At 36.8% G+C, this 115,343-nt stretch carries 114 protein-coding genes, 19 tRNA genes, 3 rRNA genes, 2 pseudogenes and 4 riboswitches (2 of these 142 running past the window's edge); of the genes and pseudogenes, 40 read left to right on the top strand and 98 right to left on the bottom strand.

The features are described from left to right. From NSQ08_RS02740 to NSQ08_RS02705, 8 genes are all read right to left on the bottom strand, one after another. Positions 1 to 108 carry the 5' end (the start) of an MBL fold metallo-hydrolase gene (locus NSQ08_RS02740; RefSeq protein ID WP_044444647.1) on the bottom strand. Its footprint begins 693 nt before the window's first position, so 108 of the gene's 801 nt are visible here — the first part of the coding sequence; its start codon is at positions 106 to 108; its stop codon lies off the left edge, out of view. A 182-nt stretch (positions 109 to 290) separates the two neighbouring features. Continuing rightward, entirely contained in the window at positions 291 to 695 is a 405-nt protein-coding gene (locus NSQ08_RS02735; RefSeq protein ID WP_001077751.1) for a DoxX family protein, read from the bottom strand. Between the two features lie 153 nt (positions 696 to 848). Continuing rightward, a complete protein-coding gene (locus tag NSQ08_RS02730) occupies positions 849 to 1,922 on the bottom strand; it encodes a DUF871 domain-containing protein (RefSeq protein ID WP_340771228.1) in 1,074 nt (357 codons plus the stop codon). Positions 1,923 to 1,973: 51 nt separating this feature from the next. Beyond that, a complete protein-coding gene (locus NSQ08_RS02725) occupies positions 1,974 to 3,338 on the bottom strand; it encodes a PTS transporter subunit EIIC (protein ID WP_340771223.1) in 1,365 nt (454 codons plus the stop codon). Between the two features lie 23 nt (positions 3,339 to 3,361). Further along, entirely contained in the window at positions 3,362 to 4,246 is an 885-nt protein-coding gene (gene murQ / locus NSQ08_RS02720; RefSeq protein ID WP_340771221.1) for an N-acetylmuramic acid 6-phosphate etherase, read from the bottom strand. Between the two features lie 155 nt (positions 4,247 to 4,401). Beyond that, entirely contained in the window at positions 4,402 to 5,265 is an 864-nt protein-coding gene (locus NSQ08_RS02715) for a MurR/RpiR family transcriptional regulator (RefSeq protein ID WP_340771218.1), read from the bottom strand. Positions 5,266 to 5,282: 17 nt separating this feature from the next. Then, positions 5,283 to 5,612 carry an outer surface protein gene (locus NSQ08_RS02710; protein WP_113768982.1) on the bottom strand — a complete coding sequence of 110 codons (330 nt, stop codon included), beginning with the start codon at positions 5,610 to 5,612 and terminating at the stop codon, positions 5,283 to 5,285. Between the two features lie 124 nt (positions 5,613 to 5,736). Next, complete coding sequence (locus NSQ08_RS02705) at positions 5,737 to 6,864, bottom strand: cation:proton antiporter (protein WP_016094715.1); 1,128 nt, start codon at positions 6,862 to 6,864, stop codon at positions 5,737 to 5,739. Between the two features lie 289 nt (positions 6,865 to 7,153). Here NSQ08_RS02705 and NSQ08_RS02700 point away from each other — a divergent pair, with 289 nt between their 5' ends. Then, positions 7,154 to 8,557: an amino acid permease gene (locus NSQ08_RS02700; protein WP_002188416.1), complete on the top strand. Its 1,404-nt coding sequence runs from the start codon at positions 7,154 to 7,156 to the stop codon at positions 8,555 to 8,557. A gap of 144 nt (positions 8,558 to 8,701) precedes the next feature. Here NSQ08_RS02700 and NSQ08_RS02695 read toward each other — a convergent pair whose 3' ends face one another. Continuing rightward, on the bottom strand, positions 8,702 to 8,905 hold the full coding sequence (locus tag NSQ08_RS02695; protein ID WP_000391506.1) for a hypothetical protein: 204 nt from the start codon (positions 8,903 to 8,905) through the stop codon (positions 8,702 to 8,704). Between the two features lie 80 nt (positions 8,906 to 8,985). Beyond that, positions 8,986 to 11,448: an FN3 and LamG domain-containing metallophosphoesterase family protein gene (locus NSQ08_RS02690; RefSeq protein ID WP_340771204.1), complete on the bottom strand. Its 2,463-nt coding sequence runs from the start codon at positions 11,446 to 11,448 to the stop codon at positions 8,986 to 8,988. Between the two features lie 353 nt (positions 11,449 to 11,801). Between NSQ08_RS02690 and NSQ08_RS02685 the strand changes: the two genes are divergently transcribed. Continuing rightward, positions 11,802 to 12,227 (top strand): S-Ena type endospore appendage, encoded by a 426-nt coding sequence (locus NSQ08_RS02685; protein WP_002087412.1) that lies wholly within the window; start codon positions 11,802 to 11,804, stop codon positions 12,225 to 12,227. Between the two features lie 60 nt (positions 12,228 to 12,287). Here NSQ08_RS02685 and NSQ08_RS02680 read toward each other — a convergent pair whose 3' ends face one another. From NSQ08_RS02680 to NSQ08_RS02660, 5 genes are all read right to left on the bottom strand, one after another. Further along, the gene (locus NSQ08_RS02680; RefSeq protein WP_000525803.1) at positions 12,288 to 12,632 is read right to left on the bottom strand and encodes a DUF3992 domain-containing protein; all 345 of its coding nucleotides are present in this window, start codon (positions 12,630 to 12,632) and stop codon (positions 12,288 to 12,290) included. A 20-nt stretch (positions 12,633 to 12,652) separates the two neighbouring features. After that, on the bottom strand, positions 12,653 to 13,021 hold the full coding sequence (locus tag NSQ08_RS02675) for a DUF3992 domain-containing protein (RefSeq protein WP_002087413.1): 369 nt from the start codon (positions 13,019 to 13,021) through the stop codon (positions 12,653 to 12,655). Between the two features lie 110 nt (positions 13,022 to 13,131). After that, complete coding sequence (locus NSQ08_RS02670; RefSeq protein WP_002140485.1) at positions 13,132 to 13,737, bottom strand: DedA family protein; 606 nt, start codon at positions 13,735 to 13,737, stop codon at positions 13,132 to 13,134. A gap of 11 nt (positions 13,738 to 13,748) precedes the next feature. Continuing rightward, entirely contained in the window at positions 13,749 to 14,030 is a 282-nt protein-coding gene (locus NSQ08_RS02665; protein ID WP_000733844.1) for a YkvA family protein, read from the bottom strand. Positions 14,031 to 14,271: 241 nt separating this feature from the next. Beyond that, positions 14,272 to 14,682, bottom strand: coding sequence for a VOC family protein (locus NSQ08_RS02660; protein WP_340771186.1), 411 nt, complete (start codon positions 14,680 to 14,682; stop codon positions 14,272 to 14,274). Between the two features lie 108 nt (positions 14,683 to 14,790). On the opposite strand from NSQ08_RS02660, the gene NSQ08_RS02655 reads away from it, so the two are divergent. The 4 genes from NSQ08_RS02655 (at position 14,791) to brnQ2 (ending at position 17,551) form a co-directional block, all read left to right on the top strand. Then, the gene (locus tag NSQ08_RS02655; RefSeq protein ID WP_002193326.1) at positions 14,791 to 15,006 is read left to right on the top strand and encodes a spore coat associated protein CotJA; all 216 of its coding nucleotides are present in this window, start codon (positions 14,791 to 14,793) and stop codon (positions 15,004 to 15,006) included. Positions 15,007 to 15,014: 8 nt separating this feature from the next. Further along, entirely contained in the window at positions 15,015 to 15,278 is a 264-nt protein-coding gene (locus tag NSQ08_RS02650; protein ID WP_340771180.1) for a spore coat protein CotJB, read from the top strand. A gap of 166 nt (positions 15,279 to 15,444) precedes the next feature. Continuing rightward, entirely contained in the window at positions 15,445 to 16,014 is a 570-nt protein-coding gene (gene cotJC, locus NSQ08_RS02645) for a spore coat protein CotJC (RefSeq protein WP_002140479.1), read from the top strand. Between the two features lie 220 nt (positions 16,015 to 16,234). Beyond that, a complete protein-coding gene (brnQ2, locus tag NSQ08_RS02640) occupies positions 16,235 to 17,551 on the top strand; it encodes a branched-chain amino acid transport system II carrier protein BrnQ2 (RefSeq protein ID WP_002029943.1) in 1,317 nt (438 codons plus the stop codon). Positions 17,552 to 17,589: 38 nt separating this feature from the next. Here brnQ2 and NSQ08_RS02635 read toward each other — a convergent pair whose 3' ends face one another. From NSQ08_RS02635 to NSQ08_RS02620, 4 genes are all read right to left on the bottom strand, one after another. Then, positions 17,590 to 19,512 carry an ABC transporter permease gene (locus NSQ08_RS02635; protein WP_340771175.1) on the bottom strand — a complete coding sequence of 641 codons (1,923 nt, stop codon included), beginning with the start codon at positions 19,510 to 19,512 and terminating at the stop codon, positions 17,590 to 17,592. A 139-nt stretch (positions 19,513 to 19,651) separates the two neighbouring features. Beyond that, positions 19,652 to 20,656, bottom strand: coding sequence for an ABC transporter permease (locus tag NSQ08_RS02630; RefSeq protein WP_340771172.1), 1,005 nt, complete (start codon positions 20,654 to 20,656; stop codon positions 19,652 to 19,654). Position 20,657: 1 nt separating this feature from the next. Then, positions 20,658 to 21,524, bottom strand: coding sequence for an ABC transporter permease subunit (locus NSQ08_RS02625; protein ID WP_002140474.1), 867 nt, complete (start codon positions 21,522 to 21,524; stop codon positions 20,658 to 20,660). An 88-nt stretch (positions 21,525 to 21,612) separates the two neighbouring features. Further along, positions 21,613 to 22,347 (bottom strand): YwaF family protein, encoded by a 735-nt coding sequence (locus tag NSQ08_RS02620; protein ID WP_002029937.1) that lies wholly within the window; start codon positions 22,345 to 22,347, stop codon positions 21,613 to 21,615. Between the two features lie 211 nt (positions 22,348 to 22,558). Here NSQ08_RS02620 and NSQ08_RS02615 point away from each other — a divergent pair, with 211 nt between their 5' ends. The 4 genes from NSQ08_RS02615 to entC all read left to right on the top strand — a co-directional run bounded on the left by NSQ08_RS02615 (position 22,559) and on the right by entC (position 27,665). Next, on the top strand, positions 22,559 to 23,662 hold the full coding sequence (locus tag NSQ08_RS02615) for an efflux RND transporter periplasmic adaptor subunit (protein WP_002010766.1): 1,104 nt from the start codon (positions 22,559 to 22,561) through the stop codon (positions 23,660 to 23,662). Beyond that, positions 23,659 to 24,333, top strand: coding sequence for an ABC transporter ATP-binding protein (locus NSQ08_RS02610; RefSeq protein WP_002087431.1), 675 nt, complete (start codon positions 23,659 to 23,661; stop codon positions 24,331 to 24,333). Before NSQ08_RS02615 ends, NSQ08_RS02610 begins: the two co-directional genes overlap by 4 nt. A gap of 26 nt (positions 24,334 to 24,359) precedes the next feature. Continuing rightward, the gene (locus tag NSQ08_RS02605) at positions 24,360 to 25,511 is read left to right on the top strand and encodes an ABC transporter permease (protein ID WP_002029935.1); all 1,152 of its coding nucleotides are present in this window, start codon (positions 24,360 to 24,362) and stop codon (positions 25,509 to 25,511) included. A 717-nt stretch (positions 25,512 to 26,228) separates the two neighbouring features. Beyond that, complete coding sequence (entC, locus tag NSQ08_RS02600) at positions 26,229 to 27,665, top strand: cell wall-binding protein EntC (RefSeq protein WP_159146264.1); 1,437 nt, start codon at positions 26,229 to 26,231, stop codon at positions 27,663 to 27,665. Between the two features lie 175 nt (positions 27,666 to 27,840). On the opposite strand, the gene NSQ08_RS02595 is transcribed toward entC, so the two are convergent. The 7 genes from NSQ08_RS02595 to NSQ08_RS02565 all read right to left on the bottom strand — a co-directional run bounded on the left by NSQ08_RS02595 (position 27,841) and on the right by NSQ08_RS02565 (position 34,402). Beyond that, on the bottom strand, positions 27,841 to 28,926 hold the full coding sequence (locus tag NSQ08_RS02595) for a DUF871 domain-containing protein (RefSeq protein WP_002029931.1): 1,086 nt from the start codon (positions 28,924 to 28,926) through the stop codon (positions 27,841 to 27,843). Continuing rightward, on the bottom strand, positions 28,916 to 29,194 hold the full coding sequence (locus NSQ08_RS02590; protein WP_002140469.1) for a hypothetical protein: 279 nt from the start codon (positions 29,192 to 29,194) through the stop codon (positions 28,916 to 28,918). The genes NSQ08_RS02595 and NSQ08_RS02590 overlap by 11 nt, the downstream gene beginning before the upstream one ends. After that, positions 29,170 to 30,480, bottom strand: a complete 1,311-nt coding sequence (locus tag NSQ08_RS02585) for a PTS sugar transporter subunit IIC (RefSeq protein ID WP_002140468.1) — start codon at positions 30,478 to 30,480, stop codon at positions 29,170 to 29,172. The genes NSQ08_RS02590 and NSQ08_RS02585 overlap by 25 nt, the downstream gene beginning before the upstream one ends. 76 nt (positions 30,481 to 30,556) lie before the next feature. Next, positions 30,557 to 30,862: a PTS sugar transporter subunit IIB gene (locus tag NSQ08_RS02580; RefSeq protein WP_340771139.1), complete on the bottom strand. Its 306-nt coding sequence runs from the start codon at positions 30,860 to 30,862 to the stop codon at positions 30,557 to 30,559. A gap of 1 nt (position 30,863) precedes the next feature. After that, positions 30,864 to 31,184 (bottom strand): PTS lactose/cellobiose transporter subunit IIA, encoded by a 321-nt coding sequence (locus NSQ08_RS02575; RefSeq protein WP_000131328.1) that lies wholly within the window; start codon positions 31,182 to 31,184, stop codon positions 30,864 to 30,866. Between the two features lie 110 nt (positions 31,185 to 31,294). Then, positions 31,295 to 33,235, bottom strand: coding sequence for a BglG family transcription antiterminator (locus NSQ08_RS02570; RefSeq protein WP_002029924.1), 1,941 nt, complete (start codon positions 33,233 to 33,235; stop codon positions 31,295 to 31,297). A 78-nt stretch (positions 33,236 to 33,313) separates the two neighbouring features. After that, positions 33,314 to 34,402, bottom strand: coding sequence for a DUF871 domain-containing protein (locus NSQ08_RS02565; RefSeq protein ID WP_002029923.1), 1,089 nt, complete (start codon positions 34,400 to 34,402; stop codon positions 33,314 to 33,316). 320 nt (positions 34,403 to 34,722) lie between these two features. On the opposite strand from NSQ08_RS02565, the gene NSQ08_RS02560 reads away from it, so the two are divergent. The 3 genes from NSQ08_RS02560 (at position 34,723) to NSQ08_RS02550 (ending at position 39,267) form a co-directional block, all read left to right on the top strand. After that, the gene (locus tag NSQ08_RS02560; RefSeq protein ID WP_340771136.1) at positions 34,723 to 35,925 is read left to right on the top strand and encodes an MFS transporter; all 1,203 of its coding nucleotides are present in this window, start codon (positions 34,723 to 34,725) and stop codon (positions 35,923 to 35,925) included. Between the two features lie 186 nt (positions 35,926 to 36,111). Next, positions 36,112 to 37,101: an NAD(P)-dependent alcohol dehydrogenase gene (locus NSQ08_RS02555; RefSeq protein WP_215588734.1), complete on the top strand. Its 990-nt coding sequence runs from the start codon at positions 36,112 to 36,114 to the stop codon at positions 37,099 to 37,101. Positions 37,102 to 37,611: 510 nt separating this feature from the next. Beyond that, positions 37,612 to 39,267, top strand: coding sequence for a Na/Pi cotransporter family protein (locus NSQ08_RS02550; RefSeq protein ID WP_340771127.1), 1,656 nt, complete (start codon positions 37,612 to 37,614; stop codon positions 39,265 to 39,267). Positions 39,268 to 39,301: 34 nt separating this feature from the next. On the opposite strand, the gene NSQ08_RS02545 is transcribed toward NSQ08_RS02550, so the two are convergent. After that, positions 39,302 to 40,300: a YhdH/YhfP family quinone oxidoreductase gene (locus tag NSQ08_RS02545; RefSeq protein WP_088265933.1), complete on the bottom strand. Its 999-nt coding sequence runs from the start codon at positions 40,298 to 40,300 to the stop codon at positions 39,302 to 39,304. Positions 40,301 to 40,614: 314 nt separating this feature from the next. Here NSQ08_RS02545 and NSQ08_RS02540 point away from each other — a divergent pair, with 314 nt between their 5' ends. Together NSQ08_RS02540 and NSQ08_RS02535 are read left to right on the top strand one after the other, a co-directional pair. After that, a complete protein-coding gene (locus tag NSQ08_RS02540; protein ID WP_016101760.1) occupies positions 40,615 to 41,817 on the top strand; it encodes an LCP family protein in 1,203 nt (400 codons plus the stop codon). 149 nt (positions 41,818 to 41,966) lie between these two features. After that, a complete protein-coding gene (locus NSQ08_RS02535; protein WP_002029912.1) occupies positions 41,967 to 42,407 on the top strand; it encodes a hypothetical protein in 441 nt (146 codons plus the stop codon). A 33-nt stretch (positions 42,408 to 42,440) separates the two neighbouring features. Here NSQ08_RS02535 and NSQ08_RS02530 read toward each other — a convergent pair whose 3' ends face one another. From NSQ08_RS02530 to NSQ08_RS02490, 9 genes are all read right to left on the bottom strand, one after another. Further along, positions 42,441 to 43,214 carry a sulfite exporter TauE/SafE family protein gene (locus tag NSQ08_RS02530; RefSeq protein ID WP_002029911.1) on the bottom strand — a complete coding sequence of 258 codons (774 nt, stop codon included), beginning with the start codon at positions 43,212 to 43,214 and terminating at the stop codon, positions 42,441 to 42,443. A gap of 33 nt (positions 43,215 to 43,247) precedes the next feature. Then, positions 43,248 to 43,727 (bottom strand): DsrE/DsrF/DrsH-like family protein, encoded by a 480-nt coding sequence (locus NSQ08_RS02525; RefSeq protein ID WP_002029908.1) that lies wholly within the window; start codon positions 43,725 to 43,727, stop codon positions 43,248 to 43,250. Between the two features lie 88 nt (positions 43,728 to 43,815). Continuing rightward, positions 43,816 to 44,175: a rhodanese-like domain-containing protein gene (locus NSQ08_RS02520; RefSeq protein WP_002010729.1), complete on the bottom strand. Its 360-nt coding sequence runs from the start codon at positions 44,173 to 44,175 to the stop codon at positions 43,816 to 43,818. 38 nt (positions 44,176 to 44,213) lie between these two features. Beyond that, on the bottom strand, positions 44,214 to 44,444 hold the full coding sequence (locus tag NSQ08_RS02515) for a sulfurtransferase TusA family protein (RefSeq protein ID WP_002029907.1): 231 nt from the start codon (positions 44,442 to 44,444) through the stop codon (positions 44,214 to 44,216). A 21-nt stretch (positions 44,445 to 44,465) separates the two neighbouring features. Next, positions 44,466 to 45,602 (bottom strand): MBL fold metallo-hydrolase, encoded by a 1,137-nt coding sequence (locus NSQ08_RS02510; protein ID WP_340771107.1) that lies wholly within the window; start codon positions 45,600 to 45,602, stop codon positions 44,466 to 44,468. A 38-nt stretch (positions 45,603 to 45,640) separates the two neighbouring features. Then, a complete protein-coding gene (locus tag NSQ08_RS02505) occupies positions 45,641 to 46,201 on the bottom strand; it encodes a sulfurtransferase TusA family protein (protein ID WP_340771104.1) in 561 nt (186 codons plus the stop codon). Positions 46,202 to 46,289: 88 nt separating this feature from the next. After that, positions 46,290 to 46,553 (bottom strand): metal-sensitive transcriptional regulator, encoded by a 264-nt coding sequence (locus NSQ08_RS02500; protein ID WP_000456201.1) that lies wholly within the window; start codon positions 46,551 to 46,553, stop codon positions 46,290 to 46,292. Positions 46,554 to 46,794: 241 nt separating this feature from the next. Further along, positions 46,795 to 47,379 (bottom strand): DUF3238 domain-containing protein, encoded by a 585-nt coding sequence (locus NSQ08_RS02495; protein WP_002140456.1) that lies wholly within the window; start codon positions 47,377 to 47,379, stop codon positions 46,795 to 46,797. Positions 47,380 to 47,515: 136 nt separating this feature from the next. After that, positions 47,516 to 48,100, bottom strand: coding sequence for a DUF3238 domain-containing protein (locus NSQ08_RS02490; RefSeq protein WP_002029900.1), 585 nt, complete (start codon positions 48,098 to 48,100; stop codon positions 47,516 to 47,518). 152 nt (positions 48,101 to 48,252) lie between these two features. Here NSQ08_RS02490 and NSQ08_RS02485 point away from each other — a divergent pair, with 152 nt between their 5' ends. Continuing rightward, positions 48,253 to 48,726, top strand: a complete 474-nt coding sequence (locus tag NSQ08_RS02485; protein WP_002140454.1) for a MarR family winged helix-turn-helix transcriptional regulator — start codon at positions 48,253 to 48,255, stop codon at positions 48,724 to 48,726. 58 nt (positions 48,727 to 48,784) lie between these two features. Here NSQ08_RS02485 and spoVR read toward each other — a convergent pair whose 3' ends face one another. Both spoVR and NSQ08_RS02475 read right to left on the bottom strand, forming a co-directional pair. Continuing rightward, entirely contained in the window at positions 48,785 to 50,200 is a 1,416-nt protein-coding gene (gene spoVR / locus NSQ08_RS02480) for a stage V sporulation protein SpoVR (protein ID WP_002029894.1), read from the bottom strand. Between the two features lie 117 nt (positions 50,201 to 50,317). Continuing rightward, complete coding sequence (locus NSQ08_RS02475; protein WP_002029893.1) at positions 50,318 to 50,878, bottom strand: nitroreductase family protein; 561 nt, start codon at positions 50,876 to 50,878, stop codon at positions 50,318 to 50,320. A 231-nt stretch (positions 50,879 to 51,109) separates the two neighbouring features. Between NSQ08_RS02475 and NSQ08_RS02470 the strand changes: the two genes are divergently transcribed. From NSQ08_RS02470 to NSQ08_RS02430, 9 genes are all read left to right on the top strand, one after another. Next, the gene (locus NSQ08_RS02470) at positions 51,110 to 51,712 is read left to right on the top strand and encodes a hypothetical protein (RefSeq protein WP_002029891.1); all 603 of its coding nucleotides are present in this window, start codon (positions 51,110 to 51,112) and stop codon (positions 51,710 to 51,712) included. A 234-nt stretch (positions 51,713 to 51,946) separates the two neighbouring features. Continuing rightward, a complete protein-coding gene (locus NSQ08_RS02465) occupies positions 51,947 to 53,452 on the top strand; it encodes a spore germination protein (RefSeq protein WP_002140452.1) in 1,506 nt (501 codons plus the stop codon). Beyond that, positions 53,449 to 54,531: a spore germination protein GerYC gene (gene gerYC, locus NSQ08_RS02460; protein ID WP_002140451.1), complete on the top strand. Its 1,083-nt coding sequence runs from the start codon at positions 53,449 to 53,451 to the stop codon at positions 54,529 to 54,531. The genes NSQ08_RS02465 and gerYC overlap by 4 nt, the downstream gene beginning before the upstream one ends. Positions 54,532 to 54,543: 12 nt before the next feature. Next, on the top strand, positions 54,544 to 55,653 hold the full coding sequence (locus NSQ08_RS02455) for a GerAB/ArcD/ProY family transporter (protein ID WP_002029888.1): 1,110 nt from the start codon (positions 54,544 to 54,546) through the stop codon (positions 55,651 to 55,653). Positions 55,654 to 55,698: 45 nt separating this feature from the next. Further along, entirely contained in the window at positions 55,699 to 56,208 is a 510-nt protein-coding gene (locus NSQ08_RS02450; RefSeq protein WP_002029887.1) for a PCYCGC motif-containing (lipo)protein, read from the top strand. 121 nt (positions 56,209 to 56,329) lie between these two features. Continuing rightward, a complete protein-coding gene (locus tag NSQ08_RS02445; RefSeq protein WP_001195459.1) occupies positions 56,330 to 56,578 on the top strand; it encodes a YhdB family protein in 249 nt (82 codons plus the stop codon). 165 nt (positions 56,579 to 56,743) lie between these two features. Further along, the gene (locus NSQ08_RS02440) at positions 56,744 to 57,163 is read left to right on the top strand and encodes a disulfide formation protein C (protein ID WP_002125372.1); all 420 of its coding nucleotides are present in this window, start codon (positions 56,744 to 56,746) and stop codon (positions 57,161 to 57,163) included. A 12-nt stretch (positions 57,164 to 57,175) separates the two neighbouring features. Beyond that, positions 57,176 to 57,628 carry a thioredoxin family protein gene (locus tag NSQ08_RS02435; protein WP_002029885.1) on the top strand — a complete coding sequence of 151 codons (453 nt, stop codon included), beginning with the start codon at positions 57,176 to 57,178 and terminating at the stop codon, positions 57,626 to 57,628. Between the two features lie 72 nt (positions 57,629 to 57,700). Further along, positions 57,701 to 57,916, top strand: a complete 216-nt coding sequence (locus NSQ08_RS02430; protein ID WP_002029883.1) for a DUF1540 domain-containing protein — start codon at positions 57,701 to 57,703, stop codon at positions 57,914 to 57,916. A gap of 32 nt (positions 57,917 to 57,948) precedes the next feature. Here NSQ08_RS02430 and NSQ08_RS02425 read toward each other — a convergent pair whose 3' ends face one another. The 3 genes from NSQ08_RS02425 to NSQ08_RS02415 form a co-directional block, all read right to left on the bottom strand. Next, entirely contained in the window at positions 57,949 to 58,200 is a 252-nt protein-coding gene (locus NSQ08_RS02425; RefSeq protein ID WP_002029881.1) for a hypothetical protein, read from the bottom strand. Between the two features lie 163 nt (positions 58,201 to 58,363). Beyond that, a complete protein-coding gene (locus tag NSQ08_RS02420; protein WP_002029880.1) occupies positions 58,364 to 59,125 on the bottom strand; it encodes a L,D-transpeptidase in 762 nt (253 codons plus the stop codon). A 221-nt stretch (positions 59,126 to 59,346) separates the two neighbouring features. Continuing rightward, positions 59,347 to 60,213: an SDR family oxidoreductase gene (locus tag NSQ08_RS02415; protein ID WP_002087502.1), complete on the bottom strand. Its 867-nt coding sequence runs from the start codon at positions 60,211 to 60,213 to the stop codon at positions 59,347 to 59,349. A gap of 224 nt (positions 60,214 to 60,437) precedes the next feature. Between NSQ08_RS02415 and NSQ08_RS02410 the strand changes: the two genes are divergently transcribed. Next, entirely contained in the window at positions 60,438 to 61,739 is a 1,302-nt protein-coding gene (locus NSQ08_RS02410; RefSeq protein ID WP_002029878.1) for an NCS2 family permease, read from the top strand. A gap of 72 nt (positions 61,740 to 61,811) precedes the next feature. Here the strand turns inward: NSQ08_RS02410 and NSQ08_RS02405 are convergent, their stop codons facing one another. The 19 genes from NSQ08_RS02405 to tenA all read right to left on the bottom strand — a co-directional run bounded on the left by NSQ08_RS02405 (position 61,812) and on the right by tenA (position 77,825). Continuing rightward, positions 61,812 to 62,666: a patatin-like phospholipase family protein gene (locus tag NSQ08_RS02405; RefSeq protein WP_002029877.1), complete on the bottom strand. Its 855-nt coding sequence runs from the start codon at positions 62,664 to 62,666 to the stop codon at positions 61,812 to 61,814. A gap of 149 nt (positions 62,667 to 62,815) precedes the next feature. After that, on the bottom strand, positions 62,816 to 63,970 hold the full coding sequence (gene kdpDN / locus NSQ08_RS02400) for a KdpD-like non-kinase potassium sensor (protein ID WP_002029873.1): 1,155 nt from the start codon (positions 63,968 to 63,970) through the stop codon (positions 62,816 to 62,818). A 56-nt stretch (positions 63,971 to 64,026) separates the two neighbouring features. Continuing rightward, positions 64,027 to 64,608: a K(+)-transporting ATPase subunit C gene (gene kdpC, locus NSQ08_RS02395; protein WP_137076683.1), complete on the bottom strand. Its 582-nt coding sequence runs from the start codon at positions 64,606 to 64,608 to the stop codon at positions 64,027 to 64,029. Positions 64,609 to 64,625: 17 nt separating this feature from the next. Beyond that, positions 64,626 to 66,716 carry a potassium-transporting ATPase subunit KdpB gene (kdpB, locus tag NSQ08_RS02390; RefSeq protein WP_002140441.1) on the bottom strand — a complete coding sequence of 697 codons (2,091 nt, stop codon included), beginning with the start codon at positions 66,714 to 66,716 and terminating at the stop codon, positions 64,626 to 64,628. Between the two features lie 13 nt (positions 66,717 to 66,729). Continuing rightward, a complete protein-coding gene (gene kdpA, locus NSQ08_RS02385) occupies positions 66,730 to 68,397 on the bottom strand; it encodes a potassium-transporting ATPase subunit KdpA (RefSeq protein ID WP_340771056.1) in 1,668 nt (555 codons plus the stop codon). Positions 68,398 to 68,416: 19 nt separating this feature from the next. Next, positions 68,417 to 68,494 carry a K(+)-transporting ATPase subunit F gene (gene kdpF / locus NSQ08_RS02380; protein ID WP_223153441.1) on the bottom strand — a complete coding sequence of 26 codons (78 nt, stop codon included), beginning with the start codon at positions 68,492 to 68,494 and terminating at the stop codon, positions 68,417 to 68,419. Further along, on the bottom strand, positions 68,494 to 68,598 hold the full coding sequence (locus NSQ08_RS02375; protein ID WP_000887888.1) for a SipW-dependent-type signal peptide-containing protein: 105 nt from the start codon (positions 68,596 to 68,598) through the stop codon (positions 68,494 to 68,496). The genes kdpF and NSQ08_RS02375 overlap by 1 nt, the downstream gene beginning before the upstream one ends. Positions 68,599 to 68,692: 94 nt before the next feature. Beyond that, positions 68,693 to 68,838, bottom strand: a riboswitch (cyclic di-AMP (ydaO/yuaA leader). Between the two features lie 262 nt (positions 68,839 to 69,100). Continuing rightward, positions 69,101 to 69,331, bottom strand: a complete 231-nt coding sequence (locus tag NSQ08_RS02370; protein ID WP_016101779.1) for a hypothetical protein — start codon at positions 69,329 to 69,331, stop codon at positions 69,101 to 69,103. Positions 69,332 to 69,347: 16 nt separating this feature from the next. After that, positions 69,348 to 69,734, bottom strand: a complete 387-nt coding sequence (locus NSQ08_RS02365; RefSeq protein WP_340771053.1) for a hypothetical protein — start codon at positions 69,732 to 69,734, stop codon at positions 69,348 to 69,350. A gap of 93 nt (positions 69,735 to 69,827) precedes the next feature. Further along, a riboswitch (cyclic di-AMP (ydaO/yuaA leader) is annotated at positions 69,828 to 69,975 on the bottom strand. A 118-nt stretch (positions 69,976 to 70,093) separates the two neighbouring features. Continuing rightward, the gene (thiD, locus tag NSQ08_RS02360) at positions 70,094 to 70,906 is read right to left on the bottom strand and encodes a bifunctional hydroxymethylpyrimidine kinase/phosphomethylpyrimidine kinase (RefSeq protein ID WP_340771050.1); all 813 of its coding nucleotides are present in this window, start codon (positions 70,904 to 70,906) and stop codon (positions 70,094 to 70,096) included. 15 nt (positions 70,907 to 70,921) lie between these two features. Next, on the bottom strand, positions 70,922 to 71,941 hold the full coding sequence (locus NSQ08_RS02355) for a thiazole biosynthesis adenylyltransferase ThiF (protein WP_113710149.1): 1,020 nt from the start codon (positions 71,939 to 71,941) through the stop codon (positions 70,922 to 70,924). Next, a complete protein-coding gene (gene thiG, locus NSQ08_RS02350) occupies positions 71,934 to 72,704 on the bottom strand; it encodes a thiazole synthase (protein WP_002087526.1) in 771 nt (256 codons plus the stop codon). The genes NSQ08_RS02355 and thiG overlap by 8 nt, the downstream gene beginning before the upstream one ends. A 2-nt stretch (positions 72,705 to 72,706) precedes the next feature. After that, positions 72,707 to 72,910, bottom strand: a complete 204-nt coding sequence (gene thiS, locus NSQ08_RS02345) for a sulfur carrier protein ThiS (protein ID WP_001049509.1) — start codon at positions 72,908 to 72,910, stop codon at positions 72,707 to 72,709. 15 nt (positions 72,911 to 72,925) lie between these two features. Next, complete coding sequence (thiO, locus tag NSQ08_RS02340; RefSeq protein ID WP_002140430.1) at positions 72,926 to 74,035, bottom strand: glycine oxidase ThiO; 1,110 nt, start codon at positions 74,033 to 74,035, stop codon at positions 72,926 to 72,928. Next, on the bottom strand, positions 74,028 to 74,648 hold the full coding sequence (tenI, locus tag NSQ08_RS02335; RefSeq protein WP_098167918.1) for a thiazole tautomerase TenI: 621 nt from the start codon (positions 74,646 to 74,648) through the stop codon (positions 74,028 to 74,030). The genes thiO and tenI overlap by 8 nt, the downstream gene beginning before the upstream one ends. A 10-nt stretch (positions 74,649 to 74,658) precedes the next feature. Next, positions 74,659 to 75,660 (bottom strand): ABC transporter substrate-binding protein, encoded by a 1,002-nt coding sequence (locus NSQ08_RS02330; protein ID WP_088033998.1) that lies wholly within the window; start codon positions 75,658 to 75,660, stop codon positions 74,659 to 74,661. Beyond that, positions 75,657 to 76,409, bottom strand: coding sequence for an ABC transporter permease (locus NSQ08_RS02325; RefSeq protein ID WP_340780029.1), 753 nt, complete (start codon positions 76,407 to 76,409; stop codon positions 75,657 to 75,659). The genes NSQ08_RS02330 and NSQ08_RS02325 overlap by 4 nt, the downstream gene beginning before the upstream one ends. Continuing rightward, the gene (locus NSQ08_RS02320; RefSeq protein WP_340771031.1) at positions 76,409 to 77,161 is read right to left on the bottom strand and encodes an ABC transporter ATP-binding protein; all 753 of its coding nucleotides are present in this window, start codon (positions 77,159 to 77,161) and stop codon (positions 76,409 to 76,411) included. The genes NSQ08_RS02325 and NSQ08_RS02320 overlap by 1 nt, the downstream gene beginning before the upstream one ends. Next, positions 77,133 to 77,825 carry a thiaminase II gene (gene tenA / locus NSQ08_RS02315; protein ID WP_340771027.1) on the bottom strand — a complete coding sequence of 231 codons (693 nt, stop codon included), beginning with the start codon at positions 77,823 to 77,825 and terminating at the stop codon, positions 77,133 to 77,135. The genes NSQ08_RS02320 and tenA overlap by 29 nt, the downstream gene beginning before the upstream one ends. Positions 77,826 to 77,914: 89 nt before the next feature. After that, positions 77,915 to 78,018: riboswitch (TPP riboswitch) on the bottom strand. Between the two features lie 60 nt (positions 78,019 to 78,078). Then, a riboswitch (TPP riboswitch) is annotated at positions 78,079 to 78,191 on the bottom strand. A 259-nt stretch (positions 78,192 to 78,450) separates the two neighbouring features. Here tenA and NSQ08_RS02310 point away from each other — a divergent pair. Continuing rightward, positions 78,451 to 79,611, top strand: a complete 1,161-nt coding sequence (locus tag NSQ08_RS02310; RefSeq protein ID WP_340771023.1) for an SH3 domain-containing protein — start codon at positions 78,451 to 78,453, stop codon at positions 79,609 to 79,611. Between the two features lie 5 nt (positions 79,612 to 79,616). Beyond that, positions 79,617 to 79,949 (top strand): hypothetical protein, encoded by a 333-nt coding sequence (locus NSQ08_RS02305; RefSeq protein WP_002010638.1) that lies wholly within the window; start codon positions 79,617 to 79,619, stop codon positions 79,947 to 79,949. Between the two features lie 242 nt (positions 79,950 to 80,191). On the opposite strand, the gene NSQ08_RS02300 is transcribed toward NSQ08_RS02305, so the two are convergent. From NSQ08_RS02300 to NSQ08_RS02185, 24 genes are all read right to left on the bottom strand, one after another. Next, positions 80,192 to 81,343, bottom strand: a complete 1,152-nt coding sequence (locus NSQ08_RS02300; RefSeq protein WP_012260335.1) for a DUF3965 domain-containing protein — start codon at positions 81,341 to 81,343, stop codon at positions 80,192 to 80,194. A 423-nt stretch (positions 81,344 to 81,766) separates the two neighbouring features. Then, on the bottom strand, positions 81,767 to 82,186 hold the full coding sequence (locus tag NSQ08_RS02295) for a CBS domain-containing protein (RefSeq protein ID WP_002010634.1): 420 nt from the start codon (positions 82,184 to 82,186) through the stop codon (positions 81,767 to 81,769). 131 nt (positions 82,187 to 82,317) lie between these two features. Next, positions 82,318 to 82,389, bottom strand: a tRNA-Glu gene (locus NSQ08_RS02290). Between the two features lies 1 nt (position 82,390). Beyond that, positions 82,391 to 82,465: transfer RNA gene (locus NSQ08_RS02285), tRNA-Asn, on the bottom strand. Between the two features lie 7 nt (positions 82,466 to 82,472). Beyond that, positions 82,473 to 82,549 (bottom strand) — tRNA-Ile (locus tag NSQ08_RS02280). A gap of 10 nt (positions 82,550 to 82,559) precedes the next feature. Next, positions 82,560 to 82,630 (bottom strand) — tRNA-Trp (locus tag NSQ08_RS02275). Between the two features lie 3 nt (positions 82,631 to 82,633). Then, positions 82,634 to 82,709: transfer RNA gene (locus tag NSQ08_RS02270), tRNA-Thr, on the bottom strand. A 19-nt stretch (positions 82,710 to 82,728) separates the two neighbouring features. After that, a tRNA-Phe gene (locus NSQ08_RS02265) sits at positions 82,729 to 82,804 on the bottom strand. Between the two features lie 9 nt (positions 82,805 to 82,813). Further along, positions 82,814 to 82,889 (bottom strand) — tRNA-Asp (locus tag NSQ08_RS02260). 2 nt (positions 82,890 to 82,891) lie between these two features. Further along, positions 82,892 to 82,968, bottom strand: a tRNA-Met gene (locus NSQ08_RS02255). 24 nt (positions 82,969 to 82,992) lie between these two features. Continuing rightward, positions 82,993 to 83,085 (bottom strand) — tRNA-Ser (locus tag NSQ08_RS02250). Positions 83,086 to 83,146: 61 nt separating this feature from the next. Next, a tRNA-Ser gene (locus tag NSQ08_RS02245) sits at positions 83,147 to 83,239 on the bottom strand. A gap of 18 nt (positions 83,240 to 83,257) precedes the next feature. Continuing rightward, positions 83,258 to 83,330 (bottom strand) — tRNA-Ala (locus NSQ08_RS02240). Positions 83,331 to 83,345: 15 nt separating this feature from the next. After that, positions 83,346 to 83,419: transfer RNA gene (locus NSQ08_RS02235), tRNA-Pro, on the bottom strand. Between the two features lie 10 nt (positions 83,420 to 83,429). After that, positions 83,430 to 83,503 (bottom strand) — tRNA-Arg (locus NSQ08_RS02230). Between the two features lie 3 nt (positions 83,504 to 83,506). After that, positions 83,507 to 83,595, bottom strand: a tRNA-Leu gene (locus tag NSQ08_RS02225). A 16-nt stretch (positions 83,596 to 83,611) separates the two neighbouring features. Next, positions 83,612 to 83,686, bottom strand: a tRNA-Gly gene (locus tag NSQ08_RS02220). A gap of 29 nt (positions 83,687 to 83,715) precedes the next feature. Next, positions 83,716 to 83,796 (bottom strand) — tRNA-Leu (locus NSQ08_RS02215). 14 nt (positions 83,797 to 83,810) lie between these two features. Further along, a tRNA-Lys gene (locus tag NSQ08_RS02210) sits at positions 83,811 to 83,886 on the bottom strand. Between the two features lie 13 nt (positions 83,887 to 83,899). Further along, positions 83,900 to 83,975: transfer RNA gene (locus NSQ08_RS02205), tRNA-Thr, on the bottom strand. A 4-nt stretch (positions 83,976 to 83,979) separates the two neighbouring features. Continuing rightward, positions 83,980 to 84,055 (bottom strand) — tRNA-Val (locus NSQ08_RS02200). A 5-nt stretch (positions 84,056 to 84,060) separates the two neighbouring features. Beyond that, positions 84,061 to 84,176 (bottom strand): 5S ribosomal RNA (rrf, locus tag NSQ08_RS02195). A 101-nt stretch (positions 84,177 to 84,277) separates the two neighbouring features. Next, positions 84,278 to 87,199 (bottom strand): 23S ribosomal RNA (locus NSQ08_RS02190). Between the two features lie 146 nt (positions 87,200 to 87,345). Beyond that, positions 87,346 to 88,897 (bottom strand): 16S ribosomal RNA (locus NSQ08_RS02185). The 16S, 23S and 5S rRNA genes sit together here with 19 tRNA genes alongside, the layout of an rRNA operon. A gap of 658 nt (positions 88,898 to 89,555) precedes the next feature. Between NSQ08_RS02185 and NSQ08_RS02180 the strand changes: the two genes are divergently transcribed. Then, complete coding sequence (locus tag NSQ08_RS02180; RefSeq protein ID WP_340771015.1) at positions 89,556 to 92,600, top strand: efflux RND transporter permease subunit; 3,045 nt, start codon at positions 89,556 to 89,558, stop codon at positions 92,598 to 92,600. Between the two features lie 49 nt (positions 92,601 to 92,649). Here NSQ08_RS02180 and NSQ08_RS02175 read toward each other — a convergent pair. The 4 genes and pseudogenes from NSQ08_RS02175 to NSQ08_RS02160 form a co-directional block, all read right to left on the bottom strand. Beyond that, positions 92,650 to 93,176: pseudogene (locus NSQ08_RS02175) on the bottom strand (AAA family ATPase). Positions 93,177 to 93,315: 139 nt separating this feature from the next. Continuing rightward, positions 93,316 to 94,236 (bottom strand): phosphate ABC transporter permease PstA, encoded by a 921-nt coding sequence (gene pstA / locus NSQ08_RS02170; protein ID WP_002010630.1) that lies wholly within the window; start codon positions 94,234 to 94,236, stop codon positions 93,316 to 93,318. A 2-nt stretch (positions 94,237 to 94,238) separates the two neighbouring features. Then, positions 94,239 to 95,129 carry a phosphate ABC transporter permease subunit PstC gene (gene pstC, locus NSQ08_RS02165; protein WP_012260333.1) on the bottom strand — a complete coding sequence of 297 codons (891 nt, stop codon included), beginning with the start codon at positions 95,127 to 95,129 and terminating at the stop codon, positions 94,239 to 94,241. 71 nt (positions 95,130 to 95,200) lie between these two features. Next, the gene (locus NSQ08_RS02160) at positions 95,201 to 96,100 is read right to left on the bottom strand and encodes a phosphate ABC transporter substrate-binding protein PstS family protein (protein ID WP_000245113.1); all 900 of its coding nucleotides are present in this window, start codon (positions 96,098 to 96,100) and stop codon (positions 95,201 to 95,203) included. A gap of 500 nt (positions 96,101 to 96,600) precedes the next feature. Between NSQ08_RS02160 and NSQ08_RS02155 the strand changes: the two genes are divergently transcribed. The 3 genes from NSQ08_RS02155 to NSQ08_RS02145 are packed head-to-tail and all read left to right on the top strand — an operon-like array spanning position 96,601 to position 98,955. Then, positions 96,601 to 96,858, top strand: a complete 258-nt coding sequence (locus NSQ08_RS02155) for a FeoA family protein (RefSeq protein WP_002090873.1) — start codon at positions 96,601 to 96,603, stop codon at positions 96,856 to 96,858. Beyond that, entirely contained in the window at positions 96,855 to 97,577 is a 723-nt protein-coding gene (locus NSQ08_RS02150; protein WP_340771012.1) for a FeoB small GTPase domain-containing protein, read from the top strand. The genes NSQ08_RS02155 and NSQ08_RS02150 overlap by 4 nt, the downstream gene beginning before the upstream one ends. Next, on the top strand, positions 97,555 to 98,955 hold the full coding sequence (locus NSQ08_RS02145) for a nucleoside recognition domain-containing protein (protein WP_340771009.1): 1,401 nt from the start codon (positions 97,555 to 97,557) through the stop codon (positions 98,953 to 98,955). Before NSQ08_RS02150 ends, NSQ08_RS02145 begins: the two co-directional genes overlap by 23 nt. A gap of 203 nt (positions 98,956 to 99,158) precedes the next feature. Here NSQ08_RS02145 and NSQ08_RS02140 read toward each other — a convergent pair whose 3' ends face one another. From NSQ08_RS02140 to NSQ08_RS02110, 7 genes are all read right to left on the bottom strand, one after another. Continuing rightward, on the bottom strand, positions 99,159 to 100,325 hold the full coding sequence (locus NSQ08_RS02140; RefSeq protein WP_340771006.1) for a Ger(x)C family spore germination protein: 1,167 nt from the start codon (positions 100,323 to 100,325) through the stop codon (positions 99,159 to 99,161). Further along, complete coding sequence (gerLB, locus tag NSQ08_RS02135; RefSeq protein WP_340771003.1) at positions 100,309 to 101,433, bottom strand: spore germination protein GerLB; 1,125 nt, start codon at positions 101,431 to 101,433, stop codon at positions 100,309 to 100,311. Before gerLB ends, NSQ08_RS02140 begins: the two co-directional genes overlap by 17 nt. Further along, the gene (gene gerLA / locus NSQ08_RS02130) at positions 101,434 to 102,912 is read right to left on the bottom strand and encodes a spore germination protein GerLA (protein ID WP_340771000.1); all 1,479 of its coding nucleotides are present in this window, start codon (positions 102,910 to 102,912) and stop codon (positions 101,434 to 101,436) included. Between the two features lie 101 nt (positions 102,913 to 103,013). Next, a complete protein-coding gene (locus NSQ08_RS02125) occupies positions 103,014 to 104,486 on the bottom strand; it encodes a sodium:solute symporter family protein (RefSeq protein ID WP_340770998.1) in 1,473 nt (490 codons plus the stop codon). Beyond that, entirely contained in the window at positions 104,483 to 104,680 is a 198-nt protein-coding gene (locus tag NSQ08_RS02120) for a DUF3311 domain-containing protein (RefSeq protein ID WP_002029838.1), read from the bottom strand. The genes NSQ08_RS02125 and NSQ08_RS02120 overlap by 4 nt, the downstream gene beginning before the upstream one ends. A 1-nt stretch (position 104,681) precedes the next feature. Continuing rightward, entirely contained in the window at positions 104,682 to 105,857 is a 1,176-nt protein-coding gene (locus tag NSQ08_RS02115; RefSeq protein WP_002167120.1) for an amidohydrolase, read from the bottom strand. A 281-nt stretch (positions 105,858 to 106,138) separates the two neighbouring features. Continuing rightward, positions 106,139 to 106,849: a C39 family peptidase gene (locus tag NSQ08_RS02110; protein ID WP_033708611.1), complete on the bottom strand. Its 711-nt coding sequence runs from the start codon at positions 106,847 to 106,849 to the stop codon at positions 106,139 to 106,141. 407 nt (positions 106,850 to 107,256) lie between these two features. Here NSQ08_RS02110 and NSQ08_RS02105 point away from each other — a divergent pair. The 8 genes and pseudogenes from NSQ08_RS02105 to NSQ08_RS02070 form a co-directional block, all read left to right on the top strand. Then, positions 107,257 to 107,464 (top strand): annotated as a pseudogene (locus tag NSQ08_RS02105) (amino acid permease); the annotation flags it as partial. 294 nt (positions 107,465 to 107,758) lie between these two features. Then, positions 107,759 to 108,634: a cytochrome aa3 quinol oxidase subunit II gene (locus tag NSQ08_RS02100; RefSeq protein ID WP_002010605.1), complete on the top strand. Its 876-nt coding sequence runs from the start codon at positions 107,759 to 107,761 to the stop codon at positions 108,632 to 108,634. A 33-nt stretch (positions 108,635 to 108,667) separates the two neighbouring features. Continuing rightward, positions 108,668 to 110,602 (top strand): cytochrome aa3 quinol oxidase subunit I, encoded by a 1,935-nt coding sequence (gene qoxB / locus NSQ08_RS02095; RefSeq protein ID WP_002063826.1) that lies wholly within the window; start codon positions 108,668 to 108,670, stop codon positions 110,600 to 110,602. Positions 110,603 to 110,615: 13 nt separating this feature from the next. Continuing rightward, on the top strand, positions 110,616 to 111,218 hold the full coding sequence (qoxC, locus tag NSQ08_RS02090; RefSeq protein WP_002029841.1) for a cytochrome aa3 quinol oxidase subunit III: 603 nt from the start codon (positions 110,616 to 110,618) through the stop codon (positions 111,216 to 111,218). Next, positions 111,219 to 111,530, top strand: a complete 312-nt coding sequence (gene qoxD, locus NSQ08_RS02085; RefSeq protein WP_078203679.1) for a cytochrome aa3 quinol oxidase subunit IV — start codon at positions 111,219 to 111,221, stop codon at positions 111,528 to 111,530. Between the two features lie 268 nt (positions 111,531 to 111,798). Then, on the top strand, positions 111,799 to 113,628 hold the full coding sequence (locus NSQ08_RS02080; RefSeq protein WP_340770984.1) for a monovalent cation:proton antiporter family protein: 1,830 nt from the start codon (positions 111,799 to 111,801) through the stop codon (positions 113,626 to 113,628). 18 nt (positions 113,629 to 113,646) lie between these two features. Beyond that, entirely contained in the window at positions 113,647 to 113,937 is a 291-nt protein-coding gene (locus tag NSQ08_RS02075; protein WP_002090894.1) for a DUF4022 family protein, read from the top strand. A gap of 14 nt (positions 113,938 to 113,951) precedes the next feature. Continuing rightward, entirely contained in the window at positions 113,952 to 114,389 is a 438-nt protein-coding gene (locus tag NSQ08_RS02070) for a GNAT family N-acetyltransferase (protein WP_002029848.1), read from the top strand. A 33-nt stretch (positions 114,390 to 114,422) separates the two neighbouring features. Here the strand turns inward: NSQ08_RS02070 and NSQ08_RS02065 are convergent, their stop codons facing one another. The 3 genes from NSQ08_RS02065 to NSQ08_RS02055 all read right to left on the bottom strand — a co-directional run. Next, positions 114,423 to 114,857: a hypothetical protein gene (locus NSQ08_RS02065; protein WP_061675082.1), complete on the bottom strand. Its 435-nt coding sequence runs from the start codon at positions 114,855 to 114,857 to the stop codon at positions 114,423 to 114,425. A gap of 4 nt (positions 114,858 to 114,861) precedes the next feature. Continuing rightward, on the bottom strand, positions 114,862 to 115,062 hold the full coding sequence (locus tag NSQ08_RS02060; RefSeq protein ID WP_000301182.1) for a helix-turn-helix transcriptional regulator: 201 nt from the start codon (positions 115,060 to 115,062) through the stop codon (positions 114,862 to 114,864). Between the two features lie 139 nt (positions 115,063 to 115,201). Next, positions 115,202 to 115,343, bottom strand: the 3' portion of a protein-coding gene (locus NSQ08_RS02055) for an NCS2 family permease (protein ID WP_002029772.1). Its footprint extends 1,151 nt past the window's final position; 142 of the gene's 1,293 nt are visible here — the last part of the coding sequence; the start codon falls outside the window, past its right edge — the gene reads right to left on this strand; its stop codon occupies positions 115,202 to 115,204.

The raw sequence follows: 115,343 nt of genomic DNA, 5'->3' as shown, positions 1-115,343 counted from the left end.
AAATTGTGCATCGATAAGAATTGCATCTTTTTCTCCGTATACAATTGTGGATGTAACTTGAAATGCTTGCTCAGATCCTGTAAAAACCTCTAAATGTAATTTTGACATGTTATTTCCTCCACTTTTTATTTACTCTTTTATATTCCTTTATTCTTTAAGCTTTATTCTAGTTGTAACTAAGTTAGTTACAACTAGAATAAAAAAATATACGAATCATTTTATTACTAATCGACTTGATGTAATCATTATAGTTACACCAAGTCGTCAAGTCAACACTAAAAAAATAAAATTTACTTCGTTTTCATTACTTTCTCTTTTAAGAAACGATCTACATATCCTTCTGCTTTTACAACGAATAAATACGCACCCATTGATAATAATGCAAGATCTAATTCATATCCCGGATTCTTTCCATCTCCTAATAAGCCTGCTGCTCCATTTACCTTTACGATAGCTCCAGCCAAAATAAGAGCGAATAATAATCCTACATACCTCACGCCTAAACCGATAATCAATAATATACCACCAACTAATTCAACTGTTGCTACGCCATATGCAAGACCACCTGGTAAGCCGATGCTTGTAAACCACCCTGCTACGTTATCGATACCTGATTGAAACTTCGCTAAACCGTGTGCAAAGAATGTCACTCCTAACACGATACGAATAATTAAATTCCCAATATATTGATTCATTTTGAACTCTCCTTCTTTGTTTTGTTATGGTGAACATTTATTCACAAGACAAAACAATACGGTATTTCTTTTCATTCGTCAAATGCTTTTTTTAAAGAAAACAAAAGACATTATCCGTTTTACGAATAATGTCTTTTATAAAATAGCGCTAATTCAAGCTTTTACTCTATCACACAGAAAAAGTTGAAACTTTTTTCCAGCACCAATATAAGGCAATAACGGTACGTCCTCTTCCACAACCATTCCGACAACATTCACTTTCTCATCTACAGGTAAATCATTTACAACAACTTGCATCTCCCCACCATATCTACCGTACAATTCATTATCAATTGTAATACTGCCTCGTTTTCTTGAAATTGTATTCATCGGTTGTAATGCAACTTTATTTTCTTCTCTTGATTCTACAGAGCGAATTACGTCACGAGCCGGATCTAACCTATTTATATGCACTTGCTCTACCACTTTTAATACTTCACTTGCATTTATAAATGACTCATATCGCACTGGAATAATCCCACCACTCGCACTCGAGATTTCTTGTACACTTTCTAGGCTCCCACTTATGTCTCCAATTAACACTTTATCAATGTCACACTCTTGAACAAGTTCTAAATACGCTTCAAGTGGCCGCATATAGCGGTGCTTTTCTAAAGTTGGTAAACCCTCATATAACGGACCGCGTTTTTCACCATCTCCCGGAATAAACGCCATCGTTTTTATTCCGCACTCATGTAAATACTTATTTTGTTTTTGCAAAAACGACTTTGCTAATCCTGTTTCTGGACGCGGATAAAAATTATGCCACGCTTCTACTCGATCTACTCGTATATTTTCCGCAAGTAACTCTTTCCAAAATGATTCTGTAATCGTACTCGCATTTAAAGCTACCTTCATCTTATGAGATACACGTGCGATTTCTTTTGGCGTAATACCGTAATCCATTCGTAAACCAGTAATGCCAAAGTCTAATAACTCTTCCACATTTTCATACGTCATCCCTAAATGGTTTAACGATTTTGGAGAGACATCAACCATTAATTCCATTTCATTTTCGAGAGCTTGTTTCCCAAGTATTTGAATTAACTCCTTATACGTATTCGGATCATCTTCTGGAATGTGAAGAGATGTAAAAATAGATGAAAATCCGTTTTCTTTCGCTAGTTTTAACCATGCTTCTTGTTTCTCTACTCGCTCTTTTGAAAGATAAATTGAAACTCCTATCATATGAATCTCTCCTTCTATTAATATAAAAAAAAGAGAAAGGAATCCCTTTCTCTATATGTTTTCTGCCATTTCTTCTTTAAAGCCGAAGAAGTACGTAAAGATGAATCCGAACGTATATGCCACTACTAATCCAAGGAAATATAATAAATATTTATTATCAGCAATTAACGGAATTAATGATAATCCTGATACACCTATTCCGAGTGAAGCCGTTTTCATAACAGCTTGGAATGCACCACCGACAGCCGCTCCTAAACAAGCAGTAATAAACGGTTTCCCAAGTGGCAATGTAACCCCGTATAATAGTGGTTCGCCAATTCCTAAAAATCCTACTGGTAATCCACCTTTAATCACATTACGAAGGCGTTTATTTTTTGTTTTCACATAAATCGCAATTGCTGCTCCTACTTGCCCAGCGCCAGCCATTGCGAGTACTGGTAATAAAGGCGTTACGTGCGTTTGATTAATAAATTCCATATGAATCGGTGTTAAACCGTGATGTAATCCGACCATTACGAGAGGTAAAAATGTTCCGGCAAGCACAGCTCCAGCAAATGCTCCGCCAACATTTAAAATTGCATTAATACCGCTTGTAATACCATCAGATAAGAAGCCTGCTACTGGCTGAATCGCTAACATCGTTACTATACTTACAGCTAATACAGTAATGAGTGGTGTTACGATAATATCAACTGCATTTGGCACCGCTTTTCGTACTCGTCTCTCAACTACAACCATAAGCCATGCTGCAAAAATAACTGCAAATAATCCGCCCCGTCCAGGTACGAGTGCTTCACCAAATAATTTTACGTTCGCCATCGCTGGGTTGAAAATTAAAATACCTGCAATTGCCCCAAGAACTGGTGTCCCGCCAAATTCTTTCGCTGTATTCCAACCGACTAAAATTCCTAAGAATGTAAAGATACCGCCGCCAATAAGTAGTAGCATTTGTAGCCACGTTGCATTCGGATCAGCACCTGCGTTTTTCGCAAAGTTAGCAACCCCATTTATAATTCCTGACGCAACAAGCCCCGGAATTAGCGGAATGAAAATACTTCCTATTTTTCTTAAAAAGTTTTTCACTGGTGTATTATTTTTCTTCTTAATCTCTGACTTCATCTCTTGCCCAAGATCTTCAAGGTGGTGATCTGCCACCTCACCAATTCGCAGTCCCGTTAAACCTTCCATCTCAGCTGCTACTTTATTTACTGTCCCTGGTCCAACAACAACTTGAAGCGTCTCATCTTCAATAACGCCCATAACCCCTTCAACCTTTTTCAAAAGGTCCATATTCACTTTACTTTCATCATGAAGCGTTAATCGCAGTCTCGTCATACAATGAGCAATGCCACGAATATTTTTTACTCCCCCAAGTTGCTCCGTAATCTCACTTGCCATTCTCACTTCTTTCTTCATAACAGATTCCCCCTCCCTATATGTTATAGTGCCTTCTTCACAAATCCTTTCGCTTCTTTTAATTTCTCCAGTGCTTCCCCATACTCACACTGTAGCAATACCATAACAATCGCAGCTTTCACATTACGATCTGCTTTCTCATAACACTCTGTAGCTACTTCATAACTAGCGCCTGTCGCTTCAACAATAATTCGTTTTGAGCGTTCTACCAATTTTTCATTTGTAGATTGAACATCTACCATTAAGTTTTTATATACTTTCCCTACACCAATCATAGACGCTGTAGAAATCATATTGAGTACTAATTTTTGCGCTGTGCCAGCCTTCAACCGTGTTGAGCCTGTTAATATTTCTGCGCCTGTTTCCACTTCCACATTTAGTTTTGCATATTTACTTATTTCAGCATTTTTATTACAGGAAATACTAGCTGTACTTGCTCCCACGCTACTTGCATATTTCAATCCGCCAATTACATAGGGTGTTCTACCACTTGCTGCAATTCCAATAACCGTATCTTTCTCGTTTAATCCAACACTTTTTAAATCTTCTTTTGCTAACTCTTCACGATCTTCGGCACCTTCCACCGCCTTAGTAAACGCTTTCAATCCACCTGCTATAAATCCTTGAACCATTTTATCATCTGTTCCAAATGTCGGGGGACATTCCACTGCGTCTAAAATGCCTAAACGGCCACTCGTACCAGCCCCAATATAAATTAAACGGCCTTCTTCTTCAAAAGACTTAGTAACAATTTGTACAACCTTTTCAATTTCTTCTATTTCATTTTCAACTGCTAACGCAACAGTTCGATCTTCTTCATTCATACTTTGTAAAACTTCTTTTATACTCATCTCATCTAGATTCATCGTTTTCTCATTACGGTGTTCTGTCGATAAATTCTCTAACATATTGCCACCCTCTTCGAAATTATATTTCACACTTTTATTATAACTTTAAGAAACTAAAAATCAATAACTCTTTCTTATTTTATGAAATAAAATTTCACAACATGACATATTTGTGTCAAAGATAATAAAAAAGATGAGTCTCCCCATCTTTTCTTCTACTTCAATTTCCGTAACCGTAATGCTTCTTCTCTCGTCTCCATAAATTGATCTAATACTTTATTACCAATTCGATTGAAAGTAATCACATATAAAGCATCAATCATATTCAGTTGCGTCATTCTCGAAGCAATACTCGCAATGCGATGGTCTTGCTCTACATCTGGCATACAAAGGCGAATGTCTGCCGCTTTATATAACGGAGATGATTGGTCTAGCTTCGTAATCGCAATAACTGTAGCCCCTCGCTTCTTCGCATATTGCGCCATTTCAAGTACATCTTTCGTACGACCAGAAGTTGAAATCGCAACAAATATATCTCCCTCTTTTAAATTCGTGACGAGTGGCAACATCATATGAAAATCAGATAGCATCATTGCAGTAAATCCAAGCCTTGTAAATTTATAAGCCCCGTCCATCGCCGGAGTAGCCGATCCGCCTACTCCGTAAAATATAATTTTATCCGCATTTACAATACGATCTGCAGCTTTCTCAAGTTCCTTTTTATTTATCGCAGTAACGCTCGCCTCAATTGCAGCTTTATTCACATATGTAACTTTATTAAACAAATCGTACGGTCCATCTTCCGTATTCATCACTGAAAAATCATTAATATTATAATCAGCAATCGTTAATTCACGAACGAGCGCTATCTTAAATGCTTTAAAGCTTCCGATTCCAATCGATTTACAAAAGCGAACAACACTCGCCTCACTTGCACCTGCATTCGTTGACACTTCTTTCGTCGTTAAATTCGGAACAATCTCAGCATTCTCCATTATGTACATGGCAACCTTCTTTTCAGCTGGTGAAAATTGATCCATATTACTTTCAATTTTAAATAGTAATGTTGAAGCTTTCACTATTTAACCTCCACTTCTTACGGTTGCGTATATTCTCTAATATCATTTGTATCATATAGATAAAAACCATCATTGCCAGGTGGATGGTGAACAATTACAGTTCGATCCTCTTTTTTATATGACGTTATTTCACCTTCAGATCGCTGTTTTTCCCATCCATGTATCCAAATTGCAAAGTCAGGTACAAAAGCAGTGTACTTATAGTCTTTCGGGTTTTCGTCTTCTACATAGGAAGAAAAAATAGAAACTGGAAAATTTTTCACTTTTGACTCTTTCCATGCAGTAAATGGTATACATAGTGCAATAAGTATGATTACACCTATAACTTTCCCCTTTGTAATCTTCACACTTCCCTCTCCTTGTCATATCACATACATAGATTTTATCATAATTACAATCCATTCATGCTACATGACCACTGCATTTTGCAATAAAAAAAGAGCTTACCTACATCAGATAAGCCCTTCCTCTCTATACAAAATACTTCTTCAAAAGCGGCGGCGTAATAATTGTCGTCAATATAACAACAATGACAATCGCTGTGAAATTTTCTTTCGCTAACAAATTCGCCGCAAGTCCATTTGCTGCAATGATAAGCGCTACTTCCCCGCGCGACACCATTCCCGCACCAATACTAATAGAAGATTGTAAGTTAAACCCTGTTAATCTTGCTCCTAAACCTGATCCGATTAACTTTGTGAAAATTGCGATGAGCGTCATAATGATAATGAACCAAAGTTGGCTTCCGATACCTTGAAATGTAATTTCCATTCCAATACTTACGAAGAAAACCGGTACGAATATCGCGTAAGCAATCGGTTCAATTTTATGTTCCACTTCATGCTTATACTCTGTTTGCGAAATCGCAATTCCTGCTGCAAATGCCCCAATAATACCTGCGATTCCCATCATTTCACTGTAATACGAAAAAGAGAAACAAATAATAAGTGCAGCACTAATTAACGCTTCTGTTACGCGAAGTGGTACGAGCATTTTCATAATCCACGGAACAACTTTCCAAGCGATGAAAACAATACTTACAAAAAAGATAATTTTCTTTGCAATGACTAGCGTTACATTTACATCTTGTGTGCCTAAAAAACTCATGACAAACGCTAATAAAATAACGACAATTACATCATCAAATACAGCTGCACCTAAAATCGTCGTACTTTCTCTCGTATTCATTTTCCCTAAATCTCTTAGCGTTTGAACAGAAATACTAACCGATGTGGCACAAAGTAATAACCCTAAAAAGATAGCATGCGACTGTAACATTCCAAAAGCAAGCCCTGCTAAATACCCACCAAGGAATGGGAAAATAATTCCTCCCATCGCTACTGCGAATGCAGATTTTAAATTACGATTTAACTCTTCTAAATCAGTTTCGAGTCCTGCCATAAACATAAGTAGCAAAACACCGATTTCGCTAAGCTCATCAATAAGTTCTGAACTATTAATAATACCTAGCAAAGCCGGACCGATAATAATACCAACGATTAATTTACCAAGTACAGAGGGCTGGCCGAGTCTTACGCTAATATCACCAGCTAATTTCGTACAAAGTAAAATGACGACAAGTTCAAAATAAAATAACATAACATCTTCTCCTACTATAATAAAGTAAAACTTTAATCAGTGGATTATTCTTCATCTCTACTGATTGTTAACCTGCATCTATTTCTGCACATAGTTTCTCCTTACAACCGGCTTTTTATTTGTTAAAATTTTATTTGACAAAATATTCTGAATTATAATAAGATTAACCCAGAAATTTTAAAAAACTACATACCATAACTGTATTTTCATTCACTTACATACTCTTTTCCAATGGGCTCGTACTATATTCGCAGTTATGGAAATGAAAACTAAAGGAGGAGAGTTCAAAGTGAAGTCATTATTACGAAAAAAAGCGCTTAGTACTGAATCACCACGACAGCTAGATCGAACATTAACGGCACTTGATTTAACGTTTTTAGGAATCGGCGCCGTAATTGGGACAGGGATTTTTGTATTAACAGGTATCGTAGCGGCAAAACATTCTGGCCCTGGTATTATGCTATCATTCCTTATTGCTGCATTTACTTGTGCTTGTGTAGCCTTTTGTTATGCCGAATTTGCTTCTTCTATTCCTGTCTCAGGAAGTGTGTATACTTACGCATACATGACAGTCGGGGAAGTCGTCGCCTTTATCGTTGGTTGGTGTTTAATGCTCGAATATTTACTCGCTGTTGCAGCGGTAGCTGTTGGCTGGTCTGGATACTTACAATCATTGCTTCAAGGGTTCAATATACACCTTCCCACCATTATTTCCTCGGCCCCTGGTACAGGAAAAGGTGGTCTCATTGATTTACCAGCTGTTTGTATTTTACTTCTCATTACTGGGCTTTTAAGTTTTGGTATACGCGAAAGCGCACGCATTAATAATGTTATGGTCCTTATCAAATTAGCAGTTATTATCGCCTTTATCGTAGCAGGTGCAAAATATGTAAAGCCTGAAAATTGGACACCGTTCATTCCATTCGGGTACGACGGTATTATTACCGGAGCTGCCACTGTCTTCTTCGCCTTTTTAGGTTTTGATGCAATCGCAACCGCGGCAGAGGAAACGAAAAAACCGCAGCGTGATTTACCAATTGGCATTATCGGTTCCCTTCTTATTTGTACAGTTTTATACATGATCGTATCTTTCGTTTTAACAGGCATGGTTCCTTATACGCAATTAGACGTTTCTGATCCAGTTGCATTTGCACTACATTTCGTTGGTGAAGATACTATTGCGGGGCTACTTGCAGTAGGTGCGATGACAGGAATGACAACCGTTCTTTTAGTCGTTATGTATGGACAAGTTCGTGTTTCTTATGCAATGAGCCGAGACGGCTTACTCCCAAAAGCTTTATCACGCGTAAATAAAAAAGTAAAAATCCCTTTATTAAACACATGGATTACTGGAGTATTTGCAGCTTTATTAGCAGGACTTTTAGACCTACATTTACTAGCGAATTTAGTAAACATCGGTACGTTAACAGCCTTCACATTCGTTTGCTTTGCTGTACTTATTTTACGGAAAACTCATCCTGATTTAAAACGAGGCTTCCGCACACCACTCGTACCTGTACTACCGGTTGTCGCTATTCTTTGTTGTTTATATTTAATGACTAATTTGTCCAAAACGACATGGATCAGCTTTTCATTTTGGCTTATAGTCGGTTTATGCGTATACTTCTTCTACTCTAGAAAACATAGTCATTTAGCTACTAAAAAAACAAATGATGAGAAAAAAGAAGTATAAAAAAATAGCTCGCCTATAATAAAGGCGAGCTATTTTCATTAACGATTGTAAAACGAAAAATATACCGATCAACTTTTGTATACTTATCCCGCTATTTGCCGGGCAGTAAGACTCCCACTGATTAAAGTTTCACTTTATTCTCCCTTACTTCGTCTCTTTCTTTTTCTTTCTCCACGCGTTTACACTATCAAAGAAAAAGTTAATAAATAGCGTTCCTAATCCCGCTAATAAAAATGTCATTAAAAATAGAATCCATATACTTTTATCTTTTAATAAATAATATCCTACAAGGAGCACAACGGCGATCCATACATATTCAAGAATTCTTTTTAGCTTTTTCTCTTCCAAATTATTCGCTCCCTTTTTCTATACTACTTTTAGTATAACAAAAAAAAAGCCTATCATGATAAGCTTCTTTTTCTTATACCTTATTTGTTGATGCTTTTTTCAACCAGTGAAATAGCGTACTCTAACGTACGATTCATCGTTTCTACCTGTGCATCTTTTACTTTCACATCTTTTACTACAGCTTCTGCAACTGTAATTTTTTGACTCAATGATCTCACTGAACCGTCCGTTACATTTGTAGCTTGTGCTTTTTTCACTACTGCTTTTGCAGATTCAATATTCACTTGTAATTTTTCTTTCGGTGTTTTTGGCTGTTCTTCTGCTACCTTTGATTGTACAAATGTTTGATTTGCTGTTTTTAATTCATTATACGTTTGAACAATTTGTTCTCCTGTACTTGCTATATTCTCAAACACTTTCGTTGCATTGTCATAACTTCTTTGTAATTCGTTAAAAGCTGCTTGGGAATACTGACCTGGTTTTTCACCAAATTCATAAGTACCTGCCAATACTTCTTTCACTTTTCCAATCTCTTCATATAACGCATTTACTTGCTCTAATTTTGTACGATTAGAAAACTCGTTATACGCTGCTACTACTTCTGAAGAACTTAATGCTTTACTATATAATTTTGCTAATGCAATTTGTCCATTTAACGGAATACCGCCATTTCCGTTGCTATCTGGATCTGCACCAAGTGCGAATGGTACGTTCGGATGATATACTTTCCCTTGAGCTGGCTGACTATTTACTTTTTTACCATCTACATAAATTGCTACTTCACTTCCATTATACGTTCCTGTTAAATGATACGTTTTGTTTGCTTCTAATTGAACGCCAACACGTTTATAGCTTCCACCAATATGAGCCCATAATTCTACATAGCCACTTCCTGTAGACTCAAAACCAATTCCACCGCTCTCTGTATTTTGCAAAATACCTTGTCCGCGAATTTCATTCATTGAAAATACAGTTTCTAACGTAAATGAATTTGCTACTTTTTCTTTTTGTGCTGCTGAAAATGGAAGGTATCCAAATGTATTTGCTTTTCCGTTTAACTGCATAACATTCTTTTTCAATGCTTTATCATATTCAATAGTCACATTGCCCTTAACATCACCTTTTGTACCAAATGATGAACTGTCTTTAAATGTACCATCTGCAAAGTTTACATCAAAAATATCTGCCTTTGGTACTTTCACATTCGGGTCAATATTATCTTTTTTCGTAGTAATTTCTGCCGTTAATGGTTGTACACTTTCATTGCCGAATGAATCAATCGCAACAACTTCAAGTGTATATGTTTTCCCGCCATCTAGTCCTGCAAGTGTAAATGTCAGTTCTTTCGGCACTGGATCTCGATAAAACTCTGAGAATGCTAATAGCTTATTTTTAATCTCACCTGTTTGTTTATCCTTTGCTTGCAAGCGATAAGAATGAACAAACAGGTTGTCCAATGCTTGCGGGAATGTTACTGTTGCCGCATTTTCCGTTACATTTGATACTGACAATTTCGCATCTTTCGCAAAAGATGGCTTTTCTTTATCACGATCTTCTACATGCGTAAATGTTTCTTTCTTTGATGGCAACTGAATTTTCCATGGCTCGCCTGTCCAAGAATTTGTATGGAAATCACGGCGATTAATCGTTACTTCTTTATCATCCACTTCTACTAATAACCCTTGGCTTAATGTGCTAGCTCCTGGCGGGATATTCCCTTGTACTTTACCGCCTTCAACTTCCATATAGCTTACAGAAGATGTTCCAACAGACGTAAAATCTTTTTGATGAATCGATCTTGGATCATCTAACGGATAATGTGAATGACCTGAAAACGTAATTACTTGTGGATATTCTTTTAATACCGCATTAATTTTCGCACTATCTTTCGTCCCCCATTCTTGGCTACCGTACACTGTATCTTTAATATGTTGATGTAAAAACACAAAAATCGGTTTTTCTGGATCATCTTTTTGTGCCTTTGCCATTTCTTCTTTTAACCAATTAATTTGCTTGTCCGAATAATAGCCATGTGTTGTCCCATCCTCTGGAGACATAACAAGGAAATGATACCCTTTTACCACCTTATGATAATAAACCGATTCCATTCCTGTCTTTTCTAAGAAACGCTTCTGTGCTCCCTCTACAGATAAGCCGTTCCAATAATCATGATTACCTAGAGAATTCATTCGTACCGCATCTTTATTTGCATTTTCGTTATACACTTGCATGAAACGATCATATTGCTTTACTGAACCCGAATCAGTAAAATCACCTACAATGACAAACGCATCTTGCTTTGGTGCAAGCGTATTAAATTGCTCAATCGCTCTTTTCCAGCGGAACGTATCATCTGTTCCACTATCTTTAATATGCACATCACTTACAACTGGGAAAACGATTTTCTTCTCACTTGGTGCCTTTTCTTGCTTTTTCTCTTCCGCTTTAACCGACGTACTCCATGGTAATGATACAAATGCCAATACAAACACCATTAATAATCCAATAAGACCTTTTACTTTTCGTAAAGCAGTTCTTTCCACGTGAATCCTCCTCATAATAATTGATTCATTACAAGGGCTATTTTATCTTAAACATATTAATATCGTTTAAATAACAAATGAATTTTATTAGATTTTTGTAAATATACAGTTAATTAAGTGTTAAGTCCAACATTACTCGTACTATTGTATACAACCACCTTTTGTCTAAAAGAGTCTGATCCTTCTTTTCCCATGTCTATTCACATATAATCTTTTCTATAACATTAATGATAAGTTAAGCTGTAAGCCTATTAGACAATCTTAATTTTAAAAATTTTCTTCTTTTCTTAACACATCGGCCATGCTTCTACATTTAATAGTAGTAAAAGACAACTTAAAAAGGAGGGGTTGTATTGAAGAACAAAAAAAATATTGGCTGTTTCGCTCCTTTATCTATCATTTGTCCAGACCCTTGTCCACCGCCCCCTCCTCCAAATCCAAGTTGTGAGCGAGTAACAAATGAATTTGCAGGGAATTTCCTCATAACTAACAACACCATTCCCTCTACCAAAGATGCACTACAATCAATGATACTGTGGCAAAGTGATGGGATACTACTTATATCAGGTACTGTCTCGGTTTACAATAGTACTAGCAGCACTGAAGCAATTACAATTCAAATCATTGGAGCAGTAACCAATATTTTCACTGTGTTTCCTGGCAATACAATATCTTACACAGGTAAAGATTTAAAATCCGTTAGTATTATTAATATACAAAATAATCCTTCACTATATTTAGAAGGCAAGTACTGTTGCCAATTTACATGTTGCTTATAGAATACCAATTTTATTACTTCCTCAATTTAAAAAAAGCATACCATTTACGGTATGCTTTTTTTATGAAATTGGATAACGTACTGTAATACAAAACTCGCCTTGATTAACAGTTGTTCCTGTCGTAGTAATTCGGACAGTAGTAAAATATCGTACAGTAAAAGTACCACTACTTTGTGGTTGTACAGTAATTGTATCAACTACTGTAGCACCGACTAAAAAATCAACTGTAATGGGATTCGCGCCTACATCATATTTCACATAACCTGAACCATATACTTCTTGTGTAATATTATTCGTATATACAATTTGAGTACCAGCACCTGTAATAGACCAGTCTGTACATACTTGATCTTGCACAAGTGTTTTATTAGAACAACAAGACAAACCGGAACTTCTCATTCCCATTTCGATCCTCTCCAATTCTACTATGAAAGTGGATAACGTGTTGTAATACAAAATTCTCCCTGATACGTTCCACCAGGTGTTGCAGGTAACACAACTTGTATACTAGCAAAGCGGCGATACGTAAAAGCGATACTCGTTCCTGGGTTTAATGTTTGTGTATCAATTGTAGCCCCAGCAGAATCAAGCGCTTCTACAGTAATTGGACCTGGACCAACATCATATTTAACAAAACCAGTACCAACTACATTTTGGTTAATATTATTTGTATAAAGAACATTATCAATTGCTGTTGCAACTACAGTAGCAGACCACGGACTACACACTTTATCTTGCACATAATTTTTATCTGGACAGCAAGTTAATGCTGACCCTGAGCACTCACAAGACATAGTTGTTTCCCCTCTCTCTTTTATATTCCCTATATGTGTATGTCCTTCAGAGTCTTTTGCCTGTACTATTCATCCATTTTCAAAAAATAATCCCACCCTAATACTACTAACTAAATAGATTCAGTTTTGTTTCGTTTTTTCATAAATTTATAGATAAAGATACTACCTATAACAATAAGAACAACCACTAATATAGGTAACATATATTGTCCAACAACACCCGCTGCTTTTTCCCAATGCGGACCTAATTTCATTCCAAAATAAATATACAAAGTCGTTAACGGGAACATTGCTACAAATGTATATATGCTAAATTTCCATATGTTCATTTTCGCCATACCACATGGAACGGAAATAAGCGTTCGAACTCCCGGGATGAAGCGTCCTAAAAATGCTACAACTGGCCCATACTTCTCGAAGAAATCATCTGCTTTTTGAATTTGTTCTTCTTTAATAAAGAAGTATTTCCCGTATTTTATTAATAGAGGACGACCACCGTAATACCCGAGCGCATATAACGTTAAAGGTCCTGTCGTTCCGCCAAGCGTTCCAGCTAATACAGCTAGCCAAAAATTCATATCCCCCTCATATACCCAATACCCAACCATGGGCAAAACTACTTCTGCTGGAATAAATTCAAACGTTAATGCTAACACAACTCCAAAATAAGAAAACTGCTTTAAAAACTCGATTATATCTAAAATAATTTGCTCCATATTTTCAACTCCTATCCTACGTTTACGTTATGCTTTTCTTGTAATTGAACTGGCGCCATCTTTACAATTCGGTTCAAAATAAATAACACAATTCCAATATCATCTAAAATACCAATGAACGGTAGGAAGTCTGGAATTAAATCGAGCGGCATCGCTACATAACCAACTAAAAAAGCAATAGATAAAATTTTCTTCTTTATTGAAACCTCTTTTGAAGTAAAAAAGTCAAATAGGAATGGAACAAAACGGCGGACATGAAATACAACTCTTAATCTACTTATAAGTTTTTTCATTTTTATTTCTCCTCTCTTTGTATACAAAAAGGACCCTACCAAATATGGTAAGGGTCCTAAAAAAGACAAGAAGGGGCCTTTACCATTGCTGGTAAAGGTCTCACTAACAACGAAACGTTGCCAATAAAGCCGAGGGTTTCTCCCTGTAATGACGACTTTACTGTAATAAGTTACTCCCCTTTATATACACAGTTTTATACAATCACATTAAAATATTTACCTAAGCTTGTCAATATTTTTTTCATTCACCATTCAGATTATTACATTGTAAAAGACTCTCTTCCATGTTCTCTATTGAAATAAATTGGAGTGTATAACCATCTGGATCATGAAATATTATTCTAACTTCTTCACCGCGGCGCTTTTCTACAAATGATATTTGATAAAACGCTAACTTTTTCTTTAAACGCTCGATATTTGTAGCTTTTAACAATAGTTCCTTCACTGATGACATAACAGTCTCTCTATGCTCTCCCAGTCCCCTGTTTACAACAAAACAAATTCTCGTTGAACCGATATCATACCACACACCTGTTACACGTATTTGTGGCCTCTCCTTGCTCGGTTTAAACCCTAGAATTCCTTCATAAAAATATAATGTTTCCTTTAAGTTTTTAGATTCTAAGACAATACATGTTGTAACACTTTCCATCCGCACTCCCCCTGCCCCTTTTAGTTTTCTATATGAGTCATAATTTGCAATTATGTACGAATACAATACATAGTGATGAATATTTCATTTATAAAGGAGGCGTGTAACATGGATAAATTCATGAAATCTTACATACCTTATCACGGTCCAAATGATCCTTGCCCTCCAATTGGAAAGAAATACTACTCAACTCCCCCACACCTATTTATGGGCTTTCAACCACCTAACTTACCCCAATTCCCACCAAACGAAGCTTTAAGAAAAGGGACTTTATGGCCTGCTTTTTATGATTTTTATGAAAATCCTCACAAAAAAGGACGGTGAATAAAAACGTGACACAAACATTGCCTGATGAATATTACAAATGGATTGAAGAACTACAAGAACTAGACTTTGTATTAGTTGAACTTACCCTCTATTTAGATACGCACCCCGACGATACTGCAGCTATAAATCAATTCAACGATTTTTCTTATAAACGAAGAGTATTAAAACAAAAAATTGAAGAAAAATACGGACCACTTCAGCAGTTTGGAAATAGTTATTCTAACACTCCCTGGGAATGGAGCAAAGGACCGTGGCCATGGCAAATATAAAGTGAAACTTTAATCAGTTGGGGTTTTGTTCATCCCCCACTGATTATTAGCCTTCACCAATCGGGCGTTTACGGGCAGCAGGGCTCCCACCTAACTTTTTTGCCTCAGCCGAATTTTGAGGTGGGAGTCTTACTGCCCTCAAATAGCGGGATAAAGGAGAGAAACTATGTGGATTTATGAAAAAAAATTACAGTATCCTGTTAAGGTGAGTACTTGTAATCCAGCACTCGCAAGATTATTAGTTGAACAGTACGGTGGTGCGGACGGCGAACTAGCTGCTGCTCTGCGCTACTTAAATCAGCGTTATACTATTCCTGACAAAGTCGTTGGCTTACTAACTGATATTGGTACAGAAGAGTTCGCACATTTAGAAATGATTGCTACAATGATTTATAAATTAACAAAAGATGCAACACCTGAACAAATGAAAGCTGCCGGATTAGACGCGCATTATGCGAATCATGATAGCGCCTTGTTTTACCATAATGCAGGTGGTGTTCCTTTTACTGCCACTTACATTCAAGCGAAAGGAGATCCTATCGCAGATTTATACGAGGATATTGCAGCTGAAGAAAAAGCACGAGCGACTTATCAATGGCTAATTGATTTATCAGACGATCCCGATATAAATGATAGCTTACGCTTTTTACGCGAACGAGAAATTGTCCATTCTCAACGTTTCCGAGAGGCTGTAGAAATTTTAAAAGAAGAACGTGATAGGCAAATTTATTTTTAATACACATATCCTAGCGATATGTGTTTTTTTACGTTAAAAGTGAAATTCTTCCTGCATTAACATATAAATAGTATATTTATTCAATTTTACGCATTATTTTAAAATATTTTTAAAATTCCCTCTTGCTTTCTAGTCATCAGACCTTTAAAATAATAACAGTTAATCGACAAATTATTTGAATTTTCGACAAAAAAACGCTCATTAGGAGGCTTTTCTTTATATGCGTACAACTTTAAAACCAGCGCAAATACTTTCGATTAGTTTATTACTATTCGCAGTTTTCTTCGGTGCTGGTAATATGATTTTCCCGCCCCTTCTCGGTCTTTCTTCCGGAGAAAATATGTGGGTTTCCATTACAGGATTTATTATTACAGATGTCGGTTTATCTTTACTAGCTATCGTCGCTGTTGCCCTTGCTGGTGGTAGTTTTAATACTTTAGCGAGCCGTGTTCACCCAAAATTCGCAGCAGTATTCGCTATCATTATTTATCTTTCCATCGGCCCACTATTTGTTATTCCACGAACTGGAACTGTATCTTATGAAATTGGGATTGCACCACTTTTCCCAGATCAATGGTACTCTATGTTAGTTTTTAGTGCGATTTTCTTTATAGTCGTCTACTTCTTATCGTTAAATCCATCCAAATTAGTAGATCATATCGGAAAAATATTAACGCCAATTTTGCTTGGAATTATTGCAATTATGGCAACAAAGGCGATTCTTTCACCAGTATCGTTCGCAGAACCTGTTGGTGACTATAAAGAAATCCCATTTTTCAAAGGATTTCTCGAAGGCTTTTTAACATTAGATGCAATCGGAGCTCTCGTATTATCAACAATTGTTGTAAATGCAATTCGCCAAAACGGTATACAAGATAAGAAATCCATTGCGAAATATACAATTATTTGCGGAAGCATTGCGGCTCTTTTCTTAACAATTGTTTACTTCTTACTAGGTTATATCGGCGCTTCAAACGGAAACTTAGGACAATTTGAAAATGGCGGTCAACTATTAGCAACTATTATGTATCAATTTTTTGGGACAAGCGGTAATGTTTTATTAAGTATCGCAATTATAGCTGCTTGTTTAACGACTGCAATCGGTGTTGTAAGTGCATTCGCCAACTATTTCACAACAGTATTAACAAATGTTTCATATAAGAAGCTTGTACTATACGTTTGTATTTTTAGCTTCGTTATTTCAAACTTAGGATTAAGTTTATTAATCAAAATTACATTACCCGTATTAATTATTTTATATCCAATTACAATCATTTTAATTTTCGTATCATTTATCGATAAATATACGAAACGTAAACCTTCTGTCTATATCGGAGCGATGATCGCAGCATTCATTATTAGCTGTATTCATGCACTTGATAATGTGGGAATGATACCAAGTTTTATCGCTAATATCGTACACACAATTCCTTTTTATAACTTAGGAATCGGCTGGATCGTTCCAGCAATAATCGGTGGTATAATCGGATACTGTATTCCGCAAACAGAAGCTGCAGGTGAAGTTTCTACAAAATAAAGAAAAAAAGCAAGCATGAAATCCATGCTTGCTTCTTTTTATTTTCTATCGCTGAATACAGTATTTGTATATGAGCGAACAGTTAACATATAGTAGCCTAAGTAAATCATGATATACACTCCTATACTACCTAGTAAAGGAAGACTATATTCAAACATCCCTGTAAAGCCCATCAAACTTAAAAATGCAAAGAATGTATGACAAATCGCAAGCAGTAATGGTACTACGAAAATCGCTCCTACTTGTTTTCTTACAGACTCTGTTGCTTCTCTTTTCGTTAGTCCGATTTTCTTTAACATTCCATATGCTGGTCGCTCTGCCAGCGCTTCTGTTATTTGTTTAAAGTATAAAATACAGCCAGTAGCCAGAATAAAAACAATCCCTAAAAATACACTTGCAAATAACAACACTGCACCATCTTGCAACTCAGCTTGACTCGCCTGTTCAAATGATTGGAATTTCGCTTCCTTAAAAAGAATAGTCTCTAGCTCTTTCGTTAGCTCTCTACTACCGTTTCCTTCAACGATAAATCCACTTACCTTTGAAACAGCATTTCCTTGCTGCAACTTATTAAATAACGAGTCTTGAACAACAAGTCCAACTGGCGCAAGTTTCGCACTAACAATTGTTTCCTCACGATGCTCAACAATTGTTATACCATTCTTCATCCCTTCAAAGGACACGTTGTTTCCTTCAAGCGAATTCTTTTCAATGTTATATGATTTATACGGATCTAATAAAATTGCTTCCTTTTCCGAATGAAGCACAGCTTTTTTATTCCCTAACATAGAAGCTGATTTATTAAAATCCGACTCTTTTATAACTTGTACATTACCATTACCTATTAAATACCCAGTTAATATTTGTTCTCCCTCTATCTTTCCTTGCATAGAAAGTAAAGCTACGGACGTTTCATTTTTTATTCCTAACTCATGTTTTTGAATTTCTTCTCTAACTTTCTTATCTAATTCCTTTCCAGTTGTTACATACTCATAACTAACTGGATTCATTAATGTCGCCGTTTTCTGAGCCCCATAATACATACTAGAACTAATCCCAATTGTACATAACGTCACTGCACTTAATAAAGATAATAACGCAAGCATCTTTACGTTCCCTTTTATTCTAAAGAACAGTGAAGAAATCGATAAAATGTTCGTTCCATTCCAATATTTCGTTTTATCTCCCTTTATTTTATGGAGTGATTTCACTGTATACTGCTCGAATAGTAAAAACGTACCTTTTACAATACACCCAAAAATAATTAGACCTGTAATAAAAATTGCTCCAAACCCAAAAACTTGTGTGAGTAACGCAATTATATAACCTGTAATTAATAAAACAATCGCTCGTTTTGCCTTCTTACTTGAATACGTAGGTGCCTCTTCTTTCTGATTTTCACCATATAGTAATTCAACTAAACGATACTCATAAATTAACTTTTTACTTTTCCATGATGCAATAAAAAAAATCGCACCTATCGTTATAAGAACTTCTACTATAGACAAAAATGAAATCGTAAATGTAAAAGTAAACGCACTTCCCATTAGCTTCACAAGAAGCCCTGCACATATATTCGCTATAAATAAACCAGAAATAATACCTAATACACTTGCCGCAGCACCAACTAGTAATGTTTCATAAAAGAGTAACTTCGCAATTTCTTCTTTACGGATACCTAGTAAACTGTATAGCGCAATTTCTTTTTTCTTCTTTCGCAAAAAGAAGCTATTACAATAAAAAATAAATATCGTCAAAAAGATAATCAATAATATTTGTGCAAACGTAAATGTCGTTTCCACCTTATCCGACTCTTTCAAAAGCGCTACTACACTTTCATTTCGTTTAATCGATACGAATGTAAAATAAATAATAATGCTGCCTACTAAAGAAATAAAGTATAGAAAATAATCTTTAATATTTCGTTTTATACTACGCTTTGATACTTCTAAAAAATCCATCGTATACCTCCATCCGCTCTCGCATGTCTCTATACATGCAGTGTATACGAAAAAAAACTTCCTCCCTATCGATTTTCATTACACCTCTCTTACGATATTGTAATATAACAAAATAAAAGAACCTAGTTTCCTAGGCTCTTCACATCGTATGTTTAAAAGTAAATAACTCTTCTTTTGACTGCACAGCAGGCTGTTCCTCTTCTACATATTTCCTCTTTCTCTCTCCTCCTAATCTTACTTTCAACATCGCCTCTTCTATACTTTTCACAATCATATTTCCTGAAAAAATAGTAAGCCCGAAAAATGTAATTGGGACGAGAGGAATCCATGGATGCACTGTTAATGACCTAAAGTATACTCCAATTAAACCTGACCATTCATGCGTATAAGATTCCACTTCTTCCACCGGCCCCATAAAGTTAACTGTTTCACCAAAGAATACCTCCAGTAACCCTAAGTGCAGTAAAATAGTAAGAGTCTGCGTAAACTGTTGAAGAAATACGAGTATAAACGTCATATAGAGATGCGGAAAAAGATGTTTTATAACAATACGTCTTCTCGATCCGCCTAATATGCGCGCGGCATCAATAAATTCTTCCGTTTGTAATTTACGAACTTCCTTCGCAACATACAGTGCAATAACTGGCATCACAAGCATTACGAGTAATACCACTTGAAACGAAGCTCTTTCAAAAAAGGTTGTTGTTTCCTCCCCACTCCCAAATGCATTTGCAAGGTGAAGAAAAAAATACGCAATCATAACTGTTGGAATAACTGTAAAACTATCAAAAAAAGCCTCGATTTTTGAAAACCCTCTTTTTACATATGTTCCAAGCACAACACCAAAAAACACACCTATCACCATTCTAAGTGCCGCAATTAAAATAGATATACCAATCGTCCACTTCGCACCTTCAATGACTAAATGTAACAGGTCGTATCCTTTCCGGTCTGTCCCAAGTAAAAATTGTAATGAAGGTGAAAACGGTGGCACTTGTGGATTTTCATCCGCATCATATTGCAATGTAACTTGTCTAATATGTCCATCATTCCATATCGTATTTCCGATGCTCAAAAGAACTAATATGAGAAGAAACCCAATGCTTATCCAAAATCTTTTATCGCGTTTTATATACGTCCACATATTATAGTCTCTCCTTCATCGCAGCTGGAATGAGATAATGAAACAATTTAAACAAAATAAAAATCGGAATATAAATAAGCAGCACACTAACGATGAAAACCTCAACCCTAATACTCTCATACGATTTCAAAAACATAAAAATACCACCCGTATTAAAAATCCATTCTATAATATATAAATTAGATAACATAAAAAAGATATTCGTTTTCGCAAAGTAAAGTGTACTAAGCAACACATTTCGTAAAACATGACGATTTAAAATATGAAAACGATTCAGCCCTTTCGCCTTAGCAAATAGTACATAATCTTTTTCTAGCTCATTTTCAAAACGAAGCACTAACATTTTTACGAACAGAATCGTAGTCGGTATACTCAAACAAAATATCGGCAATCCTCTAATCGACTCGCCTCCAATTGACGCAATTTGAAAAGGTAAAAAGCCTGTTCTTTTAAAAAACCATATAACCAAAATTTGTGATACTAAAATAAGTAGAATGTCTGGAATAGATTCTAGGAAGATGAGAAATGATTTAATGCGATGCTGTATACGCGGTGAACTATTCATAATGACATAAACAATACAAAATGCTACAAATAATGAAATGAAAAAAGCCGCCAAAAAAATCACAATCGTTTCTTTATAATGGACGAACAACTGCGGAAATAAAAATTTACCTCTCACATATTGAAAATTGGAGATATCCATTAAGTTCACAAACACTTCTTTTAAACTCTGTATGTACTTTGATGCATGCAACTCAAATCCGTAAAATAATTTCGGTAATGCCCCTAAACAAATAATACCCAAAATCGAAATAATAAATTGAACCGTCACTTCCATCCCATTCAGAAAAACTTTTTTGACCACGTTTTCCCTTCTCTCTATATATAATTTACCCTCTAATTTTATTCTTAATTTTCTGAATTATAAATATTTATAAAGAAAAATCACTAGGTTATGACCCTAGTGATTCTTTATGCGCATGCCCTTCTCTTTTCGCAAACGGTATATACAAAATGAAACATCCCATAAGCGCAGCTATTTCTAATGAAATAATATAGTAGGGATGCGGCCCTAACATATCGAGTAATGAAGCAGTTTCTGGCTTATGAGCTAAAAACATATAATTGCCACCCGTTTTATAATTAACAAACGAAACGATTGGAATTACTATGTTTAAAAATATCATCGTACGCTTAATCGATTGCAAGGTAGGTCTATATCCTTCTACCCACGTCATAAAGAGCGGTGCCCAAATGAGTAATACATGTGCAATGAAGAATTCTATAAAGCGAAAATGCGGAAAAGCGTATTGCACGTTCGGCGTTAAAATGGCTTGCGATGCACCGATAATTCCTGTAAAAAACACAATCTCATATATTCGATAGCTTTTCGTTACAATCATAATCGATGCTAATAATAAACTAATCGTACATAACTCAAATGGTAATGAAGTGCCTAGCTCAAAAATACCGGCTTTCCATTCCCACATATGAAGTCCAATCTCACTTCCTATAAATAGAAATGCAATCGCATATCGAACCGTTATATTCCACTCACTTTGACGCAATAAATCTTGGTATTGATACAGAAAAAATATCCCCACCAACATAATAAATAATATAATGACATGTTGCCTCGAGTACGGAATAAATGGTTTTAATGGATGCGCACTAAAATAAGCTTCCATCTTCCTTCCTCCTCTCCTTCATACAATATTATTGTTAGAAAGAAACGACGAGTCAATTCATTTGCTTAAACTAGGACAACCTCCACCTTACATTTACATATTTATACCTTACAAAACTGTAAGGTTATTGTAAGCTAAAACGATTTGTAAGATTCTTCACCTCTTCTATACTTAATGTAGATACTAAAACGAACGAAAAGGTGATAAATAGATGAAGAAGAAAAATAAAGTGTTAATTACTAGTGTAGTAGCGATCGGAATTGCAGCTGGATCATATTTTGCTTTAGCTGGCGGTAGTTCAGAAGTAGCAATGGCATATAGCGGATATAAAGTAACAGAAAAACAAATTGAAAACGCGCAAAAATTTGGCGGTGAAGTCATTCCAAACGGCATCGAAACAATTTCATTTGATCCAACAAAAGGTACGTATGAATTAGCTGTTAAAAAAGGTGACGAAGTGAAAAAAGGGCAGCTTCTATTTAAATATAATGACCCTACTGCTAAACAAGGTGTAACAGAAGCAGAAATGCAAAAGAAAATTGCACAAAAAGAAGTGACATTATATCAAAAACAAATTGATGCAGCGAAACAAAAATTACAAAAAGATAAAAATGCAGGTCTTCCTCAGGAAGCATTAAAGGCATCGGAAGTCGAAGTGCAACAATTAGAATCACAACTTGAAATGAAAAAGTTTGAAGTAGAAAAAGCTGATGAAATGATTAAAGCAGCAAAAGAGAAAGTAAACACACTTTCTGTAACGAGTCCAACCGACGGTGTAATTGATGATATCGTAAAAACTGCTGATGAAAAAACAGGTATGAGTGGCATTACACTTCGTCACGCTGGTCAATTTAAAGTAAAAGGTCAACTTTCTGAATATGAACTTGCTAGTATGAAAGTTGGGCAAGAAGTAACTGTTTCATCAAAAACTGTCGCTGGTAAGACTTGGACAGGAAAAGTAACAGAAATCGGTTCTACACCATTAAAGAGCATGGACGAAAATAAAACTGTTTCTAATTATCAATTCACTGTCACATTAGATAATAGTGAAGAATTACAAAACGGCTTCCATGTTTACGTAACAAGTAAATCTGGCGAAGCAACTGGTACGATTGTTCCGAAAAGCAGCATTGTGAAAAAAGGTGACAAAAATGTTGTCTTCGTTGTAAAAGACGGTAAAGCGAAAGAACAAGCAGTTACTGTTGAATTCGAGACAGATAGCGAAGCAAAAGTTTCTGGAGTGAAAAAAGGAGAGGAAATTATCTCTAAACCTGAAAAAGACTTAAAAGACGGTATGGAGGTTGTCACTCAATGATTAACTTAAAAGGCATCACGAAATCTTTCCAAAATGGTGCAGAGTCCGTTCAAATATTACACGGAATTGATGTAACACTAAACCAAGGAGAATTCACTTCTATTATGGGACCATCTGGTTCTGGTAAATCAACATTAATGAACATTATCGGTTGCTTAGATAAGCCAACGACAGGTGCGTACGAACTAGCTGGTCAAAACATTTCAAACATGTCTGAAACAGAACTTGCACATGTTCGTAATAAAGAGATCGGATTCATATTCCAAAACTTTATGTTATTACCGAGACTTACAGCACTTCAAAATGTAGAACTACCTCTTATTTACGCTGGAGTCGATAAAAAAGAAAGACGTGAGCGCTCATTAGCAGCTTTAACAAAAGTCAGTTTAGCTGATCGTGCTACTCACTTACCAAATGAATTGTCAGGTGGACAAAAGCAGCGTGTCGCAGTCGCACGTGCAATCGTAAATAACCCGAAATTTCTCTTAGCAGATGAACCGACGGGTGCACTTGATACGAAAACAAGTACACAAATTATGGATCTCTTTTACGAATTAAACAAACAAGGCTCAACAATCATTATGATTACCCACGATCGTGAAATTGGGGAAGCGGCAGCACGTCAAATTGTAATTCGTGACGGAAATATCGTCCAAGATTGGAGAGGTTAATTTTGAACACGAGTGAAAATATACGCATGGCCCTTTCCTCTATCTTTGCTCATAAAATGCGTTCTATATTAACAATGCTAGGTATTATTATCGGTATTAGCGCCATTATTACTATCATTTCAATGGGTGATGGTACAAATGCAAAGTTTAAAAAAGAGTTAGGCCAAGGAAAAGATACTGAAGTAACGATTTACTACAACAACCCTGATTATGGAACTGATAGTGCCAAAATCACACCTGATATGCTAAAACGTCTTCAAACTGTACCAGGCGTTAAAGATGTTTATCCAGATGTAAGTATGAAAGTAAAAGCATCTTCTGGTTCAAAAGATGTCTCTCTTGATTTAAAAGGTGGAACAGGCGCCTTTATGACAGATTCGAAAATAAAATTAGTTCACGGTCGTGAATTAAACGACAGCGAATTAAACCAAGCAATCCCTGCTGTTATATTAAATGAAGAAGCTTTCAACAAATTATTTAGTGGTTGGGAATCCAATTTATACACAGATGTAAAAGGAAAGCCGTATAAAATAGTCGGTGTATACGAAACGAAAAACGAATTTGGAATGGCTATGCCTGAAGGTTATACATCTCTTGAAAACGCGCCTGTCATTTCAGGAGTAAATGAGTATGACTCTGTAAAATTAACAATGACCTCTCCAACAGAACGTAAAAGTGTAGAAAAACAAGCTGTTTCTGTTTTAAACGACATGAAAGCTCCTAAATTCGAGCACAAATTCGAAGCACAGGACTTAGGTGAATTTACGAAGCAATTAGACGAATCCATCGGTATGATGAAAATGGTATTCGGTGGCATTGCCGCTATCTCCTTACTTGTTGGTGGTATCGGTGTAATGAACATCATGCTTGTATCTGTAACAGAACGTACACGTGAAATCGGTATTCGTAAAGCACTTGGTGCAACGCGCGGTAAAGTATTAACACAATTCTTAATTGAATCTTGTATTTTAACAGGACTCGGTGGTTTCATCGGATTCATGCTTGGTATTTTCTTCGCTTGGATCGTCTCAATCTTTGCCGGATGGCCACTCGTTATCTCAAAAGAACTTGGACTTCTTTCAGTAGGTATCTCAATGCTAATCGGTATTGCATTCGGTTTACTACCAGCAAACAAAGCTGCTAAACTTGATCCAATTGAATGTTTACGATATGAGTAAATAAAAAACGTAGGAGTTTACACTCCTACGTTTTTTATTTTGTTGAAGGCAAATGTAATTTCATCGACGTTTTGACAAAAATAAGAACCTCTAACTTCTATTATATAAAGTGAAACTATAATCAGTGGGGGTTTTGTTCATCCCCCACTGATTATTAGCCTTCACCAATCGGGCTTTTACGGGCAGTTAATCTCCCACCTAACTTCTTTGCTTCAGCCGAATTTTGAGGTGAGGGTTTTACTGCCCACAAATAGCGGGATAATTCTACTGCAACTCGCGAACCAATTCATAACGATATCATCCCTTTAAATCATGTTTCTTCTATTATATATGTTTCATGTTGCGATTATCTTTTTATCATTTAAACTTTCATTTCTCACGAAAGCTATCAAGCAATCCTATTATTGCAAAAATAATATGTAAAAGAACAAATTCAAGGCGTAATTTTTTCCATACTACAACTTATTTTGTAACAATTATATCTTTATTTCATTAAAATCCCCCCTATATATACGACTTCACACACAAGAAGATTATATTTTCATAACTACATTGCGATTCAAATAGTTAAATACCCCTTTTTTGTAACGTTACAGAAACATCTGAGTAACACCACTGATACATTATTAATCTATTAGTAATTAAAAAAGTGTTGATTTTATGAATCGTATGTTCTAATCCCCTCAAAAACGCAAAGAAAACGCTATCAGGATATTAATGGAATTATTACAGAATATTAATGCCTCGTTACGAATGCTTTGTAGTTTTGTGTTTTCCGCAAATAAGAAAATAATGGTTGCTATAATGAGGTCAACGAAAACAAATGCAATGGAGGCTATTATGAAAAAATTTATGGGTATAGCAACAGCAGCGGTTTTTGGTCTTGGGATTTTCACAACATCTGCTAAAGCAGAAACAATCGTAACGACTGATGTACTAAATGTACGAGAAAACCCAACTACTGAATCACAAGTTGTCGGAAAGTTATTAGATGGATATAAAGTTAACGTTTTACATACAGAAAACGGATGGTCAAAAGTTAAATTAAATAGTGGTAAAGAGGCTTTCATAAGCGCTGACTACACAAAAGATACTTACTACGTAACAGCAAACGTATTAAACGTACGTGCTGGAGCGAATACAGATTCAGCGATTCTTGGTAAATTGAAAAAAGATGATGTAATCGAAACAACACACCAAGTACAAAATGATTGGATCCAATTTGAATATAACGGTCAAACAGCTTATGTACACATTCCTTACTTAACAGGAAAAGCACCAGTTAAAGTTCAGCCAGTAGTTAAAGCTGAAAAAGTAACTAACGTTCAAGATACAGCTAAAGTTCGTGAAGCAGTTAAAGCCGGGGAAGTAGCTGAAACTCAAGCAAAAGCTAAGGCTCAAGAAGCAACTAAAGCTCGTGAAGTAGCTGAAACTCAAGCAAAAGCTAAGGCTCAAGAAGCAACTAAAGCTCGTGAAGCAGCTGAAACTCAAGCTGAAGCTAAGGCTCAAGAAGCGGCTAAAGCTCGTGAAGCAGCTAAAGCTCAAGAAGCAACTGAAGCAGCTAAAGCTCAAGCAGAAGCTAAGGCTCAAGAAGCAGCTAAAGCTCGTGAAGCAGCTAAAGCTCAGGCAGCAGCTGAAGCTCAAGCAGAAGCTAAAGCTCAAGAAGCAGCTAAGGCTCGTGAAGCGGCTAAAGCTCAAGCAGAAGCTAAGGCTCAAGAAGCAGCTGAAGCTCGTGAAGCTGCTAAGGCTCAAGAGGCAGCTAAAGCTCGTGAAGCGGCTAAAGCTCAAAAACCAGCTACACAACAACCTGTTGCAAAAGAAACTGAAACAAGTGCACCATCTTCTTCTCGTGAATTAAGAGTTCAAGCAACAGCTTACACAGCGGATCCACTTGAAAATGGTTACAAAGCAGGAGACCAAGTAAAATCAGCTATGGGTCATAACTTAACAGCTAATCCAAACATGAAACTAATTGCAGTTGATCCAAGTGTCATTCCATTAGGTTCAAAAGTATGGGTTGAAGGTTACGGAGTAGCAATCGCTGGTGATACTGGTGGAGCTATTAAAGGAAATAAAATTGACGTTTTAATGCCAGATAAAGGTACATCAAGTAACTGGGGACGTAAAACAGTTACAGTGAAAGTTTTAAACTAATTACTATATAAAAAAGAGTCAGTCTCAACGTTGAGACTGACTCTTTTTTTATGATTCTTATATTCTTTCTCCTTCTCCCCCGTCCAAGTTAAATCTATCCCTTTGAATTCTATATACGATAGACTACTATTTCAACAGAAAAAAGAGGATGCTATAGCATCCTCTCTTACCTTCCCTATTCCACACAAGTAAACTGTGTCCAAGCTCCTACATAATCTAGTAAGAATAACTCTTCTTCTGCAATTGTACCGACAATATTTTTCCGTTCATCTATTGGCATTTCTTTCAGAATGATTTGTAGTTCACCTTTATACTTTCCGAATAGGTTATTACCAATTACAACTTGCCCTCTTTCCTGTCGTACACTTTCGCGCACTGGGAAGTCATAGTCTTTGTACTTTTTACGTACTTCTGTAGAACGTACCATATACTCTGTTATGTCACCGCGTCTTACGTGTAATTCTTGCAGTGTCGCTCTCTTCTCTACTTCAGTCGCTTCGTCTACAAATTGTACCTTTAGCTGTAACATGTAACGATTTAAGTTTCCTAGTTTCTCTAACTCTTCTTCACTCGCATAAGCATTTCCGATAATAACATCATCAATAAGCCCTGTTGCCCATAAATGTTTCGCTTGTACTTCAATTGGTAAGTTACGATGTTGTTCTAACGTACATAATCCGTCATTAATATCCCATGGACCTATGTCAGCTACATGCGATGTAATAAAGGCTGCACTGCGAATACCATGCTTTTTGAAGCGTTCACTACAGCGAATGAAATAATCATACGGAAGACCAGTAAATTTTTGCGGATAAAAATTGTGACAACCAATTAAAGCTGATTTATTCGCTTGATGCGAAAGGATATTTTCTAAATAGGCAATATCATTACTTACATTCAGCTCAATTTTTAAGCCATATGGATTATTCGTCATTTTCGCTTCTGTTAACCCGTCAAACCCTACATCTAAACGAATTCCATCCGCGCCTAGCTCTGCAAAGAATGATAGATCACTATAACTAACACCAAGTTGATCGAATACAGCTGGAGCTACATCTAAAATAACTTCCATATTGTTATCTTTTGCATGATTAATAATTTCTTTAAATTCAGCTACAATTTCTTCTTTCGGACGATTAACAGACAGTAAACAAGTGAATATTCTTGAAAAACCGTGGCGTGCCGCTGCCGAAATGTATGCCATATCTTGTTCTTTCGTTGAATGCTCTGGATAAAGTGAAATTCCTAATTTACGCTCCATGCTTTTGCATCTCCTTCACACGTTGTATTAATGCCATGCTCGTAAATCTATATTTTGCAGATAAACATGTTGCACATAAAATCGTTGGTACGATGATAAAGTACGGTGATTCTAAACTAAATACCACATAAACTCCCATTGAACATCCAATAAATAATATCGACACAAGTAGTAAAACTAATAGCGATTTACTTTGTACCCACTTTGAATAATGTGCAATACACTGCCCCGCCACGAATGTAATTAAGATGATAATTGCTCCGAGCATTCTGTTTTCTCCTCTCCTGCTAATTGTTGCTTCTCATACATTTTGAAGAATGGATAGTAAATAACGAATGAGATAACAAAGTTAACAAGTACAAGTACACCGGCCATAATTGTCCAGTCCGTACTAATAATCGCTGCAATTGGCGCTAACATCGTAAATGGCAGCTTCGCCATCATGAGCGGAATCACACCTGAAACAACTGCGAAATATGATACTGTCGTTGTAACTAGCGGTGTAATAACGAATGGAATAATTAAGATCGGGTTCATTACAATTGGTGCCCCGAAAATAATTGGCTCGTTAATATTGAATAATCCTGGTACGAATGATAATCTACCTAACTCTTTTAAGAACTTAGATTTAGAGAACATAAACATAATTACTAAAGCTAACGTTGAGCCTGATCCACCGATCCATACGAACCATTGAATAAATTGCTCTGTAAATAAGTTTGGTAACTGATGTGCATTTCCTGTAGCCGTGAACACTTCCATATTTTCAAGAATTGCTGAATCCCACATCGGACGGATGATTGGTCCTAAAATCGCTGGGCCATGTATACCGAACGACCAGAAGAACACGATTAAGAATACTGTTAATAAACCGCCGAATAAATTATTTCCTACTAATACTGATTTTAATGGTGCGATTAAATATGTGATTGTTGTGTTTACATCAAATTTCAAACCGTAACGAATACCCCAGAATAAAAGAATAACTACTAGAGTTGGAATTAATGCTGCAAACGAGTTTGCAACTGCTGGTGGTACACTATCTGGTAATTTAATCGAGATATTATGCTTAATCATAAAGTGATAAATTTCTACTGCAATTAATGCTGTAACAATTGCTCCGAATAAAGAAGTTGCACTTAATGTCCCTACTGAAATATATCTTCCTGCATCAATAACACCTGGTACAGCTTTTGTTATTTGAATTGGTTCAACTGATGCTAGTAAAAAGGCGAGTACAGATAATAATCCTGCACTTAATTGATTGAGCTGATAAAAGTTCGCGAGTGAGGCCCCTACCCCAAATGCTGCGTATAAAGCCATTAAGCCTACTGTAAATCGGAATGGAATATCTAAAATATGACGAAACGGTGCAATCCACTCCATATATGCATCAATTGGTAAGTTTAAAAAGATAACGAAAAATGACCCGACAATCGTTAACGGTAATGTAGAAATAACTCCATTTCGAATTGCTAATAAATGTCGTTGCCCCGCAATCTTTTGCGTTGTTGGCATAATCTTCTGTTCCATAAAACTCATAAAACCATTCATCGATAACCCTCCCTATGTTCAATCTGACAAAAGTAAAAGTTATAACATTATAATGTTTATATTTAAAAAAATATAATTACGCTAAAACTAATTGTTCAGCTTGCTTAAGTACTTTCAAACCATCACACATACCATAATCTCGCTGCTCTATAATTGCAACTGGTATATCGTATGACTTTGCAAGAAACTCTACCACTGGAAACAAATACTTCACCTGTGGTCCAATTAAAACAACATCAGCATTTTTCATTTCCAGTTTCACAAGTTCCGAATCAACTGCTTTAATTTTATAATCCTTCCCTTGTTTCTTTGCCTCTTCTTGCATTTTTCTTACAACCATACTCGTTGACATGCCTGCTGCACAACATAATAAAATGTACATATTACACTGTCACTTTCTCTTCCACTCGTTTATGAAGAGTAATAAATTCCTCAGCAAGTTCTTTCACTGTAATGGCATTCATTAAATGATCTTGTGCATGCACTAATAATAAACTTATTTCTGCATGATTGCCTCTTGCTTCTTCTTGAATTAAGTCTGTTTGAATGCGATGAGCTGCTGAAATTTCTTCACTAGCAAGTGTCATCTTTTCACTCGCATTCTCAAAATCTCCTTGTCTTGCAAAAGCGATTGCTTCAAGTGCCGCGCTTCTCGCGTTGCCGCCATGTAAAATTAACGCAAATGGAGTTTGCATATCAGTCATTTTAAATTCCTCCAAGCTATGTTTTTTCTATATTTTCATCTTATTATGAAAACGCATACAATTAAACATAAAAAACTTCCGTTATGTAACGGAAGTTTTAATATACTTTTTCATAATGATAGTAAGATTTCTTGAAAATCATCAACAGCTTGAGCCTGATGCAATTTTTCTATTATAGTTTGATTAGACATAATATCATATAAAAAATCATAAAGCTTTTGTAAATCTTCATTATTATTGCGCTTCACACTAAATAAAATAATAACTTGTACTTTTTTATCTCCCCAGTCAATCGCCTTATCGAGTGTACAAAACATCAAAAATGTCGTATCGCTTAATAATTGCATCGGATGCGGAATTGCCACTAAGTTTCCAACCGCTGTAGGAGATGTGTTCTCTCTCTCCATAACAGAAGCATAAAAGTTTGCGGGTACATAGTTTTTCTCAGCAGCTTTCTCACATAAAAACTGAATAACCTCCTCTTTCGTAGAAGCACTACGATTTAAGAAGATCAAATCTTCCTTAATATATTGCTGCATACTATCATTCACATGTGTAAATAACTGCTTACCAATTGATTTAATCTCTTTATCATCAAATATTGAGTTTACCTTTATAACCGGAACAGGCAAACCACTCGGTATATGAATCGTACTAATAATACAATCTATTTTATCTTTATAAAGATCTTCCACTTTCAATTGATAGTACCCTGTAATACCTACAATCTCTAGTTTATCTCGGAAATGTGATAGAATTTTATATTTCAGTAGTTGTGCACTCCCTTGACCAGTTGCACAAACTAATAAACATCTTTTCTTTTGATTATTTTCCTGCAAGCGGCTCATCGCCCCACCAAAGTGAATGGCAATATAACCAATCTCACTCTCTGGAATGGATTCACCCGTATATTCACCAATTATATCTCCAACGAGAACTGCAATTTCAAAAGCATATGGATAATTTTTTTTCACTTCTGCCAAAAGAGGATTTCGCGTATTTAACTTATACTTCAAACGATTTAATAACGTTTTTAAATGAACACCAAAACCAAATAATAATTCTTCATCATAATAAAAAGTAAGATTCCGTTCTTCCGCTACTTTGAAAAGAATATGCTGCATGAATGCATATACGTCTTTCCCTAATAGCTCTTCCACATTTTCATAGCGATCTCTCGCTGTAACAGCAGTACTTAATAAATGCATCGTCACATATAAAATTTCTTCTTCTGGAAATTGAAGTTTTAGCTCTTCCCCTAAATTCCCTAAAATCTGTTTCGCAATTTTATATTCTTTCTTTATTATAAGTTCAGATTCCTCTACATGCAGTGCTTGAATGTAATGATCATCCCTGCATCTCTTTAAGGCAATCGCAATATGAATTGATAAATTATCAATTTCTATATCTGATAAATATATCGTTCCTCCCTCGATATACTTTAGTATAACTGAGCGGATGAGAGAAATATGGGGTAACGATAAATATGTGTCCGTCTGCTCATAGTTCTCATGAAACGGAGTATGGTCATAACGTGGCAAACCATATTGTGATAAACAAGAACGAATATTAAATTCTTCTCCTACAATACGTATACCATAATATGGTCTTTTTTCAATTTGTAACTCATAGCGACTACAAATATCCGTAACATCTTTCATAATTAAGTTTACAGTAGATTTACTCACATAAATCTCTTCCGCTAGCTGTGAAAGCTTCACATACCCATCTGTCGTTAAAATACGGTGTAAAATATAGGCTACTCTTTCTTCATAAGAAGTTGGAATCTTTTCTGTCTGTTTTTGAAATACATTTACGCAAAAATCTTCAAACTTCTTAGTTTGTATAATTTCTAGTTCGTACCCATTCCCTCTTTGTGATTCAATTTTCGCTCCGTGTTCTTCCAATATATCATTTAATAATTTTATATCCTTTTGAATCGTCTTCGTTGATACGTGTAAACGGCTCGCTAAAAAAGCTCGATTTAACATCGATTTCTCTTCTAAAAACTCCTCTAAAATGGAAATTAATCGCTGATGCACTTTTGTCATAGCTCTTCCTCTCGCTCTTTATATAAAAGGGAAAAAGCCACTGAAATCAGTAGTTTTTCCCCTTTTATCCCGCGTTCATTATTTCTTTAGCGTAAATCCAAACTTATCCCAAGCTTGTAAATAATCTAATAAGAAGATTTCTTCCTCTATAATTCGGCCAACTACATTTGTTTTTCCTGTATTCACCATATCTTTTAAAGCAATTTGCAATTCACCTTTATATTGGCCATATTGCTCATTATCAATTAAAAGATCGCCACGCTTAATTTCACGCGTATTATGCGGTTTAAACTCTTCTTTTTTATATTTCACACGACTTTGTGTAGAACGAATCATATATTCAGATACATCCCCGCGATAAAAATGAGGTTCTTCTAATACGATAATTCTTTCTAAATCTGTTGTTGTATCGTATAGTTCTATATCAAATGTTTGTTTCTCTTTATTTAACGCACCTAGTGCTTGTAATTCTTCTTCTGAAGCATAAGCATTCGCAATAATAACATCATCAATTAATTCTGTTGCAAACAAATGCTTCGCCTGTGTTGTCATCGGTAATTCGCGATGCTGCTCTAACGTACATAACCCTTCTGTTACTGGCCAAGGCCCGTACGTTGCATCGAATGATGAAATAAAAGCAGCTGTTCTCATACCGTAATCTTTAAATTGTTTCGAGCATTTAATGAAATGATCGTATGATAATCCTGAATAACGATGTGGATAAAAATTATGGCAACCAATTAAATTTTCACGATTTGGTCTATGGCTCATAATGTTATCTACATATTTCGTACCGTTACTCATATTAATTTCAATTTTTAAGCCGTATGGATTGTAAGTCATAATCGATTCTTCTAAACCAGAGAATCCAACATCTAAACGGATACCGTACGCTCCTAACTCATGGAAGAACGATAAATCATTATATGAAATACCTAATTGTGTAAAGACAGACGGACTAATATCAACTAATACTTGGAACCCTAATGCATTTGCATGAGAGATCGTTTCTTTAAACTCTTCTATAATTTTCTCTTTTTCGCCATCTACAGATAATAAACATGTGAATACACGTGTAAATCCGTATTTACTCGCTAATGTTACATACTCTTTATCTTTCTCTACTGTCGAATGTTCTGGATAAATAGAAATACCTAATCGTCTCATATGTACACGCCTCTTTCTTCATCATATTGTAAACCTTTTCAAATATATGTAGCGAAAAAGTATGTATCCCCTTTTCTTCCACTACAATTTGAATCCGCTTTCTTTAAAGAAAAAACAATTTCTATCATTCATAACAACTACTAGTCTATACATCTATACTTTACATCTTTTTTTCATAGTTGTGTAGCTTTTACACAAATTTGTCAGTTTTTTCGCCTCGAAAATTGTTATACGTTTTCAAGGCACCTTCCTTGACTGTTACGTTGACCAATACATATACTCGAAAGAATAGAGAAAACTTTTATATAGGGGATGAATATATGGGAGAGGCAGTACTCGTAAAACGAGAACCGTTATGGACGAAAGAGTTTATTGCGCTAATTCTAGCAAACTTATGTATGTTTTTAGGATTTCAAATGTTAATTCCAACTTTACCTGTTTATGTGAAAGAAATTGGGGGCACAAGTTCAAATATCGGATTCGTTGTCGGCATGTTTACCGTTGCAGCACTTTTTATTAGGCCGCTAACTGGAAATGCCTTGCAGAAATTCAACAAAAAAATCATTTTAATGATCGGTACCGCTATTTGTTTACTCGCTATGGGCAGTTATCTTTTCGCTTCAACCGTTTTCCTATTGCTTGCCGTTCGAATTTTACACGGAGCTGGTTTTGGTATTACAACGACTACATACGGAACTGTCGTTTCAGATTTAATTCCGCAAGCTCGCCGCGGTGAAGGCATGGGGTATTTCGGTCTTTCTGGAACTATCGCCATGGCGCTCGGTCCGCTTATCGGACTTTGGCTTATGCAAGCATATAACTTCACGATTCTTTTTTTATGTGCACTTTCATGCACAATAGTTTCATTAATATTAACGAAACTACTTCAAATCAAAAAATCGCCGCAACCACCACAGCAGGCATCTGGTACCTTTCTCGATGGATTTATTGAGCGTAAAGCTTTACTTCCTTCATTATTAATATTATGTATTACATTAATGTACGGGGGAATTGGGAGCTTTATCACATTATTTGCTACGGAAGTCGGGATTGCTGATATCAGTCTCTTCTTTTTATTTAACGCACTTGCAATCGCTGTAACTCGTCCGTTTTCTGGAAGATTATATGATACGAAAGGCCATACATTCGTCATCATTCCAGGAGTTATTATTACGTTTACAGGTATTATCTTGCTGTCGTATACAACTACAATTCCGAGTTTAATTATTGCCGCAGCGTGCTACGGCAGTGGTTTCGGAGCAATTCAACCGGCACTACAAGCATGGATGATTGACCGAGTAGCACCGCACCGGAGAGGAGTAGCAACAGCAACATTCTTCTCAGCATTTGATCTTGGAATTGGTGCTGGAGCGATTATTTTTGGATTCATTGCACACTTTACCAACTATGCAACTGTATATCGATATTCCTCTCTATTACTTATCGCTTTTCTTTTCATTTACATCACAAGCTTACGGAAGCAAAAACAGGGGGATAAAACAAAAGAAAAAGCCGTTGGGTAATGGCTAGTTGGTTCTTTTTCGAAGTACTTAGACCAAAAAATCATGTATACACATTTGTAAAAAGCAGTGGATTCCTAAAAAAATCACACTGCTTTTTGCATTGTATTGAAGAGTGAACCGCTGTTCTATTTATTCATGTTGTTCGTATGATATTAATATATATAGAACGAATTGGAGGAAATATTAATGAAAGCAATAGTGTACACAAAATACGGTCTCCCCGACGTTCTTCAACTGAAAGAGATAGAAAAACCTACTCCTAAGGACAATGAAATACTAGTAAAAATAAAAGCGACAACCGTAACAGCAGGAGATATTCGCTCACGAAGTTTTACGGTTCCCTCTTCTGTTTGGCTACCCGCTCGAATCGCACTTGGCTTTAAGCAACCGAAAAAACAAATACTCGGAATGGAATTGGCTGGTGAAGTTGAAGCGGTAGGAAAAGACGTCACACGATTTAAAAAAGGAGACCAAGTTTTTGCAGCTACCCAAGTAAATTTTGGTTCTTATGCTGAGTATATTTGTCTACCTGAAGGTGGAGCAGTGTGCATGAAGCCCTCCAATATATCCTATGAAGAAGCCGCAGCCATCCCAATTGGAGCACGTACAGCTTTGTTTTCCCTTAGGAAAGCTAACGTTCAAAGCGGTCAAAACATTCTTATTTACGGAGCTTCTGGAAGTGTCGGAAGTTATGCAGTACAAATTTCCAAGTATTTCGGCGCAACAGTTACAGGTGTGTGCAGTAGCTCAAATTTAGAATTGGTCAAATCTCTAGGCGCTGACGAAGTAATTGATTACACCACAAAAAATTTTTCTACTACAGACGAAACTTATGATGTTATCTTTGAAGCGGTAAACAGGAGCTCCTTTTCAGAGTGTATTAAAATGTTAAAAGAAGATGGTACCTATATAAATATCGTTGAACCGTTACCAAGTGCTCAAATGCTCTGGACTAAATTGACAAGTCGCGTGAAACTCATATTAAGTCAAAACGCACCTGAAACTTCCGAAGCATTAAATTTCCTTAAAAAACTTGTTGAGAACGGTAAAATAAAAGTGGTCATTGATAGGCAATACACTTTTGAGGAAATTATTGAGGCTCACATATATGTTGAAAAAGGACATAAGAAGGGAAATGTCGTCATAACTATGGAGCATAATGACGATTCTAAATAAAGAAAAAACACTTTGCATAATTGTTAAAATGCAAAGCACCGAAAGTTTTTAACATAAAAAAGCAGAGCAAATTCATATGCGAATTGCTCTTTTTTATTGTTGCGAGCATCTCAAAAGAAAACAGTTTAAAATAATTTAATCGTTTTTTACTCTCATTAAATAAATCCATTTCAAACCTCCCCCGTTTCCCTACATATTTTTCTAACTTTAATCAAAAAATATGCAAAGAACCATCATCATAACAAAATAAAATTCCAATCCACATACCCAGTTGGGTAGTTTCCCTTCACCTATTTTTACTATCCGCAAATAGTGTGATAAATGTGACTTCTTTACAAACCGATCAGATATATCATCTGAAAAACCAATTAAATCCAGGTGTTTCTTTAAAGATTTGTAAACTTTTTATCCCTTTGTAAATTTAGTGTAAATTTTACTGATAAACCGTTTACAGTGCCTCAAGGTTTAGTTAATAATTACATCGTACATGAAATTTAAGGAGTGGAATGCGTGGAATACAATATTCAAGATATGATCTTCCAGTTCATTGGTGGATTAGGTATTTTCTTATTCGGGATTAAATACATGGGCGATGGACTGCAACAAGCAGCTGGAGATCGTCTTCGTGATATTCTAGATCGTTTTACAACAAACCCTCTTATGGGTGTACTAGCAGGTATGTTAGTTACAGTATTAATTCAATCAAGTTCAGGAACAACCGCTTTAACAGTCGGACTTGTAAGTGCCGGATTTATGACATTAAGACAAGCAATTGGTGTTATTATGGGTGCGAACATCGGTACGACAGTTACTGCATTTATTATCGGGATTAAAATCGGAGAATACGCTCTCCCAATTATGGCAGTTGGAGCAATCTTACTATTCTTCTTTAAAAATAAAAAAGTACATTCTGTAGGTCAAGTTGTATTCGGTTTTGGTATGTTATTCTTCGGTTTAGAATTAATGAGCGCAGGTATGAAACCTCTTCGTGCTTTAGAGTCATTCCAAGAGTTAATGGTTAGCATGAGTGATAATCCAATTTTAGGAATTGTTGTTGGCACAGTCTTCACTTTAATTGTACAAAGTTCAAGTGCGACAATCGGTATTTTGCAAGAACTATTCGGTCAAGGTGCAATCGATTTACAAGCTGCTCTTCCTGTATTGTTCGGTGATAACATCGGTACGACAATTACAGCTGTATTAGCAGCAATCGGTACTTCAATTGCAGCAAGACGTGCAGCATTAGTTCACGTTATCTTTAATATTATCGGTACCATTATCTTTACGATTATATTAATACCATTTACAAGTTTAATTCAATATTTCCAAACGTCATTAAACTTAAATCCAGAAATGACAATTGCATTTGCACACGGGACGTTTAACGTAACGAATACAATCATTCAGTTCCCATTCATTGCAGTATTAGCCTGGATTGTAACAAAAATTATTCGTGGTGAAGATGCATCTATTAACTTCAAACCGCAACATTTAAATCCAATCTTTATTGAGCAATCTCCAGCTATCGCTTTAACAGAAGCTCAAAAAGAAATCATTCGTATGGCTGAGTTTTCATTACATGGATTAAAAGAAGCAAACCAATTTTTAAATACACAAGATAAAAAACATGCTGACATGGCTACTCAATTAGAAGGAGCTATTAACAATTTAGATAAAAAAATTATTGAGTATTTAGTTTTACTATCAGAAAAACCACTTTCACCTACAGACTCTGAAAAACATTCCGTTTTAGCAGGTGTTGTTGGAGATATTGAACGTGTCGGTGATCATGTAGAAAACCTTGTAGAACTTGTAGATTTCCAAATTTCAAACCGCGTTTCACTATCAGATGAAGCACTAGCTGAATTAAATGAAATGCTTGAATTAACAATTTCAACATTACAAGATGCAATCAATGCTTTAACAAACTTTGACACTGAACTAGCTCAAACTGTTATTGCAAAAGAACGTAAAATTGACCAAATGGAACGTGTTTTACGTAAACGCCATGTGTTACGTCTGAACGAACGTAGCTGTTCAGGTGATGCAAGCATCATCTACGTTGATATGGTAAGTAACTTAGAGCGTATCGGTGATCACGCTGTAAATATCGCTGATGGTGTTTTAGGTGAACAAGGAAAAGTAAATTTAAAACAATCATTATAATAGGAAAGAGACGCTAATTTAAGCGTCTCTTTTTTCATTTCATCTTTACAACCGTTCTTCCTTTTAACTTTCCTTGCAGTATAAGTGTAAACTTCTCATCTAATTCTTTTAATGTACATTCTTCTGTATAAGATAATAGCTCTGAATTTTTCCACTCACCTGCTAGCAATGCCCACACGTCTCTTCTCACATCTACTGGACATTGAACTGAATCTATTCCTAAAAGGCTAATCCCTCGTAATATGAATGGGTATACAGTTGTATTTAATTCATGCCCTGCTACGTTACCACACGTTGTTACACAGCCTCCATACTTAACTACCTTTAAAGAACTTTCTAACATGCTTCCGCCTACGGTATCGACAACTCCAGCGTATATTCCTTTAAGCATCGGTCTTCCTGATTCATCACTCAACTCCGCGCGATGAATCATCTTTTTTGCACCTAAACGTAGCAGCATCTGTTCCTCTTCCATTTTCCCAGTTGATCCTACTACGTTATATCCTAGCTTCGCTAAAATGCTAACTGCTACACTGCCTACTCCGCCCGTAGCACCCGTTACTAAAACATCTCCCATACTAGGCGTAATTCCCGCCCTAATAAGCTTATATACCGATAGGGCAGCTGTAAAACCTGCTGTCCCGTACATCATACTTTCCTTCAAAGTCATTTCTTTTGGTAAATGAACAACCCAAGATGATGGCACGCGAATATATTCCCCGAAACCACCAGAAGTATTCATACCTAAATCATATCCAGTTACAATAACTTGATCGCCTTCCTGAAAGGCGTTATTTTCACTATTAACTACCTCTCCCGCTGCATCTATGCCAGGTGTATGAGGATATGTTCTCGTTACACCTTTATTACCAGTAGCTGAAAGGGCATCTTTATAATTTAATGAAGAATAATAAACACGTATTAATACGTCTCCTTCAGGTAAACTATTAATTTCTCTCTCAACAAGATTTCTTTCAAATTGATTATTTTCTTTTTCGTTCACGACAATTGCTCGGAATGATGTATGATTCATTATGCTCTCTCCTTCATCCGTAAAATCTTTCTTTATTATATAAGAAGTATATATACAGCTAATCACATCTTCTTGGCTATATTTCAACAAATCTTACTTCTCTATCACTTTCTCACAATACATATTTTCATTTCTACTAAAACACATTATACTTGTTCTACATCTTAAAAATAAAATATAGAAAATCTGACTTTTTATAAATAAATTGAATTTTTACGAAATGTAAATGATTTGTAATGTTTTTTTTCGCTAAATTTCATTATAATAAGTGGATATGAGTGTCGTATTTCAATTCAAATGAAGGAGTACAAGAAATGGAGCAAAACCCATCTTTGCAAGAAAATACACGCAATAAACCGAAAAAAAGTAAGAAAAAAACAAAAATTATTATAAGCGTCATTCTATTCTTTTTAATAGTAGGTGGCGGTTATACATGGTTTTTAGTAAATAAAGCATCTTCTGCTGTTCGAAATGCCGCTCACGATTTAGCGCGCGGTGATAAATCTGATTTACGTGATAAAGCTGTAAAACCTATTACAAATAACGTCTCTGTCTTAATAATGGGTGTTGATGAAAGCGATGTCCGTGGGAAAGAATATGGTGAAGCTATAAGAACGGATGCACTATTACTTGCAACGTTTAATAAAGATAGCAAAACTGTAAAGCTATTAAGTATTCCACGTGACACGTATACTTATATTCCAGTAGAAAAGAAAAAAGATAAAATTACACACGCTCATGCATTTGGTTCTACTAAAAACGGAAAAGATGGTGGACCACAAGCTAGTATTGATGCAGTTGAAAAATTAATGAATGTTCCCGTCGATTACTTTGTAAAATTCAACTTTAAATCATTCATGAAAATCGTTGATGATTTAGGCGGCATTGAAGTTGACGTACCAGTTGAATTTACTGAACAAGATAGTAATGATAACGCCGATGCAATTCACCTGAAAAAAGGTGTTCAAAAGTTAAATAGTGAAGAAGCTCTTGCTCTTGCTAGAACACGACACGTTGATAGTGATGCGATGCGTGGACAACGTCAGCAACTCGTTATTGAAGCAATTTTAAAGAAACTAACAAGCGTTGGATCCGTAACAAAAGTTGGTAACATCATTGATGATATTAACGGACAATTCGTTACAAACTTAACATTCGATGATATGCTTTCATTCTATAAATATGGAGCAGATTCTTCAATTGAGAAATTACAAATTGAAGGTGAAGATTGTTACATGGCAAAAGGTGATGATACATGTAGTAAGTCATCTGGTGGTGGCCGAACTTACTACTACAATCCAGATAAAAAAGAATTAGCTAATGTTACAAACGAACTTCGTAGTCACCTTGGACTACCTGCCTATACAAAATCTGATTCTGATTCGAAAAAAACAAGCTCAGAGAAAACAAAAGAATCTAAGTCTGAAAATACGAGTGAACGCGAATCAAGTAACGATGAAACTCAAAATAAGAATAACAGTGAAGATACAGAAACATCGTCTAATGACAATGAATAAAGTGAAGCAGTGCTCTATGGAGGTAGAGCACTGCTTCTTTTTAATGCTTTCAAAACAAAAAAATCAGAACTTTCCAACTATCTTTTTTAATATTTTTAAATTATAATAAATAATAGTAATCTATTCCAATTATCAGGGGGCCCACACATATGAAAGCTGCAGTAAAACATAACATTTCAGATTTTAAAGAGTACTTAAAATCAAACGATATATACATGGAAGAAAATATAGATGAAAATGATGGTTCGGTACATTTTTCAGTAGGATTAGAAACAGAAGCTGGCGCAAAAATTCAACTTATCGCTGCTTTCCAAAGCGAACATCCTGCTGTGGATATATACTGCTTCAATGTTGCTCTTGTACCTGATTCAACATCAACAAATGATATTTTACATGTCATCAATGAATTAAACACATCTTATCGATTTGCAAAATTCACGCTAAACAAACAAAATGCAATTGATATTTCAACATCTCTTGCATTCTCAGAACCAAACTTTAATCCCGCACTTGTCTTTGAACATACGAGAATGCTATATAAACTGGCAAACGATGAATATAAGAACTTAATGAAAGTGATTTGGGCGTAAATAAAAAGATGGTGCTACAAGAGCACCATCTTTTTATTTCGATATCATATCAACCCACATCTTTATCGCAGTTCCTACAATTAAAGTAGACAATACGTATTGCAAAACTTTTTGATTCACTCTCTTCCCTACTCTCACTCCAAGAGGAGCGGCAAATAAACTTGCTATCGCAACGATAAGAGCCGGAATAACAACTATTTGTCCAGTAATCACTTTCCCAGTAGTAATTCCTATCGAGGAAATAAAAGTAATAGCGATAGATGTTGCTATTGTTGTACGTATCGGTAGTTTTAAAACAACTAGCATAATCGGTACTAAAAGAAATGCACCACCAGCCCCAATAATGCCGGAAACACTTCCTACAATAAACGCTAGCAAACTAGCGAGCCACTTATTGTACGTAATTCCTTCTGTCCCCTTACGATTGCTTCGCTTCGGTATAAACATCATAATAGCCGCAATAGTAGCTAGTAATGTGTAAACAACGTTTACAGCATGCTCATTTAATAGATTCGCACTAAAGCTACCTACAAAGCTTCCTATTAATATACTAGCTCCCATATACACAACTAAAGTTTTATCCATATCGTTACTTTTCCTATACGCCCACGCGCCTGCAAAAGTTGCAAAGAATACTTGAATCGCTGTAATACCGCTCACTTCATGTGATGTATATCCAGCAAATCCTAGCAATACTGGAATGTATAAGATCATCGGGTAATTAATAATTGCCCCGCCAATCCCAACCATTCCTGATATAAACGACCCTATAAACCCAATAATAAAAAGCAGTACTGTTAAACTCATATTGTATCCCCCGCCTTCTAAAAAGAAGGTGATTTAAATAAATAAATTCACATTCCCATCCGAAGCATCTGCTAAATATGCACCTACTCCTGCAAACTCTACCCCTTCCATAATCTCTTCCTCTTTTAACCCTAATAAATCTACTGTCATTTGACAAGCTACAAGTTTAACTCCCTGTTCTTTCGCCAAATCAATTAAATCTGGTAAAGGCATCGCATTATGTTTTTTCATAATACCTTTAATCATTTTTGGCCCCATACCAGCAAAATTCATTTTTGATAATCCCATCTTATCAGCGCCGCGCGGCATCATTTTTCCAAATACTTTTTCTATGAACGTTTTCTTTACTTTCACATGCTCATCTTTCCTTAAAGCATTTAATCCCCAAAAAGTATGAAAAATAGTCACCTCTTGATCATACGCCGCTGCACCATTTGCAATAATATAAGCAGCCATCGCTTTATCATAATCTCCGCTAAATAAAACAATTGTTGTTTTCTTCTGTTGTTCCATGTTGTTCTCCTCCTAATTACCTGTAGGGGTATTTTAAAAATTGTAAAAAGGCTCAAATTATCTAGCTACACCTGATCCTACTTTCTCCTTACAAAACGTTCATGCCACCTGAAACATTGATAACGCGCTGAAACCCTAATTTTTTTAATACTTTTGCTGCTTGCTTACTCCTCATCCCGCTCTGACAAATAACGATTATTTCCTTATTTTTATCTAATTGATTTGCTCTACTAGCTAACTCATTTAGCGGGATATTCTGAAATCCCTTCATATGATTTCCTCTATATTCACCTACTGTACGAACATCGATAAACTGCTTTCCCTGTTTTCCCACTATACTCTTTAATTCTTTTCCATTTATATTTTGAACACCTTTCACCGGTAAAAAACGTGAAATAACAAACCATACAGCAATTACAATGAAAAGCGTACTTAATATTGTATTCATATAACCAACCTCTCCGCCTTTACAAAACTAGTTCTTCACTACGCCTTCTTAATCCAAAACTTCAGCACATCGTCTTCTATATTATGCTTTACTATTTCATGACCGCCTGTTTTTGACCATGCTGGAATATCTTTTACTGATCCTTTATCCGTTACATGTACTTCTAACACTTCTCCAGTTTGTAAAGTATCCATCGCTCTCTTCGTTCTTACGATCGGCATTGGACATGCTAAACCTTTCGCATCTAATACTTGTTTTACATTCATCATCTATTCCTCCAGTTTGTTATTTTATAATGAATCATGAACTGCACAGCGATTTGGACCAATCTCCATTTCACGCTCTTCTTCCACACTCGGATAAATCTTACCCATATTCGTTTGACGAATTTCTTCATAAGCATTCGGCTGCGGCGGTAAGTTCTCTGTCACAGTTTTACGAAACTCTACCTCATCGGCAATATTTAACCCTACATTCTCCTTAAATAAATCTTGTAAATGCGCACTCACAATGCCTCTGTCGTCCATTTCACTTATTTTTGAATAATGAGCTGGTAAAACAATTAAACCTTGAGATAATTCCTTATAACGTTTATATAAAGTATTTCGTAAATCCCCTACCCAGTCTTCCGCCTTCCCAGCAAGATCTGGACGCCCGATTGAATCTACAAATAAAATATCGCCTGATAATAAATAGGAATCATCTACAATAAATGATGTACTTCCAATCGTATGCCCCGGTGAGTATAATGCGTCAATTTCAATTTTGGTACCCCCCACCGTAATAACAGATCCTTCAACAAGCGGTTTATATGAGAAAACGACTTCCTCCGCATCCTTTGGAGGTAACCAATACGTACCCCCTACTTTTTCAGCTAACCTACGTCCTCCAGAAATATGGTCTGCATGTAAATGTGTATCCATGACATTCGTAATAGTAACACCATGCTCTTCCGCAAAATCTTCATATGCTTCAACCGTTCTGATTGCATCAATAACTGCTGCTTCACCGTTTGAGACGATCATATAAGATAAACAGCCTTTTCCAAGACGGTTAAATTGATATACACTTCCTCCGCCCTGTACATCTCCTACTTTTAACGGCTTTACATATTCACTCCAAGCTTTCATACCACCAGCTAAATAATAAACATCATTGAATCCGGCATGTAACAATTGCTCTGCGACAAACTGCGAAGAACCTTCTTTCGCACATACGACTAAAATTTCTTTCTCCCTCGGCAATTCATCTACAATATGATCTACACCATCTAATAAGTCAAAATACGGTTTATTTATAGAAGAAACTTGTTTCCCTTCAATTTTCCAATCTTCATAGTCCGTTTCATTACGAACATCTAAAATAAACAATTCTCCGAATAAAACTTTCTCTGCGACATCTTTTGCTTGTAACAGTTTAACACTCATTCAATTACCCCCTGAGGTATATTTATATTTAAAAAATTTTATTTTTCTATATTTCCTTGCCACTCTAACATACCTGGAATGACATTTTTCACGTTTGAAAAACCTCTCTCTTTCAACACTTGGCAAGCTACATCACTACGGTTACCAGTTCGGCAAACAACATAAATTGGTTTCGCACTGTCTAACATAGCACTATCTATTTCACCTAATGGAACCGAAATGGCAGATGGAATATGACCAAAGGCAAATTCCGCCGCTTCACGAACATCTACTACAATACACTCTTCACCACTTAATAATAGATCTTGCAATTCCCCATTCGTAATTGTATGAGTATACTTCACAACTTCATTTACTTCATGTTCATGGGATTTTCGTACATAATGCTTTAATATATCTCCCTCTTGTTTCGTTCCGATATATTGATGCCCTACTTTACTTGACCAACTTTGAATATCTAGCATAGAACCTTTATCTGTCGCCTCTATTTCAATAACTTGCCCTGATGCCAACCCTTCCATCGCCTTTTTTGTCTTCACAATTGGCATCGGGCAAGCCAAGCCTTTACAGTCTAAATTCATATCAACTTTTATACTCATAATCATTTCCTCCCTAATTAGCATACATATACCTATAGGGGTATAATAAAATGTTTTTGAAAATCTGTCAACACATACGTTTGACAGATTATCGGCTTTTTACAAGTAATTGAACGGCTTCTTTAATTAACTCTTCATTTGAACCATTACCTGTTTCAAACTGCTCGCGCAAACATTGCTCTAAATTTGTTCCAACAACGAGTCCAATTGTACGATCAAGTGCAGAACGGGATGCAGTTAACTGTGTAATAACATCTCGGCAATCTTTTCCCTCTTCCATCATGCGAAGCACACCACGAACTTGACCTTCAATACGTTTCAATCTATTTTTCATATCTTGATTATATTCCACTGTAGATCACCTCCGTAATTATAACTATATTATACATTACTTTGTAACTTTGTATAATATCATATACCCTTAAGGGTATATTGTAAAGTGGTTTATTTTTTTGAAATCTCCTAGAGTATAGTAAAAATGCAAAAGCCACTGATTTCATTGGCTTTTGCATTTCTCAACTACACTGCTTGGTAGTCCAACTAATTCATTTCATTTACGAATCAAGGAATCAACCGTTTTATTATCCTACTTCTTATAATCTCTTTGTAAAACTATAATCCATTTCTCCACCTAACGCTTCAGGTGTATCACCAGTTTCTCTAAAATCATGTGTATAAATTTGTTCAAATGAACCGAAATCTACTTGCTTATAAAATTCGAAACAAGGGAATCCATCATGTTCTCCTTGAATATCGATACTACCATCCTTGTTCACACATACAGTTAATAAATAGTCCACAGGAGGGGCATACACATTTAACGGATTACTAGCGCTTGCACTCATTTTGAATTGCACACCATCAGAATTCCATGAAATATCCGTACACACAATATTTTCAGTACTCGCTTTTCCTGTTCTTTTATTCACAGAACCATCTGGATTCGTGACCTTCTCTGTCGTAATACCCGTGTTTGCATATGAAAACACTTCTTCTTTATAAAAGTCCACTACTACCTCTTGCTCAACTCTAGAGCGCATAGTATTTACCGCATGTGGTGTAAATTCACGTGAATCACCTTCGAACTGGATTACTTTCCCTGTTTGTGCATCCTTCCGCGGTTCTGTCCAAGACATTGGAATAAATACACTGGCTCTAATTTTAACGATATTCGTCATAAGAAACACCCCTGTAATTCTAATTTTATATACTGCATACTATTGAATAAAATAGACCACAATTTCAATCCTAGAACCAATAGCTTTCTCTTTTACGTTTGCTACTTCCTTCTAAAAAATAGCACTATATTTATATCTAGATTTTCGTTTTAAAGCTATATTCCATTTCTCCAGCTAGTGCTGCTGGGGTATCATCCGTTTTCCTGAAATCATGTGTATATATTAATTCAAATGAACCAAAGTCGATTTGTTTATAAAATTCATAGCAAGGAAAACCATCATGTAAACCTTCAACATGCGCAGTACCACTTTCATTAACTCGTATAGTCAAAAAATAATCAGCTGCAGGTGCTGCCGCGTTTAACGGATTACTTGCACTTGCTCTCATTTCAAATGAAACTTCATCTTCACTCCATACAATATTTGTACATGCAATGTTTTCTGTACTTGTTTCTCCTTTTTGATACTCAATTGAGCCATCTGGATTTGTAATTTTCACAGTAACGATACAAGCATCTGCATATGTGAAAATTTCTCTTTTATAAAAATCAACAACCACTTCTTGTTCTAATCTTGAACGCTTTGTGTTCACAGCGTATGGTGTAAATTCACGTGCATCTCCGGCATATTCAAACACTCTTCCCGTCGCAGGATCCTGAATAGGTTTCAGCAAAGCATACGGTGCAAATACACTCCCTCTAATTTTAACGATATTAACCATGTGAAACCTCCATAATTCATTAATATTATTTAGATAAATCATTATTTGTTCTATTACTATTATATAGTCAATTTGATTGACTATATCCTGTATAGTACAATAGATTCTACTTATAGTCAATTTAATTGACTATAAGTAAGGAGGTTATATACATGACTCATCAAACACTTAACGAACTAGATCTTACATCACTTTTATCACTATCTTTCAGCACATTAATTACTGAACTACATGATAGATTAAGTGAATTAGGATTTGAAGATATTAGGCCAGCGCACGGTTTTATGTTCAAACGCATCCTTCCTAATGGAGCAACCGGTATAGAACTAGCTGAATATTTAGGGGTTTCAAAACAAGCCATAAGTAAAATGGTAGATTCTCTTGAGAACAGTGGTTATGTCACGCGCCAAACGCATCCTACTGATAAAAGAGGTAAAATTATTGTTTTAACCGAGCGTGGTTTAGCAGTAATGAAAGCAAAAGAAGAAATAGTAGCTGAAATAGAACAACGATGGATTGCAAACATAGGTGCAGAACGAATGCAAATGCTTAAAGAGGATTTAACAACATTCGTTACTAAAGAAAATACAGGAAAATTATCATCGAGCATACGACCTGTTTGGTAAACAAAAACTCCATATAATAAAAAAGAACGGACAAGAAATTCTATGTCCGTTCTTTCCATCACACATACTTCCGATGCACCATCTTCCCATCATAAGAAAACACAACGCCCTTACTCTCCACAATCGATTCCATATGCACTGTTCTTCCCCATAGCTGATGAAGATACGGTAATACTTTTTCTAAGTATTTTAAATCTAACTCAATTCCTTCATAGCTATGTTTAATGTACAATTCCCCATTCTTTAAGTAGTCTCCATCTTCTACTACTAAGTACGGGAAACCTCCATTTGTGCGCATATTTACGAGTTGATCGCGTACATGCTCCCATTCTTTATCAATTACTTTATATTCTTTTCCTTGGCGCTGGAATAAGTACATATCTTCTCTCATTACAAGTTTTTTATTTAAATAGTTTCTTAGGAACGATACATCCCATTCAATTTCCCGTACTTCAAAGATTTTGTCACGACCAGAACCAGGTTTCACACCGCGTCGTTTCATTTCTTCTGTCGGGTTGTTATAGCGCTCTTCAATATCTTCGAACATTTTAATACCGAGGTAGTATGGATTAATACTTGTTTTTGATGGCTGTACGACACCTGCATTTAATTTCGCAAATTCAATTGCTTCACCAGATGTTAAGTCCATTTCACGAAGTATGCGTTGATGCCAGAAGGAAGCCCAACCTTCATTCATAATCTTCGTTTCAAGCTGTGGCCAGAAGTATAACATTTCTTCACGCATCATCGTTAATATGTCGCGCTGCCACTCTTCTAGCTCACGGCTATATTCTTCAATAAAGAGGAGTAAATCTTTTTCTGGCTGCGGTGGGATTTTCTTCTTTTTATGCATATTAGGTCGTTCTCTCTTTTTGTTTCGATCATCTAAATTCCATAAATCATCGTACTGTGATATCTTTTTCTTTTCTACATCCTCTTCTAAATCTTCAATACTCCATGCAAGTTTCGGACGCATAAGCGATGGATCAATATGTTCTTGAATGGCAAGTACGGCATCTAAAAATGTTTCTACCTCTTCTCTTCCATACTTATGTTCATACGCCTTCACACGATCTGCTGTCGCTGCCATACTCTCCACCATATCGCGCTTCGTATTAGAAAAACGAATATTATTTTTGAAGAAATCACAATGTGCTAAAACGTGCGCCACGATTAATTTATTTTGAATTAAAGAATTCGTATCTAATAAAAAGGCGTAACATGGATTAGAGTTAATAACGAGTTCATAAATTTTACTAAGTCCTAAATCGTATTGTAATTTCATTCTGAAAAATTGCTTTCCAAAACTCCAATGCGAAAACCTCGTCGGCATCCCATATGCACCAAATGTATAGATAATTTCCGCTGGACATACTTCATAGCGCATCGGATAAAAATCAAGACCAAATCCAGTCGCAATTTCCGTAATTTCAGCAATCGCATATTGTAGTGCTTTATCATCACTTGCTCTCATTATTTTCCCTCCTTACACTTTCCCTTAAGAAAGTGTATGATGAGAAACAAGCTTTCATGAGGATTGATTGCATAATAAAAAGACACCCTCTAAAAAAACGAGAATGCCTCTTTCTAATTAACCTTCAATGATCTCCATCTTCTCCGTAATCGGTGTACGAGCTTTTCCTTCTGGTGCTTTATCGAAATAGCCGATATGAAGAATTCCAATGATGCGTTGACCTCTTGTTAAACCAATTCCTTCTATAAATAGTGGATTGTAGTTTAATCCACCTGATTTCCAAACGCACCCTAAGCCGCGTTCCCAAGCAAGTAATTGGAAGTTTTGCATAAATGCACATGTTGCAGCGTAATCTTCGTCACGTTGAATTTGACGCGGATCTTCATTAATGTAAACAACGATTTGTGCAGGTGTGCTTAAGAAACGATCAGATAAAGTTTTGCCGCGTTTTGCTCTTTCTTCTTCTGTGAAAGAGTTTAATACTGCGTCTACTAATTTCTGACGGCCTTCTCCAATATATAATTTACAATTCCATGGCTCACGATGTTTATGATTCGGTGCCCATATTGCGTCGTTTAATAGTTCAATTAATAGCTCTTTTTCTACTGCTTTATTTGTAAATGTACGAACAGAGCGTCTTTCTTTAATAACATTTGCGATGGAAGTATATGTAGTCATATTTTTCTCTCCCTTATTTTTATCTATATGTATAAATCCGTCATTGATATTGATTTTCAATTTCGATTATAACCTAGTTTTTCACTATTAATCAATGTTTTATGTTGGAAAACCATGAAAAACTTCTTTTTATACTGTGAATAAAAAAACTTAACTTGTTCACAAGTTTTTCACATTTTATGGAAATGATATGTGTAAGTTTTCCACATTACCCATCTAGGAGGAGTTTATATGTACAAGAAAATCGCAGTAAGTATGACTATGGCAGCATTATTGTGCGGGATATCTGTCTTTCCTGCTTCTGCTTCCGCTGCCACGCCAAAAGAAGTAACAATGCACCATCATAAGCCTATTTCAGAAGAAGAAATGCAGTCGCTCGAAAAACTCGGCTATAATAAACATGAAATTTGGAAAGCTGCCCACATTGCAAGAATAAGTAAAAAAGAAATTAAGGACGTTTTAGCTTACTATAAGCAAAATAAATCTTGGGAGAAAACAGCCGAGCATTTCGGTGTAGACCCAAGTAAATTGAAAAAGCATCATATGAATAAAGAAACGAAAAAAGCACTACTGCAAAAATTAGCAAATATGCAAAAGTCCACACCAGATGGACTGAAACAAAAAATGAAAGAATATAACATCGGCTTACGCCAACTTACCGTGTTAACAATCATCTCTCAAAAAAGTAATACCCCTCTTGACGATGTACTAAAAATGAAAAAAGATGGGATGGATATTAAACAAATTGCGGAAAAATTAAATGTTAAAAAAGAAGATATACGGGCAGAAATGATTAAATTAGTGAAGTCTATTAAAGAAAAGAAAACAAATTAGCCTGTCAAAAAGGAAGAGATATTCAATACTCTTCCTTTTCTTTATCCCGCTATTTCTGGGTAGTAAAACTCCCACCTCAAAATTCGGCTGGAGCAAAGAAGTTAGGTGGGAGTCGTGCTGCCCGTAAAATCCCGATTATTAGCCTTCACTTTATGAACTTTCAATTTTCAAGTATAAATTCCCGTCTTTCCCAAAAACTAACACAAGTAAATGATGTGTGTAAGGGGTGAGGAAATGTTCCGTGTATCATCTAAAAAGAAGAAAAAAGCACTCTGTTCTATTCCGGAGTTTATCCACACTATGAAAGAATCCAGTGATTTCGTGTCTTATAACGTAGTAGACGATGGAACATTGTGTTTGTTTTATTATAAATCTACAGCTGAATCCCTCCTCATTAATCGATTCATTTTAACACCTATTAAAAGAGAATTAGATCACATTGAAAATATAAGTGATATAGCAAATATCGTCACACTCGAGGACATCATCACCGACCCTTCTATTGATGATATTCGTGAAAAATTATTAAGTGGGTATGTACTTATTCAGCTAAAAAATGATTCTCACTCAGCAGAATATGCACTTATTCGTGCTGAAAGTTCAGTTTTAGGTACAAGGTTATATAACGATACAGAGAATGAATATAGTGTCATCGGTCCAAAAGTCGGCTTCGTTGAGAATATCGATACAAATATACACTTACTTCGACGAAATATCGTAACAGAACAATTAGTTTTCAAAGAAGTTATAGTTGGTTCTATATCAAAAACAAAGGTCGTAGTTGCTTACATCGAAGGCATTACAAATGATCAGCACGTCAATACTGCAATGCAGCGCCTACAAGGCATTGACTTTGATGTTCCTTTCGATGCGACTATGATCGAACAATTTATTAGCGATAATAGTAACTCTCCCTTCCCTGTTTTACTACCTACAGAGCGCTTAGATCGTTCTGTTTATGCACTCATTAATGGTGGTGTTGTCATTTTAACAGATGGTTCACCATACGCATTAGCTGGACCGGCGACATTACTCGATTTCTTCGTATCTCCAGAAGATTATTATTTACCATGGATAGCAGGCTCATTTCTTCGAATGGTTCGCTTTTTCGGAGCAGCATTCTCGCTATTTTCATCAGCTATTTATACAGCTGTATTAACGTATCACTATCAAATGATTCCTGCGGATTTACTAGGTCCGATTATTTTTTCAAGAGCTAATGTACCCTTTCCGCCCATTTTAGAAGCACTTTTTTTAGAAATCACAATCGAATTGCTCCGTGAAGCTGGAGCACGATTACCTACAAAAGTTGGACAAACAATCGGCATCGTTGGCGGGATTGTAATTGGCCAAGCATCTGTTCAGGCTGCTTTAACGAGTACCATTTTATTAATTGCAGTTGCTTTATCAGCACTCGCTTCTTTTACAACACCAACTGTAAAAATGTCTTCTACTATCCGGATACTACGATTTCCACTTATTCTTTTAGCTGGTGCATTTGGGGGCTTAGGTCTCATTGTAGGATTCGTACTCATATTAGCTCATTTAATTCGCTTAAAATCACTTGGATCACCTTATTTATTACCTCTATATCCATTTCGCGGTTTAGGAACGGCAGAAGGTCTCTTTCGCTTGCCATTTAGTCAAACTGCAGGACGTGCCTCTTTTCTAAGACCAAAAAAGAAATGGCGCTATGATCCAAACAAAGCGAAAGAAAAACATGATGGTGAAGAGAAATGAAAAATACTTTATTATGCTTTTCCATTATCATTTTAATTTTCCAATCCGGCTGTACACAACCGAATATAGTAGACACACAGCGAATGATTCATATAGGTGGATTTGATATAACGAAAGATAAAAAATTTCGCGGGACAATCTTATATCCCGATTACACAAAAGGCGTTCAATCAAAACCAGAAACTCAGTCAACTACCGCAGATACAATTGAAACAATTTCTTCACTTCTAAACGCCAAATCACCACATACGATCGCTGTAGGTCAAATGCGTGTTGTCCTATTTGGAAAATCATTTGGTGAACGTGGAATTGGGGATGTTATTAACAACTTACAACGTGATCCTAATATTGGCCGAGATGTGCAACTAGCGCTTGTAGATGGTTCAACAGAAGAATTACTTAAACATGTCAAAACGAATGGATCGCTATATCTATCTGATTTACTGGAGCAAAATATAGAAACCGAGACAATCCCTCGGACAGCTTTAAATATTTTTTTATATAACTTTTATTCATCTGGATGCGATCCATTTCTTCCTTATATTAAAGTTGATGAAGACAAGTCTGCTTCCATTAAAGGAATTGCTTTTTTAAAAAAGGATAAAGTGGTTATGTACACAGATAAAAAAGGATCTTTTTTATTAAAACTACTCATTAATCCAACTAAAAATGGTCGTTACGAAGTTCCGATACGTCAAGGTAAGCATAAAGGATTGATCGCTACTCAAAACTTATCCGGGAAAAGTTTTTGTTCTCTTTCCCAAAACGGTGACATTCCGAAAGTTAACATCCACTTAAAGTTAAACGGACTTATAAAAAATGCTCCCGACTGGCTCGATTTAGCAAAGCACGAAAATATAACTTACGTAAAAAAACATGTAGAAAAAACGCTTGAGAAGCATTTAAACGAATTAATAAAACAATTCCAAGAAAAAGAAATCGATCCGATAGGTATACAAGAAGAAATTCGTAGTCATTCAAGAAAATGGACTATAAAACAAATTCAAGAAATGTACCCTAATGTAGACGTTGCTGTTCATGTGCAAATCAATGTCGTGCAATCTGGTATCGGAGAATAGTGAGGTGCTGTAATGGCTGGACAAGATAAAACACATACTGTTTCCCCTTATTTCACATTTCTTCTATTACACTCCCTTCAAATTGGAGTAGGTGTGTTAGGATACCAAAGGATTATTGCGCAATATGCCGGTTATGATTCTTGGATTTCTCTTATTGTTGCGGGCATTGCAACTCATATCGTGCTATTTTGCATGCTTAAAATGTTAGAAAAAGATAATGATTTAATGAATATTCATACGACATGTTTCGGAAAGTGGATTGGAACATTTTTGTCCGTATGCTTTGCTGCATACCTTCTATTATTTTGCCTTACTGTCCTTCGTACATATATTGAAGTCATTCAAGTTTGGGTCTTCCCTACAATTAAACCGTGGAAATTAACTTTATTATTTTTACTTGTGACTTACTACGTAATTAAAGGTGGTTTTCGCTCTGTAACAGGAATATGTTTTTGGGGCGTCGTAATACCGATTTTCGTCCTATTTTTCTTAGTTTTCCCAATGAAATACGCGCATGTCCGTAACATTCTCCCAATTCTAACTCATTCACCTTTAGAAATTCTAACTGCAGCGAAATCATCTGCATTAGAATTTCTTGGATTTGAAGCAATTCTTGTTTTTTATCCATTTATAAAAAAAGAAAAATCATTAAATAAATGGGCGCACGGTGGTATTGCTTTTACAACAATTCTATACGTAATACTAGCCATTGTTTCCCTTATGTACTATAGCCAAGGACAACTACATCATACAATTTGGCCAACATTAACAATGCTAAAAATCATAAAGATTCCTTTTATCCAAAGGTTTGAGTACATCATTATTTTCATGTGGTATCTTATTATTTTACCTAATCTTTGTTTAACAATTTGGTCTTCTTGTTGCATTAGTAAAAGGTCTTTTCACGTACCATTTAAAATTACACTTCCATTTTTTATTGCAGCTATATTTATTTCATCCTTATTTTTCACAAACCGTGAAAGTATCAATACATTAAATACAGTACTGTCTCAAGCTGGTTTATATATTGTATACGCTTATATCCCAATTTTATTTCTATTCCATTCACTACGATGGCGCTTCAAAAATCAGTCGAAAAAATCTTCACCCGACACACCATGATATTTGATACAATTTGGTTAATACATTTGTAAAGGGGACAAGCGAATGAAAAAGTATGTATTTTCTTTACTTGTAGTACTAAGCTTAATTCTTGCTGGATGCGGGAGTACTGGTACAAATGAAAAAAAATCTTCTGAATCAAAAGAAGAGCATGACCACGCATCACATACTCAGCAAGCTGATATTCAAGAAAAGACAAAAGGAGTCGACACACTCCCTACCTTCCTAGACAAGCTTGATCCGCAAATGAAAGATATCTACACTGTCGCTGGACAAAATGCAGAGCTATTAGATTGGATTCCATGTTACTGCGGTTGCGGTGAGAGTGTAGGACATAAAAACAATAAAAACTGCTTTATTCGTGAAATTAAAAAGAATGGTGAAGTTGTTTGGGATTCCCACGCAACAACTTGTGTCAACTGCCTAGAAATCGCGGTTGAATCGGCTTCCATGAAACAAAAAGGAAAATCAACGCTCGAAATTCGTAACTATATCGACAATAAATACAAAGAAGGGTATGGCAAGCCAACACCTACGCCAATGCCAAAAGCATAAAAACGAGGAAATCCCTCGTTTTTCTCTTTTCATTCACCTTTTTTCTTAACAAATTCTTTCAAGTGTATTTCTCCTTACTTGTCACACACTATATATAACTCCTCGGTAAGGAGGGTACACAGTGCAAACATATAACGACTATGATAAAGCTCTCTATTACACGTATTGCTGTAATTGGGATAAATTACTCGTTCTCATGGTTCAAACGAACGATCAATTATTTTCTAAGCGTATTGAGCATTTTTTACACGCTTATCAATACAGTAAAGAACTACCAGAAGTTGATAAACAATTGCAGCTCCTATTTCAATATATTGACCACGCATCCCAAAAGTCACATGTAGAAGAAGTAGAGCAAATTCAAATGTAAAATATAGCGCTATTCTCTTTATGAGAATAGCGCTTTTTTAAAATGTTTATATCAATAAAAGTTTCTCCTTATAAAACTTTTATTGATAAACATATTTTTTCTTTCTTTTCCCTACCACTTCATACTATAATTTAGTATGTAACTATTATAAGTGAGGTATAAAATATGGGACGAGAAAAAAAGCAAGAGTATGCTTTATTTGCTGCATGGGGAGCTTCGTTTATTGCTACATTAGGAAGTCTATACTTTTCCGAAATTATGAAATTTGAGCCTTGTGTCCTTTGTTGGTATCAACGTATTTTTATGTATCCATTTGTTTTATGGCTCGGTATCGCTGTAGTAAAGAAAGACTATCGCATTGCAAGTTATTCTTTACCAATCGCAAGTATTGGTGCTTGTATTTCTTTATATCACTATGCAATTCAAAAAATCGCAGCATTTTCAGCTGCTGGGGCAGCTTGCGGCCGCGTACCTTGTACGGGAGAATACATAAACTGGTTCGGCTTTGTGACAATCCCGTTTTTAGCACTTATCGGCTTTATCACAATCGCTGTTTGTAGCTTCATCGTAATTAAAAACAAATAAGGAGATGAAAGAATGAAAAAAATGCTTATATTTGGCGGTATTATTATCGCCTTGTTTGCAGCAATTTTCGCTGTAACACAAATGGAAGAAAAAAATGCTTCAACAAGCCAAAAAATTGATAATGCTACTAGTCAAACAGATGGTTCTGACTACTACACAAATAAAATCTCTCTTTCAGATCTCCAAAAGAATTTAAAAGAGAAAAAAGAAGAAACAGTATACTTTTATCAAACATCTTGCGTTCATTGCCAAAAATTATCTCCTATCGTAGTACCAATGGCTAAAGACTTGAATGTTGATATGAAAGTTATGGATATTGAAAAATTAGATGCTCCTTGGGATGAATATAAAATTAAAGGAACTCCAACAATCATTCATTTTAAAGACGGTAAAGAAGTGAGCCGTATTAGCGGCGAACAACCGGAAGACAAATTAAAAGAGTGGCTTGAGCAAACGAAAAAATAATAAGAAAAGGAAACTCCTTCTATACATGAAATGGGCGTAAAATCCCACACTAATGTATGAGGAGGGGGTTTTATGCCAGAAGTGAAATGCTCTGTTTCCAATTGCTCATTTTGGGGACAAGGTAACCTTTGTCAAGCAAGTGCAATCGTTGTTCAACCTGATGCACAAGAAGCAGGTCAAATTGAAAACAGTTCATATACAAACGCTACTTTAACAAACGAGACGCTTGAAAGTTCTGTAACAACGAGTGTAGAAACGTGTTGTCATACATTTAAACCGAAATATTAAACGTAAAAGCATACGATTAGTCGTATGCTTTTTTACATTCCTCTCCAAACATCATGCATCATAAAAAAGTACAAAATAACGAGAAGGACCGTCCCGCATAAAGTAATGCGCCGATATACACTCTTCTCCCCTTCCCTCGCTTTAACAAATGCCCAAATAAATCCAACGAACAATATTAAATCAATATATGGAACATAAAAGGAGAAGACGAGTAACGCATATAAATACACGATAAATAAACAAGTCGTGATTAAGAAAATTTTAAATGCAAATTCACTTTTCATAATGTGACCGCCCCCCAGTCTGTACTGTATTATATTCAGCAAAACATAATAGTTGCTGTTTCAATTTTTTTATCTCACTATTTACAGGCGCGCGATTGGTATGAAATCATTAAAACCAACTAAACTTCATCACAAATAAGCTACCGCCTATACACGGTAGCTATTATGGAACATTATATTTCCTTTTATATATGTTACTTAAAATCGAATAAGGTAATTGCTCATAACGAATTTTTTCTCCCGTTACATCTACAATATACAAATTGTTTCCTATATAATAGGTTCCATCTTTTCGTTTTGAATACACTGTATATTTTTCATTTGGCAATACCGTTTTTACTTTCGTCAATTGTCCATTTGGTTCTTGCCAATATATATTTACACGATCTACTAACGTAAGCATTCCAATTTGTTCTTCTTCTACTTTACGACCATTCCAACTCACAACCCGATAACCAAGCTTATACGCTTCATATTCGGGACTCGTATGAAAACGAGAAATAATTACTTTCGTCTGTAATTGTACCCGGTCGTATAACCATTGTATGTCCCGATCGTGCATGCGAATACAACCATTCGACTCCCTGCTTCCAATCGTCCATTCCCGATTTGTTCCATGAATTGCATATTCCTTTTTATCTAGACCTAACCACCTCGTACCGAGAGGGTTATTCGGAGCACCCCCAGCTATTTTTTTACGATGGTATTCTTTATTTTTATATTTAGTTATAATACAAAAATTACCCTCAGGCGTCGGGGTCCTGTCTTTTCCTGTCGTTATCGGAAATGTCTTAGTATAGTTTCCATCTTCAAAAAAAGACAGCTGATTCGTCGTAAGGTTAACTAATATTAAATGATCTGTATTAGCAAAAACGCTAGCTGGCAGGCAGAAAAATAGGATTACGATAAACCATACTTTCTTCATCTAAATCCTCCCTAGCACTAACATCATAATAAAGTGAAACTTTACTCGTTGGGGGATTTTGTCCATCCCCACTGAGGATTAGCCTTCACCAATCGAGCATTTACGGACATTTATCTCCCACCTAACTTCCTTGTATTCACCGAATTGTTAGGTAGGAGTCTTACTGCCCGCAAATAGCGGGATAAATACAATTAACTTTACTTTGCTCTTATAAATGAAAACTATCCATTCACAATTACTCCACCATTTACATGCATCATCTGTCCCGTTACATATGCCGAATCACTAGACGCTAAATATACATATGCAGGCGCTAATTCATACGGCTGACCAGGCCTTTGCATAGGAACATTACTCCCAAACTGTGATACTTTTTTCTCATCAAAACTGGATGGAATAAGCGGTGTCCAAATTGGGCCTGGTGCAACACCATTTACACGAATTCCCTTTTGTACTAACGACTGAGATAGCGATCTTGTAAAAGCGACAATCGCTCCTTTCGTTGCAGAATAATCAATCAACGTTTCATTTCCTTCATACGCAACGATAGATGCCGTGTTTATAATTACATCCCCTTGCTTTAAATGAGAGAGGGCTGCTTTTGTAACATGAAAATAAGAAAAAATATTAATACGGAACGTTTTTTCTAGCTGTTCCGCTGTAATATACTCTAGTCCTTGCTGCGGATATTGCTGTGCGACGTTATTCACAAGAACATTTAGCCCCCCTAGCTGCTGGGCGGTCTCTTCTACAATCTCTTTACAATGTTGTTCATTACTCAAATCTCCCGGCAATAATACACAATTCACGCCTTCTTTTTCCACAAGTTGTTTCGTCTCAGTTGCATCTTCGTCCTCATCTAAATAAGCAATCGCAATATTTGCTCCCTCTTTTGCAAAAGCGATAGAAACAGCTCTTCCAATCCCGCTATCTCCTCCTGTAATTAATACATTCTTTCCTTTTAACTTTTCACTTCCTTTATAATTTGGATCTTCAAACTTTGGAAGAGGATTCATTAACGATTCAATACCAGGTTGTTTATTTTGATGTTGTGCTGGCATTGTTAAAAAGTTTTTTTGCTGCGGCATAACTTCCTTCAACTCCTTTCCCCTTATAATGCGCACAATAAAAAAAACTACTTACACATTAAAGAACCGCGATGCACACACAGTTTTACGATTAATATTCGAATTTACGACATAAAATATGAGTTGTTCTAAAGTTTTTATGCAAAACTATTGCAAAATAGTTAAAAAACGAATATTATATATAACTGTTGTGAAAATTATTCGTAAAAAGAAAGGATGTTTATATGTTTAACCTTTCAAAACATAAAACTTCTATTAAAACTGAAATTATGGCAGGTATTATTACCTTTTTAACAATGGCATATATCATTGTCGTAAACCCTGTCATCCTTGGGGATGCAGGTGTTCCGTTTGAACAAGCATTTACAGCTACAATTATCGCTGCTGTTGTCGGAACATTATTTATGGCGATCTTTACTAATTTACCAATCGCAATTGCACCAGGTATGGGATTAAATGCTTACTTCTCTTATTCTGTTGTAAAAGCCCATGAAGGCATGACTTTCGCAATTGCATTCTCTGCTGTATTCGTAGCAGGTATGATTTTAATTTTGTTATCATTCACATCTTTCCGTACGAAATTAATGGAAGTAATTCCTGAGAACTTAAAACATGCACTTACTGCTGGTATCGGTCTTTTTATTGCTTTTATCGGTTTGCGCTTAACGGGAATTGTTACAAAAAATGATGCAAACTTAGTTGGGCTTGGCGACCTTCACTCTGCTCCAGTTCTACTAGCATTAGCTGGCCTTGGAATTACAATTATCCTTATGTCTTTAAATATAAACGGGGCACTATTTATCGGAATGTTATTAACTGGTATTATTGCTTACTTCACAGGTCAATTAACATTCTCAAGCGGCGTTACATCAATGCCTGGATTACCAGAAGGAATTATCGTTTCAAATCCAATTACTGCTGTATCTGATGTAATTAACTACGGATTATACGGCGTTGTGTTCTCATTCTTCCTTGTTACACTATTTGATACAACTGGAACATTACTTGGTGTAGCACAACAAGGTGGATTTATGAAAGATGGAAAGCTTCCAAAAGCAGGACGAGCTCTTCTATCTGACTCATTCTCAGCAACAATTGGAGCTATGTTCGGAACAACACCATCAACAGCTTACATTGAATCATCTGCTGGTGTTGCAGCTGGTGGTCGTACTGGTTTAACAACTGTTACAGTAGCTGTTCTATTTGCATTAGCAGCATTCTTCGGACCGTTAGTGAGCGCTGTTTCTGGCGTTTCAGCTATTACAGCACCATCACTAATTATCGTTGGTAGTCTTATGATGGGCTCAGTTCGCCACATCGATTGGGATACATTCGATGAAGCATTCCCAGCATTTTTAGTAATCTTAAGCATGCCACTTACATCAAGTATCTCAACAGGTATTGCACTTGGATTTATTTCATACCCACTTATGAAAGTGGCAAAAGGACAATTCCGTGCTGTTCACCCACTTGTGTATTTATTCGGGATCTTGTTCGCTTATCAATTAGTTTTCTTACCACATTAAAATCCCTCGTAAAGAGGGATTTTTTCATAAATAAAAAAGGCTGCAGAGAACTCCTTCTCCACAGCCTAATTATTATTTTTGCAAAAACGTCTGCAAATCTGCAAATTGTCTCTTTGCATCTTCATAGCCTTGCTCATATAAACTTTGTAATTTAGCCGTATCCTTTTCCATACGATCTACTTGAAGCGGCACTTCTGGGCGAATAACAAATAAATTACCTGCTTGCTCTTCTTTTTCAATGTAGTGAAGTGTTTCATTATACACTTCATAACGATTCAGCATCGTATTTACAAGGTTTGGATACTTCTTATAAGCCTTTGCTGCAATCCAACCAAATTTTGATTTTTTCTTCGCGTAACCATGATTTCTCGTCAAAATAACGACTGATTTTTTAAATCCATCTTCCTGTGCTTTACGAACTGGAATCGGATCTGAAATCCCGCCATCTAACAATTGCTTACCTCGGTAGTTTACTGCCGGTGCAATGAAAGGTAATGAACTAGATGCTTGCAATAAATTTAGTGCATCATCATTCGTTCCCTCTTTTTCAAAATAAACAGACTGTCCTGTTTCACAATCAGTTGTTCCTACAAGGAAACGCTCTGGACTATTAAAGTATGTTTCAAAATCAAACGGTACATGCTTTTCTGGAATTTCATGAAAAATGAATTCCATATCAAATAGCTGACGTTTTTTCCACAAGTTTTTATACGATAAATACTGCGGATGTGATGCATAATCAATATTTACTGTTTTATTTCTATTTCTTTGTCTGGAAAGATACGACGCTGCATGACAAGCACCAGCTGATACACCAATTACATATGGAAAATATAAATCTTGTTCCATAAAATATTCTAATATCCCGCCCGTATATACACCACGCATACCGCCGCCTTCTAATACTAACCCCGTATTTTCAAGCATGTTATTCTCTCCTCTTTATATATATTGACTCTTTAATTATTCACTATGTTAAGTATCTTTTTCTATTATATATGAGTTCTTTCAGAAATTATATTCAAAAGGCTTGAAAAAAAGAAAAATAGAGACTCCTCAACAACCCGGTCTCTATTTTAAGCTCTTTGATCAGCAACGATATGAATATCAATATACTTCGTTTGTCTCATAATTTCATTTACAATAGAACCTTTTCGTATTTCTTCCCACCGTGTTCTCGCCGATTGCCCGAGTAAAACTTGTGTCACCTGTAGTCTTTTTGCAACTTCAATAATAACATCAGCGGGCTTTCTTCCCTTTGCTTCTTCTAATACAAAGCTCGCATCAAATTGATTCGTTAGCGATTTCCATTCTTCAATCGTTTGCTTTTTGCCTGCTGAAATAGAATCTATATTTTCTCTTTCAACGTTTAACACATACAATTCAGCATTTAGCCGATCAGCCATGCGCCAACCTCTCCGTATTAATTTCTCTGCTGTTGAACTGTATTGTACACAAACGAGAATTTTTTCTTTCACACCGATCGGTTCTATTACTGTTTGGCTAATTTTCTCATCCATATCATCTGCAACTTCTCGAAGTGATAACTCTCTTAATGCCCCTAAATTATTTATCGTAAAGAAGTTTTGTAAGCTTTGCTCTATTTTTTCTTCCTTATATATCTTTCCATCTATTAATCTCTTCCGTAGTACCTCAGGTGTTGCATCAACAAGCTGAATTTCATTTGCTTTTTGTAAAATAAAGTCTGGAATACGCTCTCGTACTTTGACATTCGTAATTTGAGCTACAATATCATGAACGCTTTCTAAATGTTGAATATTAAACGCTGATAATACAGATATACCGGCATCTAACAATTCCTGCACATCCATGTAACGTTTCTTATTTTTCGACCCGGGAATATTACTATGCGCAAGTTCATCCACAACAACAATTTGTGGTGCCCGCTTTATAATTCCTTCTACATCAAGTTCATAAAATACTTTCCCTTTATAATCTATTTCTTTTAAAGGAACTTTTTCTAAATCAGCAATTGCTTCTTCCGTCTCTTTTCTACCGTGTGTTTCAATTAAACCAACTACAATATCAATACCGTCTTTTTTCATCTCTCTTGCATCAAATAGCATTTTATAACTTTTCCCAACTCCAGGTGCAGCCCCTACGTATAGCTTTAGCTTTCCGCGATTTTGCTGCCGAATATATTCTAAATACTCTTCTGGCGTTCGCCTTTGAAACGTCGGTTTATAGTCATCCGCATACAAAACACTCACAACCTTTCTTTCGAAACAACGCTACCTCAATCCGTTAGATTGAGGTAGCACTGTTACTATTTCATTAATTTCTGCAATTCTAAATTTAGCTTTAAGACGTTTACACGATCCTCTCCAAATAAACCGAGTGCAGCTCCTTCTGTTTGATCCTTAATCAATTGATCTAGCTTTTCTTTCGGAATATTCGTTAATTTTGAGATGCGATCTACCTGCACAGAAGCCGCCTTCGGACTAATGTCAGGATCAAGCCCTGAACCTGAATTCGTCACTAAATCTATCGGTACTTCTGTAACTGGAATGGTTGGATTTTGTTCCTTCCACTCTGCAATACTTTTCTCAACTCGTTTTGCTAAATCTGGATTAGACGGTGCATAGTTATTTGAACCAGATGCTTCTGCTTTATATTCTATACTAGAGACACGTCCATGAAAATAACGTGGATCTGTGAAATTTTGACCGATTAAATTTGAACCAACTACTTCATCTTTATCATTATATATAAGACTTCCATCCGCATTATCCTTCATTACCGCTTGCGCAATACCAGTTACAATAAGCGGGTATACAAGGCCGCACAAAACTAGAAATGTAAAAGTAATACGAATAATTGGTGAAAGTATACTTTGTTTTTTCGCCATCTTTTTTCCCCTCTTCCTTATATGAACAAGCCGACAATCATATCAATTACTTTAATTCCAATGAATGGAACGATAACTCCACCAAGCCCATAAATGAGTAAGTTTCGGCTAAGCAATGCATTAGAACTCATCGGTTTATATGCAATACCTTTCATCGCTAACGGAATTAGTAGTGGAATAATAACTGCATTAAATATTAATGCTGATAAGATTGCTGAAAGCGGTGATGTTAATTTCATAATGTTTAATGCTTCCATTTGCGGAATCGCAAGTGTAAACATTGCTGGAATGATTGCAAAGTATTTTGCAATATCGTTCGCAATACTAAACGTCGTTAACGCACCACGTGTCATTAACAATTGCTTACCGATTCCTACAACCTCAATAATTTTCGTTGGATTCGAATCTAAATCAATCATATTTGCTGCTTCTTTCGCAGCTGTCGTCCCACTATTCATTGCTAATCCAACGTCAGCCTGTGCTAATGCCGGAGCATCATTTGTACCATCACCTGTCATCGCTACAAGTTTCCCTTTATCTTGCTCTGCTTTAATAACTGCAATTTTATCTTCTGGTTTACACTCAGCAACGAATTCATCTACCCCTGCTTCTTTTGCAATTGTTGCTGCTGTTAATGGGTTATCCCCTGTACACATAACCGTTTTAATCCCCATTTGGCGCAATTGTTCAAAACGCTCACGCATACCAGGTTTTACTGTATCCTTTAAATAAATTAAACCGTAAATACGATCATCCACTGCAACTAAAAGTGGTGTTCCGCCTTCTTTTGAAATTAAATCTGCTTTTTGATTCACATCTTTCGGAATCGTTCCGCCTTGTGATTGAACCCATTCAATCACGGCACCGACAGCACCTTTTCTCACTTTCGTTCCATCCTGTAAATCAACACCGCTCATTCTTGTTTCTGCTTTAAATGGAACAAATTCACCTTGTTCTGCAATTTCTCTATTATATGATATAGATTTCGTTTGTACATATTCTATAACAGATCGACCTTCTGGTGTTTCATCTAAAACTGAGCTAATCGCAGCCCATTTTCCTACTTGCTCAATCGTTTCATTTCCTACTGGTAGCAGTGTATGTGCCATCCGGTTCCCGAAAGTAATCGTACCTGTTTTATCTAAAATAATTGTATTAATATCACCCGCAGCTTCTACTGCTTTCCCTGACATCGCTAATACATTAAACTTTGTTACGCGGTCCATCCCAGCAATACCAATTGCTGATAATAACCCACCAATTGTCGTTGGAATTAAACAAACTAACAATGCTACAAGTACAGCTGTATCAATTTGAAACCCTAAATAGTTTGTAAAAATCGGCAACGTCACAACGACGATTAAGAAAATTAGAGTTAAACTCGTTAATACTGTATTTAAGGCAATTTCATTCGGCGTTTTTTGACGCGCAGCTCCTTCTACTAAAGAAATCATTTTATCAATAAATGATTCGCCAGGATTACTCGTAATTACAATCGTAATCTCATCACTTACGACCATCGTACCGCCTGTCACTGAACAAAAATCGCCACCCGCCTCTTTTATTACAGGAGCTGATTCCCCTGTAATTGCAGATTCATCGACAGACGCTAAACCTTTAATCACTTCACCATCATTTGGAATCATTTCTCCTTGTTTTACAATAACAACGTCACCTTTTCTCAGATCAGTTGCTGAAACTTGAACAATATCTCCATTTTCTTTTACAACATTTGCAAACACATCTTTCTTCGATTGTTTTAAAGAATCGGCTTGCGCTTTACCACGCCCTTCAGCTAAAGCTTCTGCAAAGTTAGCAAATAAAACTGTAAATAATAGAATGAGAGAAACTGTTATATTAAACCACCCTGGTACACTACTAGAACTACTTGGAAGAAAGGATAAAATTAACGTAATGATAAATCCAATTTCCACAACGAACATAATCGGATTCTTTATCATTACTTTCGGATTCAATTTCGCAAAGGATTGTTTCATTGCATGTGTCACGATATCACGATCCATCGTTTTTGCTTGTCTAACCTCATCTTCTACAGCATGTATTTGTGATTCATTTACTCTTTTTTCTTTTACTACTACCGGTCTCATCATTTACCCTCCATTACTTCAATGTAAGAAATTCTGCAATTGGGCCAAGTACTAACATCGGGAAGAATGTTAACGCACCAACAATTACAATTGTTCCGATAAAGATCCCTCCAAATAAACCATTATCCGTACGGAATGTCCCGACTGTTTCTGGTACTACCGTCTTCTCTTTCAGTGAAGCTGCAACAGCTAGCATCGTAATTAAACTGAAATAGCGTCCTAAAAACATAACTAAACCAGTCGTAATATTCCAAAACGGTGTATTGTCTGCTAAACCTTCAAATCCAGATCCGTTATTCGCAGCTGACGATGTGTACTCATATACAACTTGCGTTAAACCGTGGAAACCTGAATGAGAAATTGCATCCGTTCCTAAGCTTGTTGAAAGAGCTAATGCTGAAAACCCTAAAATAAGCAATGGATGAAATAAAATCGTTACCGCAATCAATTTCATTTCCTTACCTTCAATTTTCTTACCTAAAAACTCCGGTGTCCGTCCAACCATTAAACCAGATATAAAGACTGCAATAATTGCATACATAATAATGTTCACAAAACCTGCTCCAACACCGCCGTATACTGTATTTAACATCATATTTACGAGTGGAACTAGACCACCAACTGGTGTTAACGTATCATGCATCGTATTAACGGCCCCCGTTTCCGCAGCTGTCGTTACTGTCGCATAAAGGGAAGAAAATACTGTTCCAAATCGGACTTCTTTTCCTTCTGTACTTCCTTGTACATGTTCGATACCCATTCCATTTAACGCTGGATTCCCATGTAATTCAGATGTAGTAATCGTTATAAATCCTAGTAAAAATACCATGAATAGTGAAACGAAAAGGATACGACCTTGTTTTTTATTTCCTACCATTCGTCCGTACGTAAATGGAAGTGCTGTTGGCAATAACATCATAAGCATCATTTGCAAAATATTACTCATTTGCCCTGGATTTTCGAAAGGATGTGTAGAGTTTGCTCCGAAAAATCCACCGCCGTTATTTCCGAGTTCCTTAATGGACACGAATGATGCAACAGGCCCACGTAATATACTTTGCTTTGCCCCATCGATTGTTTGTGCTGTAACTGCCCCGTCTAACGTTTGTGGTACACCAAGTGCGACAAAGATTAGCGCTGCAACAAACGCAATAGGAAGAAATACTCTCGTTAAAGCTCTCGTAAAATCAACGAAAAAGTTACCAAGTTCTTTTCCAGCGAGTCCTCTTATAAATGCCATAACGAGCGCTAACGTCGTTGCTGGTGCTGCAAACATTAAAAATGTAATCCCGATTAATTGTGATAAATAAGACAAACCATTTTCACCGCTATAATGCTGTAAATTTGTATCAGCCATAAAACTAATTGCTGTATTAAAAGCAAGCGTAGGCTCCATTCCCTCGATATGCGCTGGATTTAGCGGCAGCACACCTTGTAATCTGAAAATGAAATATACAACAACAATCATAAATCCGTTGAGTAAAACGAGTGATAATGCGTACTGTTTCCACGTTTGATTGTATTCTTTTACACCCGTAATTTTAAAAATAAGTTTTTCAAAAGGCCCGAATACTTTATCTAGCCTTTTGCTACCTTGAAAAGCTTTTTCTAAATAAATCCCCGTTGGCTTTGCTACTAGAATAAACAAGAGCATTGTAATAACGACTGCAACCCAAATCATAATGAATGATTCCCCCTAATTAAAACTTTTCTGGATTTAATAATGCGTACACTAAGTACACCGTAATCGCTGCAACAATAACCGATAAGACAATCATCATGATTGCTTCCCTTCTTTCACAACTTTATCTGACCAACTTGCAAGACTTGCCATCGATGCGACTAACCCAACAAAAATACCGATCATTACAACATCTAACATAACTACCCCTCACTTTTGTTAAAATTTACCATCTAGTTATCAAAAAAAGAACACTAAGCTCTACTTAGTGTTCGAAACGAACAACACAAAGTAAACCTCCTCTCTAAACGCTTACGAGGTTAGCTGTCGGATTCGGGCCTAAAGAGTAGCCCTACTTTCAAAATTGAAAGATTCACCCCAAGTGACAATGCACAAAATTGGTTCCCCCGCTCCATTTCTGGAACTCAGCGATTTTAGGTTTTTTTTGGAAATTTCACGAATGATTTATGAGAGTAAATATACTCCTCTAAATTTAACTTGTAAAGGGGTAAATTACTGAAAATAAGAAAATATCCATCTATTTAAGCGTTTACATTAGTTGTTATTAATATTTTTTCATCTGTTTTCTCGTCTTTCCTTTCTTTTTCACAGAAATGATCTTTTAAATACGAAATAAAAAGAGCGAATTACATGAAGTGCATAGCTTGTTGCACTCAGCATTCGCTCTTTTTTCATTCAACCTTTATTCTCCACGCAAAAAAGCACGCAAATTTCTCCCTCGAATATAAACTTGTGATAATTCCGCATGTAACTGCTCATATTCGGTAATATCCGCCTCTAAATACAAAACATCTTTTGATGGTAATATAATATATGGACCTGGAAAAAGAGGATCGAGCACTACCAATTCGTGAACTCTCTCTACCGATATCGCCCAACGATTCGCTATATCTCCTAGTAACAACACTTTCATCTTCATTTCCCCCACCTTATTCAAAAAATAAAAAAGAAATATTATCACAGTTCGTAAACACTACAAATTTAGCTCCAATTGTTTCATAGAGCCTGGCCGGATAGCGTTTATTCTTTGTAACAACAGTAATAGGCGCTTGAAAAGAAAAACGAATGCGTTCTGTGAAGAAACTAACTATCGGAAGCTCATCTCCTAGTAAAATCACCTTCTTAATATGCTCGCAAATACTAGTAAAATCCTGCTCCTTAGTACAGCTATAAGTCCAATCAAATCCACAATTTCTAACTTGATCTGCAATCTCTTCATTTGCTGTAAAAATAATTAACTCATGCTGAAATGCTACTAGCTCTCTTAAACTCTTTACCTTGTTTTTTTCTCCAACACAAATAAGTGTTAGTTCCATGTACCTCATCCTCCTTAGCATAAAAGAACTCAAACATATATTGATATTCTCCTATACTAATCAGACCGATGAAGTGATGTATCCATCATGGCACCGTCCTCTCTCAAGACGCTTACGAAGTTAGCTGTCGGATTCGGACTTTGAGAGTAGCCCTACTTTCAACATTGAAAGATTCACCCCTAGTGACGACGCACAAATTGGTTCCTCCGCTCCATAAATTTGAATTCAGCGTATTACAAAATAATCTATTTCCCCCATATAATACGGAATGAAAAACAGATTCTGGCTGATATATTACTCCTGAATTTGGAAAAAGTAAACACAAAAAAAGCCAGTTAACAAACTGGCTTCTCGTATCTTTATACATGCGTCTTATTCAATTTATATGCAAAATGATTCGTCGGCCCATGACCACTTCCAATATTCAATGGCTCTTCAATCGCTATACTAATAAATCGTTTTGCTTCTTGAACTGCCTCTTCCATCAAGTAGCCTTTCGCAAGTCCTGCTGTAACCGCTGAAGCAAATGTACACCCACTTCCGTGCGTTTGCTTCGAAGGAATTCGTTCACTTCTAAATTCAATAAACTGCTCACCATCAAAGAGTAAATCAATTACTTCATTACCTTGATATTCTGCATGTCCGCCCTTCATAAGCACATATTTAGCCCCTAATTCATGCAATACTTTTGCAGCTTCCTTACTATCTTCTACATTATGAATCTCCATTCCAGTTAACACTTCTGCTTCAGGAACATTCGGTGTGACAACAGTTGCTACTGGCAATAAATATTCTTTTAACGCTTGTACTGCTTCTAGTTGTAATAATGACGCACCGCCTTTAGCAATCATAACAGGATCTAGCACAATATTATTCCAGCCAAATTTCTTAATATGCTCTGCCACAATTTGAATAATTTCACTACTAAATAACATTCCCAGTTTCACAGCATCTGGCGTTAAATCCGTACCAATTGAATTCAGCTGCTCCGTAATCCCTTCTAAAGAAACAGGATATACCCCTTGAACGCCAAGCGTATTTTGAGCAGTAATTGCTGTAATAGCCGTCATTCCATACACACCAAGCTCTTGGAAAGTTTTTAAATCTGCTTGAATTCCAGCGCCGCCTCCGCTATCAGATCCTGCAATCGTTAAAGCTTTATTTACTTTCATCTCACTCATCCTTTTCTATCCAAAATAGCGATGATAAATTGTTTTCGCTTCACTTATATCTTTCGTTCCATGCACAAGTACACGACCATCTTTGAAGGCAACTAATCTCTTTTCTCCAACAGAAAAGGATAATAAATATGGATTTACATTCAAATCAGTCACACGATCATTCAGCAATCTTTTATATTGTTCAAAATCCATTTTCTCTTTATGAGGTGGTCTAATTTGAACTGTATTTCTCCCGCATAACACCGCTGTCTTTGAAGTATTTTCCTTATTTAAATACGGATATAATGCTTGCTCACCACACGATAGACAATTATGTTTACGAAGCTTTTGCACATTCATACATGAATACTCATTTTTCCATACATCAAATGACACAAGCCCATCTCGAAGCGAGTCATAATCTTCTACTAACAGTTTAAGCGTTTCCGTTACTTGATGAGAAACGACAAGAGATACAGCAGGTGATATAATACCCGCCGTATCACATGTCGCTCCGCCAAGTGGAATCGATTGTAATAAACAAGATAAACATGGCGTTTTTCCTGGAAGAATAGTATAAGAAAGACCGTAACTCCCTACACATGCCCCGTAAACCCATGGAATAGAATATTTTTGCGATATATCATTCACAATGAAACGTGTTTCGAAATTGTCAGTCGCATCGATGATTACATCAACATTTGTAACGAGTTCTTCTAACTCTTCAGCCGTTACATCCTGAACGAGAGCTTCTACTCTTACTTCACTATTAACCTCTTCTAGACGTTTTTTTGCCGCTACAGCCTTCGGAAGATTATTCTCTACATCACTCTCTGCATACAATTGTTGTCTTTGCAAATTACTCCAATCGACATAATCACGGTCAACAATTGTTACTTGACCAACGCCTGCTCTTACAAACATCTCTGCATTTGCACTACCTAATGCACCTGCACCGATAATAAGTACATGCTTTTCTCCTAGCTTTTGTTGCCCTTCTTCCCCAATTGGAGAAAATAGTTCTTGGCGAGAATATCGATTATTCAACTACGCTCATTCCTTCTAAAGGACTACTTGCTGTTGCACAACGTTTACGTGCAATACGACCTGCTTCAAACCCTAATCGTCCTGCCTCAATACTTAATTTCATTGCGTATGCCATTTTAATAGGATCGTTCGCTCCAGATACTGCAGTATTCAATAACACACCATCCGCTCCTAATTCCATCGCAAATGCCGCATCAGCTGGGCTACCAATACCTGCGTCAACGATAACTGGTACTGTCGCTTGTTCAATAATGAAACTTAAATTTAATGGATTTACAATACCAAGCCCTGAACCAATCGGTGATGCTCCTGGCATAATCGCGTGTACACCAAGTTCTTGTAATTTACGAGCTAATACAACATCATCAGATGTGTATGGTAGAACGATAAATCCTTCTTCTAGTAACATTTCAGATGCCTTTAACGTTTCTACTGGATCAGGTAATAACGTTCTATCATCACCAATAACTTCTACTTTTATCATGTCACAAAGTCCAGAAGCTTTTGCTAATTTTGCAATACGAACAGCTTCTTCAGCATTTTTTGCTCCTGCTGTATTCGGTAATAACGTATATTTTTTCACATCAAGTTTCTCTAATAAATTAGGCTGCTTCGCATCAAATATATCCATACGACGTACTGCGAATGTTAAAATCTCAGCCTCAGAAACATCAATTGCCTTTTGCTGCACATCAAAATCAGGGAATTTCCCTGTTCCTAATAAAAGTCTAGAATGAAATGAAAATTGTCCAATGTTTAACATAATCAACCGCCTCCTACGAAAGTTACAATCTCAATTTGGTCCCCATCAAAAACAGATGTATCGTTATGATCATCTTTTTGTAAAATATCTTTATTACGTTCTACTACAACAATTCTGTTATCTAACTCTAAATGTGTAAGTAGCCCAGCTACTGTTTTCACACTCTCTGGTACTTCAATTTGGTTACCATTAATTTTTAAATTCAAACTTCCATCCCCTTTCTAAACCGTTTTAGAAAGCAATGAATCTAGCAAGTGATTCTCCTGCTTTCCTTCTATTAAATCAGCCATATACTGACCAGAAACAGGACTTAATAAAATGCCGTTTCGATAATGGCCCGTACAAGCATATAAACCTTTTATTTCTTCATGCTCTCCCATATAAGGAGCTTCATGATTAGACTGCGGTCTTAACCCAGCCCACGTACTTTCCCATTCTGCTTCTTTTAAAGCAGGCAATATTGTGTAGGCACGCTCTAATATGGAAGTAATACTTTCTGGTTGTACAGACTTATTAAACGTATGAGGCTTCATTGTTGCCCCAATTACGTAACGGCCACCACGTTTCGGTGTAATATAAAAACGTTCTTGGAAAATAGGGGCTTTCAAGAGCGGTTTCTTGCTTCTTACTGCAACAACTTCACCCTTCACAGGATACGTGCCCCAGTCACTATGGAAATAATGTAGTAATTTCGTACTCCATGAGCCTCCAGCGATAACGACTTTTTCACATGTGATTACACCTTCACTCGTAACAATTCCAGTCACTTTATTATTTTCAATACGAATATCAAACACTTCTGTTTGTTCATATATATCAGCACCGGAAATTGCTGCAGAATGTGCGAATGCTTTCGTAAGCTCTGGTGCAATAACTTGACCATCTTTCGGATAATATACCGCCCCTATAATTGACTCGGAAAGAAACGGCTCTTTTTCCCGTAAATGGTCCCCCGTTAGAAATCGGGAATCTTCACCTGTTTTCTGCTGCCAATCCATAATATGAAGAATTCTTTTCTTCTCATCTTCATTTTGAGCGATGCGATAAATGCCCTTTTCTTCATACCCAATATCGATGCCTGTTTTTTCACGTAAAACTGCTGCAAGTTGTGGAAATATAGCACGGCTTTCTCTAGCAAGCTCAAACAACGGATCATATGCATCCCATTCTGCCTGAACACCGAGCAAACCAGCAGCTGCTTTCGAAGCTTCAGATGCGATTCTTTGCTTCTCTACAATCGCTACTTTATGCCCTCTTTCTGCTAGAAAGTGTGCAACTGAACTACCAATTACACCTCCGCCAATAATCGCTACATCATACTTCTTACACATGTTTTTCCGCCCACTTTCTTATTGATTCCTTATAAGATTTCGCCTTGCTATACGGATTACTACTGCTTATAATCCCGGACATAACAGCAATGCCACTTACACCATTTGCAAGAACATCACCTGTATTTTCATGGGTAATCCCACCAATTGCAGTTATTGGTATGGATAAACAACTTGCCATATGAGCAATTTCTTCTAATCCTCTCGCTGGCACACCTTTTTTACAATCTGTCGGAAATACATGACCATAAACGAGTGAATCTGCTCCATTTTTAAATGCTACTATCGCTTCATCTAACGAATGTACTGAATAACCGACATGCAAATAAGAAAACTTTTCTTTTACTAACCTTACATCTGCGCTTCGATATCCTAGCTGAACACGCGGAATATTTAATAGAATAGCAATATCAATTCGATCATTTATCACTATCTTCGATGCTGGAAAGCCTTTCCCCAAAAGACTTTCCACACCTTCATACAATTCCTTCGTACTTTTTTCACGCTCACGAATATGCAAATAATCGATCTCACTCTCAATTTGCATCGCTACATTCACTAACTCTTCGAATGGCATATGGCCATTTGAGATTACATGGAGCTCATTTTTCATATTCATTCGCCTACTTTAAAATGTTTTCAAATAATTCATCGGCTGGAACGATTTCTTTCGTCATTCCTTTGTCTTTCAACCATTTATTTTGTTTCTCCCATGACTCTTTTGAATCCGATAAGAATGGCTCATCTTTCGTTTCCATCTTCTCTAATAAAATTTTCATACTTTCTTTTTCAACTTCTGGTACAAGTGGGAAGTTTTCTTTTTCTTGATGATCTAATAAAATATTTAATGCTTCATCGGGGTTTTTCTTCATAAAGTCATACCCTTTTTGTGCCCCACGTAAAAAGGCTTGCAATGCTTCTTTATCTTTTTTCAACGTTTTATCACCCGTTACAAACACAAGCTCATGATAGTTTGGTACACCATAATCTGCTGGATTAAAGTATGCTGGTTCATGACCTTCATGACGCATAACAGGTACTTCATGGTTAATGTATGCCCCTGTTACCGCATCCACTTTTTTCGTAATTAATGCTGGTACTAAATCAAAGCCAACATCGACTACTTTCACTGTATCTGGATTACCACCAGCTTCTTTTACCATCGTTTTTAAATACATCTCACTTAAAGGTGTTCCAGAATATCCAACTGTTTTCCCCTCTAAATCTTTTGGCGATTGAATGCCTGCTGACTTCAGTGATACAACATGATTTAACGGTGAACGTACGACAGCTCCAATTGATTTCACTGGAATTTGTTCATTTGCTTTTGCCATGACAACATCTGGTTGATAATACAAACCAACTGTCACTTTCCCTGCTGCCGCTAGCGTTAATGGATCAGTCGGATTAGAAGGGAATTTAATATTCACCTTGACTCCTTCTTCTTTAAAGTATCCTTTTTCAATTGCCGTATAAATAAAGCTATGTACCGCATTCGGGTACCAATCAAGCATTACTGTTATTTCTTTTTCTGATTTATTCTTATCTGATGCCGAGTTACTCGAACATCCTGCAATCATTGCAACTAATAATGTAAACACAAAGATGCGTTTTAATAATTTCATGAATGTTTCCTCCAACTAATAAATTTATTTTCCAATATAGAAATAAGTATGACGAAGAAAATAGCTAATAATGATAACAATACAATTGGTGCAAATACACCAGCTCCGTCTAACTGCGTCATCATTCTTTTACTGAAATATCCAAGCCCAGCTTGTGCACCGAGCCATTCACCAATCGCTGCCCCAATAACGCTAAGTGGTACCGCAATTTTTAACGCTGAAAAAAAGTAAGGAAGAGCAGATGGCAACTTTAGCTTTAAAAAAACATCTTTTTTCGTTGCACCATATGTAACTAATAGCTCCTCCCATTCTTTTTTCGTACTGCGCAGTCCATCATACGTATTGACCGCAATTGGGAAAAACGTAATTAAAACGGTAACAACAACCTTACTCCAGATGGTATATCCAAACCATAAAACGAAGAGCGGCGCAAGCGCAGTAATCGGGATTGTTTGTGAAGCAACTAATAACGGATAAAATGCTCTTTCCATCCACGTACTCGCATTCATTAACATTGCTAGCCCTACGCCCAGTACGATAGAAATAACAACGCCTATTAAAACGACGTATAACGTTGCAGGTAAATGAACCGTAAATAATATATCTTTCAGCGCCCATATCTTCATTACAATTGCAGAAGGTGATGGCAAAATGTACATCTCATCTACAATTCTTGCTCCTACTTCCCACAGAGCAAGTAAAATTCCACTTAATATAAGGGCAGGTAATAACTCCTTCAAGCGATTCATCATACGAGTACCTGCCTTTGTAACATACTAAGGAGCTCTTCTTTAAGCGCTAACACTTCAGGCTTATATAAATCTTTTCTTGTTCGGTTACGATCAAGCGGCACAATTCGCTCAGTTAAAGTTGCTATCGGTTGATTTTCTACAACCAAAATTCGATTAGAAAGAAACAATGCTTCTTCAACATCATGAGTGATAAATAAAATTGTTTTTTCCCACTCTTTCCATTGTTCAAACAACCATTCTTGCAAAGATGCCTTCGTTAAAGCGTCCAATGCGCTAAACGGTTCATCTAACAATAATATCTCCCCTCCTGTTAATAAAGTTCGGATAAAAGATACGCGTTGCCTCATACCACCAGATAAATCTTTCGGATATTTTTTCTCGTACCCTTGTAAACCAAATTTATGTAACAGTTCTTTCGCTTTTACTTGCGCTTCTTTCTTCTGCACACCTTGGCACTCTAGCGGCAGAGCCGCATTCTCAATAATCGTCCTCCACGGCAAGAGCATATCTTTTTGGGGCATATACCCTACAGAATGACTCTTCTTTGTTTCTGTCAGCTCTATCTGTCCAGTACTTGCCTCTTCTAAGCCTGTAATAAGGCGAAATAAAGTACTTTTCCCGCATCCACTCGGTCCGATAATACTTACAAACTCTTTATCTTGTATAGAAGCATTTAATTCATTGATGATTGGTTTTTCATCATAATGAAAGGAAACATTATTAAACTGTAGTATGTTCTTGCTCCTCAAAACCCCACATCTCCTTACGATAAGCCATATCCCAGAATAAATATTCAAATCGGCTGGAATATAAGAAAATCTCCTCTAATCGGTCTAGCTCTTTCTCTGACTTTCCAACTGCCATTTCATTTAATAAATCTATTAACCAAATACAAAGGTTACCGTATTCTTCAGAACTATATCCTTGAATCCACTCTCCAAAGAACTCATGATCTCTTGCTCCAGGAATATCATTTAAACGCTTTCCAATCTCCCAATAACTCCACATACATGGAAGTAAAGCTGATATTAATTCAGCAATTGTGCCATTTTGAGATACAGACATCATGTAATTTGTATATGCTAAATTTTTAGCAGATGGTTTTGCAGATTCCATCTCTTGTACAGAAATGCCAAGTCTTTTTGCATACTGTTTATGAATCGTCATTTCTCCATTTAAAATCCCATCAATTTGCTCTGCAAATTTTGCCATAACTTGTGGATTCGTTGCCTTTACAACCCCAATTGCATATAGCTTTGCATACTCTAACAAATATAAATAATCTTGAATAATATAGTACTGGAATTTGTCTTTTTCCAACGTACCATCCCCCATACCTACTACAAACGGATGATTATGACTTTTCTCCCAAACAGGCTGCACCGTATCAAATAATCTTTCACAAAATTTCATTAATAATTCCCCTTCCTATATATCTATTTATCTCAATAAAAAAACCACTTCTGTATATAAGAAGTGGTTACAGCAAATAAAATTATAATTTATTCGTTGTTCCACTTCCCTTCGCTAGTATTATCTAGATCAGGTGTTGTAAGGGTTAAGGATTATTCCTCTCTCAGCACGAAAAGCACCCCTAGTGGTGTTAATATGAAATTTTCAAATAAAAAAGCCCCGTTTCTATACGCAAAGAAACGGGGACTCATTGTTAATGTCCGAATTGCTTCCCTACGCTAGCATAATCTAGATCAGGTAATAAAAAGGATCAAAGGCTTACGGCCCTACTCTCAGCTGGCAACACCAGCCCTCCTAGCAAACTATAAAATTATCACTGTCAGTATAACATCGCCATAAGACATCATCAACTGTTTTAATTTTCTTAATTGCGAATTAAATCTTAACGTGTTAAACAAATATAAATGCGACCTCACAAATGATATATACAATATTTATATACGAATCTCTCTTCTGACATTATTTTTATTGATTTCATATTACATTTATGTGAATACGACCAATATATTATATCTTTATACTATAATAAAATTACAACTATACAACTAGAGGAGGTCTTTATTACATGAATATGAAAGCCACAGCTTTAACAGCAACTACTATCGCAATTGCTTCTTTACTTCCTTCTATGGGAGAATCCGATATACAAACAGCGGCTGCTAAGCAACCATCTACAGTAAAAACTGGATATGTAAAAATTGACAACGTTGCACTACATCAAAATAGCCATACAGACAGTGCAATAGTTGATACCATTCGATTTAATAGCCCGGTTACTATTCTTGAAACAGTTCAAGATTGGTATAAAGTATCTGTTAACAACAAAACAGGCTATATGAAAAAAGATGCAATTCAATTCAAAAAAAATGTTCAACCAAAGTCTCAATATATCGTAAATGCAAACGCATTAAACGTTCGTTCTGAACCTAATACAGAGTCTTCTATTCTAGATATATTACCAAATGGTCAATTCATTACCATTCAAGGTGAACAAGGAGATTGGTACAAAATATTACATAACGGTCAAATTGGTTACGTACAAAAAACATTTGTATCTAATGGATCCACACCTCTAGTAAAAGGTGTAACAGTACAAGGTTCTCCTTCTTATACTGTTGCAACACCAAAATTAAATGTACGTAGCAATGCTAGCACAAGTGGCACTCTACTTGGCTCATTACAAAATGGTACACAAGTACAAGTAGTAGAAACGGTAGGTACTTGGTATAAAATTCGTTTTGGCACAGGATACGGATATGTAGCAAAACACTATGTAGTGCAAAATCAAAATCAAGCACAAGCTAAAACAGCTCAACCTGCATCAATTCCAGCAGTTTTCAAATTCCCTACTCAAGGGAAAATCAGCTCCACTTTTGATATGCGCTGGGAGCAAATGCATTATGGTATAGATATAGCAGCACAAGGAAATGTCTCTATTCAAGCTGCTGCTGCAGGTAAGGTTGTGAAATCTTATTATTCGGCTAGCTACGGCAATGTCGTGTTCATCGCCCATCAAATAAATGGGAAATTATATACAACAGTTTATGCTCATATGAAGGATCGCACTGTACAAGCTGGTGATCAAGTACAAACTGGACAATTAGTAGGTCATATGGGAAACACAGGTCATTCATACGGGCAACATCTCCATTTTGAATTACATAATGGGGAATGGAATTTTGAAAAAACAAATGCAGTAAACCCACTGCCATATTTAGTTAGGTAAATTATATGCCACGCAATATACCTCTCTTTATTGAATACCTGGCCTTTTTAGGTTTAATCTGTTGTTTAATCATTTATAATACGAACACTGTATTTTTATCTATTATTATTGCTTTTGTTGCTTTAGAAATCATTATGGAAGCATTACAAATGCGGTTAAAACAAAAAATTGCCCATATTTATAATGTAATTTTTCTTTTAAGTGCTCTTATAACAAATATAATTAGTAATGGTTTTTATTTATCTACCGTACTTCCTGTATTCTTTATAGGTGTTTTATTATTCATAGCTAGATACGTTCATGTTCCTAATAACCAAAAACATGAACAAGAAGCTTAGAAAGAGGAGACACTGTGTACCAATCTTTCAAAGATAATCCAATGAAATATATATTGAATTTATATGAAAAAATGAATACTTTTTTTGGTATACAAGGAAGTTATACTGCACAATTTCTCCTTTATGGAATGTTATTTCTTATCTTAGTTACTTTCTCCTTACTTTACTAACAAAAAAAAGGATCTCACATAAACTTGAGATCCTTTTTAATTTATATTAATTTTTAATATGTAAAATATGGTTTATCCACAAGCATATTTTTCATAAATGAAACTAAGATTATATTTTTTCTCTAAGCTCATTCTTTGTTCATCGTCGCACCAATAGAAAAGAATATCATGAATCGTTGCATAACGCTTATTTTTAAGAAATAGTTTAAAGAATGATGGTAAACAATCATGTAATTGTATAAATATATAATTGCGTAGTATTTCTTCTTTGTATTCAATTCCCTTACAAATATACAGTAATTCTTCACAATAATATGCATGCTGTGGAACTTGGATCATTTCGAAAAATGGTACATATGATAGTAGCTTTCCAATAAAATGACCATACCGATCCATTACCCCTATCGTCATATGCTCCATCATTTCTTTCATCACATATAAATAATCATCTACATGAGTTGTCTTTAAAGGGTCTAATCGATCGGAAATTTGTGAAAGTACAGCTCTTTGACAAGCTAAAACTGCTTGACTAGGTCCATAATATGATAGGAAGTCTGTACACTTACGATACTTTCGTAATAAGTCATGTGTATATAAATCATATACAAAAGTATTACAATACATTGCCAGACTCATCATATCACTATTTAATTGCTCTTTTGACAGTGTTTTAGCTCGCTTACACATATAAAAGAATGTAAATTCCAATACTTCTTTATGAGATAATAGATGTTTGCAATCTGTTATACATTTCTCACTAAATTTAACTCGCTCCCAAATTTCTACATCCTCAGCTGTTAATTCACCAATACGATATTTAATAATTAAATAGTTTAAAGCAACTGCTTTCGTCAAAAGATCCCATGTTTCATACTCCAATGAAGTTCGGACAAATTCATCTAGCCCTTGGGTTATCATAAAAGCATTTGCCTCTTCATACCAACCAATCTCTTGACATAAACGAAGAATACGTACTAGAGTTGGAATTTCATCTTTATGAAACTGCGGTAAATTCTTTACTTTATTCATGCCATATACGATAAATGCCGCTAAATTTTCTTCTTTATAAAATTCTTTTTCTTTCCATACTAATATAGTTCGCTCTTTCCTTTCACCTTTTGGATGACAAGGTACAAGCAAAGAAAATAACTCAGCGAAATTATTTGGTTCTATATATGTATCTGTAACCAAATTCCAATTTGGATCGCCCTGTACAGCCCTCATATAATTCCCCTTCCCTTTTTATCCCGCTATTTGCGGGCAGTAAGACTCCCACCTCAAAATTCTGCGAATGCGAGGAAGTTAGGTGGGAGATAAAACTGCCCCTAAAAGCCCGATTGGTTCAACTAATAATTATTGGGGGATGGACACCCCCCAATAATTAAAGTTTCACTTTATCTACGTAGGAAATATTAATTCATTATTACATCATTAACAACGAATATTGTTATATTCAAAATCTATAATAACACTTATATCTCTCAGTATATCATTTTTTCTCTTATTAAAAATTAGGAATGACAAATTTAAAAAAACTGTCAAAAATATTGACTCTATACTTATTATATAATGTCTCAGATACATCACGCTAACATATTAGTTTAATCCGTATATACTAGAATAATGTATCTGATCTTTATACATAATTTATTCCATATGCTCTGAGATTTCACTTAAAGCAAACCCTGCTTGATCATCTGCTGATTTTCTTATAGCTAAATCACCTAGTGCTAGCATCCCAACAAGTTGACCGCTCTCAACAACCGGTAACCGTCTAATTTGATATTGTGCCATTAATTCTGTAGCTTTTTCAATAGAATCGTCTGGAGAAACTGAAACAATGTTTGTTGTCATTACATTTGTAATTTGATTAGATCCAGGATGTTTTTCAGCAATCCCACGAACAACTAAGTCTCGATCAGTAACAAGCCCAACAACTTGTTTATTTTCAATAACAGGAATCAATCCAACCGATTCTTCCTTCATTTTTACAGCTGCCTCATATACATTGTCTAATGGTGTACAATGTACGATATGAGTACTCATAAGTTCTCTAACTTGCGTCATTTTTCATCTCCTCCTTTTAATACATACCATAGCTTTTCCTAAATCCCTTTATTTATTTCAGGAAAATAAGGTGATAAAAAGAGGCTTATACATAATAAAAAAGAGTCAGCAATATGCTGACTCTTTTTTTATGACCCGTACGGGATTCGAACCCGTGTTACCGCCGTGAAAGGGCGGTGTCTTAACCACTTGACCAACGGGCCATGGCTCCGCAGGTAGGACTCGAACCTACGACCGATCGGTTAACAGCCGATAGCTCTACCACTGAGCTACTGCGGAATATATATGGTGGGCCTAAATGGACTCGAACCATCGACCTCACGCTTATCAGGCGTGCGCTCTAACCAGCTGAGCTATAGGCCCATATACTTTACAGGGGCAGTAGGAATTGAACCCACACTGGAGGTTTTGGAGACCTCAGTTCTACCTTTAAACTATGCCCCTAAATGGTGCCGGCTAGAGGACTTGAACCCCCAACCTACTGATTACAAGTCAGTTGCTCTACCAATTGAGCTAAGCCGGCATAAAAAAAAACAAAAAAATGGTGGCTCGGGACGGAATCGAACCGCCGACACGAGGATTTTCAGTCCTCTGCTCTACCGACTGAGCTACCGAGCCAACATAAAATGGCGGTCCCGACCGGGGTCGAACCGGCGATCTCCTGCGTGACAGGCAGGCATGTTAACCACTACACCACGGGACCATTGGTTGCGGGGACAGGATTTGAACCTGCGACCTTCGGATTATGAGCCCGACGAGCTACCGTACTGCTCCACCCCGCGACGATATTATGTTTTAAAAATAAATGGAGGAGGTAGAGGGATTCGAACCCCCGCGCGACTCTCGCCGCCTGTCGGTTTTCAAGACCGATCCCTTCAGCCGAACTTGGGTATACCTCCATGAAGGAAAAATTAATATCTTATTCATTTTTATATGTAACTAAACCACTTTTAAAAAAAATGGAGGAGGTAGAGGGATTCGAACCCCCGCGCGACTCTCGCCGCCTGTCGGTTTTCAAGACCGATCCCTTCAGCCGAACTTGGGTATACCTCCGACATATAAAAAATAAAGTGGAGCCTAGCGGGATCGAACCGCTGACCTCCTGCGTGCAAGGCAGGCGCTCTCCCAGCTGAGCTAAGGCCCCATGTTTTTGGGAAAATCGGGAAGACAGGATTTGAACCTGCGACCCCCTGGTCCCAAACCAGGTGCTCTACCAAGCTGAGCCACTTCCCGTTAATAAAAGCGCGCCCGAGAGGAGTCGAACCCCTAACCTCTTGATCCGTAGTCAAACGCTCTATCCAATTGAGCTACGGGCGCATATGGTGCCGAGGGCGGGGGTCGAACCCGCACGGTGGTCACCCACCGCAGGATTTTAAGTCCTGTGCGTCTGCCTGTTCCGCCACCCCGGCATGTCATACTGAAAATTGGAGCGGAAGACGGGATTCGAACCCGCGACCCCAACCTTGGCAAGGTTGTATTCTACCACTGAACTACTTCCGCAAGACATGTTTGAGTTATTTTATTAAAAGTGCGGGTGAAGGGAGTCGAACCCCCACGCCAAAGGCGCTAGATCCTAAGTCTAGTGCGTCTGCCAATTCCGCCACACCCGCATATTTCATTAAAATGGTGAGCCATGAAGGATTCGAACCTTCGACCCTCTGATTAAAAGTCAGATGCTCTACCAACTGAGCTAATGGCTCTTGCAATAAAAACTGGTGCCGACTAGAGGACTTGAACCCCCAACCTACTGATTACAAGTCAGTTGCTCTACCAATTGAGCTAAGTCGGCTAAATGGTGGAGGATGACGGGATCGAACCGCCGACCCCCTGCTTGTAAGGCAGGTGCTCTCCCAGCTGAGCTAATCCTCCGAATTGCCTGGCAACGTCCTACTCTCACAGGGACAAGGTCCCAACTACCATCGGCGCTAGAGAGCTTAACTTCCGTGTTCGGTATGGGAACGGGTGTGGCCTCTCTGCCATCATTACCAGACTGTATTCATTTAAGACAAGAATTATTATAACTTATTTACTTTTAAAAGTCAATAAGTTTTTTATATTCTTTCAAAACTAGATAACAGTGCTTCATATTATATGGTTAAGTCCTCGATCTATTAGTATTCGTCAGCTCCACATGTCACCATGCTTCCACCTCGAACCTATCAACCTGATCATCTTTCAGGGATCTTACTAGCTTACGCTATGGGAAATCTCATCTTGAGGGGGGCTTCATGCTTAGATGCTTTCAGCACTTATCCCTTCCGCACATAGCTACCCAGCTATGCCCTTGGCAGAACAACTGGTACACCAGCGGTGCGTCCATCCCGGTCCTCTCGTACTAAGGACAGCTCCTCTCAAATTTCCTGCGCCCACGACGGATAGGGACCGAACTGTCTCACGACGTTCTGAACCCAGCTCGCGTACCGCTTTAATGGGCGAACAGCCCAACCCTTGGGACCGACTACAGCCCCAGGATGCGATGAGCCGACATCGAGGTGCCAAACCTCCCCGTCGATGTGGACTCTTGGGGGAGATAAGCCTGTTATCCCCGGGGTAGCTTTTATCCGTTGAGCGATGGCCCTTCCATGCGGAACCACCGGATCACTAAGCCCGACTTTCGTCCCTGCTCGACTTGTAGGTCTCGCAGTCAAGCTCCCTTATGCCTTTGCACTCTACGAATGATTTCCAACCATTCTGAGGGAACCTTTGGGCGCCTCCGTTACACTTTAGGAGGCGACCGCCCCAGTCAAACTGCCCACCTGACACTGTCTCCCGGGTCGATAAGACCCGTAGGTTAGAATTTCAATACAGTCAGGGCGGTATCCCACCAGCGCCTCCACCGAAGCTAGCGCTCCGGTTTCAATGGCTCCCGCCTATCCTGTACAAACTGTACCAAAATTCAATATCAGGCTACAGTAAAGCTCCACGGGGTCTTTCCGTCCTGTCGCGGGTAACCTGCATCTTCACAGGTACTATAATTTCACCGAGTCTCTGGTTGAGACAGTGCCCAAATCGTTACACCTTTCGTGCGGGTCGGAACTTACCCGACAAGGAATTTCGCTACCTTAGGACCGTTATAGTTACGGCCGCCGTTTACTGGGGCTTCAGTTCAGAGCTTCGCTTACGCTAACCCCTCTCCTTAACCTTCCAGCACCGGGCAGGTGTCAGCCCCTATACTTCGCCTTACGGCTTCGCAGAGACCTGTGTTTTTGCTAAACAGTCGCTTGGGCCTATTCACTGCGGCTTTCCGTTAAGAAAGCACCCCTTCTCCCGAAGTTACGGGGTCATTTTGCCGAGTTCCTTAACCAGAGTTCTCTCGCACACCTTAGGATTCTCTCCTCGCCTACCTGTGTCGGTTTGCGGTACAGGCACCTTTTATCTCGCTAGAAGCTTTTCTTGGCAGCGGGGAATCAAAGACTTCGCTCCATAAGGAGCTTCCCCATCACAGCTCAGCCTTCACGATAAGCGGATTTGCCTACTTATCAGCCTAACTGCTTGGACGTGCACAACCAATCGCACGCTTCTTCTATCCTTCTGCGTCCCTCCATTGCTCAAACGATAAAGAGGTGGTACAGGAATATCAACCTGTTGTCCATCGCCTACGCCTGTCGGCCTCGGCTTAGGTCCTGACTAACCCTGAGCGGACGAGCCTTCCTCAGGAAACCTTAGGCATTCGGTGGACGGGATTCTCACCCGTCTTTCGCTACTCATACCGGCATTCTCACTTCTAAGCGCTCCACCAGTCCTTCCGGTCTGACTTCACTGCACTTAGAACGCTCCCCTACCACTGATACCATTGGTATCAATTCGCAGCTTCGGTGGTGTATTTAGCCCCGGTACATTTTCGGCGCAGAGTCACTCGACTAGTGAGCTATTACGCACTCTTTAAATGGTGGCTGCTTCTGAGCCAACATCCTAGTTGTCTAAGCAACTCCACATCCTTTTCCACTTAATACACACTTTGGGACCTTAGCTGGCGATCTGGGCTGTTTCCCTCTTGACTACGGATCTTATCACTCGCAGTCTGACTCCTAAGGATAAGTCATTGGCATTCGGAGTTTGACTGAATTCGGTAATCCGATGAGGACCCCTAGTTCAATCAGTGCTCTACCTCCAAGACTCTTACACTTAAGGCTAGCCCTAAAGCTATTTCGGGGAGAACCAGCTATCTCCAGGTTCGATTGGAATTTCTCCGCTACCCACACCTCATCCCCGCACTTTTCAACGTGCGTGGGTTCGGGCCTCCATTCAGTGTTACCTGAACTTCACCCTGGACATGGGTAGATCACCTGGTTTCGGGTCTACGACCACGTACTAAACGCCCTATTCAGACTCGCTTTCGCTGCGGCTCCGCCTCTTCAGCTTAACCTCGCACGGGATCGTAACTCGCCGGTTCATTCTACAAAAGGCACGCCATCACCCATTAACGGGCTCTGACTATTTGTAGGCACACGGTTTCAGGATCTCTTTCACTCCCCTTCCGGGGTGCTTTTCACCTTTCCCTCACGGTACTGGTTCACTATCGATCACTAGGGAGTATTTAGCCTTGGGAGATGGTCCTCCCAGATTCCGACGGAATTTCACGTGTTCCGCCGTACTCAGGATACATTCAAGAGAGAACGAAGTTTCGACTACGGGGTTATTACCCTCTGTGACGGACCTTTCCAGGTCGCTTCGTCTACCTCGTTCCTTTGTAACTCCGTATAGAATGTCCTACAACCCCAAGAGGCAAGCCTCTTGGTTTGGGCTAGATTCCGTTTCGCTCGCCGCTACTCAGGAAATCGCATTTGCTTTCTCTTCCTCCAGGTACTTAGATGTTTCAGTTCCCTGGGTCTGTCTTCCATACCCTATGTATTCAGGTAAGGATACCATACCATTACGTATAGTGGGTTTCCCCATTCGGAAATCTTCGGATCAAAGCTTACTTACAGCTCCCCGAAGCATATCGGCGTTAGTCCCGTCCTTCATCGACTCCTAGTGTCAAGGCATCCACCGTGCGCCCTTTCTAACTTAACCAAACTAAAATTAAAAAAATATGAGCTACACTGTTATCTAGTTTTCAAAGAACATACATTTAAACTTGAGAGATAGTTCTCTCAAAACTGAACGAAACAAAACAAGTCAACGTTTATTGATGAACTGCGTTCATCAATTCTCCATAGAAAGGAGGTGATCCAGCCGCACCTTCCGATACGGCTACCTTGTTACGACTTCACCCCAATCATCTGTCCCACCTTAGGCGGCTGGCTCCATAAAGGTTACCCCACCGACTTCGGGTGTTACAAACTCTCGTGGTGTGACGGGCGGTGTGTACAAGGCCCGGGAACGTATTCACCGCGGCATGCTGATCCGCGATTACTAGCGATTCCAGCTTCATGTAGGCGAGTTGCAGCCTACAATCCGAACTGAGAACGGTTTTATGAGATTAGCTCCACCTCGCGGTCTTGCAGCTCTTTGTACCGTCCATTGTAGCACGTGTGTAGCCCAGGTCATAAGGGGCATGATGATTTGACGTCATCCCCACCTTCCTCCGGTTTGTCACCGGCAGTCACCTTAGAGTGCCCAACTTAATGATGGCAACTAAGATCAAGGGTTGCGCTCGTTGCGGGACTTAACCCAACATCTCACGACACGAGCTGACGACAACCATGCACCACCTGTCACTCTGCTCCCGAAGGAGAAGCTCTATCTCTAGAGTTTTCAGAGGATGTCAAGACCTGGTAAGGTTCTTCGCGTTGCTTCGAATTAAACCACATGCTCCACCGCTTGTGCGGGCCCCCGTCAATTCCTTTGAGTTTCAGCCTTGCGGCCGTACTCCCCAGGCGGAGTGCTTAATGCGTTAACTTCAGCACTAAAGGGCGGAAACCCTCTAACACTTAGCACTCATCGTTTACGGCGTGGACTACCAGGGTATCTAATCCTGTTTGCTCCCCACGCTTTCGCGCCTCAGTGTCAGTTACAGACCAGAAAGTCGCCTTCGCCACTGGTGTTCCTCCATATCTCTACGCATTTCACCGCTACACATGGAATTCCACTTTCCTCTTCTGCACTCAAGTCTCCCAGTTTCCAATGACCCTCCACGGTTGAGCCGTGGGCTTTCACATCAGACTTAAGAAACCACCTGCGCGCGCTTTACGCCCAATAATTCCGGATAACGCTTGCCACCTACGTATTACCGCGGCTGCTGGCACGTAGTTAGCCGTGGCTTTCTGGTTAGGTACCGTCAAGGTGCCAGCTTATTCAACTAGCACTTGTTCTTCCCTAACAACAGAGTTTTACGACCCGAAAGCCTTCATCACTCACGCGGCGTTGCTCCGTCAGACTTTCGTCCATTGCGGAAGATTCCCTACTGCTGCCTCCCGTAGGAGTCTGGGCCGTGTCTCAGTCCCAGTGTGGCCGATCACCCTCTCAGGTCGGCTACGCATCGTCGCCTTGGTGAGCCGTTACCTCACCAACTAGCTAATGCGACGCGGGTCCATCCATAAGTGACAGCCGAAGCCGCCTTTCAATTTCGAACTATGCAGTTCAAAATATTATCCGGTATTAGCCCCGGTTTCCCGGAGTTATCCCAGTCTTATGGGTAGGTTACCCACGTGTTACTCACCCGTCCGCCGCTAACTTCATAAGAGCAAGCTCTTAATCCATTCGCTCGACTTGCATGTATTAGGCACGCCGCCAGCGTTCATCCTGAGCCAGGATCAAACTCTCCAATAAAGTTAGTTTGTCTAGCATCTAAAAATAAAAATTGACGTTCACGTTGTTTGTTTCGTTCAGTTTTCAAAGAACTTGTCTGCCGCTTCAAAAGCGACTTCATCATATTAACATCTTCATTTTTCGATGTCAACTATGTTTTTGAATTTCTTTTTTGTCGTTTTCTGCGTTTCCGCATCAGCGACGTTTATTAATATACCATCATGGTTTTTAAATAACAAGTATTTTTTATAAAAAAATACAAAAAGTTATCTATCCTACTTTCTTCTATAGAAAGAACCCTTATCCTTTCTACTAAAAACATTCATTTTGATTGTATACAAGTTACTATACACTATCATTTCACAATAACTTCCTAACCTTTAGTCTTCTCCTTTTTTAATTTTATAATTACCATAGTTCTACTTAAGAAGGACAAATAATCATTTAAATGTAGAGTAATAAAAAACGTGGCCACTATACTAGAGCAAAACTTTAATTCCTGATTTTTCTCTCCAATCAGGAATTTTGCTTCCACAAATAACAAACTTCCCCTCGAAATATTAACTTAAGATTATTGTTAGAATTTTTTTACATTTAATTAATGAAAGATATCCATTTTTTGTTATATAGTAAGAAAGTGCCCACAAAACTATAAATAAACTAATGGAGGAATTATTTTATGGATAGGTTAACAAAATTTTCATTAAAAAACCGAGCCGCTATTATTATCATGGTTTTTCTCATTTCCATACTCGGTGTTTATTCCGGCTCTAAATTACCTATGGAATTTTTACCAAGCATCGATAACCCTGCAATAACTGTTACGACATTATCTCAAGGGCTCGATGCTGAAACGATGACCAAGGACGTAACTGATCCCCTTGAAAAACAATTTCGTAATTTAGAACATATCGATGGCATCACTTCTTCCACACATGAAGGATTATCACGCATCGACATTGCATATACATCCAAGGCAAATATGAAAGACGCGGCACGCGAAGTCGAAAAAACAATTAATACGATTAAATTACCTAAAGATGTAACTAAACCTGTTGTTAGCCAATTAAACACTTCTATGATTCCACTCGCTCAAATTACCATCCAGAAGCAAAACGGATTTTCAAAAGCTGACGAAAAACAAATTGAGAAAGAAATCGTACCACAACTCGAAAGCATTGATGGTGTTGCCAATGTTATGTTTTTCGGAAAATCAACTTCCGAATTATCCATCGTACTTGATCCTAACCAACTAAAAGATAAAAACATATCATCACAGCAAGTATTAACAGTTTTACAAGGAAAAGAAACTTCCACTCCAGCCGGAGCAATTACCGTTAATAAGACAGAATACAATCTTCGTGTCATCGGGGATATAAAAAATGTAAATGACATAAAAAACATCACCGTTACACCTCAAGTAAAATTACAAGATGTTGCTCAAATTGAATTAAAACAACATTACGATACAATCTCGCACATAAACGGGGAAGAAGGAACAGGATTAATCATCATGAAAGAGCCGAGTAAAAATGCGGTTGCAATCGGAAAAGAGATTGATAAAAAGATTAAAGATATAAGCAAGCAATATAAAGATCAATTCTCTATTAAACTTTTAGCTTCAACTCATGAGCAAGTTGAAAATGCTGTTACTAGTATGGGAAAAGAAGTAATCCTTGGGGCAATTGCTGCAACTCTCATTATCTTAATCTTTTTACGCAGCTTCCGAACAACACTCATCGCTGTCGTTAGTATTCCATTATCTATTTTATTAACACTATTTTTACTCCATCAATCTAACATCACACTTAACATTCTAACTCTTGGTGGCTTAGCCGTTGCAGTTGGACGTCTCGTCGATGATAGTATCGTTGTCATCGAGAATATTTTCCGTCGTTTACAAAAAGAATCTTTCTCTAAAGATATTATTCTCGATGCAACAAAAGAGGTCGCCGTCGCAATTACCTCTTCTACTTTAACGACAGTCGCCGTTTTTTTACCTATCGGTCTCGTATCGGGAGTAATTGGAAAACTAATGTTACCTATGGTGTTAGCAGTTGTGTATTCTATACTTTCTTCCTTAATTGTGGCATTAACAGTCGTTCCACTTATGGCTTTTTTACTGCTCAAAAAAACAAAACGTCGCAATTCACATTCTTCACCGCGATATGTCGCTACATTAAAGTGGGCTCTTTCTCATAAGTTTATCATTCTACTCACTTCTTTTTTATTATTTGCAGGATCAATTGCAGCCTACATACTACTTCCGAAAGCGAACATAAAGTCTGAGGACGATACAATGCTTTCCGTTAACATGACATTTCCAGGTGATTATGATTCTGAAGCTAAAAAACAAAAAGCCTTTGATTTCGAAAAGAAACTCCTCTCTAATTCTGATGTAACAGATGTTATTTTGCGAATGGGATCTAGCGCAGAAGATGCACAATGGGGACAGACAACTCAAAACAATCTTGCAACTATATTTGTAGTCTTTAAAAAAGGATCTGACATCGACCAATATATTAAAGAATTAAAAAAGGATCATACAGCTTTCGAACCAGCTGAACTTGATTATATAAAGACGAGTTACTCTGATTCCGGAGGCGGAAACAACTTACAATTTAACGTAACCGCTACTAACGAAACAAATTTAAAAAAGGCCGCTAACATCGTCGAAACAAAACTAAAAGGTATGGACGATCTCTCTAAAGTAAAAACAAATATAGAAGAATCTAAAAAAGAATGGCAAATTCATATCGATCAAACAAAGGCTGAGCAACTAGGTTTAGCACCAGAATTAGCAGCACAACAAGTATCATTCCTTATGAAGAAATCTCCTATTGGGGAAATCTCAATCAATAATGAAAAAACAACTATTATGATAGAACATAAAAAGGCATCCGTTAACAAACAAGAAGATATTTTAAACACAAACATACTATCACCTATTAAAGGACCAATTCCTTTAAAAGACATTGCAACTATTTCAGAAAAACAACTTCAAACGGAAATCTTCCATAAAGACGGGAAAGAAACGATTCAAATTACTGCAGAAGCTTCAAGTGAAGATTTAAGTAAAGTAAGCGCAGAAGTAAACAAAGCTATAGCCGACTTAGATTTACCTACCGGAGCAAAAGTAAATATCGCAGGTGCTACTGAATCTATGCAAGAGAACTTCACAGATTTATTCAAAATTATGGGGATCGCAATCGGGATTGTATATTTAATTATGGTTATCACATTCGGGCAAGCACGCGCTCCTTTCGCAATTTTATTCTCTTTACCATTAGCTGCTGTCGGCGGTATTTTAGGATTAATCATTTCCAGAACACCTGTTGACGTAAATTCATTAATCGGCGCATTAATGTTAATCGGGATTGTCGTTACAAATGCTATTGTATTAATAGAAAGAGTGCAACAAAATCGGGAAAACGGTATGGAAACTAGAGAAGCCTTACTAGAAGCAGGATCTACTAGATTACGCCCAATTATTATGACAGCTATAACAACAATCGTCGCTATGCTACCACTCCTCTTCGGGCAATCTCAAGCAGGAAGTATGGTATCGAAAAGTCTGGCCGTCGTTGTAATCGGTGGTTTGGCAGTCTCAACCGTTCTTACATTAGTAGTCGTTCCCGTTATGTATGAACTATTAGATAAAATCGGGAGAAAAAGACGCTCCCGCAGAAAAATAAGCACTTCTACAGAAACACCTGATATTTAAACCAAAAGGCGTTATCTTCAATTATGAAGATAACGCCTTTTTTATCCCTCTATCTATCCATAATATAATCCATCACTTTTTTACCATACTTCTCTAGCGGCTCTCCAGAATCCACAATAAGATATTCACCATGTAAAGGCCTTTTACTGCCAGCCAGACATTTTTTAAATGCTACCTCTGATTCTACTTTTGTAATTTGACTTATCTTACGTTCACGCGTTTGTAACCTACGATTAATTTCTTCTATATTATTAAGATAACATTCAATATATTTATATGTAGCACCATGTTTCTGACATAAATCTATTCTTTTTTTAACCATCCCTTCATAGAGACATGGACTATCTAATATCACACTGTGCTCTTGCTCCAACAAAAAATCGATCAGTTCCCACTCAATATCATAGGAGATCCCCCAACCACTGTTGGTTCAACACCTTTTGCCTTTAATGATTTTAATAAAGCTGATTTCACGACGTCATGATCTACAATAACAGCACCTGTTAACTTAGCGATATACTTAGAAAGAGTCGACTTCCCTGATCCAGGAAATCCCGACATTTGCAGAAAAAACACCTTCAAACCCCTCCCTATTTTCATCCGAATATCCACATATCAAATTACCTATTCAACAACTCTCCTTCTTTTCCTTCCAGTAACAAAATGACCGTAAAAAAACTCCCTGTTTTATAAACAGAGAGTTTTCATCTTCAACTTATGCCGCTTTTACCTTCTTCGTCGTTTTACGACTTTTTTTCGCTCCTGTAAAACGCTTGTGTAATACAGATGCTACGAAACGAGAAATGATATTAAAGAGTAATACCATAATAATTAATACAGCTGCAGATTTTGTTGCAATTAACTTCGCATCCGGGATAATCCCTTCAGAGTTTAATTTCCAAATGTGAACAGCTAACGTTTCAGCTGGTCTAAATGGATTTAAAGGATGCGAGGGGCTCGAGAAGTCCGCTGCTGAATTTAAAATAGGTGATGTTAAACCCGCTGTATAAATTAACGCCGCAGCTTCACCGAATATACGGCCTGCCGCTAAAATAATACCTGTAATGATTTGTGGTAACGAAGACGGGATAATGATGCGGGCAATTGTTTGCCATTTCGTTGCACCTAGTCCAAGACTCGCCTCTTTTACATTATGAGGAACTTCAGAAATCGCATTTTCACAAACACGTGTTAAACCAGGTAAATTCAAAATAGTTAAAGCAAGAGCTCCACCCATTACTGTATATCCCCATCCTGTCATGGTAACAAATACTAATAAGCCAAATAGTCCAACAACAATAGAAGGTAAAGACGCCATTGTTTCAATACATAAACGAACAAAACTTAAAAAACGACCTTGTTTTGCATACTCCGCTAAATATATTCCAGCCCCTAGTCCAAGAGGAATAGATATAATAAGTGTTATAACAAGCATGTAGAAAGAATTGAATAACTGTGGACCAATTCCCCCACCAGCTCTTGTATTGCTTGGTTCTCCGAATAAGAAACTAGGATCCCAAAATCCCCATCCCTTTTGCAGAATTTCGTACATTAAAAAAGCCAGCAAAGCTACAACTAAAGCTGCAACCCCATAAAAGATACCTGTCCAAACTTTATTTACCGTTCTTGCATTCATTATTATCGCTCACCTCTTTGACCAATCGCTCGAATTACTAAAATAAACAGGAATGAAATAACAAGTAAAATCATTGCTAACGTCCATAGCGCATTGTTCCAAGCTGTTCCGTTCAATGTATTCGTCATATCCATTGTCAGAATACCTGTTAACGTTGCTGTTGGACTATATATTCCTTCCGGTAATTTAATCGTGTTCCCGATTACCATTTGAACCGCTAACGCTTCACCAAAAGCACGCGCTAACCCTAAAACTATACCTGTTAAAATTCCTTGTTTTGCAGCAGGAACAATAACTCGGCTAATCGCTTGCCATTTCGTCGATCCTAGACCGTAAGAAGCTTCCAAGTAATCAAACGGAACAGAGCGTATTGCATCAGAGGCAATACTAGCAATAGTAGGTAAAATCATAATACTCAGGACAATAATACCCGCAATTAAACTAAATCCCACTCCACCGAACGAATCCCGTAATAGAGGAACCAAGATCGTAACCCCTAATAATCCGTATACAACTGATGGAATACCAACTAATAATTCTAAAACAGGCTTTAATACTTTATTCCCAAACTTCGGCGAAATTAAATTCATGAATATAGCAAGAGCTATAGCAATTGGTGCACTAATGACAACAGCACCTAACGACACAAGCGTCGAACCGACAATAAAGATGACAGCACCATACGTACCTTGATCAGCATTTGGATTCCAGTTTGTCGAAGTTAACACCTCAGAAAATGAGATACCACTTTGCGTGAAAGATTGAATTCCTTTGCCGCAAATAAACGCAATAATAGCTAATGTAATAAAAACAATAAAGATACCGCAAAACGTAACAAGTGATCTACCTATATATTCACTCTTTACGTAATTAATTTGTTTTTTCCCCTTCATCACAGGACAGACCCCACTTCATAGATTGCATTGAACAGGACTGGCCTTGCAGCCAGCCCCATAAAATTTTATTACTTATTTAATTTAGACATTGGGATGTAACCCATATCTTCTACTTGTTTTTCGAAATCTTTACCTTTTACATAATCAATGTAAGCTTTTGTCGCTTCTTTTGCCTCACCTTTAGTTACCATGTACTCGTAAGACCAGAATGGATATTTACCAGCAGAAATATTTTCAACTTTCGGTTCAGATCCATCAATTTTAACCGTTTGTAACGCACCTTTTTTCTCACCAACCATGTAAGACATTGCTAAGTAACTAACTGAACCTGGAGTAGAGTTAATCGCTTGCTCTACAGCACCATTAGAATCTTGTGTTGTACCAGTTCCATCATTAATCTTCGCGTCTTTCATCACTGTCTTTTCAAAAGTAGCACGTGTACCAGATGAAGCTGGTCGGTTAATTACATTGATTTTTTCATCTTTTCCGCCTACTTCTTTCCAGTTCGTTACTTTTCCAGTGAAGATATCTTGCACTTGTTTTACTGTTAAGTTATCAACTTTTACATCTTTATTTACGACAAGTGCGAATGCGATACCCGCAACTTTGTTATCTACTAATTCTTTTGCTTTTTCAGCATCTTTTATTTTATCTCCAGCTGGAACATCTGAGTTACCAATTTGTACTGCACCAGATGCTACTTGGTTAATCCCAGTTCCACTACCGCCACCTTGAACTTGAATAGAAACTTTTGAATTTTTCTCCATGAATTTCTTTCCAGCTTCCTCCGCAAGAGGTTGAAGAGCTGTAGAGCCAGCCGCTGCAATCGTACCTGATAATTCTTGTTTTGCATCGCTACCTTTAGCAGCTTCCTTATTATCCGTACTTTCTGCTTTTCCACATCCAACTAATGCACCTGCAACAACTAAAGCCGCTAAAGAAAATTTAATACCCTTTTTCATAACCATGTCTTGTACCCCCATTTGGATTATCACTTTTCGAATTCATCTTCTTTCGAACACAAATTCATTGTAGGACAACAATATTATGTGAGTGTTAAGCAATTTTTAAGTTTAAGTAAATAGAGATAACATCCCCTAAAAGCTAGACATTCCAACATTTACAGTTGAAAAAGCCAACAAAACCCACACTAAACACGTAGTATTGTAAATTTAATCTTAACAATGTAAATTCAATGTAAATGTTTTTCTGTATTTTTCCCTTTAGGTTAAAACTACATTTACAATTCCCCTATATTTTTAAGCTTTTACACTCTTACTTTAAGAAGAATTCCAGTAATATTTTTCGGTACAACTAAATAAATTGGAACAATTCTAAAAATATTTGAATATTTTTAAAGTACTAATTGACAGCATCATTAAATGTAGTCTACTATATTAGTATCAAAAAGTTTACCTAAGGAAACTTTTTAAACTAAAACTAAAAATATAGAGATGAGGTAACTTTTATGGTATCGGCTAATACTAAACCCCTTTCCGAATTCAGAACAGGGGAATTTGTACAAATTGAGAAGATACAATTAGAAGGAACTATGAAACGACGTTTATTAGATTTAGGCTTTTTTCCTGGAGCGACAATTAAAGTATTACAACGCAGCCCACTTGGAGACCCAGTCGCTTATCAAGTAAGCAACACAACTATTGCACTGCGTAGTGAAGAAAGCTCCCTTATTTTCGGGGTATTAATAGGAGATGATTTCAGATGAGTAACCATCGCATTGCGTTAGCTGGTAACCCGAATACCGGAAAAAGTACATTATTTAATACTTTAACAGGCTTAAAACAACATACTGGAAACTGGACGGGGAAAACTGTTTTAAAGGCTGAAGGGGAATATAAGCATGGCGGAAATATATATACAATAATAGATTTACCTGGAACTTACTCACTGTATTCAAATTCGGCAGATGAAGAAGTAGCACGAGATTATATTATATTTGAAAAACCAGAAGTAACTGTAGTTGTTATAGATGCAACTGCAATGGAGAGAAATTTAAATTTAGCACTCCAAGTGATGGAAATGACAAACGATGTGGTCATTTGTATTAACTTAATTGATGAAGCGGAGAAAAAAGGAATCATTATTGAAGAAAAGAAATTAGCAAAATCACTCGGTGTACCTGTAGTGAAGATTTCTGCTCGCAACCGAGTAGGCATTGGTCATTTGCTAAATGTCATCGCTAAAGTAGCAAATAAAAAACTCATTCCAACACCAATTAAAATTACTTATAATGAAAAAATCGAAAATATGATTCAAGAATTAGAACCACAAATTTATAAAGTGTTCGGCAATACGTATCCAGCACGTTGGATTGCGTTACGTATTTTAGATGGAGATAAAAATTTCTTAACTGCACTTCAAAAACATCATAACGAACCACTTGTAAGGGAGGTCATAATAAATGGAATCTCACTCAGCCAGTAAAGCTCTTCCGCTGGACTATATTGTTCAACATGCACAAACACTTTCAAAAGAAGATATACGAGATGATATTGTCGGAGATATTTATCGAACCTCCGCAAGTATATGTAAAGAAGCTGTCCAATATACAAATACCGATAAATTGTATCGTTCCGAAAAGCTAGATGAAATTTTCACATCTCCAATCTGGGGATTCCCAATTATGCTCGGTATTTTATCTATTATTTTTTATCTTACAATTGCAGGCGCTAACGTACCTTCTGATATGATCGCTAAGTTCTTTGGCTGGGTAGAAGGATATTTAACATCTTGGTTCCAAGCAATGCATGCACCTGAATGGTTACATGGCATTTTAATACTTGGTTTATTCCGTGGTACCAGTGCTGTTATAAGCGTTATGTTACCACCTATGGCAATCTTTTTCCCTATGTTCGCACTATTAGAAAACTACGGATATTTACCACGTGTCGCATTTAACATGGACCGTTTATTCAAACGATCTGGTGCACATGGCAAGCAATCTTTAACAATGGCAATGGGATTCGGTTGTAATGCAGCTGCCATTATGTCAACACGTATTATTGAATCACCACGTGAACGTATGCTTGCAATCTTAACAAACAACTTCGTTCCATGTAATGGGCGCTGGCCTATGTTAATTTTAATGGCTTCACTATTTATGGCTGCTGGTTATACAGGTAGTATGCAAACACTTGTTACTGCTGGCGTTGTAGTTGGAATGGTTGTAATTGGTGTCATTATGACATTAACCGTTTCTTGGGTACTATCAAAAACAGCTTTAAAAGGTGTTCCGACTCACTACACACTTGAGTTACCACCGTACCGTAAGCCAAAAGTTTGGAATACAATTGTACGCGCAACACTCGATAAATCAATATATGTTTTAAAACGAGCTGTAGTTGTAGCTGCCCCTGCAGCTGCATTAACTTGGTTACTTGCTAATATTTTCATCGGTGACACAAGCTTACTTATGTATTTTGTAAACTTCCTAGATCCATTTGCTAAAATGTTAGGACTTGACGGATTTATTCTAGCAGCTTTTATTCTTGGACTACCAGCTAATGAAATTGTTATTCCGATTTTATTAATGTCTTACTTATCAACTGGCGCTTTAACTGAAATAGATGATTTTAATCAAATTAAAAACCTATTCTTAGAAAATGGTTGGACTTGGTTAACAGCGTTAAATACAATGTTGTTCTCACTCCTTCATTTCCCTTGTGGAACAACACTAGTTAACATATATAAAGAAACAAAAAGTGCAAAATGGACATTTTTATCGTTTGCAATCCCTACTGTTATTGCCATTGTTGTTACATTCCTCTCTACACAATTGGTACATTGGTTAGGACTTGTATAAAAAACAAAGCATACATAGAAGGTATCCCCCTTCACATATGCTTTGCGCGAAAGAAACCTGAAATTATTCAGGTTTCTTTTTTTCTTTCCACGGCTGAGCTCCATACGTTGTGATTTTTTTATGAATGGAGTATATGGCTCCCGGAAGAATCGCCATTAATATCGTGCAACTAATTCCTAGTCCAGTAAACAACTTAAATCACCTTATTTCACTCTCTTCGGTAAAGCTGAACCTGAATGCTCAATTGTCGGATGAACATGAACAGTAACCTCAGCATTACTAAAATAATTTTCACCTTGATCCCAATTCTTATCTATCTTCTTCCATTCTTTATAATTATGCCGCTTATATACTTCTCCTAACGCTAATACATCTACCTTATATTTTTTTTGAACAAGCTTAATCGATTTTTGGATACGCTTCTCCATTTCCTCCGCAATGGTTTTCTTTAATCGCTTTTCATTCATAATTTGTTTATGATCACTAAAATGCAACTCTGCTAAGGTCCCTTCCAAAGATAAATGGATATCAAACTTCGGTTTTGTAGCATTTTCCGTAGATACTTTAATCTTTCGGTGCATCTTATGAATTTCGTATGTAACAAGCTGACCTTGTTTACGGATAGTATAGAACCCTCCAATTTTTTTACCTATTACATAATTCATTCCTAATGTTTCTTCTCCATTCAAACTGCCTACACACTTATTATCCTTCCCACGAAACAACGCTGCCCCGTTCATTTGCACCCCTTGTTTTGTTAGTTCGAGAATAGGTAATACGAAACTTTGGTTAGAAATCATCTTTTCCTGTACTTCACCAATTCTTGCAGCTTCAATCATTTGAGCATTTTTCGGAGGATGTTCAGCTAACATATCAATATACTGCGCCGGTAAATTTTCAGGCTTGGCACTCTGCTTTAAAATAGCTTCTGCATTTTTCTCAGAAACGAACAAACGAATATTTCTTCTCATCTCGTGATCGCGAATATATACATCTAACGTATTTTGTAAAACATATGGATTCGCTAGTAAATCTTTAGAAAAAATTATCACTTGTATATGCGGAAAGAATAATGAACGACTAATTTTTTTAGCAATAATTCGTATTTGCTCAAAGACACTATCTGCTTTTGCACTAACATTAATATAATTTTCGCTATCTCCACCACCTTGTCCACCTTGCTGTGCTAGCTTACTGGGAAGTACCATCTGATACGTCCCTTTCATAATTGGATTCGATTTCTTTTTTTTCACAATATCATAGGCTGCACCTACTACAAATCCTCTTTCTTCTATTTCTTCTAGCTCAGAGCACCCACTTATAGATCCAGCTAAAACCATAACCATTATTATTTTAAGAAGGTGTTTCATTTCTACCATTCCTTCTTTTTATTTTATATACAATAAAAACTAACACAGGCGCTAACACGACAAACCCCATATCTATCCAGGCTAAATAAGTCCCATAACTTGACAATTCTTTCAAATTACTAGGTATCATATTCACCATAAAAATAATCGGGGCACTTACAAAAATGAAAATATGTTTCTTCACTTTCGGAAACATAGCACAAAATAATAAAGATGCGACGTCATAATACATTGCTGTAGTGTTATAAATAGTAATAATCCAAGTAGTAAAAAAAATCGCATCAAATCTTTCTAAAAAACCTCCACCAATTTCAATTTCTTTCCCTAATTCAATTGTTGGATATGTCAATCCACGTGTTGTCATATACGTAAAAACACTAATACAAGTTACATAAATTAAAATGTATGACAACACGTTTACGATCACCGCTTTTGCAACTGCCATTGGCGCTTTTTTCGCTGTCTTATCATTCAACAACACAGCATAAAACAGAGCTACCTCAAATCCGATGAATGTAAAAATAGAATTTTTAACTCCTACAGCATACTGACTGACATTCGTTTGAAAAACCGGTAGTAAATTATCTATTTCCATTAAGTTCACATTCAATAAAGAAAGAAGCACTATCGCAATTAAAACGATTGGTAAGAATAGAACATTTAACCTTAATAAAGCCGCTCTCGATCCTGCTACTCCATAAATAACAACTAATAAGAAGAAGAAAGACAATAGCTGTATTGGTGTATCACTAAATAAATATGTTTGTGAAATAACCGCAATCATTCGCGATTCATATGCTGTCAAAGCTGCAAACGTTAATACTAAAATGCTACTGATTGTGTATGCAACAGGCTTCGTCAAATGTGCACTCGTATATTGAACAAAGTTTTGTTTTGGGAATAAAATAGCTACCCTCGTTACAAACCAACCTAAAACCGCACATATCAATCCACCCAAAAGTAAAATAATCCAACCGTCCGAAAATAAAGTTTGATCAGCAATATCTCTCGGCATAGACAATGCCCCTATACCAATAATGGTTGACGATACCGCAAACCCAAGTTCCCGAGATCCAATTTCTTCATCCCCATATTCAAATGGTTTCAATTACTCTCGCTCCTTTGGACGTAGTGTAGAGTCTTTCGTTTGTAAATATTCCGGTCTCTCTTTCAACATCGATTTTGGCATACGAATAAGTTCTTCTTTCCAATCTTTATAAAATGCAGGAGCAATAGGCGTTGTATAAGGAATACCCACACTCTTTAAATTCGTAATATGAATCGCAAGTGAAATAAGAGCTAAAATGATTCCGTACAATCCAAAAGCAGTTGCTGCTAATACAAAAACAAAAAGTAAAATTCGAAACGTAATCGTAATGCTATATACAGGCAGTGAAAACGTAGCAATTGCAGTAACTGCAATAATAATAACTAAGAACGGATTTACAATCCCTGCATTCACCGCGGCTTCTCCAATTACAAGACCGCCTACGATGCCAATTGTTTGGCCCATTGGTTTTGGCAATCTAATTCCTGCTTCTCGTATTAACTCCATCGTTAATGCCATCATTAACGTTTCAATATACGCAGGAAACGGTACCCCTTCTCTCGCTCCCGCAATGGAATAAGCTAGTTTAGATGGAATAAGCCCTTGATGATACGATACAAGCGCTACGTACATGGCAGGTAATAAAACAGCAGCGATACCTGATCCCATACGTAATATTCTTAATAACGTTCCAATTACCCAACGCTCATAATGATCTTCTACAGATTGAAAAATATCAACAAACACTAGTGGAGCTATAAGAGCAAACGGTGACCCATCTACTAAAATGGCCGCTTTCCCTTTCGCCAATGCAGCCACTATATTATCTGGTCTTTCTGTATTTAAAAACTGCGGAAACGGCGATAAATTATTATCTTGAATTAATTGCTCAATCGTTCCTGTCTCAAAAATGACATCTGTCACTATTGATTGAAGACGCCGATCTAGCTCGTTTACGATGTAAGGGTTAATAATATCCTCTATATATACTAGGGTTACTTCTTTCTGCGATCGCTTCCCCATAATATAAGATTGAAACCGTAACTTCGGATCACGTAAACCACGGCGAATTAACATTTTATTCACATTAATATCTTCATTTAACCCAACCCTCGGTCCACGAATTAAATCTTCTGTCACTGGCGGTTCTAGACTTCTTTTCTCCCAAGCCCTACTATTAACAACAATAGCCGTTTGAATATTATCAATTAATATGACTGTATCTCCTGCTAAAACCGCATTTATAATATCTGGAAAAGTCGTCTTCATACCGACTTCTGCAATAGAAATAAAACGATCCAATAATGTTTGAACAATAGCTGCTTCTTTTTGTATTTCTTCATATTGAAGCGTACGAACTACATATTTATAAACATTATCCTTATCTGTTAACCCACATAAAAAAATAACAGCACAGCGGGTTAAACTACCAGCAAGAGCAACTTCTCTAATTGTTAAATCATTAGGTGAACCTAACTCATCTCTAATTTCCTTCATAACTTCAAACAAGTTACCTTTTAGCTCTAACAATTTCCCCACCTAACTTCCTTTTCAACAAGTTTTTAGTTAGATTCCGCTAATAGAAGAAAATATATACAAAAAAGAGCTATCTCTTTTCGAAGATAGCTCTAACATACGAATTACTTTTCTACTATTATATTGTCGGTCTTTACAGATACATTTCTTGTGAATCCACTAACGATAAACATCACAATCATATTCATTAACAATGCGACTATACCTACATTTAAATCTTTTATATATTGCGGAAAACTCGGAAACATCGTAGCTATAGTTGAACCAGATAAGGTAATATATGCGACAATTAACAACCCAATCCCCATTCCCGCAATCGCTCCTTGCTTCGTAATAATTTGACGTGGAAACAAACTACATACAAGTGCAGGGAAAAGTTGCGTAACTATACTGTACCCCATTAAAAGAAGAGCCCCTATCGTTTCTCCCCCTTTAAAGGTAAATAATACGGCAATAAGCGTCACGACAGGTACAAATAGCTTAGCTGCTTTTGCAACTTGTCTATCTGAAGCAGATGGCACCATTGTTCGGTAAATATTTTTTGCTAACAACGTAGATGCCGCCATAACAAGCATGGAACCTGGAACTAATGCCGTTAACACTCCTGCACTACCAATAATCCCAATAAACCATGGATCAAAAGTTTGAAGAGCAAGACGGAATAATGAAAGGTCTACATCCGCTCCCTTTAACCCTGGAACTTGTAAAATAGCAGCAAAACCTGCAAAGAACACAAAAAGCAAAACTAAAGAATAGAGAGGCATAATTGCTGCATTTTTCCTAAATACTTTTTCACTTTTCGCTGAGAAAGCTGAGGCAAATGTATGAGGCCACATATAAAAACCGAGAGCCGTTAATATAATAGTAGAAACAAACCAAGAAATACTCATTCCCTTTTCAGGTAAAGATAAAAAACCTGGTTTTGCAGCTTCTACAGCTTCAAACATCGGTTGAAATCCTCCGTAATAGTGATACGGTAAATATATACCTAAAAACATAACGATAAATAGTATCATAATGTCCTTCAAAGCAGCTGTCCAAGCCGATCCATGTATACCTGAAACCATTACATAAATAGTTATAACAATAGCACCAATCCATACCGCAATAACAGGTGTCACTCTTCCATAGGAAGCTTCCGAAACGATAATTCCTAATCCCTTTAATTGCAAAACAAGATACGGGATAATCGAAATAACACCAATAATTGAAACAATTACCCCAAGCGTCTTACTCCTGTATTTCTTCGCAAAGAAATCTGATTGTGAAATGAGGTTATGTTCTTTTGCATACTTCCAAATTGGAGGCAATAAGAAATACGATAAAATATAAGCTAATGCACCATACCCTAAAATATAAAATGTAGGAGCTCCTTTACTATAAGCCCAGCCACTTCCTCCTAAAAATGTGAACGTCGTATAAATTTCCCCTGCCATAAGGAGAAAAACGAAAATAGTTCCAAATCCTCTTCCTCCAACTGACCATTGTTCTAAATTCATATCTTTTCCATGTTGTGCCCGAATTCCTAAAAATAGTGCGAGAAACAAAAATATAATAATGATAAATAATGCAGTCATTTTACGTCCCCCTTATTAGCAGGATCGAATACGTACACAAGCCCCATACAAAGAGACGTAATGAGCACTGATAATAGTACCCAAAATAATAAAAATGGCATCCCCCATACGTAAGGAGTGACCGAATTTGCAAATACTGGTCCAACTACTAAACAAAGAACTGGAATAAGTGCTAGCACGTGTATTTTTTTCATCTCATTCTCCTTTACTTATAAAATTCATAATAGATGATACAAAGACTTCCACTCCAATTGGTAATGCGTCTTCGTCAATTGTAAAACGAGGGTGATGATGCGGATATATAATTCCCTTCTCTTCATTTCCTGCCCCTATAAAAAAGAACGTCCCTGGTGCCTTTTGTAAAAATGCTGAAAAATCTTCCCCTGCCATCGTTGGCTGTAAACGAACAACTCTTTCTCTTCCATACAGCTGTAATGCTGTATGTTCAATAAGCTCTGTAACTTCATAATCGTTCACAACTGGGCGATATCCATATTCATAAGAAAATGTATACTTAGCACCATAGGATTCTGTAATATGTTTTACAATCCTTTCAAGCTTCTTCTTTGTTTCTTCTCTTAATTCATGCCTTAAACTTCTCACTGTCCCTTCAATCTCCGCTTGTTCCGGGATAACATTATGAGTTGTCCCAGAATGAAATTGCGTAACAGATACTACGAGAGAATCTAACGGATTCGTGAGGCGAGATACAATTTGCTGAATTTGCGAAACTACTTGCGCACCAATGGCGATACTATCAACTGTTTCATGCGGAATTCCAGCATGCCCACCTTTTCCCTCTATCGTAATTTTAAAAACGTCCGGCGCCGCCATCGCAGGACCATAAATTACACCTACTTTTCCAACCTCTAATGACGCCCAAAGATGAGCACCAATAATGTAATCCACACCTGTCATCACTCCCGCTGCGACCATTTCCTCTGCACCGCCCGGAAAGTTTTCTTCTGCATGTTGAAATAAAAAGCGAATCTCTCCTTTAACTTTCTCTCTTTCCTCTACCAACTTATGTACTACACCAAGCAATATTGCCATGTGACCATCGTGACCACACGCATGCATCACACCTGGATATATAGAAATAAAATCAAACTTATTTTCTTCATGAATAGGAAGAGCATCCATATCAGCACGAACCGCGATAGTTTTACCAGGCTGCCTACCAATTAACCTTGCCATTACACTATATTTAGTAGGCCTTGAGACTTCTAAATACGGGATTTCCCGAAGTATGTCGAATACAAATTGAGATGTTTTTTCCTCTTGAAAAGATAACTCTGGATACTTATGAAAATGCCTTCTCCACTCAATCAACTGATTCTTTGATAAAACAAGTTCCTTTGCGACATCCATTTCTCTTCTCCCCTTCTTTACCAAGTTAAATGTTATTATAGCGTGAATCGTTAACTTCTGAAAGAATTTTCAGAATTTTCTATAATGAATATTCAAAAAGAAAAAGCCATCTCAAGATGACTTTTCATTTTATCCCGCTATTTGTGGGCAGTAAAACTCCCACCTCAAAATTCGGCTGGAGCAAAGAAGTTAGGTGGGAGATTAACTGCCCGTAAACGCCCGATTGGTTCAACTAATAATCAGTGGGGATGAACAAAACCCCCACTGATTATAGTTTCACTTTATAAAATAGTAATTGCTTGTTTCCCCATTTGCTCCCATGCCTTTTCAAATTCAGCACGAGGAACAGCTTTTCGTGGATTGTTTGCAAGAGGATCATTTACGTATACAAAGTTTTGATCATATCCAATTACTACAACACTATGCTCATAATATGTAATTTTCACTTCACCTGAACTCGTATTCCATGTTTCAAAACTACTTTCGGCTAATGGTTTAAACGTTGTATTAATAATTACCCATACTGGAGAACCAGAACTAATTACTTTATATAGATCTTGCACGTCTCTACCTGTTAAATTAATTACTTTTTCAGGAACATACTTTTCTGCTAAATTAAAAATCGGTTGATTATATACACCGTATCCCGGCTCAGCTTTCGTGTAAATATTTCCAACGAATCCCTCATACGGATTTCCATGCAAACCATCTTGTTTAAATGGAACGCGATGAATTTCACTAGCAAGTTGCATCTTATCTACTTGTACACCTTTATGTTGTAGTAGCATAGTTAAACTTGTCACTTCACAACCTCTAGGTAATTCAGGTAACTGTCTAATAAACGGAACCTCTGTAATCATTGCACTTTCTTTCATCTCAGAGAAAAGGTCTAACCGAAATTCTTGTGCCTTTTTCATAATTTTATCTTTCTCGAAAAAGAACACGACAGCAAATATAATACCGAAAATAAAAATATATTTTAACTTTTTCATCATAAACCAAACTCCATTATATCAATTATTTTAAAGGCACAACTCCTATCATTGTACCTTTCTTCTTACTAGTTTGCTAGAAAGATTCTGTGAATCATTATTCACAAATACTTTTTAAAATTCCGATTGTTTGAAATAGAAAGAAAAAATTATAATTTTTCAGAATTTTTAACTAAAAAACAAAATTATTAACCTAGTGAAAGAATCACGTTTCCTTCACTAGGTTAATAAACATTCTAAGGTATTTAGTCATAGTTAGTTTTTCCTTTACATACTCAGTTCACAACAAAATAAACCAAGTATGTTTTTCACCCCCACTAATGATTAAAAGCACCGAATAAAATCTAGTTAAAACATACAAAAAAATATGGGGGGAGGGACATATGAATCAACAAGTAGAACAAACAGAATTAAAATACCGCACACCACTTTATCCAATAGTTCCAATCGTAGCTTTCTCACTCAATTTCCTTACATTTGTTAGTTTAGCTTTCATTCCAGATCAGAGAATTGCTCTTTATTGCTGGGTTCCATTTATGATCATTTGTTACATTTTATACCGAGTTAAAGTTTCGGAAAGTTGTCACATTTGAGCAAAAAAGAAATATAACTTAGGTAACAAACTGAATATATTAAAAATTCAGTATCTTTCCTTATGATAAGATAATTTTTTTCTATTTATTGGGTATGTTGGTATAACTTTATTTATCTTAAAATTCCCACAATCACGTTTTTATCTGGAAAATAGTTTACAATGTTATCAAGTTACAAATGATATTCACCTTAAAAAGCGTGCATTTGTGTCTATTTTTTAACAATATAACAAAAACTATTGCCATCTATAAATTAATAGGTTTATATTGTTTTATTGGCATAGTTTCAATCCAAGGAGAAAGGAGATTTTCAATCGTGCAACTAAAGAAAGCATTTTGGAAGTTGGCTTCGCTTCTTCCGTTATCATTACTTCTGTTCCTCGGTGGCTGTGATAAAAAACTCGCAGTATTAAATCCGCAAGGACCTGTTGCAAAAGCACAGTATGATTTAATTGTTTGGTCATTCTTGCTTATGTCATTAATTATCGCAATTGTATTCATCTTGTTTACAGTCATCTTGATTCGTTATCGTGAAAAACCAGAGAATATGGACTATGAGCCACCTGATCAACATGGTAACACATTATTAGAAATCATTTGGACAATTATTCCTGTTATTATCGTTATCGCATTATCGATTCCAACAGTTAAAGCAACTTATGCTTCGGAAGAGGTTCCGCAAGAGTCCAAACATATTAAACCAGTTGAAATTTATGTTACATCTGCAAACTGGAAATGGTTATTTAGTTACCCGGAGGAAAAAATTGAAACCGTTAACTATTTAAACATCCCAGCTGGTGTACCAATTCAATTTAAACTGACTTCTGTAGGTCCAATGAATGCTTTCTGGGTACCAGAACTTGGTGGTATGAAGTATACAATGGATGGCATGATCATGGACTTATATTTACAAGCTGACAAACCAGGTTCTTACCTAGGTCGTAGCTCGAACTTCTCTGGTGAAGGATTTACTCACATGGAATTCGAAGTTGAAGCAAAAACTAAAGAGAAATATGATAAGTGGGTAAAAGAAGTACAAGAAACTGCCCCTAAATTATCAGAAAAGAAATATAACGAAATTATTAAACCTGGTGTAGTGGGGCGTATGACGTTCTCTAGTCACCACTTAAGTTATGTAGATCCAAAATCACTTGAATATTGTGATTACAACTACTACAAAAACAAAAAATAATAGCTATTATTCCAACAGATTGGAGTGAACACAGTGAAGCTTGATGAATTTTTTGTCACAGGTGACCCGATTATTTACGGAGCTGACGCTTCTATCGTTCTTGTGACATTAGCGATTCTTTTCGTACTAACAAAGTACAAAAAATGGAGATGGCTTTGGGATGAGTGGTTGACAACTGTTGACCATAAAAAAATAGGGACCATGTACATTATCTCTGCCGTTATAATGTTATTCCGTGGTGGTATGGATGGTTTAATGATTCGTGCCCAGTTAACATTCCCGGAAACAACTTATTTAAACGCTGAACACTATAACGGAATCTTTACAACACATGGTACGGTAATGATTCTTTTCATGGCAATGCCATTCGTTATGGGATTAATGAACCTTGTAGTACCATTACAAATTGGTGCTCGTGACGTTGCATATCCGTTCTTAAATGCTTTAAGTTTCTGGTTATTCTTTGTCGGAGCAATGTTATTCAACATCGCTTTCGTAATCGGTGGTTCTCCAGACGCTGGGTGGACTTCTTACTTCCCAATGGCAGGTACAGAGTTTACTTCTGGTGTAGGAAATAACTACTACGCAATTGCATTACAGATTTCAGGTCTCGGTACGCTGATGACGGGTATTAACTTCCTTGTTACTATCTTAAAAATGCGTACACCTGGTATGAAATTAATGAGAATGCCAATGTTTACTTGGTCAATCTTAATTACAACAATTATCATTATTTTCGCTTTCCCAGTATTAACAGTTGCTCTTGCATTAATGACATTTGACCGTCTATTCGATGCTCACTTCTTTACGATGGCGAGCGGCGGTATGCCAATGTTATGGGCCAACCTATTCTGGGTATGGGGTCACCCTGAAGTATATATTGTTATTTTACCGGCATTCGGTATTTTCTCTGAAATCATTAGTACATTCTCACGTAAACGTCTATTCGGTTACAGTGCGATGGTGTACTCGATGGTTGCAATTTCTTTACTAAGTTTCGTCGTATGGCTTCACCATTTCTTCACTATGGGTGCAGGTCCAGCGGTTAACTCATTCTTCTCGATTTCGACAATGGCGATTTCGATTCCAACCGGTGTTAAGATCTTTAACTGGTTGTTTACACTGTATAAAGGACGTATTCGTTTTACAGTTCCAATGCTTTGGTCATTGGCATTTATTCCAAACTTCGTAGTTGGTGGAGTTACAGGGGTTATGCTTGGAATGGCAGCAGCTGATTATCAATACCATAACAGCTACTTCCTAATTGCTCACTTCCACTACGTATTAATCGCAGGTACAGTATTCGCTATGCTTGCTGGATTCACATACTGGTATCCAAAAATGACAGGTCATATGTTAAATGAACGCCTAGGTAAATGGACATTCTGGATCTTTATGAGCGGATTTAACATCTGTTTCTTCCCAATGTACTTCTTAGGTTTAGACGGTATGACTCGTCGTATGTACACTTACTCTGAAAGTCTTGGATGGGGCTGGCTAAACCAAATCGCATCTGTTGGTGCTGTAATGATGGCTATTGGCTTCCTAATCCTTTGCTATAACGTAATTTGGAGTGCACGTCACGGTGAGCGTGACACAACTGGAGATCCATGGGACGGCCGTACACTTGAATGGGCAACTCAATCTCCTGTACAACATTACAACTTCGCGAAACTTCCTGAAATTAAAGAAGCTGATGCTTTCTGGTTCATGAAAAAACGTGGAGAAACAATTACACCAACAGCAGATGAATTAAAACCAATTCACATGCCAAGTAATTCTGGTGTGCCTATTATTGCGTCTTTATTCTTCGGTCTTGCAGGTTTTGCATTAGTATTTAGCTGGTTCTGGATTGCAGCAATCGGTGGTATTGGTATTTTAGGTTGCTTAATCTATCGTTCATTCGATTATGATGATGGCTACTACGTAAGCGTTGATGAAATTAAAGAAACAGAACATATAGCATGAGAGGTGAAATGACATGGCGGCTTTAGATAAAAGCTTACCTTTGGAATATCAATCCGAGCAAAGCAGATTGAATATCCTAGGATTCTGGATTTTTCTTGGGGCTGAAATTATGCTGTTCGCAACACTTTTCGCCTCTTATCTAGTCCTTGCTGGTCGTACGGCTGATGGCCCAACACCAGCGCAATTGTTTGAAGTTAAAACACTTTTAATTCAAACACTGTTACTTTTAACAAGTAGCTTTACATGTGGGATCGCAATTCACGAAATGCGTAAACACAATCAAAAAGGAATGTTAGCTTGGTTTATCCTGACTTTACTTTTAGGTGCAGGCTTCCTATTCTTTGAAATTGAAGAATTCATTTTGTACGTTGGTGAAGGTGCAACGATTCAAACAAGTGCTTTCTTATCGGCATTCTTCGTTCTTCTTGGAACGCATGGTGCCCACGTAACAGGTGGTATCATCTGGGCAACTTGTGTTATTATCCAAATTTTAAAACGAGGTTTAACACCAGTTACAGCTCGTAAAGTATTTATTATCAGCTTATACTGGCATTTCCTTGATCTTGTTTGGGTCTTTATTTACACACTAGTTTACTTGAACGGGATGGTGGCGTAAATGGGTCAAAATAACAACCAAGCAAACGGGCATGGGCATAGCGGATTCCCATGGTCACACGTTTTCGGATTTATTTTATCGCTTGCACTAACGTTTCTAGCGTTATACGTGGCACTTTACACAAACCTGCCACTTTCAACGATATTAACAACTATCATCATAATGGCAGTTGCGCAAGCGTTATTACAATTAATTATGTTCATGCACTTAAAAGAAGGAGAAGGAAGAATTCAAGTTCTTACAATGATATACAGTTTCTTCGTTGCAGCTGCAACAGTTGGTCTTACTGTATGGATCTTCTTCTCAATGTAATTTGCATGAAAAGACTGCTGGGATTCCTCAGCAGTCTTTTTTTATCCCCCATTAACGAGCAGTAAGACCCCCACTGATTAAAGTTTCACTTTATCCCCTCCCCTATTACATCCACATTACGGAATTAACAACAAAATCATGCGAAATATACTTATTATGACAAATGTTAAGAAAACTCTTTCTTTACGAAATCGAAACCATATCCGTTGCTTTTCTTCCTATTATATGGCTAAATAGTTACTATATTTATTTGAAGGGAGAGAACGCAATGGGACATCATTCTTCTGTTCTATCACTTATGGTTGTCGTCGCAATCGCGTTTTTCGTTCCCCTTTTGTTACAGCGCTTTAAATTAAAAGCACTTCCTGTCGTTGTTGCAGAAATTATCGCAGGAATCTTTGTAGGTAAAAGTGGATTTAACATCATTGAGCCAGACATGTGGCTTCAAGTCTTATCAACACTAGGGTTTATCTTCCTAATGTTTTTAAGTGGTTTAGAAATTGACTTTTCGATCTTTAAACAAAAAGGGAAAAAGAATACGACAAACGAACCGAACACATTCCAAGCAGCAAGCATTATCTTCTTGTTTATTTTCATTTTATCTTATGCCCTATCATTACTATTCGTATGGCTAGGATTCGTAGACAATGCAATGTTCATGACTTTAATTATTTCAACTATTTCTTTAGGTGTTGTCGTACCAACATTGAAAGAAAATAACTTAGGAAAAACCGCAATCGGGCAAATCATTTTATTAGTCGCTGTTATTGCTGACTTAGTTACAATGATTTTACTCGCTGTATTCGTCGGATTAAATTCCGAAAGTGGCCAAAGTATGTGGCTTCTACTTCTTCTATTCGGTGCTGGTATTGTAATTTACTTTGTCGCAAGACGTTTTAAAAATATTCCATACCTAGAAAGCTTAAAAGCCGGCAGTGTACAAATTGATACACGAGCTGTTTTTGCACTCATCTTAATATTAGTTGGATTATCTGAATCTGTTGGGGCAGAAAATATTTTGGGAGCCTTTTTAGCAGGTGTACTCGTATCTTTATTATCACCAAATGAAGATATGGTTGAAAAACTTGATTCCATTGGATATGGCTTCTTCATTCCTATTTTCTTCGTAATGGTTGGTGTAAATCTAGAAGTATGGTCTATTTTTAAAGAGCCTTCTAGTATGCTAATGATCCCAATTCTAATTGTGGGACTCTTTATTTCAAAACTGTTACCATCACTCGTCTTACGAAAATGGTACCCACGCAATATCGTACTCGGAAGTGCTATTTTGTTAACATCAACACTTTCTTTAGTTATTGCGGCTGCACAAATTGGTGAAAAGCTAGGCATCATTAGCCCAAGTTTATCAGCATCTCTTATTTTAAGTGCAGTTATTACTTGTATTTTTGCACCTATATTATTTAAAAAGATGTTTCCAAAAGTGGAAACACCAAAACCGAAAGTATCTATTATTGGTGCAAGCAGAATTACCCTTCCGTTATCACTTGATTTAAAACGTGAAGATTATGACGTAACACTATATATGATACGTCAAAATAAAATAAATGATGAGGAAGCGAAATCTCATGACTTCCCTATTGTAAAATTAGATGAGATTACTATTCCATCTTTAATGGAGCAAAAAGCTTTCGAAGCAGACCGTGTTGTTGTTGCGACAAGTGACGATGAACAAAACTTATTATTAGCAGAACACGCAAAAGAATTAGGTGTTGAACACGTCATCGCAAGTGTAGAAGATCCCCTTCTACAAGAAAAAGCAACTCAAGAACATATCGCTGTATTCTCGACTATTAACTCTACACGTATTTTATTACGTGCACTTATTGATAAACCGAGTCTCGTTCGCTTGATTACAACAGCAAATGAAACGGTGCGTGAGGTTGAACTACGAAGTAATAAATATAACGGCTTAGCACTTCGTCGCCTTCCGTTTCTAGGTGATGTACTTGTCATTCAAATTTACCGTGGTAATAAAGCATTAATACCACATGGTGATACGAAGTTACAGCATGGCGATACTTTACTTGTAACGGGTTCAAAAGAACATATTGATACAATGAAAAACATATTAGAATAGAAAATGCCCCTCACATAAATGAGGGGCATTTTTTCAATTTCATATGGTAAAATGTTACTATCACATATTATGGGGATGAATCACATTATGTCTATTTCAACTTTAGCTCTCTTATTATTAGCAGAAGTACTCGTCGCCATTATTCTCATCGGTATTAGCATTGAAATTTGTAGTTATGGATGGAAAAAATCGAATGGAATTAAGTACTTTTGTCTCTTAATTTCACTCCTTCTCGGAACAGCTAGCATACTAGGACTTCTCGTTGCACCCGCATATTTCTTCTTACAACTTATAGAAAAAGGCTTATAAGAAAGGATGATATTATGATTACAGTGAAACATATTGATGCATCTGAAACATACTTATTACGTCAAAAGGTTTTGCGTCCCAATCAATCATTAGAAGATTGTAAATACGATTCAGATTACGAAACAGACGCCTTTCATTTAGGTGCATTTTTATATGATGAACTTGTTAGTATCGCCTCTTTCTCTAAAGAAATACATCCTGATTTACAAGCTGGTACCCACTATCGTCTACGAGGAATGGCAACATTACCTAATTTCCGAAACCAGCATGCTGGCAGCTCCTTAATCCGTAAAGCTGAACAAGTCCTCCAAGAACGCGAAGCAAATATTCTATGGTGTAATGCCCGAATTACCGTAGCGGATTATTACAAACGATTAGGCTTCCATGAGCATGGTGAAATCTTCGAGATTGATCCAATAGGACTACATAAAGTAATGTATAAAGAAATATAAGAAAAGCTTTCTGCAATATGCAGAAAGCTTTTCTTATATTTCATTTTCACTTTTTATTTTTTTCATATATATGTATATAAACAAACTAGGAATTAAAAAGCAAACAAACATAATAACTCCTGTTATACCAATTTCCTTTATCGAAATATCCGGTGTTACAATGATACAAATAGCTAACAGTCCAATAACAATCCCTACTGGAATTAATAATAGTTTCATGAAATAACTACGAGATACTCCCCCTGTATGCTCATACACTTCCACCGAATTTTTTAAGTTTAAAAAGTTAATAACTATTATCCCGCCCATAAATACCATTAATAAATCCGAAACACTTTCATACCCTGCCCCTTGCAAGACGTAACGGTAAAAAACAATGCCTAGTATGACGACATTTTGTAAGATGAAAGCCAATCTAATATGTTTTAATCCCTCAATCATTAAACGTTCATCTTTCACGATTTTCACCCTATCACTCCTTTTCCTCCCAAAACAAATCATTCAATGTTTTATCTACTGCATAACAAATTTTCAAACATAAATCTAAAGATGGATTGTATTTCCCCTTCTCAATTAAACTAATTGTTTGCCTTGTGACGCCTACTTTTTCTGCTAATTGTTGTTGTGTTAAATCTAACTGAACACGTGCGACTTTTATTTTACTTACAGCCATTCATGTTCCTCCTCCGCCTTTATTGTAACATATATATTCCATTAAGTAATTTATATTTTACGTAATTGATTTATTTTTTTCACTTTATTATACACAAAAAAGGAGCCTCTCATAAGAAGCCCCCTTTCCTATCTCTATACTATAAGAATAAATGACATCCAAATAAAATTGTAAATAAATATAGTAACGGATGTACTTCCATCCCTTTCCCCTTCACAATTTTTAATACTGGATACACTAAAAATCCAATTGCAATTCCATTTGCAATACTAGACGTTAAC

This window comes from Bacillus sp. FSL E2-8887, assembly GCF_038007205.1.
In the GTDB taxonomy this organism is placed as follows: domain Bacteria; phylum Bacillota; class Bacilli; order Bacillales; family Bacillaceae_G; genus Bacillus_A; species Bacillus_A mycoides.
The sequence above is the reverse complement of the archived record's forward strand: the minus strand, read 5'-3'. Positions and strand labels throughout refer to the sequence as shown.

Coding starts and splice junctions, on each gene's coding strand:
- NSQ08_RS02115 (WP_002167120.1), bottom strand. CDS start 105,857: ATGGATGTCGCAAAGGAACTTGTTTTATCAAAGAATCAGTTGATTGAG.
- NSQ08_RS02485 (WP_002140454.1), top strand. CDS start 48,253: ATGACTCATCAAACACTTAACGAACTAGATCTTACATCACTTTTATCA.
- entC (WP_159146264.1), top strand. CDS start 26,229: ATGGAATTATTACAGAATATTAATGCCTCGTTACGAATGCTTTGTAGT.
- NSQ08_RS02370 (WP_016101779.1), bottom strand. CDS start 69,331: ATGAAAGTGTTGTTACTAGGAGATATAGCGAATCGTTGGGCGATATCG.
- NSQ08_RS02705 (WP_016094715.1), bottom strand. CDS start 6,864: ATGTTATTTTATTTTGAACTTGTCGTCATTTTACTTTGTACGAAATTA.
- NSQ08_RS02530 (WP_002029911.1), bottom strand. CDS start 43,214: ATGAGTTTAACAGTACTGCTTTTTATTATTGGGTTTATAGGGTCGTTT.
- thiO (WP_002140430.1), bottom strand. CDS start 74,035: ATGTGTAAGAAGTATGATGTAGCGATTATTGGCGGAGGTGTAATTGGT.
- NSQ08_RS02670 (WP_002140485.1), bottom strand. CDS start 13,737: ATGGAGCAAATTATTTTAGATATAATCGAGTTTTTAAAGCAGTTTTCT.
- NSQ08_RS02110 (WP_033708611.1), bottom strand. CDS start 106,849: ATGAAAAAGTTAAAATATATTTTTATTTTCGGTATTATATTTGCTGTC.
- NSQ08_RS02435 (WP_002029885.1), top strand. CDS start 57,176: ATGAAAAAAATGCTTATATTTGGCGGTATTATTATCGCCTTGTTTGCA.
- cotJC (WP_002140479.1), top strand. CDS start 15,445: ATGTGGATTTATGAAAAAAAATTACAGTATCCTGTTAAGGTGAGTACT.
- NSQ08_RS02725 (WP_340771223.1), bottom strand. CDS start 3,338: ATGAAGAAAGAAGTGAGAATGGCAAGTGAGATTACGGAGCAACTTGGG.
- NSQ08_RS02075 (WP_002090894.1), top strand. CDS start 113,647: ATGAGGGGCATTTTTTCAATTTCATATGGTAAAATGTTACTATCACAT.
- NSQ08_RS02730 (WP_340771228.1), bottom strand. CDS start 1,922: ATGATAGGAGTTTCAATTTATCTTTCAAAAGAGCGAGTAGAGAAACAA.
- NSQ08_RS02675 (WP_002087413.1), bottom strand. CDS start 13,021: ATGTCTTGTGAGTGCTCAGGGTCAGCATTAACTTGCTGTCCAGATAAA.
- NSQ08_RS02425 (WP_002029881.1), bottom strand. CDS start 58,200: ATGAAAAGTGAATTTGCATTTAAAATTTTCTTAATCACGACTTGTTTA.
- NSQ08_RS02415 (WP_002087502.1), bottom strand. CDS start 60,213: ATGCCGCAGCAAAAAAACTTTTTAACAATGCCAGCACAACATCAAAAT.
- NSQ08_RS02595 (WP_002029931.1), bottom strand. CDS start 28,926: ATGGAGCGTAAATTAGGAATTTCACTTTATCCAGAGCATTCAACGAAA.
- NSQ08_RS02070 (WP_002029848.1), top strand. CDS start 113,952: ATGATTACAGTGAAACATATTGATGCATCTGAAACATACTTATTACGT.
- NSQ08_RS02305 (WP_002010638.1), top strand. CDS start 79,617: ATGCCACGCAATATACCTCTCTTTATTGAATACCTGGCCTTTTTAGGT.
- NSQ08_RS02555 (WP_215588734.1), top strand. CDS start 36,112: ATGAAAGCAATAGTGTACACAAAATACGGTCTCCCCGACGTTCTTCAA.
- qoxD (WP_078203679.1), top strand. CDS start 111,219: ATGGGTCAAAATAACAACCAAGCAAACGGGCATGGGCATAGCGGATTC.
- NSQ08_RS02680 (WP_000525803.1), bottom strand. CDS start 12,632: ATGGGAATGAGAAGTTCCGGTTTGTCTTGTTGTTCTAATAAAACACTT.
- NSQ08_RS02635 (WP_340771175.1), bottom strand. CDS start 19,512: ATGGATTTTTTAGAAGTATCAAAGCGTAGTATAAAACGAAATATTAAA.
- qoxC (WP_002029841.1), top strand. CDS start 110,616: ATGGCGGCTTTAGATAAAAGCTTACCTTTGGAATATCAATCCGAGCAA.
- pstC (WP_012260333.1), bottom strand. CDS start 95,129: ATGAAGGGGAAAAAACAAATTAATTACGTAAAGAGTGAATATATAGGT.
- NSQ08_RS02505 (WP_340771104.1), bottom strand. CDS start 46,201: ATGAGTATAAAAGTTGATATGAATTTAGACTGTAAAGGCTTGGCTTGC.
- NSQ08_RS02410 (WP_002029878.1), top strand. CDS start 60,438: ATGTTTAACCTTTCAAAACATAAAACTTCTATTAAAACTGAAATTATG.
- thiD (WP_340771050.1), bottom strand. CDS start 70,906: ATGAAAGTAAATAAAGCTTTAACGATTGCAGGATCTGATAGCGGAGGC.
- NSQ08_RS02060 (WP_000301182.1), bottom strand. CDS start 115,062: ATGGCTGTAAGTAAAATAAAAGTCGCACGTGTTCAGTTAGATTTAACA.
- NSQ08_RS02560 (WP_340771136.1), top strand. CDS start 34,723: ATGGGAGAGGCAGTACTCGTAAAACGAGAACCGTTATGGACGAAAGAG.
- NSQ08_RS02405 (WP_002029877.1), bottom strand. CDS start 62,666: ATGCTTGAAAATACGGGGTTAGTATTAGAAGGCGGCGGTATGCGTGGT.
- NSQ08_RS02570 (WP_002029924.1), bottom strand. CDS start 33,235: ATGACAAAAGTGCATCAGCGATTAATTTCCATTTTAGAGGAGTTTTTA.
- NSQ08_RS02735 (WP_001077751.1), bottom strand. CDS start 695: ATGAATCAATATATTGGGAATTTAATTATTCGTATCGTGTTAGGAGTG.
- NSQ08_RS02440 (WP_002125372.1), top strand. CDS start 56,744: ATGGGACGAGAAAAAAAGCAAGAGTATGCTTTATTTGCTGCATGGGGA.
- NSQ08_RS02295 (WP_002010634.1), bottom strand. CDS start 82,186: ATGACGCAAGTTAGAGAACTTATGAGTACTCATATCGTACATTGTACA.
- NSQ08_RS02655 (WP_002193326.1), top strand. CDS start 14,791: ATGGATAAATTCATGAAATCTTACATACCTTATCACGGTCCAAATGAT.
- kdpB (WP_002140441.1), bottom strand. CDS start 66,716: ATGAGACCGGTAGTAGTAAAAGAAAAAAGAGTAAATGAATCACAAATA.
- NSQ08_RS02455 (WP_002029888.1), top strand. CDS start 54,544: ATGGCTGGACAAGATAAAACACATACTGTTTCCCCTTATTTCACATTT.
- NSQ08_RS02365 (WP_340771053.1), bottom strand. CDS start 69,734: ATGGAACTAACACTTATTTGTGTTGGAGAAAAAAACAAGGTAAAGAGT.
- kdpA (WP_340771056.1), bottom strand. CDS start 68,397: ATGATTTGGGTTGCAGTCGTTATTACAATGCTCTTGTTTATTCTAGTA.
- murQ (WP_340771221.1), bottom strand. CDS start 4,246: ATGTTAGAGAATTTATCGACAGAACACCGTAATGAGAAAACGATGAAT.
- NSQ08_RS02510 (WP_340771107.1), bottom strand. CDS start 45,602: ATGAGTGTTAAACTGTTACAAGCAAAAGATGTCGCAGAGAAAGTTTTA.
- NSQ08_RS02495 (WP_002140456.1), bottom strand. CDS start 47,379: ATGACGAATATCGTTAAAATTAGAGCCAGTGTATTTATTCCAATGTCT.
- brnQ2 (WP_002029943.1), top strand. CDS start 16,235: ATGCGTACAACTTTAAAACCAGCGCAAATACTTTCGATTAGTTTATTA.
- NSQ08_RS02520 (WP_002010729.1), bottom strand. CDS start 44,175: ATGAATACAATATTAAGTACGCTTTTCATTGTAATTGCTGTATGGTTT.
- NSQ08_RS02325 (WP_340780029.1), bottom strand. CDS start 76,409: ATGAATCGCTTGAAGGAGTTATTACCTGCCCTTATATTAAGTGGAATT.
- kdpF (WP_223153441.1), bottom strand. CDS start 68,494: ATGATTGTCTTATCGGTTATTGTTGCAGCGATTACGGTGTACTTAGTG.
- kdpC (WP_137076683.1), bottom strand. CDS start 64,608: ATGGCGAAAAAACAAAGTATACTTTCACCAATTATTCGTATTACTTTT.
- NSQ08_RS02145 (WP_340771009.1), top strand. CDS start 97,555: ATGGAATCTCACTCAGCCAGTAAAGCTCTTCCGCTGGACTATATTGTT.
- pstA (WP_002010630.1), bottom strand. CDS start 94,236: ATGAATGCAAGAACGGTAAATAAAGTTTGGACAGGTATCTTTTATGGG.
- NSQ08_RS02125 (WP_340770998.1), bottom strand. CDS start 104,486: ATGACTGCATTATTTATCATTATTATATTTTTGTTTCTCGCACTATTT.
- NSQ08_RS02535 (WP_002029912.1), top strand. CDS start 41,967: ATGAAAGCTGCAGTAAAACATAACATTTCAGATTTTAAAGAGTACTTA.
- NSQ08_RS02155 (WP_002090873.1), top strand. CDS start 96,601: ATGGTATCGGCTAATACTAAACCCCTTTCCGAATTCAGAACAGGGGAA.
- NSQ08_RS02475 (WP_002029893.1), bottom strand. CDS start 50,878: ATGACTACATATACTTCCATCGCAAATGTTATTAAAGAAAGACGCTCT.
- NSQ08_RS02540 (WP_016101760.1), top strand. CDS start 40,615: ATGGAGCAAAACCCATCTTTGCAAGAAAATACACGCAATAAACCGAAA.
- NSQ08_RS02470 (WP_002029891.1), top strand. CDS start 51,110: ATGTACAAGAAAATCGCAGTAAGTATGACTATGGCAGCATTATTGTGC.
- NSQ08_RS02120 (WP_002029838.1), bottom strand. CDS start 104,680: ATGAAAAAAATACACGTGCTAGCACTTATTCCAGTTCTTTGTTTAGTA.
- NSQ08_RS02630 (WP_340771172.1), bottom strand. CDS start 20,656: ATGTGGACGTATATAAAACGCGATAAAAGATTTTGGATAAGCATTGGG.
- NSQ08_RS02080 (WP_340770984.1), top strand. CDS start 111,799: ATGGGACATCATTCTTCTGTTCTATCACTTATGGTTGTCGTCGCAATC.
- NSQ08_RS02575 (WP_000131328.1), bottom strand. CDS start 31,184: ATGACTGATATGCAAACTCCATTTGCGTTAATTTTACATGGCGGCAAC.
- NSQ08_RS02150 (WP_340771012.1), top strand. CDS start 96,855: ATGAGTAACCATCGCATTGCGTTAGCTGGTAACCCGAATACCGGAAAA.
- NSQ08_RS02450 (WP_002029887.1), top strand. CDS start 55,699: ATGAAAAAGTATGTATTTTCTTTACTTGTAGTACTAAGCTTAATTCTT.
- NSQ08_RS02430 (WP_002029883.1), top strand. CDS start 57,701: ATGCCAGAAGTGAAATGCTCTGTTTCCAATTGCTCATTTTGGGGACAA.
- NSQ08_RS02160 (WP_000245113.1), bottom strand. CDS start 96,100: ATGGTTATGAAAAAGGGTATTAAATTTTCTTTAGCGGCTTTAGTTGTT.
- NSQ08_RS02665 (WP_000733844.1), bottom strand. CDS start 14,030: ATGAAAAAACTTATAAGTAGATTAAGAGTTGTATTTCATGTCCGCCGT.
- spoVR (WP_002029894.1), bottom strand. CDS start 50,200: ATGAGAGCAAGTGATGATAAAGCACTACAATATGCGATTGCTGAAATT.
- NSQ08_RS02465 (WP_002140452.1), top strand. CDS start 51,947: ATGTTCCGTGTATCATCTAAAAAGAAGAAAAAAGCACTCTGTTCTATT.
- NSQ08_RS02180 (WP_340771015.1), top strand. CDS start 89,556: ATGGATAGGTTAACAAAATTTTCATTAAAAAACCGAGCCGCTATTATT.
- NSQ08_RS02590 (WP_002140469.1), bottom strand. CDS start 29,194: ATGCTCGGAGCAATTATCATCTTAATTACATTCGTGGCGGGGCAGTGT.
- NSQ08_RS02605 (WP_002029935.1), top strand. CDS start 24,360: ATGGCCCTTTCCTCTATCTTTGCTCATAAAATGCGTTCTATATTAACA.
- gerYC (WP_002140451.1), top strand. CDS start 53,449: ATGAAAAATACTTTATTATGCTTTTCCATTATCATTTTAATTTTCCAA.
- NSQ08_RS02300 (WP_012260335.1), bottom strand. CDS start 81,343: ATGAGGGCTGTACAGGGCGATCCAAATTGGAATTTGGTTACAGATACA.
- NSQ08_RS02375 (WP_000887888.1), bottom strand. CDS start 68,598: ATGTTAGATGTTGTAATGATCGGTATTTTTGTTGGGTTAGTCGCATCG.
- NSQ08_RS02525 (WP_002029908.1), bottom strand. CDS start 43,727: ATGGAACAACAGAAGAAAACAACAATTGTTTTATTTAGCGGAGATTAT.
- tenA (WP_340771027.1), bottom strand. CDS start 77,825: ATGAAATTTTGTGAAAGATTATTTGATACGGTGCAGCCTGTTTGGGAG.
- NSQ08_RS02330 (WP_088033998.1), bottom strand. CDS start 75,660: ATGAAATTATTAAAACGCATCTTTGTGTTTACATTATTAGTTGCAATG.
- tenI (WP_098167918.1), bottom strand. CDS start 74,648: ATGAAAAATGAGCTCCATGTAATCTCAAATGGCCATATGCCATTCGAA.
- NSQ08_RS02545 (WP_088265933.1), bottom strand. CDS start 40,300: ATGAATCATACATCATTCCGAGCAATTGTCGTGAACGAAAAAGAAAAT.
- NSQ08_RS02565 (WP_002029923.1), bottom strand. CDS start 34,402: ATGAGACGATTAGGTATTTCTATTTATCCAGAACATTCGACAGTAGAG.
- NSQ08_RS02615 (WP_002010766.1), top strand. CDS start 22,559: ATGAAGAAGAAAAATAAAGTGTTAATTACTAGTGTAGTAGCGATCGGA.
- NSQ08_RS02420 (WP_002029880.1), bottom strand. CDS start 59,125: ATGAAGAAAGTATGGTTTATCGTAATCCTATTTTTCTGCCTGCCAGCT.
- NSQ08_RS02310 (WP_340771023.1), top strand. CDS start 78,451: ATGAATATGAAAGCCACAGCTTTAACAGCAACTACTATCGCAATTGCT.
- NSQ08_RS02585 (WP_002140468.1), bottom strand. CDS start 30,480: ATGAATGGTTTTATGAGTTTTATGGAACAGAAGATTATGCCAACAACG.
- NSQ08_RS02515 (WP_002029907.1), bottom strand. CDS start 44,444: ATGATGAATGTAAAACAAGTATTAGATGCGAAAGGTTTAGCATGTCCA.
- thiG (WP_002087526.1), bottom strand. CDS start 72,704: ATGTTAAACATTGGACAATTTTCATTTCATTCTAGACTTTTATTAGGA.
- NSQ08_RS02140 (WP_340771006.1), bottom strand. CDS start 100,325: ATGAAACACCTTCTTAAAATAATAATGGTTATGGTTTTAGCTGGATCT.
- NSQ08_RS02580 (WP_340771139.1), bottom strand. CDS start 30,862: ATGTACATTTTATTATGTTGTGCAGCAGGCATGTCAACGAGTATGGTT.
- NSQ08_RS02660 (WP_340771186.1), bottom strand. CDS start 14,682: ATGGAAAGTGTTACAACATGTATTGTCTTAGAATCTAAAAACTTAAAG.
- NSQ08_RS02610 (WP_002087431.1), top strand. CDS start 23,659: ATGATTAACTTAAAAGGCATCACGAAATCTTTCCAAAATGGTGCAGAG.
- NSQ08_RS02490 (WP_002029900.1), bottom strand. CDS start 48,100: ATGGTTAATATCGTTAAAATTAGAGGGAGTGTATTTGCACCGTATGCT.
- NSQ08_RS02620 (WP_002029937.1), bottom strand. CDS start 22,347: ATGGAAGCTTATTTTAGTGCGCATCCATTAAAACCATTTATTCCGTAC.